Source organism: Kitasatospora sp. NPDC004745, from assembly GCF_042873275.1.
In the GTDB taxonomy this organism is placed as follows: Bacteria; Actinomycetota; Actinomycetes; order Streptomycetales; family Streptomycetaceae; genus Kitasatospora.
In genome coordinates, this window is sequence record NZ_JBIALK010000003.1 from 1 (window position 1) to 115,343 (window position 115,343).

The 115,343-nt window shown below is 75.3% G+C and carries 78 protein-coding genes and 4 pseudogenes (1 of these 82 running past the window's edge); 34 read left to right on the forward strand and 48 right to left on the reverse strand.

Features of this window, described 5'->3' with window-relative positions:
• The 7 genes and pseudogenes from ACFYUY_RS07070 to ACFYUY_RS07100 all read left to right on the forward strand — a co-directional run.
• Positions 1-3,930 (forward strand): SDR family NAD(P)-dependent oxidoreductase (locus tag ACFYUY_RS07070; protein WP_387898710.1); only part of this gene is annotated, 3,930 nt, incomplete at its 5' end.
• A 126-nt stretch (positions 3,931-4,056) separates the two neighbouring features.
• Positions 4,057-18,786, forward strand: coding sequence for a type I polyketide synthase (locus tag ACFYUY_RS07075; protein ID WP_387898713.1), 14,730 nt, complete (start codon positions 4,057-4,059; stop codon positions 18,784-18,786).
• Positions 18,787-18,823: 37 nt separating this feature from the next.
• Positions 18,824-25,135: pseudogene (locus ACFYUY_RS07080) on the forward strand (type I polyketide synthase); the annotation flags it as partial.
• Entirely contained in the window at positions 25,132-26,001 is an 870-nt protein-coding gene (locus tag ACFYUY_RS07085; protein WP_387898716.1) for a 3-hydroxyacyl-CoA dehydrogenase family protein, read from the forward strand. The pseudogene ACFYUY_RS07080 and the gene ACFYUY_RS07085, both read left to right, overlap by 4 nt.
• Complete coding sequence (locus tag ACFYUY_RS07090; protein ID WP_360222780.1) at positions 25,998-26,300, forward strand: acyl carrier protein; 303 nt, start codon at positions 25,998-26,000, stop codon at positions 26,298-26,300. Before ACFYUY_RS07085 ends, ACFYUY_RS07090 begins: the two co-directional genes overlap by 4 nt.
• Complete coding sequence (locus tag ACFYUY_RS07095) at positions 26,293-27,417, forward strand: acyl-CoA dehydrogenase family protein (RefSeq protein ID WP_387898719.1); 1,125 nt, start codon at positions 26,293-26,295, stop codon at positions 27,415-27,417. Before ACFYUY_RS07090 ends, ACFYUY_RS07095 begins: the two co-directional genes overlap by 8 nt.
• Before the next feature lie 8 nt (positions 27,418-27,425).
• Positions 27,426-28,652 carry an HAD-IIIC family phosphatase gene (locus tag ACFYUY_RS07100; RefSeq protein WP_387899536.1) on the forward strand — a complete coding sequence of 409 codons (1,227 nt, stop codon included), beginning with the start codon at positions 27,426-27,428 and terminating at the stop codon, positions 28,650-28,652.
• Positions 28,653-28,738: 86 nt separating this feature from the next.
• Here ACFYUY_RS07100 and ACFYUY_RS07105 read toward each other — a convergent pair whose 3' ends face one another.
• Together ACFYUY_RS07105 and ACFYUY_RS07110 are read right to left on the reverse strand one after the other, a co-directional pair.
• A complete protein-coding gene (locus tag ACFYUY_RS07105; protein WP_360216390.1) occupies positions 28,739-29,404 on the reverse strand; it encodes a class I SAM-dependent methyltransferase in 666 nt (221 codons plus the stop codon).
• Positions 29,405-29,593: 189 nt separating this feature from the next.
• Positions 29,594-31,714, reverse strand: coding sequence for a BTAD domain-containing putative transcriptional regulator (locus ACFYUY_RS07110; RefSeq protein WP_387898722.1), 2,121 nt, complete (start codon positions 31,712-31,714; stop codon positions 29,594-29,596).
• A 297-nt stretch (positions 31,715-32,011) separates the two neighbouring features.
• Here ACFYUY_RS07110 and ACFYUY_RS07115 point away from each other — a divergent pair, with 297 nt between their 5' ends.
• A complete protein-coding gene (locus ACFYUY_RS07115; protein WP_360216396.1) occupies positions 32,012-32,773 on the forward strand; it encodes an alpha/beta fold hydrolase in 762 nt (253 codons plus the stop codon).
• Between the two features lie 236 nt (positions 32,774-33,009).
• On the opposite strand, the gene ACFYUY_RS07120 is transcribed toward ACFYUY_RS07115, so the two are convergent.
• From ACFYUY_RS07120 to ACFYUY_RS07130, 3 genes and pseudogenes are all read right to left on the reverse strand, one after another.
• Positions 33,010-34,299, reverse strand: a complete 1,290-nt coding sequence (locus ACFYUY_RS07120; protein WP_387898725.1) for a hypothetical protein — start codon at positions 34,297-34,299, stop codon at positions 33,010-33,012.
• A pseudogene (locus tag ACFYUY_RS07125) lies at positions 34,292-34,582 on the reverse strand (hypothetical protein); the annotation flags it as partial. The pseudogene ACFYUY_RS07125 and the gene ACFYUY_RS07120, both read right to left, overlap by 8 nt.
• Before the next feature lie 205 nt (positions 34,583-34,787).
• A complete protein-coding gene (locus ACFYUY_RS07130) occupies positions 34,788-35,981 on the reverse strand; it encodes an alpha/beta hydrolase family protein (protein WP_387898728.1) in 1,194 nt (397 codons plus the stop codon).
• A 311-nt stretch (positions 35,982-36,292) separates the two neighbouring features.
• On the opposite strand from ACFYUY_RS07130, the gene ACFYUY_RS07135 reads away from it, so the two are divergent.
• Entirely contained in the window at positions 36,293-36,787 is a 495-nt protein-coding gene (locus ACFYUY_RS07135; RefSeq protein ID WP_387898731.1) for an ester cyclase, read from the forward strand.
• Between the two features lie 40 nt (positions 36,788-36,827).
• Entirely contained in the window at positions 36,828-37,877 is a 1,050-nt protein-coding gene (locus ACFYUY_RS07140; RefSeq protein WP_387898734.1) for a LuxR C-terminal-related transcriptional regulator, read from the forward strand.
• Between the two features lie 54 nt (positions 37,878-37,931).
• On the opposite strand, the gene ACFYUY_RS07145 is transcribed toward ACFYUY_RS07140, so the two are convergent.
• Positions 37,932-38,624: a TetR/AcrR family transcriptional regulator C-terminal domain-containing protein gene (locus tag ACFYUY_RS07145; protein WP_387898737.1), complete on the reverse strand. Its 693-nt coding sequence runs from the start codon at positions 38,622-38,624 to the stop codon at positions 37,932-37,934.
• Between the two features lie 53 nt (positions 38,625-38,677).
• Here ACFYUY_RS07145 and ACFYUY_RS07150 point away from each other — a divergent pair, with 53 nt between their 5' ends.
• The gene (locus ACFYUY_RS07150; protein WP_387898739.1) at positions 38,678-39,793 is read left to right on the forward strand and encodes an FAD-dependent oxidoreductase; all 1,116 of its coding nucleotides are present in this window, start codon (positions 38,678-38,680) and stop codon (positions 39,791-39,793) included.
• Between the two features lie 174 nt (positions 39,794-39,967).
• The gene (locus tag ACFYUY_RS07155) at positions 39,968-41,173 is read left to right on the forward strand and encodes a barstar family protein (RefSeq protein WP_387898742.1); all 1,206 of its coding nucleotides are present in this window, start codon (positions 39,968-39,970) and stop codon (positions 41,171-41,173) included.
• A 253-nt stretch (positions 41,174-41,426) separates the two neighbouring features.
• Here ACFYUY_RS07155 and ACFYUY_RS07160 read toward each other — a convergent pair whose 3' ends face one another.
• The 3 genes from ACFYUY_RS07160 to ACFYUY_RS07170 all read right to left on the reverse strand — a co-directional run bounded on the left by ACFYUY_RS07160 (position 41,427) and on the right by ACFYUY_RS07170 (position 44,910).
• The gene (locus ACFYUY_RS07160; RefSeq protein WP_387898745.1) at positions 41,427-41,909 is read right to left on the reverse strand and encodes an NUDIX domain-containing protein; all 483 of its coding nucleotides are present in this window, start codon (positions 41,907-41,909) and stop codon (positions 41,427-41,429) included.
• Positions 41,906-43,276: an NUDIX domain-containing protein gene (locus tag ACFYUY_RS07165; protein ID WP_387898750.1), complete on the reverse strand. Its 1,371-nt coding sequence runs from the start codon at positions 43,274-43,276 to the stop codon at positions 41,906-41,908. Before ACFYUY_RS07165 ends, ACFYUY_RS07160 begins: the two co-directional genes overlap by 4 nt.
• Positions 43,277-44,010: 734 nt before the next feature.
• On the reverse strand, positions 44,011-44,910 hold the full coding sequence (locus ACFYUY_RS07170; RefSeq protein WP_387898753.1) for an NAD(P)H-binding protein: 900 nt from the start codon (positions 44,908-44,910) through the stop codon (positions 44,011-44,013).
• Between the two features lie 69 nt (positions 44,911-44,979).
• Between ACFYUY_RS07170 and ACFYUY_RS07175 the strand changes: the two genes are divergently transcribed.
• The 3 genes from ACFYUY_RS07175 (at position 44,980) to ACFYUY_RS07185 (ending at position 47,223) form a co-directional block, all read left to right on the forward strand.
• Positions 44,980-45,798 (forward strand): LysR family transcriptional regulator, encoded by an 819-nt coding sequence (locus ACFYUY_RS07175; RefSeq protein ID WP_387898756.1) that lies wholly within the window; start codon positions 44,980-44,982, stop codon positions 45,796-45,798.
• Between the two features lie 182 nt (positions 45,799-45,980).
• On the forward strand, positions 45,981-46,619 hold the full coding sequence (locus tag ACFYUY_RS07180; RefSeq protein WP_360216422.1) for an ATP-dependent Clp protease proteolytic subunit: 639 nt from the start codon (positions 45,981-45,983) through the stop codon (positions 46,617-46,619).
• A 1-nt stretch (position 46,620) separates the two neighbouring features.
• Positions 46,621-47,223 (forward strand): ATP-dependent Clp protease proteolytic subunit, encoded by a 603-nt coding sequence (locus ACFYUY_RS07185; RefSeq protein WP_360216425.1) that lies wholly within the window; start codon positions 46,621-46,623, stop codon positions 47,221-47,223.
• Between the two features lie 104 nt (positions 47,224-47,327).
• Here ACFYUY_RS07185 and ACFYUY_RS07190 read toward each other — a convergent pair whose 3' ends face one another.
• On the reverse strand, positions 47,328-47,801 hold the full coding sequence (locus ACFYUY_RS07190) for a helix-turn-helix transcriptional regulator (protein ID WP_360216428.1): 474 nt from the start codon (positions 47,799-47,801) through the stop codon (positions 47,328-47,330).
• Positions 47,802-47,888: 87 nt separating this feature from the next.
• Complete coding sequence (locus tag ACFYUY_RS07195; RefSeq protein WP_387898761.1) at positions 47,889-48,062, reverse strand: zinc-binding dehydrogenase; 174 nt, start codon at positions 48,060-48,062, stop codon at positions 47,889-47,891.
• Between the two features lie 33 nt (positions 48,063-48,095).
• On the opposite strand from ACFYUY_RS07195, the pseudogene ACFYUY_RS07200 reads away from it, so the two are divergent.
• A pseudogene (locus tag ACFYUY_RS07200) lies at positions 48,096-48,473 on the forward strand (1,4-alpha-glucan branching protein); the annotation flags it as partial.
• Between the two features lie 179 nt (positions 48,474-48,652).
• Here ACFYUY_RS07200 and ACFYUY_RS07205 read toward each other — a convergent pair.
• The 6 genes from ACFYUY_RS07205 to ACFYUY_RS07230 form a co-directional block, all read right to left on the reverse strand.
• Positions 48,653-49,390 (reverse strand): VOC family protein, encoded by a 738-nt coding sequence (locus tag ACFYUY_RS07205; RefSeq protein WP_360216437.1) that lies wholly within the window; start codon positions 49,388-49,390, stop codon positions 48,653-48,655.
• A 108-nt stretch (positions 49,391-49,498) separates the two neighbouring features.
• Positions 49,499-50,041: a hypothetical protein gene (locus tag ACFYUY_RS07210; RefSeq protein WP_387898764.1), complete on the reverse strand. Its 543-nt coding sequence runs from the start codon at positions 50,039-50,041 to the stop codon at positions 49,499-49,501.
• A 123-nt stretch (positions 50,042-50,164) separates the two neighbouring features.
• A complete protein-coding gene (locus ACFYUY_RS07215; RefSeq protein ID WP_387898766.1) occupies positions 50,165-50,761 on the reverse strand; it encodes an exonuclease domain-containing protein in 597 nt (198 codons plus the stop codon).
• Positions 50,762-50,879: 118 nt separating this feature from the next.
• Positions 50,880-54,566: a thioester reductase domain-containing protein gene (locus ACFYUY_RS07220; RefSeq protein ID WP_387898768.1), complete on the reverse strand. Its 3,687-nt coding sequence runs from the start codon at positions 54,564-54,566 to the stop codon at positions 50,880-50,882.
• A 234-nt stretch (positions 54,567-54,800) separates the two neighbouring features.
• A complete protein-coding gene (locus ACFYUY_RS07225; RefSeq protein ID WP_360216449.1) occupies positions 54,801-55,511 on the reverse strand; it encodes an FCD domain-containing protein in 711 nt (236 codons plus the stop codon).
• 130 nt (positions 55,512-55,641) lie between these two features.
• On the reverse strand, positions 55,642-57,990 hold the full coding sequence (locus tag ACFYUY_RS07230) for a toxin-antitoxin system YwqK family antitoxin (protein ID WP_387898772.1): 2,349 nt from the start codon (positions 57,988-57,990) through the stop codon (positions 55,642-55,644).
• A gap of 298 nt (positions 57,991-58,288) precedes the next feature.
• Between ACFYUY_RS07230 and ACFYUY_RS07235 the strand changes: the two genes are divergently transcribed.
• A complete protein-coding gene (locus ACFYUY_RS07235) occupies positions 58,289-58,915 on the forward strand; it encodes a hypothetical protein (protein ID WP_360216455.1) in 627 nt (208 codons plus the stop codon).
• Between the two features lie 265 nt (positions 58,916-59,180).
• On the opposite strand, the gene ACFYUY_RS07240 is transcribed toward ACFYUY_RS07235, so the two are convergent.
• Positions 59,181-60,524: a tetratricopeptide repeat protein gene (locus ACFYUY_RS07240; RefSeq protein WP_387898775.1), complete on the reverse strand. Its 1,344-nt coding sequence runs from the start codon at positions 60,522-60,524 to the stop codon at positions 59,181-59,183.
• Positions 60,525-60,601: 77 nt separating this feature from the next.
• Here ACFYUY_RS07240 and ACFYUY_RS07245 point away from each other — a divergent pair, with 77 nt between their 5' ends.
• From ACFYUY_RS07245 to ACFYUY_RS07255, 3 genes are read left to right on the forward strand one after another with little or no spacing between them, the layout of a single operon-like run.
• Entirely contained in the window at positions 60,602-61,276 is a 675-nt protein-coding gene (locus ACFYUY_RS07245; RefSeq protein WP_387898777.1) for an ATP-binding protein, read from the forward strand.
• A gap of 53 nt (positions 61,277-61,329) precedes the next feature.
• Complete coding sequence (locus ACFYUY_RS07250) at positions 61,330-62,022, forward strand: phytanoyl-CoA dioxygenase family protein (protein WP_387898780.1); 693 nt, start codon at positions 61,330-61,332, stop codon at positions 62,020-62,022.
• Positions 62,023-62,066: 44 nt separating this feature from the next.
• Entirely contained in the window at positions 62,067-62,498 is a 432-nt protein-coding gene (locus ACFYUY_RS07255) for a hypothetical protein (protein ID WP_387898783.1), read from the forward strand.
• Between the two features lie 61 nt (positions 62,499-62,559).
• Here the strand turns inward: ACFYUY_RS07255 and ACFYUY_RS07260 are convergent, their stop codons facing one another.
• Together ACFYUY_RS07260 and ACFYUY_RS07265 are read right to left on the reverse strand one after the other, a co-directional pair.
• Positions 62,560-63,804: an MFS transporter gene (locus ACFYUY_RS07260; protein ID WP_387898785.1), complete on the reverse strand. Its 1,245-nt coding sequence runs from the start codon at positions 63,802-63,804 to the stop codon at positions 62,560-62,562.
• Between the two features lie 186 nt (positions 63,805-63,990).
• Positions 63,991-64,236 (reverse strand): hypothetical protein, encoded by a 246-nt coding sequence (locus ACFYUY_RS07265; RefSeq protein ID WP_387898788.1) that lies wholly within the window; start codon positions 64,234-64,236, stop codon positions 63,991-63,993.
• A 380-nt stretch (positions 64,237-64,616) separates the two neighbouring features.
• Between ACFYUY_RS07265 and ACFYUY_RS07270 the strand changes: the two genes are divergently transcribed.
• Positions 64,617-69,008, forward strand: a complete 4,392-nt coding sequence (locus ACFYUY_RS07270; RefSeq protein ID WP_387898791.1) for a molybdopterin-dependent oxidoreductase — start codon at positions 64,617-64,619, stop codon at positions 69,006-69,008.
• Here the strand turns inward: ACFYUY_RS07270 and ACFYUY_RS07275 are convergent.
• The 3 genes from ACFYUY_RS07275 to ACFYUY_RS07285 form a co-directional block, all read right to left on the reverse strand.
• Entirely contained in the window at positions 69,002-69,760 is a 759-nt protein-coding gene (locus ACFYUY_RS07275; protein WP_387898793.1) for a rhomboid-like protein, read from the reverse strand. The two genes, ACFYUY_RS07270 and ACFYUY_RS07275, sit on opposite strands and share 7 nt — an antisense overlap.
• A 115-nt stretch (positions 69,761-69,875) precedes the next feature.
• Positions 69,876-71,273 carry an SMI1/KNR4 family protein gene (locus tag ACFYUY_RS07280; protein WP_387898796.1) on the reverse strand — a complete coding sequence of 466 codons (1,398 nt, stop codon included), beginning with the start codon at positions 71,271-71,273 and terminating at the stop codon, positions 69,876-69,878.
• Between the two features lie 200 nt (positions 71,274-71,473).
• Positions 71,474-72,415 carry an alpha/beta hydrolase gene (locus tag ACFYUY_RS07285; protein WP_387898799.1) on the reverse strand — a complete coding sequence of 314 codons (942 nt, stop codon included), beginning with the start codon at positions 72,413-72,415 and terminating at the stop codon, positions 71,474-71,476.
• A gap of 44 nt (positions 72,416-72,459) precedes the next feature.
• Here ACFYUY_RS07285 and ACFYUY_RS07290 point away from each other — a divergent pair, with 44 nt between their 5' ends.
• Positions 72,460-72,942 carry a MarR family winged helix-turn-helix transcriptional regulator gene (locus ACFYUY_RS07290; RefSeq protein WP_387898802.1) on the forward strand — a complete coding sequence of 161 codons (483 nt, stop codon included), beginning with the start codon at positions 72,460-72,462 and terminating at the stop codon, positions 72,940-72,942.
• A 13-nt stretch (positions 72,943-72,955) separates the two neighbouring features.
• Here the strand turns inward: ACFYUY_RS07290 and ACFYUY_RS07295 are convergent, their stop codons facing one another.
• Positions 72,956-73,165 carry a hypothetical protein gene (locus ACFYUY_RS07295; RefSeq protein ID WP_360216478.1) on the reverse strand — a complete coding sequence of 70 codons (210 nt, stop codon included), beginning with the start codon at positions 73,163-73,165 and terminating at the stop codon, positions 72,956-72,958.
• A 7-nt stretch (positions 73,166-73,172) separates the two neighbouring features.
• Here ACFYUY_RS07295 and ACFYUY_RS07300 point away from each other — a divergent pair, with 7 nt between their 5' ends.
• On the forward strand, positions 73,173-73,445 hold the full coding sequence (locus ACFYUY_RS07300; protein ID WP_387898806.1) for a hypothetical protein: 273 nt from the start codon (positions 73,173-73,175) through the stop codon (positions 73,443-73,445).
• Between the two features lie 145 nt (positions 73,446-73,590).
• Here ACFYUY_RS07300 and ACFYUY_RS07305 read toward each other — a convergent pair whose 3' ends face one another.
• From ACFYUY_RS07305 to ACFYUY_RS07340, 8 genes and pseudogenes are all read right to left on the reverse strand, one after another.
• Positions 73,591-76,290, reverse strand: coding sequence for a fumarate reductase/succinate dehydrogenase flavoprotein subunit (locus tag ACFYUY_RS07305; RefSeq protein WP_387898809.1), 2,700 nt, complete (start codon positions 76,288-76,290; stop codon positions 73,591-73,593).
• A gap of 245 nt (positions 76,291-76,535) precedes the next feature.
• Positions 76,536-77,192 (reverse strand): annotated as a pseudogene (locus ACFYUY_RS07310) (ABC transporter ATP-binding protein); the annotation flags it as partial.
• Positions 77,192-78,043: an ABC transporter permease gene (locus ACFYUY_RS07315; RefSeq protein WP_387898812.1), complete on the reverse strand. Its 852-nt coding sequence runs from the start codon at positions 78,041-78,043 to the stop codon at positions 77,192-77,194. The pseudogene ACFYUY_RS07310 and the gene ACFYUY_RS07315, both read right to left, overlap by 1 nt.
• Positions 78,040-79,425 carry an ABC transporter substrate-binding protein gene (locus ACFYUY_RS07320; RefSeq protein WP_387898814.1) on the reverse strand — a complete coding sequence of 462 codons (1,386 nt, stop codon included), beginning with the start codon at positions 79,423-79,425 and terminating at the stop codon, positions 78,040-78,042. The genes ACFYUY_RS07315 and ACFYUY_RS07320 overlap by 4 nt, the downstream gene beginning before the upstream one ends.
• A gap of 13 nt (positions 79,426-79,438) precedes the next feature.
• Entirely contained in the window at positions 79,439-79,666 is a 228-nt protein-coding gene (locus ACFYUY_RS07325) for a ferredoxin family protein (RefSeq protein ID WP_360216490.1), read from the reverse strand.
• A 10-nt stretch (positions 79,667-79,676) separates the two neighbouring features.
• Complete coding sequence (locus ACFYUY_RS07330) at positions 79,677-80,429, reverse strand: GntR family transcriptional regulator (protein WP_387898818.1); 753 nt, start codon at positions 80,427-80,429, stop codon at positions 79,677-79,679.
• Between the two features lie 239 nt (positions 80,430-80,668).
• The gene (locus tag ACFYUY_RS07335; RefSeq protein WP_387898821.1) at positions 80,669-81,541 is read right to left on the reverse strand and encodes an RNA polymerase sigma-70 factor; all 873 of its coding nucleotides are present in this window, start codon (positions 81,539-81,541) and stop codon (positions 80,669-80,671) included.
• 60 nt (positions 81,542-81,601) lie between these two features.
• Positions 81,602-82,816: a permease gene (locus ACFYUY_RS07340; RefSeq protein ID WP_387898824.1), complete on the reverse strand. Its 1,215-nt coding sequence runs from the start codon at positions 82,814-82,816 to the stop codon at positions 81,602-81,604.
• A 195-nt stretch (positions 82,817-83,011) separates the two neighbouring features.
• Between ACFYUY_RS07340 and ACFYUY_RS07345 the strand changes: the two genes are divergently transcribed.
• Both ACFYUY_RS07345 and ACFYUY_RS07350 read left to right on the forward strand, forming a co-directional pair.
• Positions 83,012-83,386, forward strand: coding sequence for a VOC family protein (locus ACFYUY_RS07345; RefSeq protein WP_360216502.1), 375 nt, complete (start codon positions 83,012-83,014; stop codon positions 83,384-83,386).
• A 122-nt stretch (positions 83,387-83,508) separates the two neighbouring features.
• Entirely contained in the window at positions 83,509-84,711 is a 1,203-nt protein-coding gene (locus tag ACFYUY_RS07350; protein ID WP_387898827.1) for an MFS transporter, read from the forward strand.
• A gap of 64 nt (positions 84,712-84,775) precedes the next feature.
• Here the strand turns inward: ACFYUY_RS07350 and ACFYUY_RS07355 are convergent, their stop codons facing one another.
• Both ACFYUY_RS07355 and ACFYUY_RS07360 read right to left on the reverse strand, forming a co-directional pair.
• Positions 84,776-85,507 carry a TSUP family transporter gene (locus ACFYUY_RS07355; protein WP_387898829.1) on the reverse strand — a complete coding sequence of 244 codons (732 nt, stop codon included), beginning with the start codon at positions 85,505-85,507 and terminating at the stop codon, positions 84,776-84,778.
• Between the two features lie 95 nt (positions 85,508-85,602).
• The gene (locus tag ACFYUY_RS07360; RefSeq protein WP_387898831.1) at positions 85,603-86,235 is read right to left on the reverse strand and encodes a hypothetical protein; all 633 of its coding nucleotides are present in this window, start codon (positions 86,233-86,235) and stop codon (positions 85,603-85,605) included.
• A 242-nt stretch (positions 86,236-86,477) separates the two neighbouring features.
• Between ACFYUY_RS07360 and ACFYUY_RS07365 the strand changes: the two genes are divergently transcribed.
• On the forward strand, positions 86,478-87,620 hold the full coding sequence (locus ACFYUY_RS07365) for a restriction endonuclease (protein WP_387898833.1): 1,143 nt from the start codon (positions 86,478-86,480) through the stop codon (positions 87,618-87,620).
• A 93-nt stretch (positions 87,621-87,713) separates the two neighbouring features.
• On the opposite strand, the gene ACFYUY_RS07370 is transcribed toward ACFYUY_RS07365, so the two are convergent.
• Both ACFYUY_RS07370 and ACFYUY_RS07375 read right to left on the reverse strand, forming a co-directional pair.
• On the reverse strand, positions 87,714-89,180 hold the full coding sequence (locus tag ACFYUY_RS07370) for an MFS transporter (protein WP_387898835.1): 1,467 nt from the start codon (positions 89,178-89,180) through the stop codon (positions 87,714-87,716).
• Positions 89,177-89,665 (reverse strand): MarR family transcriptional regulator, encoded by a 489-nt coding sequence (locus ACFYUY_RS07375; protein WP_360216520.1) that lies wholly within the window; start codon positions 89,663-89,665, stop codon positions 89,177-89,179. Before ACFYUY_RS07375 ends, ACFYUY_RS07370 begins: the two co-directional genes overlap by 4 nt.
• Before the next feature lie 224 nt (positions 89,666-89,889).
• On the opposite strand from ACFYUY_RS07375, the gene ACFYUY_RS07380 reads away from it, so the two are divergent.
• From ACFYUY_RS07380 to ACFYUY_RS07400, 5 genes are all read left to right on the forward strand, one after another.
• The gene (locus ACFYUY_RS07380) at positions 89,890-90,798 is read left to right on the forward strand and encodes a BtpA/SgcQ family protein (RefSeq protein ID WP_387898837.1); all 909 of its coding nucleotides are present in this window, start codon (positions 89,890-89,892) and stop codon (positions 90,796-90,798) included.
• 316 nt (positions 90,799-91,114) lie between these two features.
• Positions 91,115-92,599 carry a cytochrome P450 gene (locus ACFYUY_RS07385; RefSeq protein ID WP_360216526.1) on the forward strand — a complete coding sequence of 495 codons (1,485 nt, stop codon included), beginning with the start codon at positions 91,115-91,117 and terminating at the stop codon, positions 92,597-92,599.
• A gap of 65 nt (positions 92,600-92,664) precedes the next feature.
• Entirely contained in the window at positions 92,665-93,663 is a 999-nt protein-coding gene (locus ACFYUY_RS07390) for an aminotransferase class IV (RefSeq protein ID WP_387898840.1), read from the forward strand.
• Positions 93,664-93,718: 55 nt separating this feature from the next.
• Entirely contained in the window at positions 93,719-94,303 is a 585-nt protein-coding gene (locus tag ACFYUY_RS07395) for a GTP cyclohydrolase II (protein WP_387898843.1), read from the forward strand.
• A 15-nt stretch (positions 94,304-94,318) separates the two neighbouring features.
• On the forward strand, positions 94,319-94,687 hold the full coding sequence (locus ACFYUY_RS07400) for a non-heme iron oxygenase ferredoxin subunit (protein WP_360216074.1): 369 nt from the start codon (positions 94,319-94,321) through the stop codon (positions 94,685-94,687).
• A 67-nt stretch (positions 94,688-94,754) separates the two neighbouring features.
• Here ACFYUY_RS07400 and ACFYUY_RS07405 read toward each other — a convergent pair whose 3' ends face one another.
• Entirely contained in the window at positions 94,755-96,026 is a 1,272-nt protein-coding gene (locus tag ACFYUY_RS07405) for a benzoate/H(+) symporter BenE family transporter (RefSeq protein WP_387898846.1), read from the reverse strand.
• Positions 96,027-96,170: 144 nt separating this feature from the next.
• Positions 96,171-96,881, reverse strand: a complete 711-nt coding sequence (locus ACFYUY_RS07410) for an SDR family NAD(P)-dependent oxidoreductase (protein WP_387898849.1) — start codon at positions 96,879-96,881, stop codon at positions 96,171-96,173.
• Between the two features lie 108 nt (positions 96,882-96,989).
• Here ACFYUY_RS07410 and ACFYUY_RS07415 point away from each other — a divergent pair, with 108 nt between their 5' ends.
• On the forward strand, positions 96,990-97,619 hold the full coding sequence (locus ACFYUY_RS07415; RefSeq protein WP_387898852.1) for a TetR/AcrR family transcriptional regulator: 630 nt from the start codon (positions 96,990-96,992) through the stop codon (positions 97,617-97,619).
• Between the two features lie 146 nt (positions 97,620-97,765).
• The gene (locus ACFYUY_RS07420; RefSeq protein ID WP_387898855.1) at positions 97,766-98,728 is read left to right on the forward strand and encodes a quinone oxidoreductase family protein; all 963 of its coding nucleotides are present in this window, start codon (positions 97,766-97,768) and stop codon (positions 98,726-98,728) included.
• A 6-nt stretch (positions 98,729-98,734) separates the two neighbouring features.
• Here ACFYUY_RS07420 and ACFYUY_RS07425 read toward each other — a convergent pair whose 3' ends face one another.
• A complete protein-coding gene (locus tag ACFYUY_RS07425; protein ID WP_360216089.1) occupies positions 98,735-99,358 on the reverse strand; it encodes a TetR/AcrR family transcriptional regulator in 624 nt (207 codons plus the stop codon).
• Between the two features lie 251 nt (positions 99,359-99,609).
• On the opposite strand from ACFYUY_RS07425, the gene ACFYUY_RS07430 reads away from it, so the two are divergent.
• Positions 99,610-100,650, forward strand: a complete 1,041-nt coding sequence (locus tag ACFYUY_RS07430; RefSeq protein WP_387898858.1) for an alpha/beta fold hydrolase — start codon at positions 99,610-99,612, stop codon at positions 100,648-100,650.
• Positions 100,651-100,703: 53 nt separating this feature from the next.
• Here the strand turns inward: ACFYUY_RS07430 and ACFYUY_RS07435 are convergent, their stop codons facing one another.
• The 9 genes from ACFYUY_RS07435 to ACFYUY_RS07475 all read right to left on the reverse strand — a co-directional run.
• Positions 100,704-101,501 carry a BTAD domain-containing putative transcriptional regulator gene (locus ACFYUY_RS07435; RefSeq protein WP_387898860.1) on the reverse strand — a complete coding sequence of 266 codons (798 nt, stop codon included), beginning with the start codon at positions 101,499-101,501 and terminating at the stop codon, positions 100,704-100,706.
• A 326-nt stretch (positions 101,502-101,827) separates the two neighbouring features.
• Entirely contained in the window at positions 101,828-103,381 is a 1,554-nt protein-coding gene (locus ACFYUY_RS07440) for a hypothetical protein (RefSeq protein ID WP_387898862.1), read from the reverse strand.
• Positions 103,378-104,715, reverse strand: coding sequence for a hypothetical protein (locus tag ACFYUY_RS07445; protein WP_387898864.1), 1,338 nt, complete (start codon positions 104,713-104,715; stop codon positions 103,378-103,380). The genes ACFYUY_RS07440 and ACFYUY_RS07445 overlap by 4 nt, the downstream gene beginning before the upstream one ends.
• A gap of 176 nt (positions 104,716-104,891) precedes the next feature.
• On the reverse strand, positions 104,892-107,033 hold the full coding sequence (locus tag ACFYUY_RS07450) for an ATP-binding protein (protein ID WP_387898867.1): 2,142 nt from the start codon (positions 107,031-107,033) through the stop codon (positions 104,892-104,894).
• Positions 107,026-108,723 (reverse strand): hypothetical protein, encoded by a 1,698-nt coding sequence (locus tag ACFYUY_RS07455; protein WP_387898869.1) that lies wholly within the window; start codon positions 108,721-108,723, stop codon positions 107,026-107,028. Before ACFYUY_RS07455 ends, ACFYUY_RS07450 begins: the two co-directional genes overlap by 8 nt.
• Entirely contained in the window at positions 108,720-110,870 is a 2,151-nt protein-coding gene (locus ACFYUY_RS07460) for a phage tail protein (RefSeq protein ID WP_387898872.1), read from the reverse strand. Before ACFYUY_RS07460 ends, ACFYUY_RS07455 begins: the two co-directional genes overlap by 4 nt.
• A complete protein-coding gene (locus ACFYUY_RS07465; protein ID WP_387898875.1) occupies positions 110,870-113,062 on the reverse strand; it encodes a putative baseplate assembly protein in 2,193 nt (730 codons plus the stop codon). Before ACFYUY_RS07465 ends, ACFYUY_RS07460 begins: the two co-directional genes overlap by 1 nt.
• Positions 113,063-113,083: 21 nt before the next feature.
• Positions 113,084-113,512 (reverse strand): GPW/gp25 family protein, encoded by a 429-nt coding sequence (locus ACFYUY_RS07470; protein WP_387898878.1) that lies wholly within the window; start codon positions 113,510-113,512, stop codon positions 113,084-113,086.
• A 122-nt stretch (positions 113,513-113,634) separates the two neighbouring features.
• A protein-coding gene (locus ACFYUY_RS07475; RefSeq protein ID WP_387898881.1) for a hypothetical protein crosses the window boundary here: on the reverse strand, positions 113,635-115,343 show its 3' portion. 1,087 nt of this gene lie beyond the right edge of the window; 1,709 of the gene's 2,796 nt are visible here — the last part of the coding sequence; its start codon lies off the right edge, out of view; it ends in the stop codon at positions 113,635-113,637.

Sequence of the window (115,343 nt, forward strand, 5' to 3'; positions counted from 1 at the left end):
ACCCCCCACCCCGTCCTCACCATCACCATCGAGGAAACCCTCGACACCGCCACCGCCATCCCCACCCTCCGCCGCCACGAAGGCCACCACACCCGGTACCTCACCTCCCTCGCCCACGCCTGGACCCACGGACTCCCCGTCCACTGGCACCTCACCGGACACCACACCGACCTCCCCACCTACCCCTTCCAGGAGCAGCGGTTCTGGCTGGACGCACCGACCAGCAACCGGGACGTCGCCTCGTCCGGCCTGCGCAGTACGGGGCATCCGCTGGTGGGCGCGGCCGTCGAGATCGCCGACACCGGCGAGACCCTCCTCACCGGCCGCCTCTCCCTCCACACCCACCCCTGGCTCGCCGACCACACCGTCAACGGCACCACCCTCCTCCCAGGCACCGCCTTCCTCGAACTCGCCCTCCGCACCGCCGACGAAACCGACACCCCCCACCTCCACGAACTCACCCTCCAAACCCCCCTCCTCCTCCCACCCACCACCCCCGTCCGCCTCCAGATCCGCGCAGGCGCCCCCGACCCCACCGGACACCGCACGCTCACGGTGTCCTCCCGCGCGGAGGACGGCCAGGAGTGGACCCTGCACGCCACCGGCGTGCTGGCCCCCGAGGCGCCGCAGCAGCCCGGCCCCGACCTGATCGGCTGGCCGCCCACCGGGGCGGTCCCCGTCGAGCTGGAGGACCTGTACGAGCGCTTCGCCGAGGCCGGTTTCGGCTACGGTCCGGCGTTCCGGGGGCTGACGGCGGCCTGGCGGCTCGGTGAGGACGAGGTCTTCGCGGAGCTCGTCCTCCCTGCTGCCCAGCAGGCCGACGCGGCGGGCTGCACGGTGCACCCGGCGCTGCTGGACGCGGCCCTGCAGGCGTGCGCGCTGCTCGCGGACCGGGACGGGGTGGCCCGGCTGCCGTTCAGCTGGAACGGGGTGACCGCGCACGCGTCGGGCGCCACCTCCCTGCGGGTGCGGGTCGGCTCCGACGGCCCGGAGGCCGTGTCGCTCTCGGCCTACGACCTGGCGGGCCGGCCGGTGCTGTCCGTGGACTCGCTGACCCTGCGTCCGGTGCGCGCGGACGCGCTCGCCGGCGACCGGGCCGGTGCGGACAGCCTGTTCCGGCTGGACTGGCGCCCCGCGGAGGCCTCGCCGGGCACCGCCTGGACCGCCCTGGACGCGCTGCGCCCGCAGGACCCGGCGCCCTCCCTCGTGCTCGCCGACTGCCCTGCCGGCGAGGAGCGGACGGACGGCGGCGACGAGCGGTCCGAGGACGGCGACGAGGCCGTCCGCCTGCACCGGACGGTCGCCCGGGCGCTCGCCCTGGTCCGGGGCTGGCTGGCCGAGGAGCGCTTCGCCGCCTCCCGGCTGGTGCTCCGGACCCGGGGCGCCGTCCGCACCGGGCGCGAGCCCGGCCCGGTCGACCTCGCGCAGGCGGCGGTCTGGGGGCTGCTGCGCAGTGTGCAGAGCGAGCACCCGGACCGGTTCGTGCTGCTGGACACCGACGACGAGGCGCTGCCCGCCGCGCTCCCGGTCGAGGCCGAGCCGCAGCTCGCGCTGCGCGGCGGGGAGCTGCTGGTGCCGCGTCTGGCGGCGGCCGCCCGCCCGGGCCTGCTGACGCCTCCCGCGGAGGGGGGCTGGCGGCTGGAGACCTCCGGCACCGGCACCCTGGAGGACCTGACGCCGGCGCCGGGCACCGCCGCGTCGGCGCCGCTCGGCGCGGGCGAGGTGCGGATCGCGGTGCGGGCGGCCGGGGTGAACTTCCGGGACGTGGCCGTCACTCTCGGGCTGACGCCGGACCAGCAGGGTCTCGGCAGCGAGGGCGCGGGCGTGGTCCTGGAGGTCGGCGCCGCCGTGGCTGATCTGCGCCCGGGCGACCGGGTGATGGGGATCTTCGGCTCGGCGTTCGGACCGGTGGCCGTGGCGGACCACCGGACGGTGGTGCGGATCCCGGACGGCTGGTCGTTCGCGCGGGCCGCGTCGGTGCCGGTGGTGTTCCTGACCGCCTACTACGGGCTGTTCGACCTGGGCGGGCTGCGGCGCGGTGAATCCGTGCTGGTGCACGCCGCCGCGGGCGGGGTCGGGATGGCCGCCGTCCAGCTGGCCCGGCACGCGGGGGCCGAGGTGTTCGGCACGGCCAGCCCGCACAAGTGGGACGCGCTGCGCGCCGCCGGGCTGGACGGGGACCGGGTGGCCTCCTCGCGCACCCTGGAGTTCGCGGACCGCTTCCTGGCGGCCACCGTCGGGCGGGGCGTGGACCTGGTGCTGAACTGCCTGGCCGGGGAGTTCGTGGACGTCTCGCTGCGGCTGCTGACGGGGGCGGGCCGCTTCCTGGAGCTCGGCAAGACGGACATCCGGGACGCCGCGCGGGTCGCCGCCGAGCACCCGGGGGTCGCGTACCGGGCGTTCGACCTGATGGAGGCCGGTCCGGAGCGGATCGGCGAGATGCTGACCGAGATCGTCGCCCTGTTCGAGCGCGGGGTGCTCACCGAGCTGCCGCTGACCTGCTGGGACGTGCGGGAGGCCACCGAGGCGTTCCGGTTCCTGGCGGGCGCCCGGCACGTCGGCAAGAACGTCCTGCTGCTGCCCGCGCCGCTGGACCGGGACGGGACCGTGCTGGTCACCGGTGGCACCGGCACCCTGGGCGCGCTGGTGGCCCGGCACCTGGCCACCGGGCACGGCGTGCGGCACCTGGTGCTGGCGAGCCGTCGGGGGCCGGCGGCCGAGGGCGCGGACGCACTAGTGACCGAGCTCGCCGGGTTGGGCGTGCGGGCCACCGCGGTGGCCTGTGACGTGGGCGACCGGGCGCAGCTGGCGGAGCTGCTGGCCGGGGTGGAGAAGGAGCATCCGCTGACGGCCGTGGTGCACGCGGCCGGCGTGCTGGCGGACGGGCTCGCGGAGTCGATGACGGAGGAGCGGCTGGCCCGGGTGCTGCGGCCGAAGGCGGACGCGGCGATCGCGCTGGACGAGCTGACGGCGGGTCTGGACCTGGCGGCCTTCGTGCTGTTCTCCTCCGGAGCCGGGCTGCTGGGCACGCCGGGGCAGGCCAACTACGCGGCCGCCAACGCCGCGCTGGACGCCCTGGCGGCCCGGCGGCGGGCGGCCGGCCTGCCGGGGGTGTCGATCGGCTGGGGGCTGTGGGCGGAGCGCAGCGCGCTCACCGCGGGCCTGCTGCCCGACACCGCCGGCGGCCCGGCAGCCGGCCCGGCGACGCGAGGCGGGGCGGGTGCGCTGTCCACGGCGCAGGGCCTGGCCCTGTTCGACGCCGCCCTCGCGGCCCCGGACCCGTACCTGCTGGCCGCCCGGCTGGAGCGGGGCGGGGCGGACGGTCGCGTCCCGGCGGTGCTGCGCGGGCTGGTGCGCCGGCCGCGACTGCGCAATGCGGCGGGCGGCCCGGCCGGTCTGCCCGCCGGGGGCGCCGAGTCCCTGGTGTCGCGGCTGGCGTCGCTGCCGGAGCCGGAGGCCCACCGGCTGCTGCTGGAGCTGGTGCGCGGGCACGCCGCGGCGGTCCTGGGGCACGCCACGCCGGAGCGGGTGCGGCCCGCCCGGCCGTTCAAGGACCTCGGGTTCGACTCGCTGACCGGGGTGGAGCTGCGCAACCGGCTGGTGGCCGCGACGGGCGTGCGCCTGCCCGCCGCGATGGTGTTCGACTACCCGACGCCGGAGGCGCTGGCCCGTCACCTGGGCGCCGCCGCCGGGCCGGACCGCTCGGGCGGCGGTGGGGACGCCGCGGCCTCCGTGCTGGCCGGTCTGGAGCGGCTGGAGGCGCTGGTGGCGGAGCTGCCGGCGGACGAGCCGGTCCGGCTGGAGGTGGACCGGCGGCTGCGCGAGGTGCTCTCCCGCAACGGCGAGCAGAGCGAGGCGGCGACCAGGATCGTCGCCGCGACCGACGACGAGATCTTCGAACTGATCGACCGAGAGCTGGGCGGCCCGTGAGTCCCCCCGGCGCGGGCGGGTGATCCCACCTCCGACCCGCCCCCGATCCGCCCCTCCCCGGCGTCCCGCGGTCCCCGACGCCGACCCGAAACGTGACGCCTCCCGAAACGAAGGTGCAGGAACCCCGTGAGCGAGCAGAAGCTGCGTGACTACCTCAACCGCGTGACGATCGACCTCCAGCAGACGAAGCAGCGGCTGCGGGACGCCGAGGCGCGCAGCCGCGAGCCGATCGCCGTCGTCTCGATGAGCTGCCGCTTCGCGGGCGGTGTCAGCACCCCGGAGGACCTGTGGGAGCTGCTGGCCGCGGACCGGGACGCGATGACGGGCCTGCCGGCGGACCGCGGCTGGGAGCTGTCCGACCTGTCCGCGAGCGGCGCCCCGGCCCGCGGCGCGTTCCTGTCCGACGCGGGCGGCTTCGACCCGGCGTTCTTCGGGATCAGCCCCCGTGAGGCGCTGGCGATGGACCCGCAGCAGCGGTTGCTGCTGCTCGCCTGCTGGGAGGCGGTCGAGCGGGCCGGCATCGACCCGGTCTCGCTGCGCGGCAGTGCGACCGGGGTGTACGTCACGGCGGTCGACCAGGGGTACGGCACGCTCGGCCGCACCGCCCCCGAGGCGGTCCGCGGCTTCCTGATGACGGGCAACGCGATCAGCGTGCTGTCCGGCCGGGTGTCCTACGCGATGGGGCTGGAGGGGCCGTCGCTGAGCGTGGACACCGCCTGCTCGGCCTCGCTGGTCGCGCTGCACCTGGCAGCCCAGGCGCTGCGCGCCGGGGAGTGCTCGCTGGCGCTGGTCGGCGGGGCGAACGTGATGGCGTTGCCGGGCGCGTTCCTGGAGATCGCCCGGCAGGGCGGCATGGCGGCGGACGGCCGGTGCAAGCCCTTCGCGGCCGCGGCGGACGGCACCGGCTGGGGCGAGGGCGTCGGCGTCCTGCTGGTGGAGCGGCTGTCGGACGCGCGGCGCAACGGTCACCCGGTGCTGGCGGTGCTGCGCGGCAGCGCGATCAACCAGGACGGCGCCAGCAACGGGCTCACCGCCCCCAACGGGCCGTCCCAGCAGCGGGTCATCCAGGCGGCGCTGGCCGACGCCGGGCTGAGCACCGCGGACGTGGACGCGGTCGAGGCGCACGGCACCGGCACCCGGCTGGGCGACCCGATCGAGGCGGACTCGCTGCTGGCCACCTACGGCCAGGACCGCGACGCCGACCGGCCGCTCTGGCTCGGCTCGCTGAAGTCGAACATCGGCCACACCCAGGCCGCCGCCGGCGTCGCCGGGGTGATCAAGATGGTGCTGGCGCTGCGCAACGGCGTGCTGCCGCGCACCCTGCACGTGGACGCGCCGACCCCGCACGTGGACTGGTCGGCCGGCTCGGTGGAGCTGCTCACCAGGGCCCGGCCCTGGCCGCGGACGGACCGGCCGCGCCGGGCCGGCGTCTCCTCCTTCGGGATGAGCGGCACCAACGCGCACGTGGTCCTTGAGGAGGCCCCGGAGCCGGAGCCGACCGCCCCCGCCACGGGCGGGCCCGCCGCCACCGGGACGCCGGTGCCGTGGGCCCTGTCCGGGCAGAGCCCTGAGGCGCTGCGGTCGCAGGCCGCCCGGCTGGCCGCGCAGGTCTCGGCCCGCCCCGAGCTGCGCCCGGCGGACGTCGGCTTCGCGCTGGCCACCACCCGCTCCGTGTTCGAGCACCGGGCGGTGCTGGTCGGCTCCGAGCCCGCCGAGCTGCTGCAGGGCCTGAGCGCGCTCGCCGAGGGCGTGCCCGCACCGAACCTGACGACCGGACGGGCGGGCGGCGAGGACGCCCGGACGGTGTTCGTCTTCCCCGGCCAGGGCTCGCAGTGGCTGGGCATGGCCCGCGGCCTGATGGCCTCGGCCCCGGTGTTCGCCCGGTCGGTGGCGGCCTGCGCGGAGGCCCTGGAGCCCCACCTGGACTGGTCGTTGACCGCGGTGCTGCGGGACGAGCCGGGCGCCGCACCGCTGGACCGGATCGACGTGGTGCAGCCCGCGCTGTTCGCGGTGATGGTGTCGCTGGCCGAGCTGTGGCAGTCCCACGGGGTCCGCCCGGACGCGGTGACGGGCCACTCCCAGGGTGAGGTGGCGGCCGCGTACGTGGCGGGCGGCCTCGACCTGGCGGACGCGGCGCGGATCGTCGCGCTGCGCAGCCTCGCCCAGGCGCGGCTGTCCGGCACCGGGGCGATGACGGCCGTGCAGCTGTCGGCGGACGCGGCGCGGGAGCGGCTGCGCCGCTGGCGGGGGCGGCTGTCGGTGGCCGCCGTGAACGGCCCGGCCTCCGTGGTGGTCTCCGGTGACCCGGCGGCCGTCGCCGAGCTGGTCGCCGAGTGCACGGCCGCCGGCATCCGGACCCGCGCGGTCGCCGCCGACGTGGCCGGGCACTCCGCGCACATGGACGGGCTGCGCGAGGGCCTGCTGGCCTCGCTGGCCGGGCTGCGGCCGCGCAGCTCCAGCGTGCCGTTCCACTCCGCCGTGACCGGCGGGCGGCTGGACACGGCGGAGCTGGACGCCGCCTACTGGTTCCGCAACATGCGCGAGACGGTGGACTTCGAGGCGGCCGTGCGGTCGCTGCTGGTGTCCGGCCCCGCGGTGTTCGTCGAGGTCAGCCCGCATCCGGTGCTGACGGTGCCGGTGCAGGCCGTCGCCGAGGACCTCGGGCACCCCGACACCGTGGTGCTCGGCACGCTGCGCCGCGACGAGGGCGGGCCCGGAGCGATGCTGCGGGCCCTCGCCGAGGCGCAGGTGCGGGGGCTGCCGGTGGACTGGGCCCCGGCCTTCGCCGCGCACCGGCCCGTCGCGGTGGAGCTGCCCACGTACGCCTTCCAGAACCGGCAGTTCTGGTTGGAGCCGGCCGCCGCCGTGGGCACCGCCGACCCGGCGGACGCGGCGTTCTGGGCGGCCGTGGAGCGGGAGGACGCCGAGACGGTGGCGACCACCCTCGGCGTCGCGCCGGACTCCTGGCAGGAGGTGCTGGCGCCGCTGGCGCGGTGGCGCCGGCACCGGCAGGACCGGGCGGTCCTGGACGGCTGGCGCTACCGGGTCGGCTGGAAGCCGCTCGGCGAGCCCGAAGCCGGCGTGCTGGAGGGCACCTGGCTGCTGCTCGACGCGGCGGGCACGGCCGAGCGCACGGCGGGCACGGCGGAGGGGACGACGGGCGACGGGCCGGCCGACGGGATCGCCGGCCGGATCGCCGACCTGCTCGCCGGGCACGGCGCCGAGGTGGTCCCGCTGGCCCTGGACGGCACCGACGACGCCGACGGCGACCCGGCGGCCCTCGCCGCACGGCTGCGCACGGCCCTGGACGGGCGGGCCCCGCTGGCCGGGGTGGTCTCGCTGCTGGGCCTGGACGAGCGGCCGCACCCCGCCCACCCGGCCCTGCCGGCCGGCACCGCGCTGACCACCGCACTGGTCCGGGCGCTGCTGGAGCTCGACGTCACGGCCCCGCTGTGGAGCCTCACCCGCGGCGCCGTCGCGGTGTCCGCCGCGGACGGGCCGCAGCGGCCCGTGCAGGCGCTCGTCTGGGGGCTCGGCCGGGTGGTGGCGCTCGAACAGCCGCCGTTGTGGGGCGGTCTCGTCGACCTGCCGGCGGAGGTCGACGAGCGGGCGCTGACCCGGCTGGCCGCGGTGCTGGCCGGCGACGGTTCGGAGGACCAGCTGGCCGTCCGGCCGGAGGGCCTCTTCGCCCGCCGGCTGGTCCGGGCGCCGAAGGCCGCCGACCCCAGGCCCTGGCGGCCGCGCGGCACCGTGCTGGTCACCGGCGGCACCGGCGGGCTCGGCACCCATGTGGCCCGCTGGCTCGCCGCCGGCGGCGCCGAGCACCTGGTGCTGGTCAGCCGCCGCGGTGAACGGGCCCCCGGCGCGCCCGAGTTGGCCGCCGAACTGACCGCCCTGGGGTGCCGGGTGACGCTGGCCGCCTGCGACCTCGCCGATCCGGGCGCGGTGCGCGGGCTGGTGGACGGCCTGGCCGCCGCCGGCGACCCGGTCCGCTCGGTGCTGCACACCGCCGCGGCCGTCCAGCTCGGCAAGGTCCGCGACACCGGGCCGGGCGAGTTCGCGGGCACCCTGGAGGCCAAGGTGCTCGGCGCGGCCAACCTGGACGAGGTGTTCCGGGACACCGACCTGGACGCCTTCGTGCTGTTCTCCTCCGTCTCCGGTGTGTGGGGCAGCGCCGACCACGGCGCCTACGCCGCCGCCAACGCCTACCTCGACGCGCTCGCCGAGCACCGCCGCTCCCGCGGCCTGGCCGCGACCTCGGTGGTCTGGGGCATCTGGAGCGCGGCCGGCGGCGGGCTCGCCACCAGCGAGCTGGAGCAACAACTCCTGGAGCGCGGCATCCCGTTCATGGACCCGCGGCTCGCCGTCGCCGGCCTGCAGCGGGTGCTGGACGACGACGAGCGCACCGTGGTGGTCGCCGACGTGGACTGGGAGCGGTTCGTCCCGGTCTTCACCTCCGTCCGGCCCAGCCCGCTGATCTCCGAGATCCCCGAGGTGCGGGCCCTCGCCGCGGCCGCCGCCGAGGCCGGGCCGCCGGAGGGCGACGAGGCCGGCGCAGCGCTGCGGCGCGACCTCGCCGGCCGCACCGCGGCCGAGGCCCGGCGCACCCTGGTCGAGCTGGTGCGCCGGCACGCCGCCGACGTGCTCGGCCACGACTCGCCCGAGCAGGTGCGGGCCGACCGCCCCTTCCGCGAGCTGGGCTTCGACTCGCTGATCGCCGTGGAGCTGCGCAACCGGCTCAACGCGGCGACCGGACTGCGGCTGCGCACCACCGTGGTCTTCGACCACTCCTCCGCCGACGCGCTGGGCGAGGCCCTGCGGGTCGACCTGCTCGGCACCGCCGCGGACCGGGCCGCATCCGTGCTGCGCGAGGCGCCCGGCGACCCGGCGGAGCCGATCGCGGTCGTCGCGATGAGCTGCCGCTTCCCCGGCGGGATCGACGACCCGGACAAGCTCTGGCAGCTGCTGCTGGACGGCGGCGACGTGGTGGGGCCGATGCCCACCGACCGCGGCTGGGACCTCGCGGGCCTCTACCACCCCGATCCGGACCAGCCGGGCCGCTCGTACGTGCAGGAGGGCGGCTTCCTGTACGGCGCGGGCGACTTCGACCCCGGGTTCTTCGGGATCAGCCCGCGCGAGGCGGTGGCGATGGACCCGCAGCAGCGGCTGCTGCTGGAGACCTCCTGGGAGGCCCTGGAGCGGGCCGGGCTGGACCCGGCCGGGCTGCGCGAGAGCCGGACGGGCGTCTTCGTCGGCGTCAACTACCAGGACTACAGCTCGATCGCGGCCGGGGGCGCGCCGGACGCCTCCGAGGGGCACCTGGTGGCGGGCGCGGCGGCCAGCGTGGTCTCCGGCCGGGTCGCCTACACGCTGGGCCTGCAGGGCCCGGCCGTCACCGTCGACACGGCCTGCTCCTCCTCGCTGGTGGCGCTGCACCTCGCGGCGCAGGGGCTGCGCTCCGGGGACTGCTCGCTGGCGCTGGCCGGCGGCGTCGCGGTGATGGCCACACCCGGGGTGTTCGTCGGGTTCTCCCGCCAGCGCGGGCTGGCCGCCGACGGCCGGTGCAAGGCCTTCGGCGCGGCCGCCGACGGGATGGGCCTGGCCGAGGGCGCGGGCGTGGTCCTGCTGGAGCGGCTGTCGGACGCCCGGCGCAACGGGCACCCGGTGCTGGCGGTGCTGCGCGGCAGCGCGGTGAACCAGGACGGCGCCAGCAACGGGCTGTCCGCGCCGAACGGGCAGGCGCAGCAGCAGGTCATCCGGCAGGCGCTCGCCAACGCGGGCCTGACGGCGGCCGAGGTGGACGCGGTCGAGGCGCACGGCACCGGCACCACCCTGGGCGACCCGATCGAGGCCGACGCCCTGCTCGCCACCTACGGACAGGACCGCGACGCCGACCGCCCGCTCTGGCTCGGCTCCCTCAAGTCGAACATCGGCCACACCCAGGCGGCGTCCGGGGTGGCCGGGGTGATCAAGTCGGTGCTGGCGCTGCAGCACGGCGTGCTGCCGCGCACCCTGCACGCCGAGGACCGCACCCCGCACGTGGACTGGGCCTCCGGCGCGGTCGAGCTGCTGACCGAGGCCCGGGAGTGGCCGCCGACCGGGCGGCCGCGCCGGGTGGGCGTCTCCTCCTTCGGCTTCAGCGGCACCAACGTGCACGCGGTGCTGGAGCAGGCCCCGGCCGCCGAGCCGGTCGCACCGGGCGCCGAGCCGGTCACACCGGCCCCGGTGGACGGCGGCCTGCCGTGGCCGCTGTCGGCGAAGTCCGCCGAGGCACTGGCCGCCCAGGCCGGGCGGCTCGCCGAGCACCTGCGGACGGCCGGGCCCGAGCAGGCCGACGTCGCCCGCACGCTGGCCGGGCGCGGCGCGTTCGAGGAGCGGGCGGTGCTGCTCGGCGGCGACCGTACGGCGGGCCTGGCCGCACTCGCCGCCGGGGAGGTGTCCCCGGGCGTCCTGCGCGGGGTCGCCGACGCCGGCGGGCGGCGGGTGTTCGTGTTCCCCGGGCAGGGGGCGCAGTGGGCCGGCATGGCCGTCGAACTCCTCGACTCCAGCGAGGTGTTCGCCGCCTCCATGGCCGACTGCGAGGCCGCCCTCGCCCCGCACGTCGACTGGTCCCTCACCGACGTCCTGCGCACCCACGACCCCCTCGACCGCGTCGACGTCGTCCAACCCGCCCTCTTCGCCGTCATGGTCTCCCTCGCCACCCTCTGGGAATCCTGGGGCATCACCCCCGACGCCGTCCTCGGCCACTCCCAAGGCGAGATCGCCGCCGCCGTCGTCGCCGGCGCCCTCACCCTCGAAGACGGCGCCCACGTCGTCGCCCTGCGCAGCAAAGCCCTACGCCGCATCGAAGGACAGGGCGGCATGGTCTCCGTCGGCCGGCCGCTGGCCCTGGTCGAGGAGTTGATCGCGCCCTGGGGCGAGCGGCTGTCGGTGGCGGCCGTCAACGGGCCGTCGGCGGTGGTGGTCTCCGGCGAGACGGCCGCGCTCACCGAACTGCTGGCGGAGTGCGACCGCCTGGAGGTCCGGGCCCGCACCGTGCCGGTGGACTACGCCTCGCACTCGGCCCAGGTCGAGCTGATCCGCGAGGAGCTGGCCGAACTGCTGGGCGGCCTGCGCCCGGTGGCCGGGCGGCTGCCGCTGTTCTCCACCGTGGACGGCCACTGGGTGACCGGCGAGGAGCTGGACGGCGGCTACTGGTACCGCAACCTGCGCCGGACCGTCCGCTTCGACACCGCCGTACGGGCACTCGCCGAGGAGCACTACCAGGTGTTCCTGGAGGTCTCCCCGCACCCCGTGCTGACCCTGCCGGTGCTGGACGGCGCCGAGGCCGCCGGGGCGCCCGGCGTGCTGGCCACCGGCACCCTGCGGCGCGAGGAGGGCGGCCTCGCCCGCGCGCTCACCGCGGCCGGCGAACTCTGGGTGCGCGGTGTGCCGGTGGACTGGCCGGCGGTGCTCGCCGGCCGCGGCCGGCACCGGACCGACCTGCCCACCTACGCCTTCCAGCGGCAGCGCTACTGGCTGGACGGCGGCGGCGCCCGGCCGGGCGCGGACGACGGCGGCGACAGCGCGTTCTGGCAGCTCGTCGAAGGACCCGACCTGGCCGCGACCGCCCGCAGCCTCGCCGTGGACGCCGCCTCGCTCGGCGAGGTGCTGCCCGCGCTCAGCGCCTGGCGACGGCAGCGCCGGGAGAGCGACGCGCTGGACTCCTGGCGCTACCGCGTCCAGTGGCAGCAGGTGCCGCAGCCCGCGTCCGCCGCCCCGACCGGCCGTTGGCTGGTCGCCGTACCCGCCGGCTCCGCCGGGTCCGAGCGGGTCCTCGCCCCGGTGCGGGCGCTGACCGAGGGCGGCGCGGACGTCCGCGTCGTCGAGCTGCCCGACCGGGCGGCGGACCGCACGGTGCTGGCCGAGCTGCTGGCCGGGGCCGTCGCCGAACCCCCGGCCGGGGTGCTCTCCCTGCTGGCCCTGGCCGACGCCCCGCACCCGGCGCACCCCGCGCTGCCCACCGGGGCCGCCCTCACCCTGGCCCTGGTCCAGGCCCTGGGCGACCTGGACGTCGCGGCGCCGCTGTGGTGCGCCACCGGCGGCGCCGTCACCGTCGGCCTCGGCGACCCGCTGACCGCCCCGCACCAGGCCCTCGTCTGGGGCACCGGCATGGTCGCCGGGCTGGAGCACTCCGCCCGCTGGGGCGGCCTGGTCGACCTGCCGCCGGTGCTCGACGGGCGGGCGCTGGCGGCGCTGCGCGCCGTGCTGGCCGGGGCCACCGGCGAGGACCAGCTCGCGGTCCGCCCGGCCGGGCTGTACGCCCGCCGGCTGGTCCCGGCGCCCCGCCCGGCCGTGCCCGAGCGCACCTGGCGCCCGCGCGGCACCGTCCTGGTGACCGGCGGGACGGGTGCACTCGGCCCGCACATCGCCCGCTGGCTGGCCCGCGGCGGCGCCGAGCACCTCGTGCTGCCCGGCCGCCGCGGCGCCGACGTCCCCGGAGCGGCCGAACTCACCGCCGAACTGGCCGAACTGGGCACCCGGCTGAGCCTGCCCCGCTGCGACCTGGCGGACCGCGACGAGGTGGCCGCACTGCTGTCCGGGCTGGAGGAGCGCGGCGAGCCCGTCACGGCGGTCTTCCACGCCGCCGCCTACATCGAGCTGGCCCCGCTGGACGGCACCCCGATGGACTCCTTCGAACGGGTCGTCGCCGCGAAGGCCGCCGGCGCCGCCCACCTCGACGCCCTGCTCGACCGCGAGCTGGACGCCTTCGTGCTGTTCTCCTCGATCGCGGGCGTGTGGGGCAGCAGCAACCACGCCGCCTACTCCGCCGGCAACGCCTACCTGGACGCGCTCGCCGAGCACCGCCGCTCCCGCGGCCTCGGCGCCACCACCGTCGACTGGGGCGTCTGGAAGGCCGCCAACCCGTGGGCGGCGCGCGACACCGTGGACGACTCCGACTTCTACCGGGTGCAGCGCCAGGGCCTGCCGCTGATCGACCCCGAGCCCGCCGTGCTCGCGCTCCAGCACGCGCTGGACGACGACGAGACGGTGATCGCCCTGGCCGAGGTGGACTGGCCGCAGTTCGCCGCGGTGTTCACCTCGGTGCGGCCCAGCCGGCTGCTCGGCGGCATCCCCGAGGTCCGGGCGCTCACCGCCCCCGGCGCCGCGCCCGCCGCGACCCCCGCGGCCACCGTGCTGCGCGGCCGCCTGGCCGGCCTGCCGGAGGCCGAGCAGAGCCGGATCGTGCTCGCCCTGGTGCGCACGCACGCCGCCGAGGTGCTCGGGCACGGCTCCACGGACGCCGTCCCGGCCGGGCGCGCCTTCCAGGAGCTGGGCTTCGACTCGCTGACCGCCGTCGAGCTGCGCAACCGGCTGACCACCGCGAGCGGCCTGCGGCTCCCGGCCACCCTGGTCTTCGACTACCCGTCGGCGGGCGTACTCGCCGAGCACATCCGCTCGGCCGTGCTCGGCGAGCTCACCGGCCCGGCCGGGGCGGGCGCCGGAACGGCCGGCGAGCCCGACGAACCGGTCGCCATCGTCTCCATGGGCTGCCGGCTGCCCGGCGGCGTCCGCACCCCCGAGCAGCTCTGGCAGCTGCTGGTCGACCGCGGCGACGCCGTGTCCGGGTTCCCGGACAACCGCGGCTGGCCGCTCGACACCCTGTTCGACCCCGACCCGGACCGGCCCGGCACCTCCACCACCCGGCACGGCGGCTTCCTGCACGACGCGGGCGACTTCGACGCCGAGTTCTTCGGCATCTCGCCGCGCGAGGCGATCGCCATGGACCCGCAGCAGCGGCTGCTGCTGGAGACCTCCTGGGAGGCGATCGAACGGGCCGGCCTCGACCCGGTCGCCCTGCGCGGCACCAGCACCGGCGTGTTCACCGGCGTCAACTACCAGGACTACGCGGCGGCCGTCGCGCAGTCCGCCGAGAACGAGGGCCACCTGCTCACCGGCAGCGCCGCCAGCGTGGTCTCCGGCCGGGTCGCCTACACCCTCGGCCTGGAGGGTCCGGCGATCACCGTCGACACCGCCTGCTCGGCCTCCCTGGTGGCCCTCCACCTGGCCGCCCGGGCGCTGCGCGCCGGGGACTGCTCGCTGGCACTGGTCGGCGGCGTCGCGGTGATGTCCACGCCCGGAGCGATCGTCGGGTTCTCCCGGCAGCGGGGCCTCGCCGCGGACGGCCGCTGCAAGGCCTTCGCGGACGCCGCCGACGGGATGGGCATGTCGGAGGGCGCCGGCGTCCTGCTCGTCGAGCGGCTCTCCGACGCCCGGCGCAACGGGCACCCGGTGCTCGCCGTGCTGCGCGGCTCCGCCGTCAACCAGGACGGCGCCAGCAACGGCCTCTCCGCCCCGAACGGCCCCTCGCAGCAGCGGGTCATCCGGGCCGCGCTGGCCGACGCCGGGCTCACCGCCGCCGACGTCGACGTGGTCGAGGCGCACGGCACCGGGACGACCCTGGGCGACCCGATCGAGGCCCAGGCCCTGCTCGCCACCTACGGTCAGGACCGGCCGGAGCACCTCCCGCTGCTGGTCGGCTCGTTGAAGTCGAACATCGGGCACACCCAGGCCGCGGCCGGCGTCGCCGGGGTGATGAAGGCGGTGCTGGCGCTGCGCCACCGCACCGTCCCGGCGACCCTGCACGTCGACCGGCCGTCCGGCAAGGTCGACTGGACGCAGGGCGCACTGTCCCTGGTCACCGACGCCCGCCCGTGGCCCGAACTGGACCGGCCCGCACGCGCCGGGGTGTCCTCGTTCGGGATGAGCGGCACCAACGCCCACGTCATCCTGGAGGAGGCACCGCCCACCGAAGCCCCCGCACCGCCCGACCAGGACACCCCGCCGGCCGGCCCGGTGGCGTGGCTGCTCTCCGGCCGCACCCCGCAGGCCCTGGCCGACCGGGCCGAGCAGCTGCGCGAGCACCTGGACGGCGCGGACGCCGACCCGCTGGCGGTGGCCCGCACCCTGGCCGGGCGGACGGCGTTCGCCCACCGCGCGGTGCTGGTCGGCGGACCGGAGCAGCTCCGCGCCGCCCTGGTCGGCGGCACCGCCCACCGGGTGGAGGGCCGGGACGCCGGGGACGGCCGGACGGTGTTCGTCTTCCCCGGCCAGGGCTCCCAATGGGCCGGCATGGCCGCCGAACTCCTCGACACCGAACCCGTCTTCGCCCAACGCATCACCGACTGCGAGACCGCCCTCACCCCCCACGTCGGCTGGTCGCTCACCGAACTCCTCCGCAGCCAGGCGCCATTGGACCGGGTCGACGTCATCCAACCCGCCCTGTTCGCCGTCATGGTCTCCCTCGCCGCACTCTGGCAGCACCACGGCATCCACCCCGACGCCGTCATCGGCCACTCCCAAGGCGAAATCGCCGCAGCCGTCGTCGCCGGCGCCCTCACCCTCGAAGACGGCGCCCGCATCGCCGCCCTGCGCAGCCAAGCCCTGCGCAGCCTCGAAGGCCAGGGCGGCATGACCAGCATCAACCTCCCCCAGGCCGACACCGAACAACTCATCGCCCCCTGGGCACCCGACCTCACCATCGCCGCCCTCAACTCCCCCCACACCACCGTGGTCTCCGGCACCGTCGAAGCCCTCGCCGCCCTCCACACCCACTGCACCACCCACGACATCCGCCACCGCCCCATCGACGTCGACTACGCCTCCCACTCCCCCCAAGTCGACCAACTCCAGCAGCAGTTGAACCAACTCCTCACCGTCGACGCCACCACCCCCCGCATCCCCATGCTCTCCACCGTCACCGGCACCTGGCTCACCACCCCGCCCGACACCGCCTACTGGTACACCAACCTCCGCCAACCCGTCCTCCTCGCACCAGCCCTGGAGAAACTCCACCAAGCCGGCCACACCACCTACATCGAAACCACCCCCCACCCCGTCCTCACCATCACCATCGAGGAAACCCTCGACACCGCCACCGCCATCCCCACCCTCCGCCGCCACGAAGGCCACCGCACCCGGTACCTCACCTCCCTCGCCCACGCCTGGACCCACGGACTCCCCGTCGACTGGAGCGAGTTCGTCGGCGAGGGGGCCCGGGCGGAGCTGCCGACGTACCCGTTCCAGCGGCGTACGTACTGGGCCCAGCCGAAGCCCGGAGGCGGCGGCGACGTGAGCGCTGCGGGGCTCGGCAGTACGGGGCACCCGCTGGTGGGCGCGGCCGTCGAGATCGCCGACACCGGCGAGACCCTCCTCACCGGCCGCCTCTCCCTCCACACCCACCCCTGGCTCGCCGACCACACCGTCAACGGCACCACCCTCCTCCCAGGCACCGCCTTCCTCGAACTCGCCCTCCGCACCGCCGACGAAACCGACACCCCCCACCTCCACGAACTCACCCTCCAAACCCCCCTCCTCCTCCCACCCACCACCCCCGTCCACCTCCAGATCCGCACAGGCGCCCCCGACCCCACCGGACACCGCGCCCTGGACATCCACTCCCGGCCGGAGGGCTCGACCGGACCGTGGACGCCGCACGCCACCGGTGTCCTGGCGCCCGAACCGGCTGCTCCGGCACCGGAGTCGGCGGACCGACCGTGGCCGCCGGCCGGTGCGGTGCCCGTCCCGGTCGAGGGGCTGTACGAGCGCTTCGAGTCCTTCGGCTACGGCTACGGCCCCGCGTTCCAGGGGCTGACGGCGGCCTGGCGGCTCGGCGACGAGGTCTTCGCCGAGGTGCGGCTGCCGCAGGACCAGCACGGCCAGGCGGCCGCGTTCGGCCTGCACCCGGCGCTGCTGGACGCGGCCCTGCACGGCCTGTGGCTGGTGCCCAGGGACGGTGCGGAGCAGCGGGAGGAGCCGGGGAAGGCCCGGCTGCCGTTCTCCTGGACCGGGGTCCGGCTGCACGCCTCCGGGGCGACCTCGCTGCGGGTGCGGCTGGGCTACGACGCCACCGGATCGGTCTCGGTCGAGGCCGCCGATCCGCAGGGGCGCCCGGTCGCCTCGGTGGACGCGCTGGTGATCCGGCCGGTCGAGCTGGACGCGCTGCGCGCCGCCGGCAGCGGGCTGGGCGACTCGCTGTTCCGCCTGGAGTGGCAGCCCGTCTCCCCGGTGGCGGCCGACGGGCCCTGCGCGGGCATCGTGCTGGGCGAGGAGCTCCCCCGGGACGCCTCGACGGCCGTGCTGGTCCGCTGCGAGCGGGCCGGGCAGTCCGGTCCGGCCGCGGTGCGGGCCGCGCTGGCGGAAGCCCTGCAGCTGCTCCAGACCTGGCTGGCGGACGAGGACCGGGCCGACTCGACGCTGCTCGTCGCGACCTCCTCGGCGGTCGCGACGGGCCCGTCCGAGGGGGTGGCCGACCTGGCGGCGGCCGCCGTGCGGGGCCTGGTCCGCTCCGCGCAGTCCGAGCACCCGGACCGGATCGTGCTGGTCGACACCGACGACCCGGACGGCCTGGCCGCGCTGGCGCCGTCCCTGGCCGCGCTGCGCGAACCGCAGCTCGCCGTCCGCGGCGGCGCCGTCCTGGCCGCCCGGCTGGTGCGGGCCCCGGTCCCCGAGCCGCGGCCGTTCACGCCCGCGGAAGGCGGCACGGTGCTGGTGACCGGTGCCGGCGGGGTGCTGGGCTCCCTGGTGGCCCGGCACCTGGTCACCGCGCACGGCGTGCGGCACCTGCTGCTGGCCGGCCGGCGCGGCTCCGGGGATCCGGCGGCCGTCGCGCTCGCCGCCGACCTGGGCGCGCTGGGCGCCGAGGTGACGGTGGCGGCCTGCGACGTCGCCGACCGCGAATCGGTGCGGGCCCTGCTGGCCGCCGTCCCGCCGGCGCACCCGCTGACGGCGGTGGTGCACTCGGCCGGGGTGCTGGACGACGGCGTGATCGGCTCGCTCACCCCCGAGCGGCTGGACACCGTCCTGCGCCCCAAGGTGGACGCGGCGCTGCACCTGCACGAGCTGACCCGCGATCTGGACCTCGCCGCCTTCGTGCTGTTCTCCTCGGCGGCCGGGACGTTCGGCAGCGCCGGACAGGGCGGCTACGCGGCGGCCAACGCCTTCCTCGACGCGCTCGCCCAGCAGCGCCGGGCGGCCGGTCTGGCCGGGCAGTCGCTGGCCTGGGGCCTGTGGGAGCAGCGCAGCGCCCTGACCGGCACGCTGGACGCCACCGACCTGCGCCGGCTCGACCGGGGCGGCGTCGCGGCGATCTCCGCCGAGGAGGGCCTGGCGCTGTTCGACGCCGCCCTCGGCTCGGCGGACGCCCTGCTGCTGCCGGTGCGGATGGACCTGGCCCGGCTGCGGGCCGGCTCCGGGCCGGACGGGGTGCCGGCGCTGTTCCGGCGGCTGGTGCGCGGTGCTCCGCGCCGGGCGGCGGCCGCGGCGGACGCCGCCGAGGCCGACTCGCTGCGCCGGCGCCTCACCCTGCTGGGCGCGCAGGACCGCGAGGCGGCCGTGGTGGAGCTGGTGCGGGCCCGGGTGGCGGAGGTGCTCGGCCACGACGGCCCGGAGGCCGTCGACCCGGAGCGCGCCTTCAAGGAGGTCGGCTTCGACTCGCTGACCTCGGTCGAGCTGCGCAACCGGCTGAAGGCGGTCACCGGGCTGCGGCTGCCCGCGACGCTGGTCTTCGACCACCCGAGCCCGGTCGCCGTCGCGGCGTACCTGGTGGAGCGGCTGGTCCCGGCCGGGGAGCAGCCGCCCGCGGCGCCCGCCGGGCGGGATCCGGAGCTGCGCCGGCTGCTGGCCGGCATCCCGCTGGACCGGCTGCGGGAGGCCGGACTGCTGGACCGGCTGCTGGCACTGGCCGGGCCGGGCGGCACCGGCTCCGCGCCGGGCGCCGGCGGCCCCACCGACGCCGACACCTCGCCGGGCGCCGGGATCGCGTCCATGGACGTCCAGGAGCTGGTCCGGATGGCCCTGGACGGCGACCGTGCCTGACGCCCCCCGCCCCCTGCCGGAGACCGAACGGAGCACCATGCACACCGACCAGGTGGTCGAGGCCCTGCGGGCGTCGCTGCTCGCCAACGAACGGCTGCGGGAGGAGAACCGGGCGCTCGCCGCACGGGCCGCGGAGCCCGTCGCGATCGTCGCGATGAGCTGCCGCTTCCCCGGCGGCGTGCGCTCCCCGGAGGACCTGTGGGAGCTGCTGCTGGACGGACGGGACGCGGTGACCGGCTTCCCGGCCGACCGGGGCTGGGACGTCGAGGGGCTGTTCGACCCGGACCCGGACGCGCCCGGCACCTTCTACACCCGGCACGGCGGGTTCCTGCACGACGCCGCCGAGTTCGACCCGGGCTTCTTCGGGATCTCGCCGCGCGAGGCGCTGGCGATGGACCCGCAGCAGCGGCTGCTGCTGGAGACGGCCTGGGAGGCCGTGGAGCGGGCGGGCATCGACCCGCTGTCGCTGCGCGGAAGCGCCACCGGGGTGTACGCGGGCGTGATGTACAACGAGTACTCGGCGCGGCTGACCAGCATCCCGGCGGAGCTGGAGGGCTTCCTCGGCACCGGCAGCGTCCCGAGCATCGCCTCCGGGCGGGTGGCGTACACGCTGGGCCTGGAGGGCCCGGCGGTGACCCTGGACACCGCCTGCTCGTCCTCGCTGGTGGCGATCCACCTGGCCTGCCAGGCGCTGCGGGCCGGCGAGATCGGGCTGGCGCTGGCGGGCGGGGTGACGGTGATGTCGACGCCCGGCCTGTACGTGGGGTTCAGCCGGCAGCGCGGGCTGGCGCCGGACGGGCGCTGCAAGTCCTTCGCGGACGGCGCGGACGGCGCCGGCTTCGGCGAGGGCGTCGGCCTGCTGCTGCTGGAGCGGCTCTCCGACGCCCGCCGCCACGGGCACCCGGTGCTGGCCCTGGTGCGCGGCTGCGCCGTCAACCAGGACGGCGCCAGCAACGGGCTCACCGCCCCCAACGGCCCCTCCCAGCAGCGCGTCATCCGGGCCGCCCTCGCCGACGCCGGACTCACCGCCGCCGACGTCGACGCCGTCGAGGCGCACGGCACCGGCACCCGCCTCGGCGACCCGATCGAGGCCCAGGCGATCCTCGCCACCTACGGGCAGGACCGCCCCGCCGACCGGCCGCTGCTGCTCGGCTCGCTCAAGTCCAACCTGACGCACACCCAGGCCGCCGCCGGCGTCGGCGGGGTGATCAAGACGGTGCTGGCGATGGCGCACGGGGTGCTGCCGAAGAGCCTGCACCTGGACCGGGCCTCCACCCAGGTGGACTGGTCGGACGGGGCGGTGGAACTGCTCACCGAGGCCCGGCCGTGGCCGGAGACCGGCCGCCCGCGGCGGGCCGGCGTCTCCTCCTTCGGTGCCAGCGGCACCAACGCCCACGTGGTGCTGGAGTCCTGCCCGTTCTCTGCCGACGGGGAGACCGGGCCTGGCCCGGCACGGACCGACGGACCGGCCGCCTGGCTGCTGTCGGCCCGCACCCCGGCCGCCCTCCGTGCGCAGGCCGCCCGCCTGCGCGCCCGGCTCGGCGGAGACCCCGACGGAACCGCCGCCGAGGGCACGCGGGCCGTCGGCCGGGCGCTGGCGCTCGGGCGCCCGGCCTTCGCCGAGCGGGCGGTGCTGGTGGGTGAGGACCGGGCGGAGCTGCTGGCGGCCCTGGCCGCGCTCGCCGAGGACGACGCCGCTCCCGCCGCCGTCCGGGGCACCGCCCCCCAGGGCTCCCGCCGCCCGGTCTTCGTCTTCCCCGGCATGGGCGCCCAGTGGCCCGGCATGGCGGCCGAACTGCTCGACTCCTCAACGGAGTTCGCGGCCCGGATGGCCGACTGCGAGCGGGCCATGGAGCCGTACCTGGATTGGTCGGTGACGGCCGCGCTGCGCACCGGGGACCCGCTGGAACGGGTCGAGGTGCTCCAGCCCGTGCTGTTCTCCGTCATGGTGTCGCTGGCCGCGGTGTGGATCGCGCACGGGGTGCGCCCGGCCGCCGTGGTCGGCCACAGCCAGGGCGAGGTGGCGGCCGCCTGCGTCGCCGGGCTGCTGTCCCTGGAGGACGCGGCCCGGGTGGTGGCGCTGCGCAGCCGGGCCCTGGCCGGGACGGGCGGCGACAGCGCCATGGCGACGGTGATGCTGCCCGCCGAGGAGCTGACCGCCCGGCTGGCCCCGTACGGGGGCGCGGTGTCGCTCGCCGCGGTGAACGGCCCCCGGGTGGCGGTGGTCGCGGGCGAGGCCGGGCCGGTCGACCGCCTCCAGCAGGAGCTCGGCGAGGAGGGCGTGCTGACCTGGCGGATGCCCGTCGACTACGCCTCGCACTCGGCCGCCGTGGACGCGCTGCGCGAGGGGCTGCACGCCGACCTCGACGGGATCGTGCCGCGGGCCGGGACCGTCCCGATGGTCTCCACCGTGGACGGCGGCCCGGTCCGGGCCGGCGACCTCACCCCGGACTACTGGTTCCGCAACCTGCGCGGCACCGTCCGCTTCCACGCCGCCGTGCAGGAGCTGCTGACCGCCGGGCACCGCACCTTCCTCGAGGTCAGCCCGCACCCGACGCTCACCTTCGGCATCGAGGACGCCGTGGCGGACGCGGCCGCCGACGAGGCCGTGGTGCTCGCCACCCTCCGGCAGGGCGACGGCGGGCCCCGCCGGCTGCTGCTGGCCCTCGCCGAGGCGCACGTGCAGGGCCTGGCGGTCGACTGGCGGCCGGTCTTCGCCGACCTGCCGGCCCGGCCCCTCGCGCTGCCGACGTACCCGTTCCAGCGGCAGCGCTACTGGCTGGACGCGCCGCCGGCCGGCGGCGACCCGGCCTCCGCCGGGCAGCTCGCGCTCGGGCACCCGCTGCTCACCGCGCTGGTCGAACAGCCCGACGGCGAGGGGGTGCTGTGCACCGGGCGGCTGTCCCTGGCGACGCAGCCGTGGCTGGCCGACCACGCCGTCTCGGGCACCGTGCTGCTGCCGGGCGTCGCCTACCTGGAGCTGGCCGCCTCGGTCGGCGCCCGGCTGGGCTGCCCGCTGGTGGAGGAGCTGACGCTGGCCGCGCCGCTGGTGCTGCCGGACCAGGGCGGCGCCGTGCAGCTGCGGCTCACGGTGGGCGGTCCGGACGGGCAGGGGCGCCGCCCGGTGGAGTTGCACTCCAGGGCCGAGGACGGCGCCGCAGGGCCGTGGCGGCGGCACGCGGGCGGCCTGCTCGCCCCGGCCGGCGAGCCCGTCGACGACCCGGCCGACGACCCGACCGACGGACCGAGCACCGAACGGGCCCGGGCGCAGGCCGACGAACCGGACCGGGGCGCCTGGCCGCCGGTCGGCGCCGTCGCCCTGCCCGTCGACGACTGCTACCGCGGCTTCGAGGCCCGGGGCATCGACTACGGGCCCGCGTTCCGCGGGCTGCAGGCAGCCTGGCGGCGCGGGGACGAGGTGTTCGCCGAGGTCGCCCTGCCCGGCCCGGTCGCGCCGCAGGCCGGCTTCGCCGTCCACCCGGCCCTGCTGGACGCCGCCCTGCAGACCGTCGGTCTGCGCGCGGACCGGCCGGGCGCCGAGGCGGGCGGAGTGCCGCTGCCGTTCTCCTGGCAGCGGGTGAGCGTCACCCGCAGCGAGGAGCCGGTGCTCCGGGTCCGGCTGGCCCCGGACGGCGCGGACGCCGTGTCGGTGCGGATCACCGACCCGACCGGGCGGCCGGTGGCCGAGGTCGGCTCGCTGGTGATGCGCACCGCCTCCTTCGACGCGCTGCGCACCCCGTCCCGGTCGATGTTCGAACTGGCCTGGACGCGGCTCGCCGCCACCCCGGCGCCCGTCCCGCGCTGGGCGACGGCCGGGCCGGTGGACGACGCGCCGACGGCCGGGCCGGTGGACGACACCGCGGCCGGGCTGCTGCCGGACGGGCCGGTCGCCGCGGCACCGCAGCTGACGCTGTTGCCCTGCCCGCCGGTGGCGCCCGACGCCGCGCCCGCGGAGCTGCTCGCGGCGGTGGGCCGGGTGCTCACCGCCGTGCAGGAGCACCTCGCCGACCCGGCGGCCGCCGCCGCCCCGCTGGTGGTGCTCACCCGCGGCGCCGTCGACCACGGCACGACCGACCCGGTGGACCTCGCCGGCGCGGCCGTCTGGGGGCTGCTGCGCAGCGCCCAGCTCGAACACCCGGGCCGGTTCGTCCTGCTGGACACCGACGGGCCCGCCGGGACGGCCGCGGCCCTGGCCACCGCCCTCGACGGCGCGGAGCCGCAGCTCGCCGTGCGCGGCGGCGTGCTGTCCGCCCCCCGGCTGGTGCGAGCCGCCGTCCCCGGGCCGGAGGCGCCCGCCGCCGAGCGCTTCGACCCGGCCGGCACGGTGCTGCTCACCGGCGGGGGCGGCACCCTGGCCGGGCTGGTCGCCCGGCACCTCGTCGCCGAACACGGTGTCCGCCACCTGCTGCTGCTCGGCCGCCGGGGCGCCGACGCCCCGGGCCTGCCGGAGCTGGTGGCCGAGCTCACCGCCGCGGGCGCCGAGGTGACGGTGGCGGCCTGCGACGTGACGGACCGCCGGCGCCTGGCCGAGGTGCTGGCCGGTGTCCCGGACGACCACCCGCTGCGCGCGGTGGTGCACACCGCCGCGGTCCTGGACGACGGCGTCCTGGAGTCGCTCACCCCGCAGCGGCTGGCCACCGTCCTCGGCCCGAAACTGGAGGGCGCCCGCCTGCTGCACGAGCTGACCGCCGACGCCGGGCTCACCGCCTTCGTCGTCTTCTCCTCGGCCGCCGGCGTCTTCGGCAGCCCCGGCCAGGCCTCCTACGCGGCCGCCAACGCCTGCCTGGACGCACTGATGGCCCTGCGCCGCCGGCAGGGACTGCCCGGCCGGTCGCTGGCCTGGGGCCTGTGGGAGCAGCGCAGCACGCTCACCGCCGACCTGGCCGGGCCCGAGCTGGAGCGGATCGCCCGCGCCGGAGCGGGCGCGCTGCCCACCGACGAGGCGCTCGCCCTGTTCGACGCCGCGCTGGGCGGCGCCGCCACCACGGCCGTCCCGGTGCGCCTGGAACTGCCGTCGGCCGCCGACGGTCCCGTCCCGCCCCTGCTGCGGGCCCTGGTGCGGCCCGTACCCGGCGGCGCGGGCACGACGGCGGGCGGCACGGCGGGCGGCAGCCGCGAGGACGGCGACGAGCTGCGCCGACGGCTCGCCCGGGCCGACGGGCCGGAGCGGGCGGCCCTGCTGCTCGACCTGGTGCGGCGCCGGGCGGCCGCGGTGCTCGGCCACCCGGACGCGGACGCGGTGTCCACCGGGACGGCCTTCCTGGCCATGGGCTTCGACTCGCTGACCGCGGTCGAGCTGCGCAACCGCCTCGCCGACGCGACCGGCCTGCGGCTGCGCCCCACCCTGGTCTTCGAGGCGGGCACCCCGGAGCGGCTGGCCAGTCGCCTGCTGGACGCCCTGGCCGACGGCGGACCGCAGCGGGACACCCGGCACGGGGACGAGCCCTCCGCCGACCGGACGGCCGGCGGCACCGACCCGGTCGCGGCGCTGTTCCGGCAGGCCTGCGCACAGGGCCGGATCGACACCGGGATCGCCCTGCTCGGCACCGCCGCGGCCCTGCGCCCGGCGTTCTCCTCCGGCGAGGCGCTGCTGGCCTCCGGCGACGGCCCGGCGCCGCTGCGGCTGGTCGAACCGCCGCAGGGCCCCCCGGCCCGGCCGGAGCTGGTCTGCTTCGGCTCGATCGTGGCGCTCGGCGGCGCGCACCAGTACGCCCGCTTCGCCGCGCTGTTCCGCGGCCGGCACGGCGTCAGCGCCCTGGACGCGCCCGGGTTCGCGGCCGCCGAACCGCTGCCGGACCGGATGGCCGCGCTGGTCGGCTTCCAGGCCGCGGCGGCGCTGGCGGCAGCCGGGGGCCGGCCACTCGTCCTGCTCGGCTCGTCCTCCGGCGGCACCCTGGCCCACGCGGTGGCGGCCCGGCTGGAGGAGCTGGGCACACCGGCGGCGGCCGTCGTCCTGCTGGACACCTACCTGTCGGGGGACGCCGCGATGACGCAGTTCGAGGACGTCCTGGTGGGCGGCATGTTCGAACGCGAGGACCGGGCCGCGCCGATGGACGGCGCCCGGCTGACCGCGATGGGCCGCTACTTCCAGCTGCTGGACGACTGGCGGCCGCCCGCGATCGGGGCCCCGGTGCTGCTGGTCCGGGCGTCCAGCCCGCTGGCCGAGCCGGCACCGGACAGCACCGTCGACTGGCGGGCGTCCTGGCCCGGCGCGCACACCGTGCTGGACGTCCCGGGCGACCACTGGTCGCTGATGGAGGAACACGTGGAGACCACCGGCAAGACCGTGCAGGACTGGCTGGACGCCGTCCTCGCCGGCACCGGCAACGAAGAGGGGAAGGGCGCATGACGTCGACACCACGGCCCACCGAGCGGCTGGTCGTCCTGGGAGCGGGGGTGATGGGCACCGGCATCAGCACCCTGGCGCTGGGCCACGGCGTCTCCGTCACCCTGGTCGACACCGACCCGGACCAGCTGGCCCGGGCGGAGCACGGGATCGCGGACGGCCTGCGGCTGGCCCAGCTGATGGGCCGGCTGCCCGCCGACACCGAACCGGGCACCCTGCTGACCACCGGGTCGGCGCAGCACGTCGCCGGGGCGAGCGCCGTGATCGAGGCGGTCACCGAGGACGCCGCGCTCAAGGCCCGGCTGCTCGCCGAGGTCTCCTCGGCCGTCCGCCCGGGGACGCTGCTGATCTCCAACACCTCGTCCATCCCGATCGACGAGCTGGCCGACGCCGTGGCCCGCCCGGCCGACCTGCTCGGCACCCACTTCATGAACCCGCCGAGCCTGATCAGGACGGTCGAGGTGGTCCGCGGCGCCCGGACCGGGGACGCCGCGATGGCCGCCGTCGACGACCTGCTCGGCGCCCTCGGCCGCGAGCGGGTGGTGGTCCGGGACTCCCCCGGCTTCGTCACCAGCCGCATCCTGCACCCGATGATCAACACGGCCGCGCGGGTGGTCCAGCAGGGCACCGCGAGCGTCGAGGCGGTGGACGCCCTCATGCAGGGCTGTCTCGGCCACCCGACCGGGCCCCTGCGCACCGCCGACCTGATCGGCATCGACAACCTGGTCGACTCGCTCCTGGTGCTGCTGGAACGCACCGGCGACGAGAGCTGCCGCCCCTGCGACCTGCTGCTGGACAAGGTCCGCGCGGGCACGCTCGGCCGCAAGAGCGGCGCGGGCTTCTACACCTACGAGGAGGACATGCGATGACCGCCGCTGCCAACACGAACCCCGGCCCGCTCGGGCCCACCGACGACGAGACCGTGCAGAAGGAGCTGCTGCGCTTCCTGGAGTCCCGGACCAGGACGTCCTGGCTGCCCGACACCGACCTGTTCGGCGACGGCGGGCAGTCCTCGCTGTTCGCCATGGAACTGGTGGTGCACCTGGAGAAGTCCTTCGGCATCAGCATCCGCGGCGCCAACCTGCGCCTGGAGAACTTCCGCACCGTCACGGTGATGACCGCGATGGTCCGCCGCCTCCAGCAGGCCGCCGGGGCGCAGCATGGCTGACGCCCTGGCCATCGCGGCCGCCACGGTCCGCGACCGGATCGGCGACCGGGCCGGTGGGTGGGACCTCGCCGGAGTCCTCCCGCTGCCGCTGCTGCGCGAGCTGGGCGCCGCCGGCGTGCTGTGCGCCCAGCTCCCTGAGGCCTTCGGCGGGCTCGGCCTGAGCAGCCTGCAGAACGGCGAACTCACCGCCGGGACCGGCCGGCTGTGCAGCTCGGTGCGCAGCGTGCAGACCTCACAGGGCATGGCGGCCTGGACGGTGCAGCGCTTCGGGCTGCCCGAGCAGCAGCGCGCCTGGCTGCCCGACCTCGCCTCGGGCCGGCTCGCGGCGGTCGGCTTCAGCGAGACCGGGGCGGGCAGCGACCTCGCGGCGATGGCCACCACCGTCCGGCGCAGCGGCGACGAACTGGTGGTGGACGGGCACAAGCGGTGGATGACCGCCGCCCGCTACGCCGACCTGCTGGTGGTGTTCGGCCGCTACGAGGACGGCGCCGCCGCCGTCCTGGTGCCCGCGGACGCGCCGGGGGTGCACGTGGAGCCGGTCGCCGACCCGATGGGCTGCCGGGCGGCCGGCCACGCCGACGTCCGGCTGGACGGGGTGCGGCTGCCCGCCGGGCGGCTGCTCGGCGGGTCGGCGCTGCCGCTGCCCCTGCTGGTGACGACCGCCCTGGCGTACGGCCGGATGTCGGTGGCCTGGGGCTGCGTCGGGATCCTGCGGGCCTGTCTGGAGGCGGCGTCCCGGCACGCCGCCACCCGCGAGCAGTTCGGGCAGCCGATCGGCCGCCACCAGCTGGTGGCCGGGCACCTGGCCGACCTGCTGGTCGCGGAGCAGGTCGCGACCCGGGTCTGCGAGCACGCCTCGCGCTGCTGGGACGCCGGCTCGGCCGAGCAGGTCATCGCCACCGTGCTGGCCAAGCAGGTCGCCTCGGAGCAGGCCGCCCGGGCCGCGGCGACCGCCGTGCAGGTGCTGGCCTCGGCCGGCGCCCGGGACGGCGGGGTCGCGGCGCGGGCGTACCGCGACGCCAAGCTGATGGAGATCATCGAGGGCAGTAGCGAGCTGTGCCGGCTGCTGCTGGCCGACCACGCGCTGGCCGTCGCACCGAGGGGGGAGGAAGGGTGAGCGCACCGATCGTCAAGACCGTCAAGTGCCTGGTCTGGGACCTGGACGACACGCTCTGGCGGGGCACCCTGCTGGAGGACGGCGAGGTGGAGCTGGCGGAGGGGATCCGCCGGGTCGTGGTCGAGCTGGACGCCCGCGGCATCCTGCAGTCGGTGGCCAGCAAGAACGACCACGACCTGGCCTGGGCGAAGCTCGAACAGCTCGGCCTCGCCGAGTACTTCGTGCTGCCGCAGATCGGCTGGGGGACGAAGTCGGAGTCGGTGCGGCGGATCGCGGAGCGGCTGCGGTTCGCCCCGGGGACCATCGCCTTCGTGGACGACCGCGCCGCCGAGCGCGCCGAGGTCGCCTTCCACCTGCCCGAGGTGCGCTGCTACCCGGCCGAGGAGGCCGCGCAGCTGGCGGAGCTGCCGGAGTTCAGCCCCGCGGTGGTCACCGCGGACGCCCGGCGGCGCCGGGAGATGTACCAGGCCGGCTTCCGCCGGGACGAGGAACGGGCCGACTCCGAAGCCCCGGACGCGGAGTTCCTGCGCTCGCTGGAGCTGGAGCTGCGGATCGGCCGGGCCACCGGGGAGGACATCTCCCGGGTCGAGGAACTCACCCTGCGCACCAGCCAGATGAACGCGACCGGCGTGCACTACTCGGACCGGCGGCTGCGCGAGCTGCTCACCGATCCCGACCACGAGGTGCTGGTGGCCAGCATGGCCGACCGCTTCGGGCCGCACGGCGCGGTCGGCGTGCTGCTGGTGGAGCGGCTGCCGGAACGCTGGCACCTCAAGCTGCTCGCCACCTCCTGCCGGGTGGTCAGCTTCGGGGCGGGCACGACGGTGCTGGACTGGCTGATCGACCGGGCGGCCGCCGCCGGGGTCCATCTGACGGCGGACTTCCGGGCCACCGAGCGCAACCGGATGATGGAGATCGCGTACCGCTTCGCCGGGTTCGAGGAGCAGGACTGCGGATGCACCGGGGGCGGCGCGCAGCGGGCCGGGGAGGTTCCGGACGCGGCTGGGGCTCCGGCCGTGGGGGCTTCGGACCCGACGGAGGCTCCGGACCCGACGGAGGCTCCGGACCCGGCAGGAGCTCCGGACCCGGCAGGAGCTTCGGCCGCGGGGGCCGAGGGCGGTGTGCAGGTGCTGCACCTGGTGCCCTCGCCGCGTCCCGGTTCGCCGACGGTCCGCCTGATCGCGCCGGACCTCGCCGCCGGGCGCACCGCGGGCGACCGGGCGACCGCGCCCTGACCGCCGTGCAGCCGGGCGGCGCGGCGCCGGGCGCTGCGGTGCCGGGCGGACGGCCCCGTCGGGGGTCGCCGCCCGGCACCCCGGGCTCACGGCTTCTTGCGGACCAGCGTGATGCCGTCGGCGACGGCCAGCAGCGAGATGTCCACCCGGTCGTCGGTGTGCAGCGCGGCGTTCAGCTCCCGGACGCCGAGGGTGTCCTGGTCCTGCGCGGCCGGATCGGCGACCCGCCCGAAGTACAGCGTGTTGTCCACCACCAGCAGGCCGCCGGGCCGCAGCAGCGGCAGCGACTCCTCGTAGTAGCGCAGGTAGTTGGCCTTGTCGGCGTCGACGAACACCAGGTCGAAGGACTCCGGTCCGCGTTCGGCCCGGAGCGTAGCCAGCGTCTCGACGGCGTCGCCGATCCGCAGGTCGATCCGGTCGGCGACCTTGGCCTGCTCCCAGTAGACGGCTCCGATGTCGGGCCAGCGGTCGGTGATGTCACAGGTCACCAGCTCCCCGCCGGGCGGCAGGGCGCGGGCCATGCAGAGCGTGCTGTAACCGGTGTAGGTGCCGATCTCCAGGATCGCCCGGGCACCGGTCAACCCCACCAGGAGAGCGAGCAGTTGTCCTTCCTCGGCCATCACCTGCAGGGCCTCGCCGCCCGGCAGCTCGGCGGTCTCGGCCCGCAGCGCGGCCAGCAGCGGGTCGTCCCTGAGCGAGTTCCGCCTGATGTAGTCGAAGAGTTCCTGCGTGGGTGTCACCTGCTGGGCCATGGCTCTCCTTGTCCGGGGTGCTCGTTGTGGCTGTCGTCCTGGCTGGGGTGCTCGTGCGGGTCCGGACTGCTGGTCCTCGGGGCGCGTCGCCCTGCCCGCGGTCCGGCCCCGCACCGTGGTGCCGACGCTCCGGCGCGGCACCGGGCCGCCGCCCGTCCGGCGCTACGTCGGGTTCCCGCCCGTCCGGCGCTACGTCGCGCTGCCGACGGTCCGGCCGAGCATCGACCGCAGCCGGTGGCCGACCGGGTTGAGCCCGGCGGTGGCGGCCAGCTCCAGCGCGGACCTGAGGTTGGCCTGCTCGGCGTGCCACCAGTCCACGGTGCTGGGGTGCGGTTCCCAGGGGCCGAACGCCGGGCCGTGCACCCGGCCCACCGTGCCCTGGCCGCCGGGCGGGGCGAGCGAGTCCTCGGCCATCCGCAGGTAGCCGCTGAGCAGCCGGCGCAGGGTCTCCGTCCGGCGCTCGGGCGGGTCCTCGGCCTCGGCCCGCTCCCGGGCGTAGGCGCGCAGCAGGTGGTCCAGGTGGTAGCGGCCGCAGCCGCGGTCGTGCAGCAGGTGGGCGTCGGCGAGGGCCTCCAGGACGGCCTCCGCGGTGTCGACCTGGCAGTCCAGCAGGCCCGCGACGATGCCGGCGTCGGTGTGTTCGGCACCGATGGCGCCCAGCATCCGGAAGACGGCGGCCGGGTCGGGCAGCGCCGGCCGGTCCCGGGAGTCACCCTGCAGGCTCCGGTAGCCGCTCTCCAGTCCGACCCGGACGCCGAGGTCGCCGACCCGCAGCTCGTCCAGCAGGTGCGCGGAGCGGGCCAGCCGGGCGGCCAGCCGGCCGAGGTCCCAGTTCGGGCGGCCCAGGTAGCGGGCGCCGACGATGCGGACGGCGAGCGGGAGGCCGGAACACCGGCGGACGACGGCGCGGGCCGCGTGCGGCTCGGCCTCGACGCGCCGGCGGCCGACGATGGAGCCGAGCAGGTCCAGGGAGGCCGGCTCGTCCAGCGGTGCCAGGGCGATGGTGCGCGCGCCGTCCAGGTCGGCGAGCCGGTGCCGGCTGGTGACGACCACCCGGCCGGCCCGACAGCCGGGGAGCAGCGGGCGGACCTGGGCCGCGCTGCTCGCGTCGTCGAGCACCACCAGGACCCGGCGGTCGGCGGTGAGCGAGCGGTAGAGCAGGGCGGCCTGTTCCTGGTCGGCGGGAATCTCCTCGGCGGGGACCCCGAGGTCGGCGAGGAAGCGGCCGAGCACCTCGCCGGGTTCGGCCGGGTCGCCCGTCCCGCCGAGGTCGGCGTAGAGCTGACCGTGGCCGAACCGGTCCCGGACGCCGTGCGCGACCCGCAGGGCGAGCGCGGTCTTGCCGATGCCCCCGCTGCCGGTGATCACGGTGGGCGCCGCGGTCGCGCCGGGCGGCACCTCGGCCAGCAGCCGGTCGGCGAGCTCGCGCTCCTCCGCGGCCCGGCCCACCAGCGCGGGCGGGCCGGCCGGCAGTTGGGCGGGCCGGGGCCAGCGCGGCTCGGCCCGGTACCCGCCGGGGCGCTGCGGTTCCGACCCGGCGGCGTCGGCCTTCGGGGCGGCCGGGGCGAGCGGGTCGTCGGCGGCCAGGATCCGTCGCTGCATCTCCCGCAACTCGGGCCCCGGTTCGGCGCCCAGCTGGTCGATCAAGGCGGTGCGGGTCAGCTGGAACAGGGCGAGCGCCTCGGACTGCCGGCCGGCCCGGAACAGGGCCAGCATCAGCCGGCTGACCAGGGCCTCGCGCAGCGGGCTCTCCCGGACCTCGCGCCAGAGCTCGGGCATGATCTCGGCGTGCCGGCACAGGGCGAGGTCGACGTCCAGGCGGGATTCCAGCGTCTGCAGCCGCAGTTCGTGGAGGTAGCGCCCCTCGACGTCGCGCAGCGTGCGGGAGGGGATGTCGACCAGTGGCTCCCCGCGCCACAGCGACAGCGCGGTGGCGTACTCGGCCGAGGCCCGTTCCAGCTCTCCGGCCCGGATGTGGGCGGCGGCCCGGCTGCGGTGCGCGGTGAAGCGCCCGAGGTCGGTCTCGTCCTCGTCGAGTTCGATCTGGTAGCCCGGGGCGCGGGTGAGGATCCGTCTTCCGGCCTGGCCGCCGAGGACCTGACGGAGTCTCATCACGTAGGTGCGGACGGTGGCCGCGGCGCTGGGCGGCGGGCCGCCGTCCCAGACGGCGGCGGCGATCCGGTCGACCGAGACGACGCGGTTGGCGTTGACCAGGAGGAGTGCGAGCACCACTCTCTGCCGGGGGGCGGACACCTCACGCTCCGCTCCGTCCACCTGGATGGACAGCGGGCCGAGCATTCCGAACTGCACGGGCGGCCTCGATTCGTGGCGACGGAACGGGGCGACGGGCCACGGCGGCGGACGCGCCGGCCCGGTCACAGCCGCGGCACGTCCCCCTCGACGCCGCAGGCTGGATCTCCGGTGAATCTATGGTCCGCTCCCGCCGCTCGCCAACAGGCAGTCGTCATGTGCCGGAGGAATGAGCCGGAACGAGTCAAAGCCCGAAATTAATCCACCGCAGGTTTGATCCATCTCCACGACAAGCGCGGGACATGACAAGTCGCCGCTCCCGTCACACCCTCCCCACCCGAACCGAAAGGACCACCGATGACTGCCCCCGTCGCGGACAGCGGCCTGTGGTGCCGCCGCTACCACCCCTCCCCCACGGCCACCCGACGGCTCGTCTGTTTCCCGCACGCCGGCGGCTCGGCCGTCTACTTCCACCCCGTCTCCGCCGCACTCGCCCCGGACATCGAAGTGCTCGCCGTCCAGTACCCGGGCCGCCAGGACCGCCGACTCGAACCCGGGATCGGCGACATCGGCCGCCTCGCGGACGGCATCGTCCGGGCCCTCGACCCGTGGCACGACACCCCGCTGGACCTCTTCGGCCACAGCATGGGCGCTCTGGTGGCCTTCGAGGTCGCGCTGCGGCTGGAACGCGACGGTCGACCTCCGGCCAATCTGTTCGTCTCAGGCCGTAAGTCGCCCTCCCTGGGCTCGACGGAACTCCTGGACCTCACCGACGCCGAGATCGTCGCCGACCTCCGCACCCTCGACGGCACCGGCAACGGCGTGCTGGAGGACGCCGAACTCCTCGACATGATCCTTCAGCCCGTCCGCAACGACTACCTGGCCGTCGGCCGCTACCGCAGCAGCCCCGACGCCGTGCTGTCCTGCCCGGTCACCGCCCTCGTCGGCGACCGGGACCCCCGCGCGGCCGTCCCCGAGACCGCCGAGTGGAAGGCCCACACCACCGGCCCGTTCGACCTCCGGGTCTTCCCCGGCGGCCACTTCTACCTCACCGACCGCGCCGCCGAGGTGATCGCCTTCATCCGCGACCGCATCACCGCCACCCCCGCCCACCCCTGACCCACCCCGCCGGTTTCGGACGGGTACGCCCCGACACCCGTCCGAAACCGGCCGCGAACACACGCACGCCACTCGCACAGGAGAACGCCCGAGGCCACCGAGGCCCCGCCCCCGGCGGGAACTGCCCTCCACCGACAGAACGGACCGTAGGTTCGCCGGGTTGCGCAGCCGCCGGCTGCATCTTGTCCTGATCGCCGGGGCGGAACCGGCAACCATCCGGTCACAGCACCAACGGCTCACGGTCCAGTAGGGTCAGGGTCGGCATGCAGGGACAGGACCGCGACGTCGCCGCCGAAGCCCACCACGAGCCAGCCTTCCGGGGTCACGGTCAGCGCATGGACTGGCGCGGGAAACACCAGCTCCCGGCCGATCTGCCGCCCGGCGGCCAGCTCCCACAGGCACACCGTTCCGTCCGAACCACCGGTGACGACCCGGAGTTCTCCACCGATCACCGCGGTCACCACTGCGGACACGGTGCCTTCGTGGCCGACCAGCCTGCCGACTTCCCGTCCCATAACCAGGTCCCACACGCGCACGGTGGCGTCGTGACCTGCCGTGATCGCGTGGGCTCTGCCGCCGACGACCGCTGTCGCGACCGCCCACGCCTCGCCGTCGTGGCCCGGCAGGGGCTCCCCGACCGGTTGTCCGGTGGTCAGGTCCCACTGCCAGACCTTGCCACCGCTCATACAGCCCACCGCATGGGGCCTGTCATCGATGACCAGTGTGTCGATGGCCATCAGGAAGTCGTCGTGTCCGGTGAGTTCGCCGACCTGTTCCCCACTGGCCAGATCCCAGACCCGCACGGACACGTCGTCGTCGCTGGCGAGCGCACACGGTCGCCCCTGGACGACAGCCGTGCCCAGACACCACACCTCACCGTTGATCCCCGGCAGCTCGCCCGTCTGCTGGCGGGTGGCCGGGTCCCACGCGAGTACCGCCCAGTCGCTGGCCGTGACGACGCACGGCCGACCGTCCACGACCTCCGTCGCCATCGCCCACACCCTGCCGTGGAAGTCGCTCATCGGCCCGCCGGCCGGTTGGCCGGTCTCAAGGTCCCGCACCCGGACCGTCTGGTCCTTGCTGCCGGTGACCACGACGTGGCGGCCGTCCGAGAAGGTTGTCACCACCGCGTCGACACCGCCGGTGTGACCGGACGGGTTCATCTGGAAGTGCGGGTCACTCCGCGCGCCGGTGGACCACAGCACCTGCCACGGCTCGGTGTCGACATCCTCCACTGACACGGCGGCAATCCGTGCCGACAACTCCCGGTCCCCGTACCGAGCCGCGTCCAGGGCCAGCAGCTGCCGCCGCACCCACGGTGGCACGTCCCGGTGTACGTCCACCGACGCCCGGTAAACGGCAGCCATCAGTCGCGCACCGGAGTCCCCATCGGAATCCGCATCGGAAGCCAGCAACCCCAGAACCCGCTCCGGATCAGCGTTCACCAGCCACGGCAGGTCCGTCCACCACCCTCCCGCCCCCGACGGATCCGAAGCCGAAGCGGTCAGATGAACGTCGTCACTCATGGCCCGAAACTCTAGTGATGCGGCCGGACAGGTCCACCAGGTCGGACCAAGCCGCGCTCTTGAGAGGCCGTCCGCCCCAGCGGATGCCTTTCTCGCTTCGGATGCGGGCGCGTTCTGTGCGTTCGGCGGCCAGGACGTCGCGGTGGCCGGCGTTGGCGTTGCGCCGGCGCAGGTAGGCGTGCAGGTCCCGGGTCTGCACGGTGCGGTTGGGGTGGCTGGAGTTGGCGATGGTGAACTGCCTCAGCGGCCCGAAGTCCGCCTCGACCGGGTTGGCCCACGCCGACTCCCCGGCGGGGTGGCCGCTCGTCGTCCTGGCTCTCGGCTCCATGGCCCACGGCCTCGGCGTCCGAGCCCTCCGACGCCGCAACACCTGACGGCCGCCCTGGCCCCGGCCATCCAGGCCGGGGCCTCCGGCGTTCCGGCAGGGCGTGCAACCACAGCACCCGCCCGGGCCACCAGGCCGCTTGTCACGCCGGGGGCCCAGACTCCTAGGGCTGGAAGAGTACTTCCGGATTGTCCGGCGAGGGGCCGTCCAGCAGCGGACGGTGGATCCCCTTCAGCGTCTGGTCGAAGAACGCCGTCACGTACTCACGGGTGATCACCACCCCGCGTTCCGGGGAGAGGGGCGGCGACGGGAACCCGGCCTGCTTCTGAAGCACCTCCAGGTCGGTGAAGCTGAAGTGGTCGGCGCCGACGACCGTCAGCCACTTCTTGTAGCCGCCGAGCGCGGCCCAGCTCTGCCTCCAGTTGTCGTCGTCGCTGTCGGCCTCACCCAGCATGAGGAACGGCCGGTCGACCTGTCCGGGCGCCGGGGCCGGTTTGAAGGTGCCGTCCATGTTCACTCCGGCCCGTACGCGCGGGTCGGCGATCATCGCGGCGGCGGCTGACGCTCCGCCGATGGAGTGTCCGGCCATGCCGATCTGGTGCTTGTCGATGAGGTGTGCCAGGCGCCATGCGGTGTTGCCGTGCGTCAACCGGTCGATCACGAAGGACACGTCCAGCGCGCGGCTGGCGGGGACGGAGTCGATCGTCGCCGGGTCATTGCAGATCGCGCACGACGGCGTCTGGCCGTTCGCCAACGTCTCGCCGTAGTCCTCGTAGGTGTGGCCGACGAGTGCGACGACGTAGCCGTGACTGGCCAGCTCGGTCGCGAGCGAGGTGAGCGTCATGCGCGGGTCCTCGTACGCGGGTGAGAGGACCACCAGCGGATACTTGCCGCGCTTCGGCCGCGCGCCGTCGAAGGCGTGGGTGGTGACGCCGGAAAGGGTCTGCGGGGTGATGCCGGTGCTCGGCGGAAGGTGCCTGTGCTCGATGATTCCGGCTGCCTCGGCGGGGGTCATGTAAGGGGCCGGGGTCCCGGTCCCGGGGACGGCCGGGTAGATCATCGTGACGGTCAGTTGGCGGGGGCCGGATGACGGCACCCACGGGTCGGGGCGGTTCTCGTCGGTGAGGTGGATGACGTCCTCGCCGGCGGTGTAGGGGCCGGTCGGCGCGGGGAGCGCGCCTTGGAAGGTCCGCGTGGGCGCGGCGGCCGCGGCCGCGGCTGGTGCGGCGTCGAACGCGTGCGTGGCCACCGGTGCGGCCCACGGCGTGGTCGTGGCGGCGAACCCGGCGCCGGTTCCGGTGACGAGGGCGGCGAGCGCAAGGGCCGCGACAGCGCTGATACAAAGACTGCGTTTCATGGGATCGACGCTAGGTACGGACCACGGTCCACCGCGTCGGCCGGCGGATGTCACCTCGTCCAGGCCCTCGGCCCGGGGGCGTATCCGGGGTACATCCCCGGGGCGACGCGCAGAGCCGACGCCCCCTCGAACTGGCCGAGCCCAGCAGGATCCATCTCAACGGGACTTCCTGTACGCCGACCACTCACACCCGGGAGACCGGAACGGTCGACGCGGGCCGGTCCGTGCGCAACCGCGCCGGGTACGGGGCGTGGCGGGAACCCCAGGTCCTTGGGGTACCGGGGGCCCGGGCGGCGTCGAAGACTGGGGCCATGGACGCCATCGAGAAGACCCGAACCGCAGACGACACCCGAACCGCAGAGGAAAGCCGAACCGCGGACGACAGCCGAACCGCGGACAACCGGGAGACCGTACGCGCCTTCATCGACGCACTGTTCACCAAGGGAGACCTCACCGCGGTCGACGAGTACCTCGCCGAGGACTTCCTCAACCACGACCCGCCCGTCGACTCCGACCCCAGCCGTGAGGGCATGCGCAGGGCCGCCGTCCTGTTCCGCAGCGCCTTCCCGGACTGGCACGCGATGCCCGACTTCCTCGTCGCCGAGGACGACCTGGTCGTGGAGCACTTCAGCGCCAGCGGCACCCAGCGCGGCGAGATCTTCGGCGCACCGGCCACCGGGCGCACCGTCACGCTCCGTGGCATCAACATCTTCCGGCTCCGGGACGGCCGCATCGTCGAACGCTGGGGCCGGCTCGACGAGCTGGGGCTGCTGCGCCAGCTCGGGCTCGTCCCGGGCCCGGCGTAGCAGGGGGTGGGCCGGGGCAGCCGGGCGTAGGGTGGTGGTCGTGGCCGGTGCGGCGGTGGAACGCCGACTCGCCGACATCGAACGACGGTGCCGCAGCGGGCTGGACGCCGACGCGCTGGGCACGGAGGCCCTGGGCCGTCTGCGCCGGGTGGTACCGGCGGAGGCGGCCCTGTTCGCGACCGTCGATCCGGTGACGCTGCTGTTCACCTCGGCGACCGCCGAGGACCCGCTCGGTCCCGCGACGGCCCTGTTCCTCGACAACGAGTTCGGCCGGGCGGACGTCAACAAGTTCGCCGGCCTCGCCCGGGCGAAGGATCCGGTCGGCTCCCTGGACCGGGCCACCCGGGGCAACCGGGCGGACAGCGCCCGCTACCGGGAGATCATGGCACCGCTCGGGCTCGGCGACGAACTGCGCGCCGCGCTGGTCACCGGGCACCGCTGCTGGGGCGTGCTCTGCCTGCACCGGGAGGCGTCCTCCGCGGGCTTCACCGGTGAGGAGCTCGCCCTCGTCCGGCGCGTCGCCCCGGTGCTGGCGGCCGGCCTGCGCGCCGCGGTGACCGCCGCGCCGTCCTCCCCGGACTCCCCGGCCGCCGCCGGCCCGGACGGGGTGGGGCTGATCCTGCTCGACTCCGCCCTCAGGACGGTGGCCATGAGCCCCGAGGCCGAGCAGTGGCTGGCCGACTTCCCCGACGGCGACCGGCAGGACGCGGGCCGGCTCCCGGTCAGCGTGCTCGCGGCCGCCTCCGGCCCGGTGCCGTCCACCGTCCGGGTCCGCGGGCGCTCGGGCCGGTGGCTGGCGCTGCACACCAGCCGGGTGGGCCCGCAGATCGGCGTGGTGGTGGAACCGGCCCGGCCGGCGGAGCTCGGTGCGGTCCTGCTCAGCGCCCACGGACTCACCGACGCGCAGACCCGGGTCGCGGCCCTGGTCATCCGGGGCTACTCCACCCGCCAGGTGGTCGACGAGCTGCACATCTCCGCCAACACCGTGCAGGAACACCTGACCGGAGTCTTCGACAAGTTCGGTGTCCGCAGCCGCCGCGAGCTCGTCGCCGCGATGCTGGCGGACCTGTCCGGGTTCACCCAGGGCTAGGCAGGGCCACCGGCACCGCCCTCGCCGTCGCTCAGCTGCGGCGAGCGCCGAGCATCAGGCGGGCGGCCCGGCGAGTTTGGCGGCGACGGCGTCGAGGACCCAGTCCAGGCCGGTCGCGAAGGACGTCTCGGCGTCCACGTGCGTGCCGTCGTGCACGGCCCTGGTCAGCGCGGGGAAGCGGCCCGTGGCCAGCATCCTCGTCACGTGCGGGCCGGAGGCGCGCTGCCAGTCGCGCTTGGACAGGCCCGTGGCGCGCTCGGCCCGCAGGTTCGCGATCTCGCGTCTGAGCGCACCGATGACGTAGGCGCCGACGGTCTCCGCCGCGCGCATGACGGTGTCCACGTCGGCGAGGCCGTCGAGGGCGGCGAGCTTGGCCTCGGTCACGGCGAGGCCGTTCGGGCCCAGGGACGGACGGCCGCCGAGCAGGTCGGCCAGCCATTCGTGGCGCAGCGCCGCCCGCCGGGTGCCGTGGGCGATGCCGCGCAGCGCCTCCCGCCAGTCGCCGGGCGGCTCCTCGGGGAGGATCTCGGCCTGGACCTCGTCCACCATGAGGTCGAACAGCTCCTCCTTGGTGGCGATGTATCCGTACAGCCGCATCGGTCCGGCGTCGAGCCGACCGGCGACCTTGCGCAGCGACACCGCCTCCAGCCCGCCCTCGTCGGCGAGCGCGACCGCGGCGGCGACGATCCGCTCGCGGTCGAGCGGCACGGGGCGAGTCGGCGGCTCCGGCCGGTCCCAGACAGTCATGGACTCACCGTACCGTTGCGATACACCGCACCGCACCAATACGGTGTATCGCCATGAGCCCTCGCATCGCAGTCGTCGGGAGCGGCCCCGGCGGCCTCGCCTTCGCCCGCGTCCTGCACCGCCACCACCACCCCGTCACCGTCCTCGAACGCGACCCCTCCCCCGACGCCCGCCCCCCGGGCGGCACGCTGGACCTGCACGAAGGCATGGGCCAGCTCGCCCTCGACAAGGCCGGGCTGCTGACGGAGTTCCAGGCGCTGTCCCGACCCGAGGGGCAGGCCATGCGCATCCTGGACACGGACGGAACCGTCCTGCGCGACTGGCGGCCCCGCCCGGACGACCACGCCAATCCCGAGATCGACCGCGGGCAACTCCGCGACCTGCTGCTCGGCCCGCTCGACGTCCAGTGGGGGCGCAGGGTGACGCGCGTGGTGCCGGGAACCGGGGGCGGCGCGGTGGTCCACTGCGCCGACGGGCGGCAGGAGGCGTTCGACCTCGTCGTCGGCGCGGACGGCGCCTGGTCCCGGGTCCGCCCGGCGGTCTCGCCGGTGACGCCGCACTACACGGGCATCACCTCGGTCGAGACCTCCCTGGACGACGTCGACACCCGCCACCCCGACCTCGCCCGGCTGGTCGGCGACGGCTCCGTGGCCGTGTACGGCGTGAACCGCAAGCTCGTCGCCCAGCGCAACAGCGGCGGCCACGTCAAGGTCTACGCCCAGTTCCGCGCACCACTGGACTGGCACGCCCACCTGGACCCGGCCGACACCGAGGCCGTCCGGTCAAGCCTGCTCGCCCTGTTCGACGGCTGGGCGGCCCCCGTCCTCGACCTCCTCCGCCACGGCACCGCCTTCGTCCACCGCCCCCTCCACGTCCTGCCCGTGGACCACACCTGGCCCCACGTCCCCGGCGTGACCCTCCTCGGCGACGCCGCCCACCTGATGCCCCCACTGGGCGCCGGCGCGAACCTCGCCATGCTGGAGGGCGCCGAACTCGCCGAGTCCATCGCCACCGGCCCGGGCGACCTCGACGCGACCGTCCGCGCATTCGAGGACCGCATGTGGCCCCGAGCCCACAGATGGGCGGAGATCACCACCGCCGGCCTGGACCGCCTCCTCAGCCCCGACCCCACCCAGGCCCTCGCCCACTTCACCCAGGTCCAGCCCTGACAGCCCCGCCCACTACGGTGAGCCCCGGCCGCCCGCCTGGTCACCGCTGCCCGCTCCACCGACACCGGGGCTGACCACGACCCGACTCACGCGGAGCGTCGTTCCGAGCGGGCGATATTCGGAAGCCAGCCGCGGCGGTGACTCGTATCGTGTGCGAGCGAAGATCGTCAGCAGGTGGGGAGAAGTGTGCGGTCCGAGGAGCACGTGGCGTGGGGGCGGGACTTCCCGGTCCGGTACCTCCTGGTGCGGGAGTACTACGACGACGATGACGAGAAGGCGGGGGAGCTCTGGGGGCGCTGCGCGGAGGTCGAGGGACTGTTCATGGACCCGCCGCCGCTGCCGCGTGAGGTTCTGACGCTGCGGGGTTGCCCCCGCGGGAGCGGGCTGGTCCAGGCGGTCACGCGGTCGTCGGATCCGGCCCTGCTGCTGGGTCGCATGGGCCTCGTCATCCAGCCCGCGGATCCCATGAGCGACGGCCCCCGGTTCTGGGCGCTGGAGAACGTGGCCGTGCTGGCCCACCGGCCCGCGCCCGGAGACCCCGATCGGGTCGACATCACCGTCGGAGCCGGTGTCGAGGACGACTGGGGCCCACAGCCCGAACCGGCTCCGCAGATCGACCTGTCGACCGTCCACGGGGAGAGCAGCTGCCTGTCGATCGACGGCCTGTCCGGTCCGCGTCCGCGGCGGCAGTCCCAGCCGCTGCATCTGATCGGCTGCGAACCCGCCGAACCCCTGCTGGCCGGACTCCGCTCGCCGCGGCCGCCGGACGACGAGGTCATCGCGTTGTGGGCGCTGGACCGCAACGGCCGCCGCATGACCCAGTACGACCTCCGCTTCCGCGCCGGTGACGCCCGCCCGTCCGTCCTCGGCGGGACTCTGGTCGACATCACCATCTCCGACCCCAGCGGTGGCGTTCCCTGGCTCGCCGACCGCCCCACCATGGCAGCCCGCCAGGTCTGGGACGTCTGGTACTCCGGGATTCCCACGCAGCGCAACCAGTGGGCCCGGTTCGACACCCCGGGCAGGTCCGAGTGGCTCCACCTCACCAGCATCGGACCGTACGGTGTGGGCATCGGCCGCCCGGGCGGGACCTACCATCTCGACGGGCGACACGTCACGGACCGGCCCGGGCTGTTCCTGGCGCTCGGCGAGGCTCTCCTCGGCCCCGGCGCCAACTACGGAACCAACCTTGAGTCCGTCAAGGACCACCTGTTCGGCGGGCCCTCCGTCGTACCCCCGTTCACCCTCGTCTGGGACCATGCCGAGGTCGCCCGCACGGCTCTTTCCGAGCACATCCTCGACCCTCGGACCGGCCGGTCGTACGTCGACGAGATCGTGGACCTCCTCAGGACGTTCGGCGTCACCGTCGAACTCCGATGAAAGCAGCCTCCCAGCACACCTCGACCCTCGCCGCGGGGCCGGGCGGCTCCCCGGCCACGCCGGTGCGCTGCGGGAGGCCCTTGCCAGGTCAGGCCAAAACGGCTTCCGGCGGCACCGCGGGCACGGGCGAGCGCCACCGCCTCGCATACGACCAGGTGGCCCGCGCGGACGGGGGATGGTTCGCCCAGAACCTCGTAACGTCCCGCTGTCGCGCGCAGCCGCCGGCCGATATCGGCCGGCATCGCGGCGGCGCTCACGCGACCCATCCGACGGTGGACAAGGCATTGCCTCGGGTGATCTCGGCGAGCGCGTGGGCGGTGTAGGCCACGATGTCGTCCGGCAGCGCGTCGAGCGGCCACCAGCGCAGTTCCTCGCACTTGTGCGGCTCGGCGTTGTGCACGTGGCCGTCGTAGCGGTTGGGGCGGAAGAAGAGCTGGAGGCGGCTGCGGTCGTCGTCCGGGTCGAGATGGTGCAGCGTGTGGACGAGGACGAGGTCCTCCACCTCGATGCGGATGCCCAGTTCCTCGGCGGCCTCGCGGCTCATCGAGCCGGTCACGGTCTCGCCGGTCTTCATGTGCCCGGCCGGCAGGTGCCAAAGTCCGGCGGCGTAGCTGGTGTTGCGGCGCCGGCCGAGCAGGACGCCGCCGTGTTCGACGAGGACGAGGTGGACGCCGACGACCAGTGTCAGCGGGTCCTCGCCGGCAGCCGGGGGCAGGGCGCGGTCGTGGGGGTTCACGCGGTCCTCCCGGAGGGGACATCGGCAGCGAGGAGCGGCAGGTAGTGCTGCATGTAGGGCGGGACCTTGAGCAGCGGGACCTCGTCGAGGGGCACCATGCGCACCGCCAGACCCTCGCCTCCGAGCCGCAGGTCGCTTTCGGCTCCGTCCCAGACGGCGTGCAGGACGCGGGTGAGCGGGAGGCCGAGGTCTCGGTGCGGGCTGGGAAGGGGTCTCAGGCCGGAGACGATGATCCCGGCCTCCTCGGCGACCTCGCGCGCCGCGGTCTCCTGGTCCGTCTCCGTACCCTCGCGCCAGCCGCCGACCGGGGTCCAGTAGCCGGGCCACGGCATGCCAGGCCGGTCTTCACGCTGGTGCATCAGCAGCCGGCCGGCGGGGTCGGTGACGAAGACCAGGACGCCCTCGAAGTCGTCGTCGCGCGGGGCGGGCCGCTCCAGGTAGAGCGGGACACCGGCACGGTGGGCGCGCAGGACCTGCCGGAGTCGCTGGTAGCGGTGCGGTTCCATGAGCGTGCGCCAGTCGTGGGCGGTCTCGAAGCGCCATTCGGTGTGTTCGGCCGGGTCGAGCCGGATCCGCGCCTGTTGCTCGGGGGTGAGGACACCGCCGTCGAAGACGTAGCCGCAGACCGGCACGGGGTACTCGGTGCCGGCCTGTTCGTGGATGACGGCGACCAGGCGCCGCTGGGCGACGACTTCAGGGTTCTCCTCAGCGAGGACGAGGCCCAGCTCCTCCTCGGCCTCGATCAGCGCGGTGGCGAACGGGCTGCGGCCGTGCTCGACGTTGCCGCCGGGAAAGTTCCACACGTCCGGGTTGATGGTCGAACGCATGCCGAGGACGCGGCCCTGCGGGTCGGTGATCAGGAAGCTGCCGTAGGCCGTGGGCCGGGCGATGGTGGTGATGTAACCGCCGACCGGCCGCCAGCCGGGGATGCCCAGGCGCCGGGCGAGCCACTCCACGACCTCCCGCTGCCCGTCGCCGGTCGTAGGAAGGGCGTCCGTGCTCGACCATTGGTAGTGGTCGTGCTCCTGGGAGAGGGCCACCGGGGTCCCGTCCGGGACGACGGTGGTGAAGACGAACTGCCGCACACGCCTGCCGCGCTGGTCGGTGAAGTCGAGGTGCCGGGCGTACTCCAGCGGCCACCCGGTGAGCCCCGTCTCCTCGGTGAGTTCGCGGGCCGCGCCGGCCGGGATGCTCTCCCCGGCCTCCCGGGCGCCGCCCGGGTACTCCCAGAGGCCGGAAAGGACGTCGTGCGGGGCTCGGCGGATCATCAGGATCCGGCCCGATGCGTCGCGCACCACGACACCGACGCCGATCCGTTCGATGCCTTCGCGGACGGCCAGGTCTGTGAGTGTTCCGAAGTCGATCACTGGCAGGGCTCCTCGGTGTCACGGGTGGGCACAGCCGGTCGGCGGGGAGGCCGGATCCTGGCACTGAAGGTCTGGATGTTCACGGCGCTACCTCCGGGCGCAAGGTATTCGGGCATCCGAAACCGCCCGTCAACCCTGTGCAGAGCAAGTGCACTGTCAGGCAGTCGAGTTGGACGGCTTCACCTATGGGGAGGTGGCCGATGATGGTGCTGTTCGAGCGCGCCGTTCAAGTGGATTTCTTTCGGGCGATCCTGGGTCGAACAGGGATATTTCGAGCACGTGCGCGGCACGGTCCAGGGCTCCCTCCAGTCGATCGCGAAGAGTGTCGGACAGAACGACACAGTCCAGTGCGCAGGCGGCGAGCGCCCGTTCGAGCGTCACCCGCCGATTCGGCGAGAGGCGGCTGCGGACACCCTCGTGGGTGAGGAGGTCACGCAGGGCGTATCTGTCTCCGGATTCACCCGTTCGACTGGTCGCCTGTGCGAGGAGGTTTCGGGCGGCGGGCGTGTCAGCACACCGGCGACGTCGAACACCTTCGGGAACGGCACCTCGCGGTGCTCTGCCGAGGACGCGGACCCGCGCCCAGCCGGGCTCGGCTCCCGGCAGGTCTCCGCCACGGCCCCTTCGGCGGGCTCTCCACCCCTATCCCCCTGCCTGAGGCGGGGCCGGCCCCGCTCCGCCCGGAGCGGGGCCGGAACCCGTGAGGGTCAGGGGCGTTCGGGGCCGGCGCGCGGTCAGCTGTGCTCCAGGGCGGGCTTCAGGACCCGCTCGCACCACTGGTGGAAGGTGGTGGGGGCGGCCGTGGCCGCCGCCGGGGTGCGCGGGATGCCGGTGTCGAGGCCGTGTTCGGCCTTGGCGCGGACCATGGCGGCCATGCCGCCGGCGAAGGCCGGTGACGCGCCGAAGCCCAGGAAGCGGGTCTCGACGGAGTCCAGGGGCTCCTGACGGTAGGTCACCTGACGGCCCAGGACGGCGGAGACGGTCGCGGCCTGCTCGTCGGGGGAGAGGTCCTCCGGGCCGAGCAGGGGCTCCTCGGCGGAGCCGGTCCAGGCGCGGTCGAGCAGGAGCCGGGCCGCCGCCGCGGCGATGTCACGGGTGGCGACGGTGGGTTGGCGCGACTGCGCCGACATGGGGCCGGAGAAGACGCCGGTGTCGCGGAGCTGGGCGGTCTGGCGCAGCAGGTTGTCCATGAAGGAGGCGTTGGCCAGGGCACGGAAGTTCGGGACGGCGGCGGAGAGTGCGTCGTCCATGGCGAGGGAGGCGGTGACCAGGCCCGCGTCGGCCTGGTGCGAGGTGCCGCGGCCCAGCGCGGAGACGGTCACCACGTGGCCGGTGCCGTGCGCGGCCAGCAGCCCGGCGGCGGTGGCGGCGGCCCTGGCGTAGACCTCGTCCAGGGTGGCGGCGGCCGGGTTGGGCGCGGCGTTCCAGAAGAGGGCATCCACGCCGTCGAGGGCGCGGTCCAGTACCGCAGGGTCGTAGTGCGAGCCGGTGACCACGTCGATGCGGTCGCGCAGGCCGGCGGGGATGCGGGCGGGGTCGCGGGCGATCACGCGGAGTGCCGTGTCGGTGCTGTCGAGGAGCATCCGGACGAGCTGGCTGCCGATGTCGCCGGTGGGCGTGGTGATGAGGATCATGCTTCGATGCTGCGCGCCGGGCGTCTGCGGGGTCCAATACCCTTCGCAGCCCATTGATACCCTTGAGGTATGGATCTGGACCTGCGCAAGCTGCGCTACTTCGCCGCGGTCGCCGAGCACCGGCACTTCGGCCGCGCCGCGCAGGCGCTGTACATCGCGCAGCCGGTGCTGAGCCGGCAGATCCGGGCGCTGGAGCAGGAACTCGGCTGCGCGCTGCTGCGGCGCACCACCCGCAGCGTCGAGCTCACCCCGGCGGGCGAGCAGCTGCAGGCCGAGTGCAAGGACGTGTTCGGGGCGGTGGACGCCGCGGTGCGCAGGGTGAACGAGGCCGCGCACGGCGGGGAGCGGCTGGTGGTCGCCTTCGCGCCGGGGCTGCTGGTCGCCGAGGCGGTGCGGGCCTTCACCGCCGAGCACCCGGGGGTGGAGGTCGAGCCGCTCGGCGTGCCGTGGTGGGAGCAGGAACGGCCGTTGCGCGACGGCCGCGCCCACGTCGGCTACCTGCGGGAACCCTTCGACACCACCGGGCTGCGGCTGTTGCCGGTCGGCGAGGAGACCAGGGTCGCCTGCCTCCCGGCCGCCCACCCGCTGGCCCGCCGCGCCGCGATCACCACCGCCGACCTGGCCGGGGAGACCCTGCTCAACGCCGAGCCCCGGCGGCGCACCTCCTCGCTGGACGAGAAGTTCGAGGTCATCGCGCTGGGCGCCGGCGTCGCGCTGGTGCCGGCCAGTGTGGCGGCGATGTACTCCCGGGCGGACCTGGTCTACCTGCCGGTCACCGACGCCCCACCGGTGCGCACCTGCCTGGCCGTCCCGGCCGGCCGCACCGCGCCGCGGGTGCGCGCCTTCCTCGCCGCCGCGGCACGGGTGCTGACGGCTCACACCGGTTGACGTGTCGCCAGTGGCCGGGCCGTGGCCTCCCGCACCCGCCGGGAGGGGCGGCCCGGGGCCACCGCTCCGCCCACCGCCTCTGCCCGTAGCGAATCTGCGGCGGGCAGAGGAACGGTATCCGGGCCGCCCCCGGGGTCAAGAGTGGAGTGGACAGCTTCCCCGCCCCGACGAGGAGAGACCAGATGAGTCCGCTCACCGCCCGTGCGCCCCGCGCGCAGGAGGGCGACACCCCTCCCAGCCCCTTCGACGACCACCTCGCGGCGCAGCTGCTCGCCCAGCGGATCGTCCTGCTCGGCACCCAGGTCGACGACGTGTCGGCCAACCGGGTGTGCGCGCAGCTGCTGCTGCTCTCCGCGGAGGACCCGCGGACCGACATCAGCCTGTACATCAACAGCCCGGGGGGTTCCGTCACCGCGGGGCTCGCCATCTACGACACCATGCGGCTCATCCCGAACGACGTCTCGACGCTGGCGATGGGTTTCGCCGCCAGCATGGGCCAGTTCCTGCTGACGGTGGGGGCGGCCGGCAAGCGGTTCGCGCTGCCGAACGCGCGGATCATGATGCACCAGCCGTCGGCCGGCATCGGCGGCACCGCGGCGGACATCGAGATCCAGGCGGAGAACCTCCAGTTCACCAAGAAGGCGATCGAGCGGATCACCGCCGAGCACACCGGGCAGAGCGAGGAGACGATCGCCCGGGACGGCGACCGGGACCGCTGGTTCACGGCCGAACAGGCCCGCGAGTACGGGATGGTGGACCGGGTGGTGGAGTCGGTCGCCGACATCCGCCCGGCCTCGTCCCGCCGACGGATGGGGCTGTGACATGGGCTCGTACACGGTTCCCTACGTCATCGAGCGCACCGCGCAGGGCGAGCGGACGTACGACGTCTTCAGCCGGCTGCTGAACGAGCGGATCATCTTCCTCGGCACCGAGATCGACGACGGCGTCGCCAACGTCGTCATCGCGCAGCTCCTGCACCTGGAGTCGGCGAACCCGGAGCGGGAGATCTCGATCTACCTCAACTCGCCCGGTGGATCGTTCACTTCGCTGATGGCGATCTACGACACGATGACCTTCGTGCAGTCGCCGATCTCCACGTTCTGCGTCGGGCAGGCGGCGTCCACGGCGGCCGTGCTGCTGGCCGGTGGGGACCCGGGGCGGCGGTTCGTGCTCCAGCACGCACGGGTGCTGCTCGGCCAGCCCGCCAGCGGCGGCCGGCAGGGGACGGTCTCCGACCTCAGCCTCGCGGCGAAGGAGGTGGTCCGCATCCGCGCGCAGGTGGAGGAGGTGCTGTCCCGTCACACCCGGCACGACCCGGCGACGCTGCGCGCGGACATGGACCGGGAGAAGGTGCTCACCGCCGAGGAGGCCGTCGCCTACGGGCTCGCCGACGAGGTGCTGAGCCGGCGGCTGCCGTTCGCGTAGGTCCGGACCGCCCCCGCCGCACACGGCCGCCGGGCGGTGCGGCGGGGACGCGGCGGCGTCCCGCCGCACCGGTCGGCGGCCCGGTCAGGCAGTGCCGACGCCGCTCACGCGACGAGGCAGAGCCCGTTGTACGGCGTCGTGGACGACGGACGGCGGTGGACCGCCCGACCCGGCTGCCCCACCCTGCCGACCCGGGGCGCGGCCGCGGCGGGCCGGGCGTACCGGGCCAGGTCCTCCTGGGCGAGCGAGAGCAGGTCACCGAGGCCGAGGCCGAGGGCCCGCGCCGCGGCCGCGAGCACCTCGGAGGAGGCCTCCTTGCGCCCGCGCTCCAGCTCCGAGAGGTACGGCATGGAGATCCGGGCCGCCTCCGCGACGTCCTTCAAGGTGCGCTCCTGCGCGAGCCGTTCGCGCCGCAGCACGTCGCCGACCAGGTCCCGCCAGAGCGGCTCCCTCGGCGCGGGCGCATCCTGGGCCCCCGCCGGGCGCTGCGGGGCACGACCCTCCCCACCGGAACCGGGCTGCGCGGCCTGCGGACGCAGGGGGATGACGCGGGCTTCGTTCGACGCATGAGTGCTCACCCCTCCAGCCTAAGTGGTGCCGGTCGCACCGCCCCTGTGGATTCGTCACGCTCTCAGCGGATTCTCCCCGGGCGGTCCTGCGCCGGTTCACAACGCTATGACCAGCTTTCCGTGGACGTGCCTCTCGGCCTGCATCACCACGGCCTCGCGGATCCGCTCGACCGGGAAGGTCGCCGCGATCGGAACCGTGAGCTCGCCCGACCGGATCAGCTCGGCGATCCGCTCCAGGGAACCCGCGTCGAGGGCGCCCGCCTTGCGCACGCCGGACGGCGGAGCGACGCTACCGCGCAGGAGCCGGTGGCCTACCTCGTACCGATGGGCTACCGCGGCGCGGCGTTGGAGGGGGTGCCGGGCGAGGCCCTGATCGGCACCTCCGAGCACGGTGTGCTCGGCACCCGGTGGATCTACGACGGCGTCCACGACCCGGTGGTGACGGCGCAGTTGCGCGCCCTGCTGCGCGGCGAGGCGATCCCGCAGCACCAGCGCGAGAGTGACACCCCCGACCCGACCGTCACCGTGCACGGAACGGGCCTCGCGGACGGCCGCGACGTCCGCCTCAACCGCGTCCTGCGGCCGACGGAGGCCGCTGACGGAACGCCCGTGAGCCTCGTCGCCGGGTGGACCTGGCCGGACGGAACGCCTGCCCGCGGCGTCCTCGCGACGCTCCGGTAGTCCGATCACCGGACAGGCCGGTGGTCCGGCGATCCTGCATCCCTGCGAGGCTGTTCCGCGGGGCTGTTCCACGAGGCTGTTCCACGAGGCTGTTCCGCGGGGCTGTTTCGCGGGGCTGTTTCGCGAGGCGGGGCCTGAGCTCCCCTCGCGACACAGCCCCGCGGGCCCGTCGCCCGACGTCAGCGCGGGCTGAGCAGGCAGAACTCGTTGCCCTCCGGGTCGGCCAGGACCGTCCAGGAGATCGCGGACTGGTCGATGCCCGGGTCGGTGGCGCCCAGGGCGCGCAGCCGGGCCTCCTCCGCCGCCGGGTCGTCGCCGGGGTAGGGGCGGACGTCGAGGTGGACGCGGTTCCACACGGTCTTGGCGTCGGGGGTGCGGACGAACTCCAGGTAGGGGCCGACGCCCGCCGCGGAGCGCAGCGACGCGAACTCGTCGGTGACCTCGTGCAGCGTCCAGTCCATCGCCGCGTCCCAGAACCGGGCCATCTCCCGCGGGTCGGTGCAGTCGACCACCACCGCGGCGACCAGCCCGACGCCCTGGTACTCCGGCCGGGGTTCCAGGACGCAGAACTCGTTGCCCTCCGGGTCGGCCATGACCGTCCAGGGCACGTCGCCCTGGCCCACGTCGGCGAGCGTCGCGCCGAGGTCCTTCAGCCGCGCGACCAACTCCGCCTGGTGCGCGGGCGAGGTGGTGGCCAGGTCGAGGTGCACCCGGTTCTTCACCGTCTTGGGCTCCGGGCGGGCGACCAGGTCGATGCAGATCGCCGCCGGGTCGGGGTAGGCGAAGCCCACGGGTTCGAGGTTGGTCACGCCGGGCCCCTCGCTGTCGACGCCCCAACCGAGCGCCTCCGCCCAGAAGCGCCCCAGCGCGGCGTCGTCCAGGGCCTTCATGTTGATCTGCACGAGTCGTGTTGCCATGGCACAGATCCTAGAAGCCGTCACCGGGCCACAGGGACCACGTGGACGGTGCCGTCGACGCGGCGCTCGCCGATGACGCCTTCCCCGTGCCGGCGCCCTGGCCCACCGTCATGTGCGGTCGTCCATGGCGGCTCGCCGGGCGGACCACTCGCGTTCGGCGATGACCAGGCCGCGCTCCAGCGTCTCGACGAGCGCCGTCCGGCTCAACGACACCACCGTCGGCTCGTGCCGGGCCTCGGTGCCCCGGGCGGGACCGCCTCCACCGCGTGCCCGACAGGCGAGGTGCACCCGGTCCCCGTCGGGGAACGCGAGCGCCGTCACCCCGTCGGTGCACTCCCCCCATTCCAGGAAGACGCACCGCGCGAGTGCCTCCTCGGGACCGGATCCGGTCCCGGGACGGGCGTCGTCGTCCATCCAGCGCTCGGCCGCGAGGAAGGACTCGGACGGCGAGGTGAACCCCGCCGGCGGCGCGGTCGGCGTGCGGAAGCGGCCGAGCTCGTCCCCGAGCTTCTTGACCAGCAGCGGCGGGTAGAACGCGTTGTCCCAGGTGTTCACGTGGAGCCCGCCGACGAAGACGTCGACGCACAGCAGCCCCGGGTCCCGTTCGACGTGGAACTCCAGTCCGAACCCGCTCCGCGACCCGACCATCATGGCGGCCTCCCCGCTCCCACTCCCGTTCCTGCCCCTGCTCCTGCCCCTGCCCCTGCCCCTGCCCCTGCCCCTGCCCCGACACTCGTCACGAACCGGCCCCACTGGTCCACTGTCGACACCGGCCTACTGTCGTGAGCCGACCCCGCCCGGGGCCGGCCAGGCGCCGCGGGCCGCCAGGTCGAGGACGAGTGCGGCGATGTTCCAGGCGTCGTCCTCGCCGCTGTGGTGGCGGCCTTCGAGGGGAAGCCCGGCGATCTGCAGGGCCTGGGCCATGCCGGGCTTCCTGCGCAGGCCGTGGGCCGCGGTGAAGACGGCCTTGGCGTTGGTGTGGGTGCGCTCCGTCGGATAGCCGAACGGGTAGGCCACCCCGTCGGCCTGGCTCTGCCGGGCGAACTGCCGGCGGTCGTACTCTCCCCAGCTCGCCCAGGGGCGCTCGCCGGCGCCGTGCTCCTCGGCGAGGATCCGGCACGCCTGCGCGAAGCCGACGCCCCGTTCGACCTCGGCCTGTGTCAGTCCGGTGAGTTCGGTGCAGAAGTCGCTGACCGCCGACCGGACGGGGCGGACCAGGATCCGGTGCCGGGACACCCGGCGCCGCGCCGGGACGTCCACGACGGTCAGGCCGATCTCGATGATCTCGTGCACGGAACCGGGCGGCGGTTGCCCGTCCCAGCAGGTGGCTTCGACGTCGATGACGTTCAGCAGGGCGGATTCGCGGGGCATGGGGCCGAGGGTAGGGACTCGCCCCCGGTTCCGGCACCTCGTTTTCCGCGCGGCCGGCGGGTCGAGGGGCCGCGGGGCCCGTCGGCTCGGGCGGACCCCGCGGCAGTCACGGGTGGTGTCAGATCAGGCTGTGCGCCCGGAGGTCGGCCACGTACTTGGTGATCAGGTCCGCTGACAGCCGGGGGATGTCGTGCTCGTCGCCGAGGGCTGCCGCCCGGACCGCCGCACGGAACCGGTCGGCCGGCAGGGCGGATCCGGAGAGCGGCTGCGCCGGCTCGGCGAAGGCGTGCAGCAGCGGGAGCACCGAGTGCTGCCTCCGGCGGTCGGGCAGGGCGCGTAGGGCGGTCTCGAAGCGGTCGGCCCACTCGGCGTGGTCCTGGACACGTGTCAGGGGATGTCCGTCCGCCATCAGCCAGTCGACGACCGTGTCGAGCGAGATGCCGTCCTCGTGCGGGTTGACCACGTTGTACGTCCGGTGGCCCTCGCGTGCGTCGTCGCCGAGCGCGGTGACGGCCCGCGCGGTGAAGTCCACCGGGAGTGCGTCGAAGTGTCCGCGGTCGTCGCCGGTGGCGGTGGCGCTACCGGCGCCGGCGCCCGTTCCGGCGCCCCGGGCGTAGAAGCTGCCGGGTGCGATGCCCGTCGCCAGCAGGCTGAGCACGAGGCGGGTGAAGACGTCCGGGACGTTGAGCTGACCGCGGTAGCGCGGGTGCGCGAGGATCATGTTCGAGCGGAAGACGGCGACCGGCAGGCCGAAGGCCTCGTGCGCCTCCCGCAGCAGCACCTCGCCGGCCCATTTGCTGGCCGCGTAGCCGTCGGCGTAGTCGCCGTCGAGGTCGCGTACCCCGCACGCGGTGCGGATGTCCGCCGACTCCTCGGCAGCCGCCGCGTTCCCGGAGACGACGGCGACCGTCGACAGGTAGGTGAACTGCTTGGTCCGGGAGGTGACCGCGAGCCTGATCAGTTCGGCCGTGCCCAGGACGTTGGGGCCGAACAGCTGGCCGTAGGGCAGGACGTGGTTGACCAGTGCCGCCGGGTGGACGATCAGGTCCACCGTGTCGGCCAGCCACTGCCAGGTCTCCTCGTCGAGTCCGAGACCCGGTTCCCCGATGTCGCCGGCGACCACCCGGAGGTGCCGGGCTGCGGACTTCCGGTAGCGCTCCAGGAGTTCCGGGTCACCGCTGTCGAAGGCCGCGTCGAGGCGTGCCCGGGCCTCCTCGGCGGAGGAGCCGCGGACCACGCTGACCAGCGTGCCACCGCGCTCCGCCACGCGCTCGAGCCACTCGAGGCACAGGAAGCGGCCCAGGTAGCCGTTGGCACCGGTCAGCAGGACGGTCCGGGCCTCGGGCAGCGGACCGGTCGGCCGTCGCCGTGCGGCGTGCTCGACGGTCCGCGCGTCGAGGAACGCGTCCAGCCGCAGCTGGGCGGCGTCGAGTCGCGTCGCGTCCGGGCCGTGCACGCTGTCGGCGGTGGGACGGCGGTGTTCTGCCGCGAGCGCCCGCTCGACGTGATCGGCCACCCGCTCCAGCGAGTTGACCGGGCCGATGATCACGTCGACGGGGACGTCGACGCCGAAGACCTCCTTCAGCAGCCCGGAGAACGACAGCGCCGTGAGGCTGTCCCCGCCGAGTTCGAGGAAGCGCGTGCCGGGCTCCACGACGCCCTCCTCCAACCCGAGGACCGCCTGCGCGGCCCTGAGCACCGTCGCGGGTACCGGCCGGCCGGAGGAGAGCCGGCGCAGCGTCCGGACCTCCTCCGCCTCACGGTCGGCCAGCTCGGCGTACAGCGCCTCGAGACGCTCGCCGTAGCGCTTCGTCAGGGCCGGCCGCAACGGCTTGCGCACCCCGGAGAGCAGCCCGTTCTCCTGGGTGAACGGCTCGGTCTCGACCAGGACGTCCCGCGGGATCTCGTAGGAGTTCAGCCCCTCCTCGGCGGCGAGCCTCCGCAGGGACTCCCGCAGGACCGGCCGCAGGCGCCGGGCGTCCCCGTCGACCCGGTCGAGGGCCTCCTGCGTCGGCACGACGACCGCGAGCAGATGGGCGCGGGTGCCACTTCCGTACAGGAAGATCTGCCGGACGGACGGACTGGCGTCGAAGAGCGCCTCCAGGCGGGAGACGGCGACGAATTCGCCCTGCGACAGCTTGAGGACGTTGGAGCGGCGCTCGACGTAGCGCAGTTCATCGGGGCCGACCCGGGCCATGATGTCGCCCGTGCGGTAGAAGCCGTCCTCGTCGAAGACCTCCGAGGTGGCGTCCGGTCGCCGGTAGTACCCGGGGACGAGCCGGTCGGACCTGATCAGCAGTTCGCCCCTGGGGTACGGCGCGTCGGTGCCGAAGTAGCCCAGTTCGGGTACGTCGACCAGCTTGTGGTCGGTCACCGGCGGGCGCTGTACCCGGCCGTCGAGGGTGACGACGCCGCCTTCCGTCGACCCGTAGCCGTCGAGCAGCCTGACGCGGAAGCAGTCCTCGATGAAGGCCGTCGTCTCGGCGCTCGGCGGGGCCGAGGCGCTGACGGCCGTGAGGAGGCGGCCGCCCATGACCTCCTCCCGCAGCTCCGCCATCAGCTGCTCGTCGGCCGCACCCCCAGCCGCATCGCCGGCCGTCCCGCCGACCGTCCCGTCGGCCGCATCGCCGGCCGTCTCGTCGGCCGCACCGTCGGCCGTCCCGTCGGCCGCACCGTCGGCCGTCCCGTCGGCCGCATCGCCGGCCGTCCCGCTCCGGCGGGACGACTCCGCCCGGTAGTGCTGGAAGAGCATGTCGGAGATGCGCGGAACCAGGACGATCTCGGTGGGACGGACCAGGGAGAGGTCCTCGAGGAGCGTCGACAGGTCACCCGACGCCGTGAAACAGGCCAGGCCCCCCTTGGCCAGCGTCCCGAACAGCACTCCCCTGCCCACCATGTGACTTAACGGCAGGTAGTTGAGCACGATGGCGGGCCGCACCGGTTGGCCGGGCACGAAGTCGACCCAGAACTGCCGGACCAGCCGCTCGGTGTACACGGCCCCCTTGGGAGTGCCGGTACTCCCCGAGGTGTAGATCAGCGCGCTCAGCGCGTCGGGCGCCGACCCGTCGGGGACCCGGGGGAGCGACGGCAGCGTCCTTCCCCGCTCGACGGTCGACGCCAGGGTGTCCAGGGCCACTCCCCGGCCCCGCGCCGCGAGCCGGGCGCGCGCGGACTCCAGCTGCTCCTGGTGGGCGGTGGCCTCGGGGCGGTGGCCGATGACGACGATCCTGCCCAGCGAGGGGGCGCGCGCCGCGAGCTCGAGGGCAACGTCCAGCTGGGCCAGGTCCGCCACGAGCAGGCGCGGTCCGGACTGCTCCACGACGGGGGCCAGCTGTGCCGCCGACGCACCCGACTGCAGGGGGACGGAGACCGCGCCGGAGCGGACGCAGGCGAGGTCCGCCACGGCGTACTCGGCACTCGTGGGCCCGAGGAGGGCGACGAAGTCTCCGGGGCCCAGCGGGGTTTCGGGATGGTGGCGCCACTCGGAGGCCACCGCGTCCACCCGCTCGCGGAGTTCGCCGTAGGTGAGCGTGTCGAAGCTGGGCAGCAGGCGCAGCGTGGTGCGGCCCGTCTGCGGGTCGGTGACCGGCTCGGTGGCACGCTCGCCGAGGGCGGGGCGGTCGGCGTACGCCTCCAGCACGGTGGCCACCAGCTCGGCGAGCGGCAGGTCGGGGCGCCGGATCGCCTCGGTGACGGCGTCCAGGGGCGCGGTGGCACGGAACTGGGCGTCAGTCGCGTACAGGTGGGCGCTGCGCCGGTCGGCGCGGGCGTCGAGTTCGTCGGCGGGGAGGCGGGATCGGGACACGGATGATCTCCTTTGCGGCCGAGAACGCCTTTTCAGGCGGGCGGTGTCGATGTTCGGGGGTGCGGTGCTTCCGTTCGGTCGGGCGGTGTTGCTGTGGGGGCGGGCGGTGTTGCTGGTCGGTCGGTGTTGCTGGTTCGGGCGGGGCGGTGTTGCCGTCCGGGCGGGCCGTATTGCCGTTGGGGCGGCCGCCCGCCCCGGCGGCGGGGTGTCGGGACACCGGGGTCGGCTGCGGGCTCAGCGTTCCTCGGCTGCGCGTGCCTCGGCGGTTTCGTGGTCGCGGGTGAGCCGGACGATCGCGCCCGCGGCCTCCCGGGCGCCGCCCGCGTCACGGGCCTCGATCGCGTCGACGAGCCGCCGGTGCAGGCCCGCGTGTTCCTCGGCGTGGGCGGCGTCCCAGGACATGCCGCCCAGGTGTGCGGTGAGCGCCGTGCCGAGGTGGTCGTACACCTCGATCAGCAGCTCGTTCCCGCTCGCCCGGACGACGGACCGGTGGAAGAGCGCGTCGACGCCCGTGGCCGCGACCGCGTCCTCGCCGGCAGCGGCCGCCTCGGCGTCGGCCAGCAGCTCCCGCAGCTGCCGCACCTGCTCCTCGCTGCGGCGCAGGGCCGCGGCGCCCGAGGCGTACTCCTCCAGAACGGTCCGTAGTTCCAGCACGTCGTCCCGCTCCGCGGAGCCCGCCCGCCGCACCATGACCGACTGGAGTTCGCTGGAGGAGCGGACGTAGGTGCCGTCACCGGCCCTGGGCTCCAGCAGGCCGAGGTGCACCAGCGCACCGATCGCCTCCCGCAGCGTGCTGCGTCCGACCCCGAGCTCCTCGACGAGGGCCTGCTCCGGCGGGATCCGCGTCCCGACCGGCCAGCCGCCCGCCTCGATGTGCGAGCGGAGGCTCTCCACGAGCTGGGCGGACAGGCTGGCCGTTCGCCGCGGTGCGCTGATGCGTCTCATGGAAAAGACCCTATACAAACATCAGACATTTGAACATCGGTTCTTTGATACCCGCACCACCCCTCGTCCGGGGCCGGCCCCGGACGTGCCCGGCGCCGGCCGGTCGGCGGCCACTACCGCTCGGCGGCCGCTACTGCTCGGCGGTCGGCGCGGTGTCGGCGAGCGCCCGCAGCGCATCGGCGGCGCGGGGCAGGCCGTTGACGTCGAGCACCTCGTACAGGTTGACGTTGAATTGCCAGGCGTTGGTGCTGTCGGCTATCGCGCGGATCACGGTGCGCTGGCCGTCGGTGAGCGGCTCGCCCTCGCCGTAGGCCGCGGTCGGGAAGACGATGTCGAGCAGCGCGTTGGCCACCGACGCGGCGTCGACCGGGTCGACCTCGTCCAGGGCGGCGCACAGCCCGGCGAGCAGGCCTTCGGTCTGCTCCGGCGGCAGGAGCGCCAGGGTGGTGACGGTGTCGGTGGTCGGGTCGCCCGTGCCGAGGTAGAGGCCCTCGAAGCCATCGGTGTCCAGGCCGCCCCGGAGCGCCTCGACGAGGAGCCGGGCGCCCGGGCCTGCGGCGGAAGGCCGTCGGCGTACCCAGGTCAGCGCCGCGCAGAAACGCAGCAGCGGGTCGTCGTCGGCGAGGTGCCGTTCCAGGGCCCGCAACGTGTCGTCGTCGGGCTCGTGCAGGCCCAGGCCGAGCAGGATCTCCGCGCGGATCCCGGGCTCGGGTTCGAGGGCGAGGCGGTCGTGCAGTGCCCGGGCCGCCGCCTCGCCCGGCGCCGCGGCGAGCAGGGCGACGGCCGGGCGCCGGATCCCGGTGCTCCGGTGGGCGGCCAGCCCGGTCCAGGTCGGTACGGCCTCGGTGAGGGCGGTGTGGACGTGGTGGTGGGCGGGCTCGGCGCCGCTGCGGGCGTAGTGCTCGCCGGGCTCCGTCGCTCCGGCGGGGAGGTCGGCCCGGATCCGCTTGAGCTCACGGACGGCGTCGGGGTCCCCGTCTCGGGTCGCGATGCCGGCCAGCAACTCCAGCAGGCCGAGCACGGCCCCGGGATCGGGATCGGGACCGGCCTCGACGGGGCGCCCGGCCAGCGCGGTCATGTACCGGAACGCCGGCCCGGCGGCCTCCGCGATGGTGTGCTGGTGGAGCAGCATGTGGGACAACTGCGCCAGGGCCAGGGAGATCGCGTCCGGGTTGGCGACGGACAGCCCCTTGAGCAGGAACGGCACCTCCTCCGAGTCGCCGAAGAAGGTGCCGAGGCGACCCCACGGCACCGCCTCGGCGCCGTCCAGCTCGCGCGGTACGGGCGCCGCGCGCCAGGCCTGCAGGGCATGGGCGGACCTGCCGATCCGCTCGTCGCGGGCGAGGCCGAGCCCGTCGAAGGACACCTCCCCCAGCGCGGCGCCGCCGGCCCCGAACAGGTTCCAGACCCCGACCGGGCCGCCCCGCGTGCCGGGATCGGCGTGCCCTTCGGCGACGACCGCCCCGCCGGGGCCCAGCGCACGGCAGCGTTCGACCGGCTCCCCCTCGACGGTGGCCCCGGTGGGCCCGACCTCCACCGTCCGGGTGCCGTCCGCGTCGTACCACCGCTCGCCGACGAGCTCGCCGTCCCGCTCGGTGCGCTCGACCCGGAGGGCGCCGTCGCGGTGGAACCGGCGGCGGATCACGGTGCCGTCGGCCGGCCACTCCCACTCCTGCTCCGGCACCCCGCCGCTGTACTTGCGCTCCGACAGCCGCGCGCCGTCCGGTCGGTACCGCTCGACCCGGTAGAGCCTGCCGGAGCTCAGGTACGCCCGGCGCTCCACCGGCCTGCCGCCGACGAAGTCCGCCTCCGCGTAACCGTGGTAGCAGCTGTCGGGGGCGTGGTAGCTCGGCCCCGTCGCGTCGGAGGTCTGGTGCCAGGCCTGCGTCCACCAGCGCCACGTGCCGACCGCCGCCCCGGTCGTCGGGTCCACTCCCCCGGCGACGAACGCGAGCATGCCCGCCACCCACACGGCGTCCTCGGGCACACCCGGCGAGGGCGCCGCGGGCGGGGTGCGCACCTCGGCCAGCTCCACGGCGTCGGCCGGGTCCACCGCGCCGACGTGTCCCGTCCCGTCGGCCCGTTCCGCCGCGCCGGCGCGTCCCGTCCCGCCTCCGCGTCCCGTCCCGCCGCCGTGTCCCGTCCCGTCGGCCCGCCCTGACCGCAGCAGCCGCAACGCCAGCTCCGGCAACCCCTCGTACGCGGCGTGCCACGCCGCGCCCGGCGAGGCGCCCAGACCGGCCGCCAGGCACAGCTCGACCGACGCGGCGTCACCGTCGCGGGCGGCCTCGATCAGTGGGTTCGCCCTCGCCTCACCCCGGGGGAACCGGGCGACCTCCTGCCCGGCCCGGTGGTAGATCACCCGCTCCGGAGCCCCGTCGGCGGTCCAGTACCGGGCCAGGCCCGCGAGCAGGCCGTCCTCCCGCCGGCCGGGCAGCCACCAGCCGCCGGTCGGCAGGGCCTCGGCGGCCGCCGGCACACCGGCGGGACGCCCCGGCCCGACCCCGGGACGATCCGCCCCCTCCCCGAACTCCGTACCTCCCGGGGCCGGTTGTCCACCGGCGCCGGCCCCGACATCATCGACGTGCAGCTCACCAGACATGGTCGGAATGCAACCACTCCCCACCGACACACCGCACCCCGGGACGCCCGGGAACCCCGAAACCCCCACCCACCTGCGGGGACCGGTCGATCGCATGGCACCATCGGCGCATGCTCACCCCCACCGAGGCCGCCCTCCACCGGCCTGCCCGGCCCCGCCCCTCCGGGAGCCGCTGATGCTCCGTTGGTTCCGTCGCCGACGTGGCGACGCCGAAGGCGGCGACGGGATCGTCTCGCGCCGGGTCCTGCTCGCATCGGGCCACCAGCCCCTCCCCGTCGAGCTGGCCGGGCTGCAGGAGGAGGCGGAGGCCGGTGACGTCATCGCGATGGCGAACCTCGGCGCCGCCCTGGTCACCGTCGACCGCACCCGCGCGCTCCACTGGCTCACCAGGGCCTGGGACGCCGGGAACGCCGGCGCCGGCTTCAACCTGGGCACCCTGCACGAGATGTCCGGCGACACCAACCGCGCCCAGGTGGTCTGGGAACGCAGCGCCGCCCTCGGCGACCCCGACGCGATGCTCGGCCTGGTCCGCCAGGCCCTCGACCGCGGCGACCGGGCCACCGTCGAACACTGGACCCCGCTGATCCTCGCCCAGGACGAGGCCTACCCCGTCACCGCCCTCGGCGTGGCCCTCCGCGACAGCGGCGACGCGGACGGCGCCGTCCGGGCCTTCCTCCGCGCCGAGGCCCTCGGCGACGCCTATGCCATGGAGTACCGCGCCCGCCTCCTCGACGCCCGCGGCGCCCACGAGGAGGCCACCGCCCTCCGCGCCCGCGCGGCCACGGCCGAACGCATGATGTGACCCGGCCGGCCGGCCCCAGCGGCGGCCGGCCGCTTCCTACGACGCCCCTGTGCGTGCGGCGAGCTCCCGCACGCCAGGTACCGACACGGGCGCGTAGAGCAGATCCGCTGTCAACGCCCGCAGAGCCGGACGGCGCACCTCCTCCGGTGCTACCCGTCTGCGTGATAAGTCCTGATCCCGGCTAAGGGAGCGGTCCCGCACCCTTAGCCGGGTTGCTTGAGGAGTCGCGGCCCGTCGTCTTCGGGCGTCTTGGTGGTGAAGTGGTTCAGGCTGGCCGTGGGGCAAGGGGCCGGGCGCGCTCGAGGAGTTCCCGGATGTGAAGGTTGCGGCGGTGAGGCCGGGTCACGGAGCGCATCGTGCGGAGTCGGTCGTCGGCGCGGCCGGACTGGACATGGGGGTAGTCATCCAGGGCGAGGTTCCAGTTCTGGACGGCTTCTTCCAGCCTGCCGACTTCGAGCTGCCATTCTGCGAGCATCGCGCGGTGCCGGACGCGGGCCCGGCGGTACACGGCAGGCCGGACCTTCTCGGAGTGTTGGAGCGCACGGATGGCGCCGGCGCGGTCGCCGAGCTCGTAGTTGACCTGGGCGACGTGGTACGAGAGCGAGGCAGGGTCGTAGGAGCCGTGGGCCTTGGCCTTGGACTCGGCCTGTTCCATGGCGACTTCGGCCTCATGGAGCATGGCCAGGGCGCCGAAGCGGTCGCCGGTCCGGGCGAGGGCGTGGGCCTGCTGTCCGGCAAGGAAGGCACGCATCCGCGGTCCGGCCTCGGGTGAGGCGGCAGCGGCGGCGTTCGCGTACCGCAGCGCGGGGGCGCCGTGGCCGAGTTCGACGGCTTGGACGCTCATGCCCCGCAGGGTCGTGCAATAGGTGAGGTGGTCACCGGCGGCGAGAGCCAGCTCCAGCGCCTTGGTGTAGTAGCTCTGGCCGAGCAGGTCCAGGCGCTCGTCCACAGCCATGTAACCGGTCAGGTAGAGGTGGTCCGCGGCGGCGGAGAGCATCGCCCTGCGGACCTCGTCGGAGGCGGTGGCCTTGAGGTACGGGGCGACGTTGTTGACCATGAACGCGGCGGCCATCGGGCGGGCGGTCCGGCCGCCGAACTGGTCGTCCAGTTCGCTGATCTTCTCAGTCATGGCGATCACGGACTGGACCTCGGCCATGCCGATCCGGGTGTGCGGGTCGGTCTTCAGACGTCCGAGCCGTCCGATGTGGTCGGGCCAGCCAGGGATGGTGAGGGCGACCGAGTACAGGCCCGCTCCGAGTACGCCCCTGCGCGATGGGTCCATGTCCATAACCCCCAAATCGATCAGTCCCGCCACCGTATCCGTGGACCGGGGCTGAACGTCAGGCTCATCAGCGAAGCCCGCCTCGAACGCCGTGACCGGCCGCCCCAGGCGGCGGGTGAGAGCCTCCAGCACCACCTTCCGGTACTTGGCCATGGGCCGGGTGCCCGAGAGCCAATGTGAGACGGCCGACTCGTCATACCGCAGCTTGTACCCGGCCTCGGTGCCGGCCCGGTTGACCGCCCGGGCGAACTCGCCGTTGCTCGCCCACCGGCACTCGGCGACCAGGGTCGCGAGCTTGTCATTGGGTGTCCGTTCGCGTGCTGTCATCGCCGCCCCCGGGCCAGGTTTCAAGGGTTTCAAGCGTCCGTGGTGTCTCTACCGTGTTCACGCCCAGCGCACACCTGTTGACTGACTGTCAGGCCGAGCGGGCGCTCCGGAAAGGGGCCAGCTACGGCTTCACGATCGGCGGCACCGGCGATCCGCTCGGCCATTCCCGGGTGGCCGGTGCCGCTCTCCAGGCCAGCACCGAAGGGTTTCTCACCGTGGTCGTGCACTCCCATGTCTTCTTCCTGACCCGAGATCCGGTCTCCGTGCCTATCGCCCGCCGCCGGGTGAGGACCGGCATCGTCAGCTGGGGCGTCCTGCTCGACAAGGACTCCCGGCTCGCGCTGGACACGGTCACCTCCGAACTGGTGACCAACGCCGTCCGACACACCCAGAGGCCGATGCTCACCGTTGCCGTCCACGTGAGCGTGCGGCTGCGGCGCGTCCTGGTCGAGGTCTACGACAGCTCGACCGCGCTGCCCCGGCGCCGCCGGGCCGGTGCGGAGGCGGAGAGCGGCCGGGGGCTGGAGCTGGTCGAGTGCTTCTCCCTGGCGCACGGGGCCGAGCTGACCGAGCGGGGCAAGCGGGTCTGGGCCGAGCTGGCCCTGCCCGAACAGCCGGTGACCCGACGCCAGCTCCTGGCCGGCCCGCGCCGGGCGGTGCGAGCCGCTCTGCGCGTGATCCCGCGTCCCGGACGCTCCCCGATACAGCCGCCATTCGCGCCCGGCAGCACCCGCCCCCACACCGCCGCCTGAACCGGCACCTCGCACCGCCCAGCGAATCCCGCCTCGAAGGGAGATCGGCCCCGATGACCAGCGCGATCAACACGGACGGAATCCTCGGCCGCCGCGGACTGCAGACCGGCGTCGAGTGGTCCGCGCCCACAGCTGCCCGCGCCCGCGCCGCCCAGCTCGTCGCCGAGCACCGCACCCGCCACCAGGAGATCCTCCGCAACCCGCACCTGAGCGCCGAGTGGGCCCGCGCGGCCGTTCACGCCCCGCACCTGCTGGCCGCCGTCCAGGGGGCGATCGGGCCGGACATCGCGGTGGAGAACACCTTCCTCGTGATGAAGTGGCCCGGCCGTGTCTTCCAGATCCCCTGGCACCAGGACGGCATCGACGCCCGGGTCGAACTCGACCCCGACCGGTCGGTCTCCGCCTGGCTGGCCATCAGCGACGCCACCCTCGAAAACGGCTGCCTCCACGCCCTCTTCGGCTCCCACCACCTCGGCTACCTGCCGTTCTCCTCCGAGGCCGATCACGGCGCCGAACGCGGCCGGGCCGACCAGGCGACCGGTTTCACCACCGACGCCTCGACCGCCCTCCCGCTTCGCGCTGGCACCGCCCTGCTGATGGACAGCCGCCTGCTGCACCGCTCCGGCACCAACACCGGCGACGGCGCCCGCGTCGGCCTGAACGTCCGCTACGTCGCCCCCGGCGGCATCCGCCGCCGCGACCCCCAGAGCCCCAGCCTGGACCCGGTCACCGGGACGGGCTGGTAGCACCACCCAAGGGATCAACACCCCAACGAGAGGAGCACAACGCCGTGACCATCCTCGAAGAGATCGCCACCCGCGAGGACCTGGTGACCCGGGTCCGCGTCCTGACCGGGGAGGACGTCGACGCGGCCCGCCGCGCCGACAAGACCCCGATCGCCAAGTCCGACTGCACCTACTACTGCCCCGACGCGGCCACCGCCGAGCAGTGCATCCAGTCCCTGCGCGAGTCCGACGAGCGCCTGCGCAACCGCCCCGAGGAGCTCATGCTCTGGGACTGGCAGTGCACCTACTGGGAGGCCGAGCCGGGCAACCCCAACGGCGGCGGCACCGTCCTCCTCGGCGTCGCCTGGTACGACAAGGCGTTCTTCGACGACCGCCGCGACGCCTGGTTCGGCGCGATGCACCAGCGGATCTACAAGGAGCTCGGCATCCCGCTGGAGGACATCACCGTCACCCACTGGCAGCTGCTCGCCGGCTGACCTGAGCACCACCAGCACACCGGCCAGGCCCCGCGATGCGGGGCCAGGCCCACGCCCTTACTCAGTCACGGGCCGCCAGCTCCGGCACCGGCTCGACCTCCAGCAGCGGCCGGCGACCCCGCGCCAGAACCAGTACCAGCACGGCCCCCGCCCCGCTCACCAGCGTCACCGCCAGGCCGCTGGTCAGGAACGCGGCCCTCGGGCCGGTGGCGGCCAGTGCCGGGACGAACAGCATCGAGACCGTCCCGCAGGTGCGGATCACGGTCAGGTCCACCGTCAGCAGCCGCCTTCGGGCGGCCGGAGGGAACAGCGCAAAGTGCGTCGACAGCGCGATCTGCAAGAACGGCGACACCGCCCCGGCCAGCAGCGACAGCGCCAGCAGAACTGGCAGCGACCCGGCCAGCCCGGTGGCCGCCAGCACCAGCCCCGACACCGCCCACGCCCCGCAGTACACCGCCGGCAGCGGCACCGGCAGCCGCACGTTCCCGGCCACCAGGTTCCCGGCCAGGGCCCCGGCGCCGGTGCAGGCCAGCACCGCCGCGTACACGGAGGCCCCGGCGCCGAGCCGGGCGCTCAGCAGGGCGGGCATCGCCAGCGACACCGCCCCGGCGAAGATCCCGATGCCGTGCACGACCAGCACCACACCCGTGTCCGGATGTGTCCGCACCAGCGACCAGGCGCCCGGCCGTACCCCGGCCGCCTGCGGCCCGGCCTGCGGGGAAGCGGCGGCCGGGCGGACGCGGGTGGCCAGCAGCACCAGGGCGACGGCCGAGACGGCGAACGTCACCGCGTCCAGCCAGAACAGCCCGGCCAGCGGCATCACCGCCAGCAGCAGCCCGGCCGCCCCAGGCCCGGCGATCCGGGCAATCCGGCCGGTCAGGTCCATCAGCCCGCTGACGGCCTGAACCTCGCCCGGCCTCACCAGGTCCGGCACCATCGCGCCGAGATTCGGGTCGAACAGCGCCCCGCCGATCCCCAGCAGCGCGGCCGAGGCGATCAGCCCCACGGTGCCGAACTCGGCCCACGCCCACGGAAGTGCGGTCACCAGCACCAGCCGCGCGGCGTCCACCGCCGCCAGGGCCCGCAGCGAGGCGAACCTGTCCATCACCCGGCGACCCACCGTGCCCAGCACGATGTACGGCAGGGACTCGGCGACGGCCACCAGGCCCATCGCCCCGGCGCCCGCGTGCTCCCACGCCATCCACATCACGGCCATGGCGTACAGACGGTCGCCGAACACCGACGCCGTCTGCGCTCCCCACAGCAGGAGAACAGGTCCACGCCGTAGCAGCCGCACGTATCGCATGATCCACCCCGCACCAGGAAGCACGAAGTCCCGGCAGCGAGCCGCCACCGGGAACTCCCCACACCCTAGGGCAACTTGAGGCCCGGCCGATGCAGGCGCCCCGAGTATGGCGTCCCGTCGCCGGCGGCCACATCCCTCGGCCGCCGTTCGGCTGACCGCTCCGCCAAGGCCCGGGCGGGGCGGCGGTCACGGGCCCGGGTGCCAGTGGGCTTCGAGGGTGGTCCTGCCGTCCGGCGTGGTGACGGGGTGCCAGGTGGCCCGGGGCCGTGCGGCGCGGATGGGCGTGCCCGGGGCTCCCAGGGCGTGCAGGACGGGGCTGTCGAGGGGGCTGGTGGCGAGGCGGTGGAGCAGCTGCGCGAGGGCGGCGCGCAGGCTGCGGCTGCGGGGGCCGGCGGCGTGGACGGCGGGACGAAACACAGTGGAAACGGACATGCGGCTCACCTCCGGGACGGCCTGCGGACCTGCAGGTCGGTCCAGCCTCCACCACCGCTCGCCCGTCGCCGCCCGGTTTGACGCACTGCTCACGCGGCCCTGACGGGGTTCTGACGCCCCACCACCGCCGAGCGGTTCGGCCGCTCGGCCACCCGGGCGTCCGGGGCGGGCGCCCCGGCCCCTCACGACGGCACGCGCGCACCCGTGAGCTGCGGTTTACGCCGGAGCGCGGGCGACGTGATCTCTCCTTAATACCGCCTCCCTAGGGTGCTGCCCGTGGGAGCCCCCCGGGGGCGTCCCGCACCGCCGGGCGAAAGGGTTCCGCAGGGGGCCGGGTCGACGGCGGGGACCGCAGGACCGCTACCGGAGAGGGGGCCGTGGTGCCGGCACCGAACGCGAGGCCCGTCGCACCCGTCACGCCCGTCGCGCCCGTCAGGACCGTCTGTTCGTACTGCGGGGTCGGCTGCGGCATGCTGCTGGACGTCGCGGTGGAGGCGGGGACGGGCCGCCGCACGGTGGCGAAGGCGTCCGGCGACCGCGAGCACCCGGCCAACGCCGGGCGGCTCTGCACCAAGGGCGCGACCACCGCGGACATGCTCGCCGCCCCCGGGCGCCTCACCACGGCACTGATGCGGGCCGAGCGCGGCGCCGAACCGGTGCCCGCGGACGTGGACGAGGCGATCGCGGCCACCGCGCGGCGCCTGCGCGCGGTCCTCGACGAGCACGGGCCGGACGCGCTGTCCTTCTACGTCTCGGGCCAGCTGACGCTGGAGGCCCAGTACCTGGTGAACAAGCTCGCGAAGGGATTCGTCGGCACCAACCAGATCGAGTCCAACTCCCGTCTGTGCATGGCGAGTGCGGGCAGCGGCTACAAGCTGTCGCTGGGCGCCGACGGGCCGCCCGGCTCGTACCGGGACTTCGACCACGCGGACGTCTTCCTCGTCATCGGCTCCAACATGGCCGACTGCCACCCGATCCTGTTCCTGCGGATGATGGACCGGGTGAAGGCGGGCGCCAAGCTCATCGTGGTGGACCCGCGCCGCACCGCGACCGCCGACAAGGCCGACCTCTTCCTGCAGGTGCGGCCCGGCACGGACCTCGCGCTGCTGAACGGGCTGCTGCACCTGCTGGTGGAGAACGGGCACACCGACCCGGCCTTCATCGAGGAGTTCACCGACGGCTGGGACGCCGTGGCCGACTTCCTGCAGGACTACCCGCCGGCGGCGGTCTCCGGGATCACCGGCATCCCGGAGGAGGACCTGAGACGGGCGGCCCGGCTGATCGGCGAGGCCGGTGAGTGGATGAGCTGCTGGACGATGGGGCTCAACCAGTCGACGCACGGCACCTGGAACACCAACGCCCTGGTCAACCTGCACCTGGCGACCGGCGCGATCTGCCGCCCCGGCAGCGGCCCGTTCTCGCTCACCGGGCAGCCCAACGCGATGGGCGGCCGGGAGATGGGCTACATGGGGCCCGGGCTGCCCGGCCAGCGCTCGGTGCTGGTGCCGGAGGAGCGGGCCTTCGTCGAGGAGCTCTGGGGCCTGCCCGCCGGGACGCTGCGCACCGAGGTGGGCCGGGGCACGATCGAGCTGTTCGAGCGGATGGCGGAGGGCACGGTCAAGGCCTGCTGGATCATCTGCACCAATCCGGTGGCCTCCGTCGCCAACCGGAAGACCGTCATCGCCGGTCTGGAGGCCGCCGAACTCGTCGTCACCCAGGACGTGTTCGGCGACACCGAGACCAACGCCTACGCGGACGTGGTGCTGCCCGCCGCGATGTGGGCCGAGTCCGAGGGGGTGCTGGTCAACTCGGAGCGCACCCTGACCCTGGCGCAGCCGGCGGCCGACCCGGCCGGCCAGGCCCTGCCCGACTGGCAGTTGATCGCCCGGGTGGCCTGCGCCATGGGGTTCGAGGAGGGGTTCGGCTACGCGAGCGCCGAGGAGGTCTTCGAGGAGATCAAGCGGGCCTGGAACCCGAAGACCGGCTGGGACCTGCGGGGCGTGACGTACCGTCGGCTGCGCGAGACACCCGTGCAGTGGCCTGCGGCGCACGCCGACGGGCCGGACCGCAACCCGGTGCGCTACCTCAACGACGGGGTCAGCCAGGACCTGCTGGAGCGGCCGGACGGCAGCCGGCCCCGGTTGGCCTTCCCGACCGCCACCGGACGGGCCTCGTTCTTCGCCAGGCCGCACCTGCCGGCCGCCGAACTACCGGACGACGACTACCCGTTCACCCTCAACACCGGCCGTCTGCAGCACCAGTGGCACACCCTCACCAAGACCGGCCGGGTCCCCAAGCTCAACCGGCTCGCCCCGGGGCCCTTCGTGGAGGTCCACCCGCAGGACGCCGCGACCCTGGACGTCACCGACGGCGACCACCTGGAGATCACCTCCCGGCGGGGCCGGGCCGTGCTGCCGGTCGTGGTCACCGACCGGGTCCGCCCGGGCGACTGCTTCGCGCCGTTCCACTGGAACGACCTCTTCGGCGAGTACCTCAGCATCAACGCCGTCACCAGTGACGCGGTGGACCCGGTGTCCTTCCAGCCGGAGCTCAAGGTCTGCGCGGTCGCCCTGCGGGCGGTGGCGGCCCCGGAGGTACCCGAGGCCCGTACAGCCGGCACAGCCGGAGGAACGCACGAGGCCGGGGAGACCCCCGCCGGGGCCCCCGCCACGCCGACCCCCGCCGCGCCGACCCCCGCCATGGCGGGCGCCCCGTCGGCACAGGTGGCGGCGCTGGCCGGGCTGCTCGGCGTCGCCGACCACGCCCCGCCCGTGCTGACCGCCGCCGAACGCGTCTACCTGTCCGGCTTCCTCACCGGGCTGGGCTCCGCTCCCCCGCAGGCCGCCGCCCCGGTGCCGGTGCTCCCCGCGCAGGCTCCGGTGGACGAGGAGCGGGCCCGGTGGATCAACGGGGTGCTGGCCGGGACGTTCTCCCGCACCGCGGCCGTCGGGCCCGACCACCCCGATCCCCCCGCCGGCCCCGCCGGCCCCGTGACGGCGACAGCGGCCGCGTCACCGTCAACGGCAACGGCAACGGCACCGCCCGCGCGCAGGGTGGCCGTGCTGTGGGCCTCGCAGACCGGCACCGCCGAGCAGGTCGCCGCCGAGGCCGCAGACCGGCTGGCGGCGGAGGGCTGGCAGCCGGTGCTGCTCGGCATGGACCAGGTCGGGCCCGACACCCTGGCCGACGGGACGCCGCTGCTCCTGATCACCAGCACCTTCGGCGACGGCGAGGCCCCGGACAACGGTTCCGCCTTCTGGGAGCGGCTGCTCACCGAGGGCCTGCCGGACGCGGCGCAGCTGCGGTACGCCGTCCTCGCCCTCGGCGACTCCAGCTACGGCGACTTCTGCGGGCACGGTCGCCGGCTCGACCAGCGCCTCGGGGAGCTCGGCGCCACCCGGCTCGCCCCGCGTGCCGACTGCGAGCCGGACTACCGGGACGCGGCGGGCCGGTGGCTGGACCAGGTGGTCGCGGCCCTGGCCGCGCACCGGACGGAGGCCTCCGGACCGGCTCCCACCCCGGCACCCGCTCCGGCATCCGGCCTGACCGCCACCGCCCCGACCGCCCCCGCCACCACCACCGCCGCAGCCGCCTCCGCCCGGGCGGCACGGCGGCCGGGCCACACCAAGCGCTACACCAAAGCCGACCCCTTCGGCGCCCTGCTGGTCGGCAACCGGCTGCTCAGCCTGCCGGGCTCGACCAAGGAGGTCCGGCAGTTCGCCTTCGACACCCGCGGGGGCGAGCACGGCGATCTCGACTACCGGGCCGGGGACGCCCTGGGCGTCTGGCCCGAGAACTGCCCCGAGCTGGTGGCGGAGTGGCTGGCCGTCACCGGGCTGGACCCGACGGAGACGGTCGTCGTCCCGGGCTCCGCGCCCGGCGCCGGGGAGCTGCCGCTGGGCGAGGCGCTGCGGAGCCGCCTGGAGATCGCCCGGGTCACCCCGGACCTGCTGCGTTTCGTGGCCGAGCGCTCCGGCGACCGCGACCTGCGGCGGTTGCTGCGCCGGGACAACACCGGCGAGCTGGCGAAGTGGAGTTGGGGCCGACAGGCGGTGGACGTGGTCGGTGCGCTGCCGGTCCGGGCCCGCGCCGACGAGTGGGTGGGCGTACTGAGGCCGCTGCAGCCCCGGCTGTACTCGATATCCTCCAGCCCGCTCGCGCACCCGGGCGAGGTCCGGCTGACGGTGTCCGTGGTCCGCTACCCGACCGGCTCCGGACGGCTCCGCAAGGGCGTGTGCTCCGGGTACCTGGCGGACGGCGCCGAGGACGGCCCGGTGCCGGTGTTCGTCCAGCCGTCCGCGCACTTCCGGCCCCCGGCCGACCCTTCGACGCCGATGATCATGGTCGGCCCGGGCACCGGCATCGCGCCCTTCCTCGGCTTCCTGGACGAGCGGCGGGCCGCCGGCCACTCCGGCCCGAACTGGCTGTTCTTCGGCGAGCAGCACGAACGGACCGACTTCTACTACCGCGAGGAGCTCGCCGCGTTCCGGGCCTCGGGGCACCTGAACCGGCTCGACCTCGCCTTCTCCCGCGACCAGCGCAACAAGGTCTACGTCCAGGACCGGATGCGCGAGCACGGCCTGCGGATCTGGGAGTGGCTCCAGGACGGCGCCCACCTGTACGTCTGCGGGGACGCCTCCCGGATGGCCCGGGACGTCGACCGGGCCCTGCGCGAGATCGCCCGCACCCACGGCGGCCTGGGCGAGGACGAGGCCGCCGTGCACCTCAAGCAGCTCGCCGCCGACCGCCGCTACGTGCGCGACGTCTACTGAGCGCTCACTGGCCGGCCCGCGTGCTCGGGCCGCTGCCGGCGCGCGCCCAGACGCCGCCGGACGGCGGGCAGCAGCGCCAGGGCGAAGCCGATCAGCGCGGCGAGCAGGTGGCCGACGGTGGTGAAGTCGGGCAGCGGGCCGGTGACGTCCATGCCGCCGAGCGGCCACCCGATGACGAGCACCGCCCAGGGCACCCGGGCCCGGAGCGGCAGGGCCGCGGTGCAGAGCGCCAGGACGGTCTGGGCGCCGTAGCTGACGCCGAAGTCGTCGGCCGTGCGGACGTCCTCCGGGTACCAGCCGTGCCCGAGCGCCACGGTGATCACCACCGCGGTGAGCAGGGTCGCGAGGACGTGCCCGGCGAGGAAGGCACCGAAGGCGCGCAGCGCGCCGAGGCGCTGTTCGAGCCAGGCCAGGCAGCAGCAGACGCCGAGGCCCAGGGTGATGGCGGTGGAGCCGATCGACAGCGAGCCCAGGTCGGTGAGCGTGCCGTCGAAGAACAGCGCGCTGCCGAGCAGCGCCGTCACCGGGTGGTCCGCCAGGTTGTCCAGGTTGGTGCTGAGGTACTGCAGCAGCTCCGCGGCGTCACCGTGGACGACCCAGGCGTGGCCGGCCAGCAGCAGGCAGACGTAGCCGAAGGTGACGGGCGACCGGCACGGGTACCGGGCGACGCCCAGCAGCACCCGCCGGCTCGGCGACATGGTGACGGCGGCCGTGGCCGCGCCGGCCCGCTGCCGCGGAAACGTGCTCCTCATCCGGGATTCTCCCCAACGTACGGTGATCTGACGGAGGCACGGTACGCCACCGCGGCGGGCCCGCCCTGCAGCCGCCCCCGCCCGGGCCGTCGCGCCCCCGGGAGCCGGGCGGCCGCTACCGCAGCGGTCCGAGCTCGCCATCCACCACGGTCTCGGTGATCAGGGGGCGGTGCCGGAGGGCGAGCAGCTCGTTCGCCAGGCCCACGACCGCCCGCGGGTCCCGGTCGGTGTGGGCGAGGATCTCGGCGGCCGAGAGCCCGCGCGGGACGGCCCCGGCGTCGAGCAGGGCCCGCCACTCCTCCGGCGGGAGCTCCAGGAACTCCAGACCGGTCAGCCGGGCGATCTCCAGCGGGTCGGCGAGCGCCCCGGGGCCGGCGCACAGGGTGCGGAGCCGGGGCAGCCCGGCCACGGGCGCGAGGCTGACCCGGTCGCCGCGCCAGCCGCCGAGGGTCAGCACCTCCAGGTCGGGGTGGGCCGCGGCCTCGACCTCGCCGGGCCGCTCGCCGTGGAGCCGCACCACCGCCCGCGCGCGGCCCGGCATCCGCCCCGCGTACCCGTCCCGACCCGCGTACCCGTCCCGGTCCGGGTGCAGCACCTGGTCGGTGAGGGACTCGGCGAGCAGGTCGGCTCCGACGCTCCGCTCGGGGGCGAGCACGATCACCTGCCCGTGGTGGCCGCGCGGCCTTGGCGTCAGGTCCACGGCGACGCGTCCCCCGCCGCCCGTGTCGCCGATGACGATCCATCCGGGCGAGCCGACCAGGCCCTGCACGGCCGCCCCGGGGGCGGTGCCGGCCGCCTCGGTCGCCGCGGTCCCCCAGCGGAACGACCGGGACGACGCGTCGGCGATCGCGAGGCGGTCCAGGTGGAACAGCTCGAAGCCGACGGCGTCGTCGACGCGCTGGCCGGCGTCGAAGTCGCCGTCCCAGTCCTCCCACCGGGCGCGGGTCACCCGGTAGAGCGCGCGGACCTCCTCGGGCAGCGCGACACCCAGGCGGGCCTCCGCCGCGGCGATCTCCTCCTCGGTGGCACCGATGGCGTCGGGTATCCGCTCGCGCAGCGTCCGCTCCAGCAGGGCCGGGTCCGCGGACGGGGCCGGCCCCGCCCCCGGCACGGCCTCGGGCAGGCGGCGCCACGGTTCGGGCACGGCGCCCTCGACCAGCAGCAGCGCGCCCGGGTGGGCGTTGCCGAGGGGGGACTCGACGGCCGCGCCGTGGTCGAACAGGCGGAGCACCGCCCGCCCGCACGGCGGGATCTCCGCGACGAGCGCCAGAGCTTCGATCCCGGCCCCGGCGATCGCACCCCGCACCCGCTCGGCCGCTTCGAGCTGCGCCCGGTTCTCCGGCGGAGTGGCGCCCCCGGGCTGCGGCGTCCGCCACCGCAGGGGAAGGCTGTACCCGTGCCGGTCGAAGCTCCCCGCCACGTAGCCGCCCGGTTCGGCGAGGGCCGCGGCGTGGTCGCCGCGCAGGATCCGCAGCAGCGGCTCCCAGGTGGCGAAGTCGTGGAGTGCGGACACCGCTGGCCTCCGGTCGGTCCGGTGATCGTGACGGTGGCGATCATGCCACCCGCCTCCGGAGCCCTCGACCGGATGCGCCGGATCCGCCGGATCCGCCCGGCCGCCGGGGCCGACCCCCCTCGGGTCACCGCTGGTCAGCCCGGTCAGCCCGGACCGGACCAGGGGCCAGGCCACCGGGCTGCTGTCGGCGCGCCCGACGCCTACCGGCCCGCGCCGATGCGCTGGCGCAGGAAGAGCGCGGCACGGTCCAGTGCCTCGTCCGCCTCGTCGAGGACGCCCGCGAAGGCCTGGAACACGTGCGGTACGTCGGCGGTGACGTCCAGGACGACGTCCACACCGGCGGCCCTGGCCCGCGCGGCCAGGCGGGTGGAGTCGTCCAGCAGCAGCTCGTTGGCGCCGACCTGGATCAGCATCGGCGGGAAGCCGGTCAGGTCGGCGAGGACGGCCGGGCTGAGCAGCGGCTGGTGCGGGTCGGCTCCGGCGAGGTACAGGGCCCCGGTGTGCGCGAGGGCGGCGCGGGTGAAGATCGGGTCGACGCCCTCCTTGGTGTCCATGCTCTCGCCGCTCCGGGTCGCGTCGACGCCCGGGGAGAGGGCCAGCAGGGCGGCCGGCAGCGGAAGGCCCGCGTCCCGGGCGGCCAGGCAGGTGGTGACGGCGAGTCCGCCGCCGGCGGAGTCCCCGGCGAAGACGATCGTCGAGGGGTCCTCGCCGCGGTCGAGGAGGGCGCGGTAGGCGCTCAGGGTGTCCTCGATCGCGGCCGGGAAGGGGTGTTCGGGGGCGAGCCGGTAGTCGACCGAGTAGGCGCCGAGTCCGGTCCTGGCGACGAGGTTCCCGGTCAGGCCGAGGGCGGTCTCGGGTGAGCCGAAGACCCAGCCTCCGCCGTGGAAGTACAGGATGGTCCCGCTGGCTCCCCCGGCCCCCGCTCCTACGACCCCTACGACCCCTGCGTCCCCGGCCGGTTCGACCCGCAGGGCGGGCCGGTCCCCGAGGGTGGTCGGCGTGGTGCGGATGCGGTCGTGCGGCACGATCATCCCCGCCATCAGGGCCCGGAACCCGGCCCGGATCTGCTCGACCGACTGCGGGCCCTCCGGGCCCGGCTGCCGCAGGATCGCGTCGACCCGTGCGCGCTGTTCGCTGCTCATGTGCACTCTCCCCAGGGCAAGTAGCTTCCCGTACACTATATGCCGTGGAATACACATTGGATGGCGAGAACGCCGCGAGCGACCTGCCGGGCGTCTTCTCCGACCTCGTCCGGTGCGAGACCCGGCTGTACAACGCCCTCAACGACCGGCTCCGCGAGCAGCACGGGATCGTCACCTCGCAGTACGAGTTCCTGAGCTACCTGCGCGACCACCCCGGGTGCCGGGTGGCGGACCTCGCCGCCGAGTTCGCGATCGGCGTGGGGGCGACCAGCAAGGGCGTCGACCGCCTGGAGAAGCTGGGGTGGGCCGCCCGGCAGCCGAACCCCGCCGATCGCCGGTCCTCGCTGCTGGCCCTCACCGCCGACGGCACCCGGGTCGTCGACGCGGCACAGCGCACCTTCACCGGCACCCTGGCCGAGCTGCTCGGCGGCACCCTCGACGGCCCCTCCCTGACGGCGGTCGCGGCGGCCCTCACGACCCTGCGGTCCGCCCTCGAACGCGACCAGGTCGGCACCCCGAGCGGCTGACGCACCGTCGGCGTCACAGGTGGGAGCTGATCTCGCCGCCCGTGCTAAGCACGATGGCGACGCCGTTGGCCATGGCCCCGGCATCGTGCTGGTCGGCGTCCATCGTGCCGACCACCTCGTTGTCGAGGCCGGTGACCACCGCCCGGTAGTGGAGCTCGCCGACCTCGGTGGCCACGTCCGCGGCGCGGCGCCGCCCCACGTGCCGCCGGACCTGCCGGGACAATGGGCCGATGACCAGTCAGCTCCCCCGGGGCATCCAGCACCTCATCCCCACCGCTCCCACCACCACCGCCGGTGAACGGGCCGCCTCCCAGCTGCTCCACCTGCGCACCGCCACCCTGCCGGTGCCGGTGCTGGCCGCCGCCGTCGAGCTCCTCGCCGAGCTCCTGGCGAGCGGGGACCCGGCCACCCGGGCGGCGGCCGCGGACGTCCGCGCCCGGCTGCTGGCGTCGATCGAGGACGCCGCCCCGCCCGCCACCGGGCCCCGCCCGCGCGGGGCCTGAGACCTGGGCCGGGAGCCGCGGACGGCGACGGGCCCCGCCGCTCCACCTCGGAGCGTGCGGGGCCGTCGTGTTGTCGTGCCGTCGTGCTGTCGCACCGTCGTGCTGTCATGCCGTCGCACCGTCGTACCGGCATGCCGTCGCGCCGTCAGGCGGGGTGGCGGGCGGCGCGGAGGGCGAGGCGGGCGTAGGCGCGGACGTCGGCGTCGGAGTCGGCGAGCCGGGCGCGGAGCGCGGGGGAGGCGACGGGGTCGGCGGCGTGGGGGGCCAGGGCGCGGACGGCGGACTTGCGGACGTCGTTGTTGGCGTCGTCGAGGAGGCGGGTGAGCGGTCCGAGGGCCGCGGCGGTGCCCAGCGCGGTGGCGGCCGACCGCCGGACCTGCCACGCCCCGTCGGTGGCGCCGGCCAGGGCGCGGGTGAGCAGCGCGGGCGGGCACCCGATGCCGGCGGCTCCCTGGAGGGCCGCGGCGCGGACCAGCGGGTCGGCGTCGGCGGCGAGGGCGGTCAGCGCCGTGACGGCGGCGGCGGTCGACTGCCCGACGGTGCCGAGTCCTTCGGCAGCCGCGACCCGGACCTCGCGCGCCGCGTCGCCGGCGGCGGTGGCCAGCCGGTCCGCGGCGTCGAGGGCGACCAGCCCGCGGACGGCCTGCAGGCGGACCGGGACGGCCGGGTCGCCGAGCCCGGCGGTGTACAGCGCGGCGGTGCCGGTGCGCAGTGCGCGGGAGAGGTCCAGCGCGGCGGCCCGGACGACCGGGTCGCCGGCGCCGGCGGCCCGCTGCAGGGCGGGGCCGAGCGAGGCGTCCAGGACCTCGACCAGTTCGCGCAGCCCGGCGGCGGCCGCGGCCCGGACCAGCTCGTCGGGGTCGGTGAGGGCCCGGGCGAGGGCGGGGCCGGTGCCGTCGGGGGCGGCCTCGGTGAGCACGGCGACGGCGGTGCGCCGCACATCGGCGGCCGGATCCGCCAGGTAGGGCGTCAACTCTGCCAGGCTGGGCGTCCGTTCGGCGGTCCGCAGCAGGTCGAGCAGTCGGGGGGAGCCGGCGGGTGCGGTGCCGGCGGCCGGTGCGCTGCGGGGCGTACCGGGGGCGGCGCCGGTGCGGCCGACCGGCAGCGGGTGCACCTCGCCGAGGACGGTGGACTCGCCGCCCGGGGGCTCCAGTCCGTCGACGGGCACCAGGTAGGGGGCGACGGGCCGGGTGAGGAACTCCATGGCGCCGGCGGCGTTCTTGCGCAGGTTGAGGTGGCGGAACCAGCGTGCGTCGTCGCGCTCGGGGCGGTCGACCCGCTGGTGGTAGAGGCCCCAGCGGCTCTCGGCGCGGGCGAGCGAGGAGCGGGCGGCCATCTCGGCGCAGTCCCGGATGAAGTCGACCTCGACGGCGCGCATCAGCTCGTGCGGGGTGCGGGCGCCGATGGCGGCGACCTCGGCGCGCATCCGTTCGGTGTGCTCGATGGCGATGGACAGCCTGGCGTCGGTCTTGGGTGGGGCGATGTAGTCGTTGACGAAGCGGCGCAGCTTGTACTCGACCTGCGGCTGGGTCGGGCCGTCGGGGTGGCGCAGCGGGCGGTAGACGAGCTCGTGGGCGGCGGCGATCTGGTCGGCGGGCAGTTCGGCCCGCTGCGCGGGCAGGTGGGCGGCGGCGTGGGTGCCGGCGAGGTCGCCGAAGACGAACGCGCCGATCATGTAGTTGTGCGGGACGCAGGCGAGGTCCCCGGCGGCGTAGAGGCCCGGGACGGTGGTGGCGGCGTTGTCGTCGACCCAGACGCCGCTGGCGGAGTGGCCGCCGCACAGGCCGATCTCGGAGATGTGCATCTCGATGTCGTGGGTGCGGTAGTCGTGGCCGCGCCCGGCGTGGAAGGTTCCGCGGGTGGGGCGTTCGGTGGTGTGGAGGATGCCCTCCAGCGCCTGGACGGTCTCCTCGGGCAGGTGGGTGGTGCGCAGGTAGACCGGGCCGCGGTCGGAGGCGAGTTCGGCGGCGAACTCGGTCATCATCTGCCCGGACCAGTAGTCGGAGTCGACGAACCGCTCGCCGTGCCGGTTGACCTGGTAGCCGCCGAAGGGGTTGGCGACGTAGGCGCAGGCCGGGCCGTTGTAGTCCTTGATGAGCGGGTTGATCTGGAAGCACTCGATGCCGCTGAGTTCGGCTCCGGCGTGGTAGGCCATCGCGTAGCCGTCGCCGGCGTTGGTCGGGTTCTCGTAGGTGCCGTAGAGGTAGCCGCTGGCGGGCAGGCCGAGGCGGCCGCAGGGCCCGGTGGCGAGGATCACGGCGCCGGCCGAGACGGTGACGAACTCGCCGCTGCGGGTGTCGAACCCGGCGGCGCCGACGGCCCGGCCGTCGCGGGTGAGGACGCGGACCGGCATCACCCGGTTCTCGATCCGGATCCGTTCGCGCATGTCCCGGCGGCGCAGCACCCGGTAGAGCACCTTCTTGACGTCCTTGCCCTCGGGCATCGGCAGGACGTAGCTGCCGGACCGGTGCACCTGGCGGACCTGGTACTCGCCGTGCTCGTCCTTCTCGAACTTGACGCCGTAGCCCTCGAGGCGCTGGACCATGGCGAAGCCGCGGGTCGCCGTGCGGCGGACGGTGCGCTGGTCGACGATGCCGTCGTTGGCGCGGGTGATCTCGGCGACGTAGTCGTCGGGTTCGGCGCGGCCGGGGACGACCGCGTTGTTGACGCCGTCCATGCCCATGGCGAGCGCGCCGGAGTGCCGGACGTGGGCCTTCTCCAGGAGGAGGACGTCGGCTCCCGCCTCGGCGGCGCTGATCGCGGCCATCGAACCGGCGGTGCCGCCGCCGACGACGAGGACGTCGCAGTGCAGCCTGCGGGCGCCGGCCGGGTCGGGGATGTGCATGGGGGTGCCTTTCAGGAGAGTCGGGCGAGGATCCGTTCGCGCAGCCGGAGCAGCGCCGGGTCGGTCCCGTCGGTGGCCGGGGAGGCGGCGCGGGGTGCGGCCGTGCCGGGCGAGGCGGTCGCGCCGGTGCCGGGCACGGGGACGCCGGGCACGGGGACACCGGGCACGGGGACACCGGGCACGGGGACACCGGCTGCGGCGGCGCCGGTCACGGCGGTGGCGACGAGTGCGGCGGCACCGGGCAGGCGCGGCCGGGGCACCTCGTGCAGGTCGGCGAGGGTACCGCCGCCGAGGACGGCGACCCGGTCGCCGAGCAGCAGCGCCTCGTCCACGTCGTGGGTGACGAAGACGATCGTGCACTGGTGCTCCGCCCGTACGGAGAGCAGGAGTTGCTGCATCCCGGCGCGGGTGCGGGCGTCCAGGGCGCCGAACGGCTCGTCCATCAGGACGGCGCGCGGTGCGCCGACCAGGGCCCGGGCCAGTTGGACGCGCTGGCGCTGTCCGCCGGACAGCTCCCGGGGCAGCCGGTGCCGGTGGTCGCCCAGGCCGACCCTCGCCAGCCAGTCGGCGGCCGCTGCGCGGCGTTCGGCGCGGGGCACCCGGCGGACGGCGAGCGGCAGTTCGACGTTGCGGCGGGCGGTGCGCCAGGGCAGCAGGCCGTCGTCCTGGAAGACCAGGGCGCGCTCGGCGGACGGCGCGGTGATCGGGGCGCCGTCGGCGAGCAGCTCGCCCTCGCCGGCGGGGTGCAGTCCGGCCAGGGCGCGCAGCAGGGTGGACTTGCCGCAGCCGGAGGCGCCGACCACGGTCAGGAGTTCACCGGGCACGACGTCGAGGTCGACGCCGCTCAGCACGGGGTGTCCGGCGTGGCCGAGGCCGAGCCCGCGGGCGGTCAGTCGCAGCATCAGTCGCTCCCGGGGGTGGGCGGCAGCCAGCGGGTGAGGCGGCGGCCGAGCAGTTCGACGGCGCCGGAGGTGAGGCGTCCGAGCAGGCCGATGGTGGCCATGCCGACGAACACGCCGGGGTAGTCGAGCACGGTGTAGGCCTGCCAGGTGCGGTAGCCGACGCCGAACTGTCCGGAGATCATCTCGGCGGAGATCACGCAGATCCAGGCCACCCCGATGCCCACGGACAGCCCGCCGACGACGCCCGGCAGGGCGCCGGGCAGCACCACGCTCCACAGCACCCGGGCGCGGCCCGCGCCCATGGTGCGCACCGCCTCCTCCCACCGGGGCGGCACCGCGCGCACGGCGTGCCGGGTGGCGACGGTGACGGGGAAGTAGGCCGCGGCGAAGGTGATGAAGACGATGCCCTGCTCGTTCTCCGGGAAGAGCATGATCGCCACCGGGACGAGGGCGATCGCCGGGATCGGCCGGACCAGTTCCAGGACGGGGCCGATCAGGTCGGCGGCGGTGCGCGAGCGGGCCAGCAGCACGCCGGTGGCGACGCCGAGGAGGGCGGCGAGCAGGAAGCCGCCGCCGATCCGCCGCAGGCTCTCGGCGAGGTCCTGCCAGTACTGCCCGGTGGCGACCTGGCGGACCAGCGCCCGCCCGACCTGGTCGGCGGTGGGCAGGTGGTCGAAGCGCACCCAGAGCCGCACCCGGTGCACGGTGAGCAGCTGCCAGAGGGCGACGAAGGCGAGCAGGGCGGCGCCGCGCAGCGTCCACCGGCGGGCCCGGCCGCCGCCCCCGCGCGGCCGCGGGGCCGGTGCGGGCGGGGCCGGCGGCGCGGCGGGGCGGCCCAGGACGGTGGTCACGCCGCCGCCAGGGCCTGGTCGTAGGAGAGCGGCCGGGCGCCGGGGTGGGCGCCGAGGTAGGCGGCGGCGCCGTCCTCGGTGGTGAAGGGCAGCAGCCGGCTGCCGTCCTGGACCCAGTGGTCCTTGTCGGCGAACCAGCGGGTGCCGGTGGCGGCGTCGGGCACGTAGGTGGCGCGGACGGTGCCGCCGCCGGCCTTGAGCGCGCGCAGCAGGCAGCCGGGGTCGGCGGCGGGCCGGGTGGCGGCCTCGCCCCGGTACCAGACCTCCCCGGCGAGCTTCGGGTCGTCGGCGGGCCGCCCGCAGACCGGGTCGGTGCCGGTGATCCTGGCCGGGGGGACGTCCGGCAGGGCGGCGCGCGCGAGCGGCTGCGGGTCGACGAAGCGGTCGAGGTCGAGGGCCTTGAGCACGCCGACGGAGGCGAGGAAGGGCACGTCCCTGCGCAGCGCGTCCAGCAGCTCGGGCCGCAGTGCGGTGGCGAAGGTGGCGATGCCGTTCGGGCCGTTGTAGAGGTAGACCACCTCGGGGGCCAGGCCGGTCGCGGCGGCGACCTTCTCGGCGGCGGCGAGCGGCTGCTCGTTGAGGTAGCGGGTGGCGTCGGCCTGGGCGGTCAGGAAGGCCTGCACCACCTCGGGGTGCGTGGTGGCGTACTTCTGCCGTACCACCACGCCGTGCAGGGTGGGCTGCTGGAGCGCGGAGCCGTCGTAGAGCAGCCGGGCGCCGTCGCCGAAGACGACGGCGCCGGGCCAGGCGACGAACTGGGCGAGGGCGTCCACGCTGCCGGCCTTGAGGGCGGAGGCGCCGACGGCGGGCTGCTGGTTCTGCTTCCGGACGTCGGAGTCGGCGACGCCGGCCCGGCGCAGGGCCTGGACGAGGGTGCCGTCGGCGGCGGAGCCGACGGAGGTGGAGACCGTCTTCCCCTTGAGGTCGGCCAGGGTGCGGGCGCCTGACCCGGCGGGGACGACGACGCTGTTGAGCGCGCCGAGCAGGTTGTAGCCGGTGACGGAGACCAGCCGGGTGCCGGGGCCGCCGGCCTCCTGGGCGCGGGAGCCGTTGATCAGCAGCGGGTAGTCACCCATCGAGCCGATGTCGATCTTGTCGGCGAGCATCTGGGCGGTGATCGGCGCGCCCGAGTCGTAGTCCTGCCAGGTGACGCGGTAGCTCCGGCCGTCCTTGCGGCCCTGCTCGGCGAGCCGCTGTTCCAGGTAGCCCTGGGCCCGCAGCAGCGTCCCGGCGGTGACGGTGTTGATGGTCTTGGACTGGTAGCCGACCACCACCTCGACGGTGCCGTCGGCCGCGGCCGGGGAGGTGCAGGCGGTGGCGGTGCAGGCGGTGGCGGCGAGGAGCGCGGCGGCGAGCACGGGTCTGATCTTGTCGTGGGGCATCCGGGAGGGCTCCTCAGCGCAGCAGGTAGGGCATGTTGACGGTGACCGCCCCGGTGGGGCAGCGGGCGGCGCACGGGCCGCAGTACCAGCACTCGTCGACGTGCATGTAGGCCTTGCCGGTGGCCGGGTCGATGGCGAGCGAGTCGAGCGGGCAGACCTCGACGCAGAGCGTGCAACCGTCGATGCACAGCGAGGCGTCGATGGTGACGGGCACGTCGGAGCGGTGGTCGGCGAGTGCCATGGGGGGTTCCTCAGGAAAGGTCGCGCAGCAGCCGGCCCTGCATGGTGATCCGGTCGCCGCGGAAGCGGACGTACTCGAGGTCGACGGGGCGCCCGTCGGCCAGCGTGGTCAGCCGCTCCAGCATCAGCAGGGCGGCCCCGCGCGGGACTTCGAGGACGGTGGCGGAGTGCGCGTCGGCGTTGACGGCCTCCAGGGTGATGTCGGCGGCGCCGAGCGGCTGCCCGGCGGCCTCCTCGATCAGCCGGAACACGTCCCGGTCGACCAGGTCGGCCGGGTCCAGCCGCTCGCCCAGGTCGGGCGCGAGGTAGGTGAGGTCCAGCGAGAGCGGCAGCCCGCCCAGGCGCCGCACCCGCTCGACGTACAGCACGTCGCCGCCCTCGGGCAGGCCCAGCCTCCGGGCCACCGGGCCGGGAGCCCGGACCGGGCCGAAGGCGCGGACCTCGTTGGTCACCTCGCCGTGCTCGTGCAGCGTCTCGGCGAGGCCCTGCAGGCGGGTGAGCCCGTGCGGCAGCTTCTCCGCCACCACCAGCGTCCCCGAACCGGGGACCCGGCGGACCAGGCCCTCGGCGCGCAGCAGGTCGAGGGCCTCCCGGACGGTGTTGCGGGAGGCGCCGAACTCCTCGGCCAGCTGCTCCTCGTGGGGCAGCTGGCCGCCGCGGTAGACGTCGCCGAGCACCTGGTGGCGCAGCACGTCCGCGACCTGCCGGGCCCGGTCGGCGCGCAGCCGGCGCACTGCGGGCCGGGTCGGGTTCTCGCTGGTCATCGGTTGCTCCTGGCGGACTGCTGCGGGGTCAGCCAGAACCCTAGGGGCGGGTGGGCCACCGGTGGGTTGCCGCAGCATTACGCCATCTGACACCCGGTCCGCTGCCCGCCTGACCTGCACCGATGCCCGACCGCCCGCCCGAACCGCCACCCCGGCGCCCACCGACCGCCGACCACCGGCCGCCCGGCGGGACGCGTCCGCCGGGCGACCGGGGCGGCGGTGGGCCGGGGCCGGTGCGGTCAGTGGAGGCCGCGGAGCTTCTCCGGGTTGACCTGGAAGCGCAGCTGGTGGATGCGGCCGTCGGTGAGGTCGTAGGTGAGCGCGCCGACGGGGCGGCCGTCGACGGTGAACAGGATGCCCTCCTCCCCGTTGATGACGGCCGGCTGCCGGGCGATGCCCCGAAGGTGGGGCTTGGCGAGGACGCCGAGCATCCAGCGGGCGACGCCGTCCGCGCCGTGCAGCGGGCGGCGGGCCGCGGTGACCTTGCCGCCGCCGTCGGCCCAGGCGGTCACGTCGGGGGCCAGCAGTTCCATCATCGCGTTCAGGTCCCCGCCCGCGCAGGCGGCGAGGAAGCGGCCGGTGACCTCGCGGCGCTGGTCCGCGTCGCTGTCGAAGCGGGAGCGCCGGGCCCGGACGTGTTCGCGGGCCCGGTGGGCGGTCTGGCGCACCGTCGCCTCGCTGCGGTCGAGGATCGCGGCGATCTCGCCGTACGAGTAGCCGAAGGCCTCGCGCAGCACGAAGACGGCCCGCTCGACGGGGGTGAGGCTCTCCAGGAGGACGAGCACCGCGGTGGAGACGGTGTCGGCCAGCTCGGCCTCCTCGGCGACATCGGGTGTGGTGAGCAGCGGCTCGGGCAGCCACGGTCCGACGTAGGACTCGCGGGTGGCGCGGGCCGAGGTGAGCCGGTTCAGCGAGAGGTTGGTGACCGTGCGCACCAGGTAGGCCCGGGAGTTGGCGACCGCGCCGTGGTCGGTGTCGGACCACTTGAGCCAGGCGTCCTGCAGCACGTCCTCCGCGTCGGCGACGCTGCCGAGCAGGCGGTAGGCGGTGGCGAAGAGGAGTCGGCGGTGCGCGGTGAAGTCGTCCAGTGGCTGCGCGGGCGTGTTGATCATGGTCAATCAGGCTGCCACCGAGCCGCTCCCCCGGCAAGCGGGATGATCCGGTCCACGGGGTCAATGGCCGACCGGTGGGCTCCCGCGGTGGCCGTGACCGTCCGCGCCCCCGTGGGCCTCGTCCGGGCCACCCCCGTGGGCGTCGTCCGGGCCGCCGCCCATCATCCGGAGCATCGCGGCGCCGCCGGTGCGGAAGAAACGGGTCACCAGGGCCGCGGCCAGCAGCAGGAAGGCGATGTTGAGCCAGGTGGTGTAGTTCCAGCTGACGCCCTCCATCGGGATCTCCGCGTCGCCCTGGTCGGGCACCAGCCCCAGGGCGCCGAAGGTGAACTCCACCACGTACCCGGCCACCACGATGGCGACGTAGAAGGTGCCGAGGAGGAAGAGGGCCGTCCGGCGGCCGTAGTACTTCCGGTAGATGTTGAGGATCGGCAGGATCAGCAGGTCGGCGAAGATGAAGGCGATCACCCCGCCGAAGCTGATGCCACCCTTCCAGAGCACCACCGCCAGCGGCACGTTGCCGATCGAGCAGACGAAGGACGCGATCGCCACCAGCGGGCCGACCAGTGGGCCCCACAGCTTGGCGGCGAGCGGGTGGTCGACGAAGAAGAAGGCCTGCCAGAAGGAGTCGGGCACCCAGGCGGCGATGGCGCCGGCGATGAGCAGGCCGATCACCAGGTCCTTGAGGATGGCCGCCCACTCCATGACGAAGACGTGCGAGGTGGCGGTGTAGCCGCGCGGGGAGAGCAGCCGCCGGGCGAAGGAGCCGCTCCCCCGGACGGACATGTCCATCGCGGCGTGCCCCTCCATCGAGCCGGCCCGGCCGTGGTCCGCCTGTTCGCGGGCCTCCCGCAGCATCCGCTCGCGCAGGAGGACGCGGAAGAGGAGGGCGAGGACCACGATCATGATCGGCCCGCCGACGAACTCCGCGGCGGTGAACTGCCAGCCCATCAGCAGGGCCAGGATGACCCCGAGTTCGACGACCAGGTTGGTGGAGGCGATCTCGAAGGCCATCGCGGCGGTGAAGTCGGCGCCCTTGCGGAACAGCGACCGGGCGAGCGCCACCGCGGCGTAGGAGCAGGAGGAGGAGGCCGCGCCGAGGAGCGCGGCGACGGCGAGGGTGCGGGGGCGCGCGTCGCCGAGGAGCCGGACGACGGTCGCCTTGTGCACGACGGCCTGGACCACGGCGGACAGCAGGAAGCCGAGGATCAGCGCCCAGGTGATCTCCCAGGTCATCGATCCGGTGATGGACAGCGCGTGCAGGATGGCGCTCATACGCGTCGGTTCCCCCCTCGACTGGCGGTCACAGCGCGGACGATATACCCCCTACAGGTATTGCGCGAGCATCTCCCCCGTGTCGCGGAAACCGGTCGCGCGGGCGGCGGGCCGATCACTACGGTGGGGCGGCGGCGCTGCGGCACCACGCGAGGCCCGCGCACGAGCCCGACCCCGACCGCCAGGGAGACCGCCATGCCCCCGCCGCAGCTGAAGCTCGCCGCGATCACGCTCGACTGCGCCGACCCCGTCGCGCTGGCAGCCTTCTACCGGCAGGCCACCGGGTTCGACCCGCATCCGAAGTCGGACGCCGAATTCTCCGGGCTCACCCGCGGGGACGGGCTGTTCATCGGCTTCCAGCGGGTCGACGGCTACCGCACCCCGCAGTGGCCCGGCCAGGACGTGCCGCAGCAGATCCACCTCGACTTCGAGGTGGACGACCTCGACGCCGCCGAGGCGATGCTGCGGGAGCTGGGCGCGGTCAGGCCCGAGCACCAGCCGCTCGGCGGCGACCGGGTCCGGGTCCTCCTGGACCCGGCCGGGCACCCGTTCTGCCTCACCCTGCCCTGACCCCCGGCCCGGCCCGCGAACCGACCCGCCCCCCTGACCCGCGTGCCGTCGGCGCACCCGTTCGGCCCAGCCGGGCCGTGTGGGCCACGGGGACGGCAGGCAGGGGCACCTACCGTGGGCGAATGACCGATCATCAGACTGCGCGGCCCGTCGTCGACCGCCTCGGCTACCTCGGGGCGGCCGCCGCCTTCGCCGTCTGCATGGCGGGCACCACCCTGCCCACCCCGCTGTACGGCCTCTACCAGGAGGAGATCGGCTTCTCCGAACAGACCGTCACGGTGGTGTTCGCCGTCTACGCCCTCGGCGTCATCGGCGTGCTGCTGCTCGTCGGCACCGTCTCCGACGCCGTCGGGCGCCGTCCCGTCCTGCTCTGCGGGCTCTTCTTCGCCGCCTGCAGCGCCGTCGCCTTCCTGGCTGAGGGCGGACTGCCGCTGCTGGTCCTGGGCCGTCTGCTGTCCGGCGTGTCCGCGGGCCTGTTCACCGGCACCGCCACCGCGTACGTCCTGGAACTCGCCCCGCCCGGGCGCCGGGCCCGGGCCGGCTTCGTCGCCACCGCCGCCAACATGGGCGGCCTCGGCTGCGGCACCCTGCTCTCCGGGCTGCTCGCCGAATACGCGCCGGACCCCCTCGTCCTGCCGTTCGTCGTCCACCTGGCGCTGATCACGGCGTCCTTCGCCGTCCTCTGGCTGCTGCCCGAGACCGTCGCCGGGGCCCGCCCGCTGCGCACCGCCCGCCCGAAGCTGCCGACCCTGCCGCCCGAGGTCCGCGGGGTCTTCGTCCCCGCCGGGCTCGCCGCCTTCGCCGGCTTCTCCCTGCTCGGCGTCTTCACCTCCGTCACCCCGGCCTTCCTCGCGCAGAGCCTGGGCATCGACAACCGCGCCGTCGTCGGGCTCGTCGTCTTCACCGGGTTCTTCGCCTCCACCCTCGGCCAGCTCGTGGTGCCGCGGCTGGGCACCGCCCGGGCGATCCCCCTCGGCTGCCTGGTGCTCATCGCCGGGCTCGCCCTGCTGGCCGCCTCACTCGCCTGGACCACCCTCCCGCCCCTGCTGCTCAGCGCCCTGGTGGGCGGCGCCGGCCAGGGCATGGGCCTGCGCGGCGCGGTCGGGGAGGTCGCCGCGGCCGCCCCCGCCGAGCACCGCGGCGGCGTCCTCTCCGCGCTCTTCGTGGTCGCCTACTTCGGCATCTCGATCCCGGTCATCGGCGTCGGCTTCCTCTCCGAACCCCTCGGCCTCGCCCACGCCGGCCTCGTCTTCACCGCCTGCATGGCCGTCGTCGCCGCCGTCTCCGGCACCTACCTGCTCCGCCGCTCCCGCGCCACCGCCTGACCGGCCGGGCCGGACGGACCGGACCTGACGGGTCACCCGGTCCGCCGCAGCTCGGGCCCGGGCCTCAGAGCCCCCACAGTCCCTTGCCCAGGGTGGTGAGGCCGCCGGCCAGTGCCAGCAGCAGCACCAGCGACCGGGCCCGGCGGTCCGGGATCCGGCCGGCCAGCGCCCGGCCGGCCAGCGCGCCGAGCGCCGTCGCGGCCGAGACCAGCACCCAGAGCGGCGCGGTCAGCTGGGGCAGGCCCTTGGCCGTGACGGAGAAGGCGTTCACCACGACCCCGTAGAACTGCGCGTTCGGCACGAACTCCCGCACCGACCAGCCCGCGTTGACGGCGTAGAGCGAGATGGCCGGGCCGCCGACCCCCGCCGAGGAGTTCATGAACCCGCTCGCCGCACCGGCGGCCACCGCTCCCCCGGCACCCCGCAGCGACGGCACCCGGGCGCCTGCCATCACCAGCAGCACGGCCGCCGTCACCAGCACCCCCATGCCCGCCAGCAGGACCGGCTCCGGCAGCCGGGCCGCCACCCAGGCCCCGGCCGGTACGGTGCAGGCGGCCGCGGCGATCAACGGCAGCATCGCCGCCACCCGCACCTCCCGCCAGCTGTCCACCAGCCCGGCCGCGCTGATCGCACCGGCCGCGCAGTTCGCCAGCACCACGCCCTGCGCCGGGCCGAGCAGCAGCACCAGGGCGGGCGCCGCGACCAGCGCGAACCCCATCCCCGTCATCCGCTGCACGGACGCGCCCGCCAGGACGACGACACCCAGCAGGACGTCCGCAGCCCATCCGCTGCTCACCGGCGGCTCCTCGTACGCGCTGGTCGTTCGTGCTCCCGCCCAGCGTCCACCCGGCGGACGGGTGCGGACAACGGCGTTTCCCGGCCGAACAGAGCCTAGGTCAGCCGGGCGACGGCCTGGCGGGCCGCTGCCCGGCCGTCCGGCCGCGGGGCGGGCACCCGGGGGCCGCCGGCCAGGTCCCGGCCGGTCAGCGAGCCGGCGTGGGCCCGTGTCCAGTCCGCCCGGTTCACCACGGCGACGTGCCCCTCGGTGTGCGCCCTCGCGTCCTGGTAGTCGTGGTGCGGCGCCAGCAGGATCCGCAGGTCCTGGCCGTTCAGCCACTCCAGCCCGAGCACCTGCCGGCCGAAGTGGCCCTCGATCATCGACCGCACCAGACCCGTCTCCAGGTGGACGAGCAGCAGCTCCCCCTCGAAGTGGTAGCCGCCGTCGTAGTCCCCCGTCCCCACGGCGAGCAGCGGCCGGTGCGGGTGGAAGGCCATCGCCTGCACCGGGAACCCGGTGGGCACCAGCCACCGCACGCGCTTGCTCCCCCGGACGTCGAACAGGCCGACCGCGCAGGCCTCGCCGTCCTCCCGTTCGCCGGCCACCGCCAGCAGTCCGCGCTGCCGGTCGGCGACGGCCAGGCACGGCTCGCCGAGCTCGGCGAGGAGGCGGTCACCACGGCCACCACGGTCATCGCGGTCATCGCGGTCACGGCCGGGGTCACCGTCGACGGGGGTATCGGGCATACGGTGATCCTCGCACTCCGCCCCGCCTCCCGCGGACCCGGGCCACGGTCGAAGCCCCACGTCGTCGGCGGTCCGGGCCGATCACGAAGCGGCTGCGCGCCGGGCGCAGGCCGCCTCGGGCGAGCGGTGCTAGGCATCCGATCCCTCCGGAAAGGTCTCGTTTGTGCGACGGCGCTGACGCGGTGTCATCCGATCCCCTACGGTGACGCCTGCCGCAGTCGTCACCGCCAAGGGAGCACCACATGTCCCGGAGCCGTAAGCTCCACCGCCTCAGCACCCCCGACACCGACGAGCGCCGCGCGCAGCGGATGCTCTTCCGCCACCTGCGCGACGACACCAACGCCGACCGCGGCCGGATGGCGCGGCGGGTGCGCGAGCTCCAGCTGCTGCTGGCGATGGACCCGGTCGAGTTCGAGCGGCTGATCGCCCGGCTGATGGAGGCCATGGGCATGAAGGTCGAGCTGACGGCCCGCTCGCGGGACGGCGGGGTGGACGTGCGCGGGCTCGACACCGACCCGTTCCGGGGCGGGAACGTGATCGTGCAGGTGAAGCGGTACCGGGACACCGTCGCCCCGACGGCCGTCCGGGACCTCTACGGGACGCTGCAGCACGACGGGGCGGCCACCAAGGCCGTACTCGTCACCACCAGCAGGTTCGGGCCGAGTTCGCACCAGTTCGTGGCGGGCAAGCCGGTCACCCTGATCAACGGCGCCGAGCTGGTCGGTCTGCTCAAGCACCACGGTTTCCACGAGGTGTTCGCCGCCGCCCGGGACGGTGCCGGCGCTGTCGCCGCGGACGGCGCCGGGGAGGCGGACGGCCTGCCGGCGATCGAGGTCGCCGCCGAGCCGGCGCGGCTGCTGCTGCACTGGACCGGCGAGGAGGAGTACGACATCGCGGCGCTGGTCTGCCGGGGGAACGCCGCGCTCTCGGACGAGCACCTGGTGTTCTACAACAACGGGTCGACGCCGGACGGTTCGGTGCGTCTGGTGACCGGGTACGGCGACGCCAACGCCTGTCTGATGGTCGACTTCGACGCGCTGCCCGCCGAGGCCGACCGGTTGGTCATCGTCGCCGCGGCCGACACCGAGAACCACCCCGGGGCCACCATGGCGGGCTTCGGCGGGCCGGCGCTGATCCTGGAGGCGGGCGCCGACCAGCCCGCGTCGGTGGTGCACCTGGCCGACGGTGCGGAGACCAACACCGCGATGCGCCTGGGCCGGTTCGACCGCGACGAGGCGGGCGACTGGGACTTCACCCCGGCCCTCGCCGGGTACCCGGGCGGTCTGCGCCAGGCCGTGATGGCCTACGGCGTGGAGGTCGACGAGGCGGACGGCGCCGACGCGGTGGACGAGGCCGTCGAGGTCGTCGAGGTCGTCGAGGCCTGAGCCGGTCGCGGTCACCGGGGAACCGTCGAAGGCCGACCTGAGCGCCTGCCGGGGCTCGGTGGCCACGGTCACCGGAACCGCATGCCGGCGTCCTCAGCTCCCGGTCCGACTCGACCGGCCCCGGCCCGGCGCACCGACCGGCACTCCGTCCGGGGCCGCGGTCGGACCGGTCCCGGGTGTGCGGCGGCGGGCGAGAGCGAGGCCGGTCATCGCCGTGATCACCATCGCGGCGATGCCGACCAACGCCGCGGTGGTGTAGGCGTCGTCGTCCGGGAGGAGGCGGCCGGTGGCGGTTCCGGCCGCCAGCACCAGGCCGCCGATGGCGCTGCCCAGGGAGTAACCGACGCTGCGGACGACGTAGTTGAAGCTCATGGCGCTCGACGTCTCGCTCGTGGGTGTGACGGCCAGGATGACACCGGGCATGGCGGCCGAGAAGCTGCCGACGCCGAGGCCCAGCACGCCCATGGCCACCAGCAGTTCGGCCAGGCCGGACCGGGCCGTGGCGAACACGACGAACCCGCAGCCGACGACGGCGGCGCTGCCGGCCAGCAGCAGCGGGCCGTCGATCCGTTCGCGGACCCTCGGCGTGAGCCTGCCGGCGACGAACCCCAGCACGGAGAACGGGACGAGGACCAGCCCCGCGGCGAAGGTGGTCAGCCCGAAGCCGTAGCCGGCGCCGGGCGGCGTCTGCGCGTAGCGGGTGATGAGCGTGAGCAGCAGGTACATGCCGCTCCCGCCGACGAACATCGCGATGTTCGCGCCGGCGACCGCCGGGTGCCGCACCGCCCGGACGTCGACCAGCGGCGTCCTGCTGCGCAGCTCGGAGGTGGTCCACAGGCCGAGCAGGAGCACGGCGACGACGGCGAGGGTCACCGCCACGGCGAGGTGACGGCTCCACAGGCTCCGCTCGCCGGCCAGGAACAGGGCGAGGAACAGCGCGCCCGCCAGGACGATCGCGCCGGCCACGTTCACTCGGGCGGAGCGGCCTGCGGGAGCCGCGGGCACGGAGCGCCAGGCGGTCAGGAGAGCGAGGGCGGTGACGAGCAGGCCGAGGCCGTAGGCGGTTCGCAGCCCACCGAACTCGGCGAGCAGTGCGGCGAGCGGGTAGCCGACGCCGGCTCCGATGATGGAGACCACGGAGATCAGGGCGATCGTGGCCGCGCTGCGCTCCTCGGGAAGGTGGTCGCGGGCCACGCCCATCAACAGCGCGGTGAGACCGAGTCCGACGCCTTGGGCCGCCCGGCCGACGAGCAGCCACGCGAACGGGAGCGGCAGCACGGTGAGCGCACTGCCCACGACGACGATCGCCAGCGTGGCGAGGATCGTGGCCCGCCGGTGCGGGCCGGCTCCGAGCCGGCCGAGGACGGGTGTGGCGACGGCACCGCTGAGCAGCGCGATGGTCAGCGTCCACTGGGCACTGTCGAGGGAGACGTGGAACGTGGTCGCCACGCTCGTGACGAGCGGTGTCCCGAGGCTGCCGACCGCCGCCACGACCAGGGCGACGAACATCAGGGCGGGCACCAGCGCCCGTGTCCCGGAACGCATCGGCGCGGTGCTCATCGGCTGGTCCTGCGCTTGGGCCGGGGAGACTGCTCCGGCTCCGCTCCGGCGTGACTCTCGAGCTCCGCCAGGTGCAGCAGCGCCGGAAGGGCCGCCGCCAGGGCCTCGACCTCGTCATCGGTGAGCCCTTCGACCAACCGCGCGTACGCGTCGACGCCCGCCTGGCGCCGCGTCCGGACGTAGGACGCGCCGGCCTCGGTCAGGCACACCAGCGTGACCCGCCTGTCGGACGGATCGCCCGTCCGCTCGACCAGGCCGGATTCCTCCATGCCGCGGACCAGGACGGTCATCGCGGGCTGGGTGACGCCCTCGGCCGCGGCCAGATCGGTGATCCGCCGGGGGCCGGTCTTGTCCAGGGTGGCCAGGGTGGCGGCGGAGGTGAGGCTCATGTCGCGGGGAAGGCGCCTCACGGCCCTGGTGGCCAGGCCGTAGAGGGCCGACCCGATGGCGGCGGGGGCGTCGGGCGCGGGGTCTTGGTGACTCATGCTCGAAGCATAGCTATTTTATATGAATCCTTTATGCACTTTGCGGCGAAGGGTTCCGGGCGCCGACCCCGTCCCGGTTCCGCCGTTGTCCGGCGGCGGCGGCCCCGCACTGGGTAGGCTGGGGACCGCCTTCCCCAGCTCACTTGGCCAATCACACGGTGCGAGACGTCCGTGCCATCGCCGGCAGTGGCTCCGGGCGCCTCCTCGGGACCTCGGTGGAGTCCATGGCATCCTTCGGCAGGGAAACGACCGACCGCCCCGGCGACGCCCCGGGGCGCGGGGATCTGGAGCGGCTCTTCGGGCGGCGGTTCGCCCTCATCGGCATGATCCACCTGTTGCCGCTCCCCGGCTCGCCCCGGTTCGTCCCGGAGCGCGGGATGGCCGAGGTGGTCCGGCGGGCCACGGAGGAGGCCCGGCTGCTCGTCGACGCGGGGTTCGACGGGCTGATCGTCGAGAACGGCTGGGACATCCCGTTCCTCAAGCCCGACGACATCGGCCCCGAGACGCCGGCGGCGATGGCCGTCGCCACGGCCGAGGTGGCGCGCGCCGTGGGCGTGCCGCTGGGGGTCAACTGCCTGGCCAACGCCGTCGACCGCTCGCTCGCGGTGGCCGCCGCCACCGGCGCCCGGTTCGTGCGCTCCAACCAGTGGGCCAACGCCTACGTGGCGAACGAGGGCGTCGTCGAGGGGCGGGCCGGGCTGATGACGCGCTACCGGAGGGCGATCGGCGCCGAGCACGTGACGGTCTGGGCCGACGTCCAGGTCAAGCTCGGCTCGCACGCGATCACCGCGGACCGCTCGCTGACCGACCAGGCCCGGGACGCGGCCTGGTTCGACGCGGACGCCCTGATCGTCACCGGGACCAGGCTCGGCGACGCGCCCCTGACGGACCACCTGGAGACGGTCCGCGCGGCCACCGACCTGCCCCTGGTGGCGGGCTCCGGCGTACGGGTCGAGAACCTGGCGGACGTCGTTCCGCACGCCGACGGCGCCATCGTCGGCAGTTCCATCAAATCCGGCGGGGTCTGGCACGGCCGGATCGACCGTGGGGTCTGTGAGCGGTTGAGTGCCGCACGGGACGAATTGGAAAAGCGGTTCGCGGATTCGGGCCCGTCCGACAACCGGTCGGACTGACCGGGGAATTCGGCCATTCCCGAGATCACCACGGCGTCGTTGCGCGAACCGATTCGCGCCTCATATATTGACCGGGTCATCTCCTGTCGGCCGTGCCGGCACGATCGGCACGGTACGGGGTTTCGCACGCGGAACGATCAACGGGGGGATCGGACGGGCCCGCACGTGCGGCGGCCCGGTGCGGCCCGGTCGGGGGTGACCGGATCTCCGGCTCCGAGTTCGAGGAAAACGCTCCCTGACGTCCCGGGAGCGCCTGAGCCAATGACGAGGCGCGCCCGTTCGCCGGGGCCCGCCCCTGAGCGTCGAGGAGTGGATCATGAGATTATTACGGTACGTCCCGGTGGCGGCCGCCGGCGCCGCCTCGCTGGCCTTCACCGCGAAGGCGGCACGCACGGTGCGCGAGCGCCGGTACTACGAGAAGCAGGGCGTCGCGTTCAGCCGGACCTACCCGCTCATCGGGTCCGAGACCGACGTATCCGGGCTGATCGGCCGGAACAAGACCCGGGACTATCTCTACCTGGACCATCCGGCCACGGATTTCGTGGGAAGCATTCGCGGTTTCGACATCCAGCTCTACGCGGTGAACCGGCAGGCGACGGAGATCCTCACCTCCCCGGCGGTCACCGGAAAGTACATCGACCGGGACACGCCCGCCCTGTATTCCTTCGGGCAGTTGTCCCCCTCGGCGATGACGTTCCAGAAGATCACCACCGAACACTTCGGCGACCGCAAACGCAACCTCGGAAAGGGCTTCGACCAGGAGCGGATCGACGAACTCTCGGCCCGGCGGGCCGCCGGGACGTGCGCGGCGTTCGACGCCCGGGCCCCGCTCGACATGAAGACCATCGCGGGCGACTACACCCGTGAGGTCATGGGCGAGTTCGTCTGGGGACAGGACGCGATGCGGCTCACGGTGTCCTACAAGGACGGCCGCGGAAACGTGTCGCAGGTGCCCTTCATGCTCTCCCTGAACGAGACCTTCACCGGCCTGCGGTTCTACTCCAACCGCTTCTGGAACCGGGTCCACTTCCCGATGGCGACCTGGCCGGTCACCCGGGAGGCCCGGCGCCTGCAGTACAACATCAGGGCGCTGCAGGACCACCTGGCGGAGCTGCTGCAGGGCGTCCCCGGGCCCGGGACGGTGTGGGAGCAGGTCGCCACCGGCAACGGGAAGCTCGACATCCCGCTGGAGATCACCCGGGACGACCTCCTGACGGCCTCCATCGCCGGCCTGGACACCGTCCAGAACACCATCCTCGCCACCCTCTGGTACGTCCTCCAGCCGGAGAACGCCACCTGGTGCGAGGCGATCGCGGGCAGCACCGGCGACCGCAAGGACGAGCTGGTCGAGGCCTGCGTCAGCGAGTCGCTCCGGCTCAGCCCGCCCGGATCGGTCATCAACAACAAGATCGTCGAGGACTTCGACGTGGACGTCGAGGGGCGCCGCTACCTGCTGCGCAAGGGCACCCGGGTGATGCCCAACATCCACGCGCTGCACGCCCGTTACGGCGACGCCTTCCTGCCCGAGCGCTTCCTGCCCGAGGCCAAGGGCTCCGAGCCGTACGTGCTGCCCTTCGGCAAGGGTCGGCGCAGCTGCCCCGGGCGCAACCTCGGCATGGTGATGGCGAAGAACTTCGTCAGCCGGTTCGTCACCGAGCACCCCGAGGCCCGGATCACCAACCTCGCGGACAAGGACATCCACTTCAACAACCTCTCGCACTCGCAGCTGCTGATCGCCATCGGCCCGGCCGCGGCGCACGGCTACGACACCGCCGGCTCCTGCCCCGTCCTCCCGGCCTGACCGTGGCGCCACGGGACGCGGAACTCCGCCCCGCGCGGGGCGCCGGGGAGGGCTGGCTGCCCTCGGTGGCGGTGTCGCGGTGCGAGGAGCAGGGTGGCGGGGACGCCCTGGGCGGCGGCGCCGGGTACGGGCCGCCGGTGCTGACCGCCAACGACGTGGGCGGGCTGGCCGAGTTCAGCGCGGACGGCATCCAGTTCGGCTTCTCGGTCTTCGAGGGGATGCGCGCGTTCGTCGCCGCCCCGGAGTTCCTGGTCTTCCGCTCGCGCGACCACCACGAGCGGCTGCGGGCCTCCTGCGCGGCGCTCGCACTGCCCTGTCCGTCCTACGAGGTGTTCATCGCGGCCGTCGAGCGGGCGGTGCGCGCCAACTGGGACGGCGGGGAGCCCCGGCTCTACCTGAGACCGGTGGTGTTCGCCGCAGGCGGCGACCTCATGCCCCTGCGGAGCCGGACGTCGGTGTTCGCCGTCCTGGTGAAGCGCTTCGACCCGGCCGCCGAGGGCCTGGCCGTCCTCGTCGAGGGCGGCGCGCCACGCACGCTCCCGGCCTTCGCGAGCGTCAAGACCGCCGGGAACTACACGAGTTCGGCACTGGCGATGCGCCGGGCGGTGGCCGCGGGCTGTGACACGGTGCTCTGGCTGGACGGCGACGGCCACCTCCAGGAGTGCACCACGACGAACGTGTTCCTCCAGCTGGACGGCCGGCTGGTCACCCCGCCCCTGGGCTCGATCCTGCCCGGAGTCACCCGCCGGACGGTGCTCGACCTGCTGGCCGGCATGGGCGAGCAGGTGGTCGAACGCCACGTCCACGTCTCGGAGTTGTCCGCCGCCCTGGCCCGCGGCGAGCAGCTGCACGTCTTCACCACCTCCACGGCGCTCGGCCTGCGGCCGGTGACCCGCCTGCGGCTGGACTCCACGGACCACCGGCTCGGCGGAAGCGCACCGGAGGCCTGGCGGCGGGTGGCCGAGCAGTACTCCCTGGTGACGGCGGGGTTCACCGCCGCGGCCGGGCCCCGCGCGCCGATCCTGGCGCGTTCGCACCGCGCCGACCTGCGCGGCCCGGCCTGAGCCGAGCCGGTCGGTGGATCAGAGAATCCTCCCTCTCCCAACGGATTGGATCGACGTGGTAGTCCTTCTGGCCCAGGGCCCGATACACACCCGGTACGGCGACTTCACCGAGTACCTCTTCTACGACGGCCGCAACGAGTCGATCGCCATCGTCATGGGCGACATCGCGGGTGGGCAGGGCGTGCTCTGCCGGGTGCACTCGCACTGCACGTCCGCCCACGTCTTCAACGGCGTCGAGTGCGACTGCCGGGAGCAGATGGCGATGGCGCAGGAGAAGGTCCGGCGCGCCGGCGCCGGGATCATCGTGTGGCTGGACCAGGACGGCAAGGGCAACGGCCGGATGGCCGAACTGCTCACCGCCTCGCTCAAGGCCGAGGGGGTCGCCCAGACCGAGGCGTACGCGCGGCTCGGCTTCCCGCGGGACGCCCGGTCCTTCGACGGGGCGGCCGAGATCCTGAAGTTCTTCGGCGTCGGCTCGGTGACGCTGATGTCCAACAACCCGGAGAAGGCCGGCGGGCTGCGGGCCTGCGGCATCACCGTCGCCGGCACGGAGGCGCTGACCGTCGTCCCGGACAACCCCCTGGTGGAGAAGACGCTCCGGGACAAGATCCGGTACCAGAACCACACGATCGAACTCTGAGCGGGGAGGACGAGCATGACCAACGGGCCGATCGATCCGATCAGGGTCTGCGCGGTGTCGGACCTGTCCGAGGACAAGGGCTACCGGGTCGCCTCGGTGTCGCCGCCGATCGCGGTCTTCCTCGGCCGGGACGGCGCGGTGCACGTCGTCGACGACTCCTGCACCCACCAGACCGCGGCGCTGTCGGACGGGTGGGTCGACGACTGCGTCGTGGAGTGCCCGCTGCACATGTCCCGGTTCGACCTGCGCACCGGGGCGGTGGACGCTCCGCCCGCGAAGGCCCCCGTCCGGGTCCACGCCGCCGAGGTCGTCGACGGCGAGGTCTGGGTGACGCTGTCGCAGGAGGCGCCGAACCTTCCGCCGGGCGTCCGCGCCCGGTCCTGACGGCCGGCGCGGCCCGGGTCGGTGACCGGGCCGCGCCGCGCTCGGGCCGGGCCATCCCCGGCGGCGCTCAGGCCGACTCCTCCTCGGCGACCGGCTCGCGCGCCGCCCGGCCCGGCCCGGCCTCCGGGGCCGTGGCGGCGGCCGGGCCCGGGTCGGAGCGCCGGGTCTGCGCCGAGAAGGCCACCCGCACCACCAGGCCTGCGAGCAGCGCCCAGAAGGCCGAGCTGACGCCCGCCAGCGTGGTGCCCGAGGCGGCGACCACGAAGGTGACCGTCGCCGCCGTCCGCTCCGCCACCGGGACGCCCGTGGCCGACTCCCCTCCCCCGCCGAGCGCGGCCGACAGCGCGTGGCCGAGCGTCCCCAGCAGGGCGAGCCCGGCCACCGTGCCGACCACCTCCGCCGGGGCGACGGCGAGGAAGCTGATGAGCGCCGTGGTCCCCGCGGCGATGCCCAGGTAGGTGATGCCGAAGGCCTGGGAGGAGAGCCACCGGCGGGCCGGGTCCGGGTGCGCCTCCGGCGAGGCGGGCAGCGCGGCGCTGATCGCCGCGAGGTTGACGGCGTGCCCGCCGAACGGCGCGGCCAGCATGCTGCCCAGACCGGTGACCACCATCGCCGGGCGCCACGGGACGCGGTACCCGAAGGAGCTCATGATCGCGATGCCCGGCACGTTCTGCGCGGCCATCGTCACCACGTAGAGCGGCAGGGCGATGCCGGCCACCGCGGCCCAGCTCAGCCGGGGCCCGGTCAGGGCCAGCTGCGGGAGCCAGGGCCCGTGCAGACCCTGGCCGCGGACGGCCAGGACCCCGACGACCAGCACCGTGGCGCCGAAGGCCGCCGGGACGGCCCACCGCGGCGCGGTCACCACCGCGACCAGCCAGGTCAGCAGGATCGGGGCGACCTCCCAGGGGTGCGAGCCGAGCGCCTTGACCGGGACGAGGCAGAGTTCGAGCAGGACGCCGGCGAGCATCGCCTGGGCGATCGACGCCGGGATCGCCGCCACCTTGGCGCCGAGCCGCGGCCAGAGGCCGGTGACGGCCACCAGGGCGCCCGCGACCAGGAACCCACCCACCGCCGCCGGCCACCCGCCGGCCACGTGCCCGGCGCTCGCCAGCACGGCGGCACCCGGCGTGGACCAGGCGGCGGTGATCGGCATGCGGCAGCGTCTGCTCAGCCAGAGGCTGGCCACCCCGAGCGCGGCGCAGAGCGCCACCAGCCCCGAGGCCGCCTGGGCCGGACTCGCCCCCACGGCGCGCAGGCCCGTGAGGACCGCCGCGAAGGTGCTGGTGTATCCGATGAACGCGATCGCGATGCCGGTGACGACGGGCTGCCCTCGTTCCACCCCTGGCACACTACCGAGCCGCGCCGCCCCCGGGTGCCGTTTCGATCCCCCGGCCGTCAACTCCCCTCCGGCGCGGCCCGAACGGGCAGCGGAATCGACCCGAACGGACCAGCCCGGCCCCCACGGCTACCAGGACCCCCACGGCTACCAGGGGACGGTCTCCCCGTGGAGGTCGAGGAACTGCAGGCCCGGCGCGCCCGCTTGGGCCTCCAGCACGTCGACCACGGCCGGGATGCTCTCCTCGGGGGCGAGCAGCGCGTCAGGCCCGCCGAGTTCGGTCCGGTTGTGGCCCGGGTCGATGAGCAGCTTGGTCCGTCCGTCGTCGGCGCAGCGGGTGGCGTGGCTGCGCATCAGCTGGTTGAGCGCGGCCTTGCTGGCCTTGTAGAGCTCGTAGCCCTCCTCGGTGTTGCGCGAGACGCTGCCCTGGTCGGAGGACATCACGGCGACCGTCCCGCCGGGCGGGACGAGGTCGCGCAGGGCCTCCACGGCGCGCAGCGGGCTCAGTGCGTTGGTGATCATCACCTCGGTGAACATCTCGGTGCCGACCTCGGTGATCGGCAGGTCGCCGCGGTCGATCGCGGCGTTGACGAAGAGCAGGTCGAGTGCGCGGCCGCCCAGCCGCTCGCGCAGGGCGGCCAGCTCCTCCGGGCTGGTCATCTCCAGCGACTCGACCGTCAGCCGCCCGTCAGAGGCCTCGGCCAGAGCGAGGAGCGCGTCCGCGTTCCGGCGCGCCGTGGCGACCACCTCCCAGCCGCGGCGGGCGAGCTCCTCCGCCAGGACGAGCCCCAGGCCGCGCGAGGCACCGATGACCAGGGCCCGCCGGCGGGGGGTGGGTGACGAGGTGGTGAGTGACACGTCTTCTCCTTCAGTGCAAGGGACTTCGGATTTGTCGCAACGCCACGTCCAGACGAGACGTCGCGTCCACACTAGGTCATGATTCCCGAAGCCGGTACCGTGTTCCGCATGCCCGCCACCCCCTCCCGGCCCCCGGGGCCGCGCAGCTCCCAGCCCCCGGCCCCCCGGGCGCACTCCGGCAGCCGCCGCGACGAGGCCGCCCGCCTCGCCGTCCTGCACGCCGCCGACGACCTGCTCGTCGAGCACGGCTTCGGCGCCCTCACCGTCGAGGCGATCGCCCGGCGCGCCGGCGTCTCCAAGCAGACGATCTACCGCTGGTGGCCGTCCAAGGTCGAGATCCTGCTCGACACCCTCGTCGAGGACATCGGGAAGCAGCTGCCCGTCCCGGCCGGCAAGCCCACCGCGGAGGCCGTCCGGCGCTACCTGCGCGGCTACGCGCGGTTCCTCACCCGCGACCCGGCCGGGAAGGTCCTGCTCGCACTCCTCGCCGAGGCACAGCACGACCCGGCCACCGCCGCACTCCTGCACGAGCGCCACCTCGGCCCGCGCCGCCGTCAGGAGCGCGAGCTGCTCACCCGCGCCGTCGAGGCCGGCGAGATCACCCCCGCCCTGGCCCCCGACGCGATCCTCGACGCCCTGCTCGGCCCGGTCACCTACCGCGCCCTCACCGGCGCGTCCATCCCCCGCGGCCTGGTGGACGTCCTCGTCGACGGCCTGCTCAGACCGCGGTCCGGCTGAGTGCTCACGCTGCCGCACCCCTGACGGAGCGCAGGTCCGAGCGCAGGGCCCGGATTCTGGACTTGAGGGTCCATTTTTCGGCTCCTACCTTCTCCGTCGAGGCCCGGTGCGGACCGGGCGACCGATGACGAGAGAGCAGGCTCCCCATGCACGCGGTACTGATCACCACCCACGGCGGCCCCGAGGTCATGCGGTGGACCGAGCTGCCCGACCCCGTCCCGGGCCCGGGCGAGGTCCTGGTCCGGCTGACGGCGGCCGGGGTGAACTTCATGGACGTCGGCGTCCGGACCACGCCCCTGTCGAGCTGGCCGCTGCCCACCGCGCTGGGCGCGGAGGGAGCCGGCCGGGTCGCCGCGCTCGGCGAAGGCGTGCACGGTCTGGCGGTCGGCGACCGGGTCGCCTGGCCCTACCACCGGGGCAGCTACGCCGAACTGCTCGCCGTGCCCGCCGAGTCGCTGGTCCGGATCCCGGACGGGATCGCCGACGAGACGGCGGCAGCCGTACTGCTGCAGGGCCTGACGGCCAACCACTTCACCACCGAGTCCCACCCGGTCGCGCCGGGCGACGTCGCCGTCGTCCACGCGGCGGCCGGCGGCGTCGGCCAGCTGCTCACCCAGATGATCAAGGCGCGAGGGGGCTCGGTGATCGGGCTGGTCTCGCGGGAGGAGAAGGCCGCCGCCGCACGGGAGGCCGGCGCGGACCACGTGCTGGTCTCCAGCGGCGGGGGCTTCGAGGCGGCGGTGCGCGAACTCACCGGCGGCACGGGCGCCGACGTGGTCTACGACGGCGGCGGCGCCCCGACCTTCCGGTCCTCCCAGCTGTCGTTGCGCCCGCACGGGGTGCACGCCTACTACGGGCCCTTCATGGGCATCCCGTCGCTCACCCCGATGGACCTCCCGAACAGCATCCTGCTGACGTACCCGAACGTCCTCGACCACATCCCCGACCGCCAGGCCCTGCTCCGCCGCACCGACGAGGTGTTCCGCCTGGTGGCCGACGGGCTGCTCACCCCGCGCATCGGCGGCCGCTACCCGCTGGCCGACGCGGCCCGGGCGCACGCCGACCTGGAGTCGCGCCGCACGACGGGCAAGCTGCTCCTCCTGCCGTGACGGGGCTTACGCCACAGCGGCCCCGCCCGCGGCGCGCAGCTGCAGGATCCCCCAGTCCAGCGCCGCCCGGAGGTGCAGGGAGCTGCCGGTCGACAGCATGATCGACACCCCGCCCTGGACGGCGGCGAGCATCGCGGCGGCCGCCTGGTCGACGTCCAGGGAGGGCGGCAGCAGCCCGTTCGCCTGCAGCGCCCTGATGCCGGCGCCCAGGTCCTCCTGCCACCGCCTCAGCAGCTCGACGACGACGGCCCGGGTGCCCGGGTGCTGACGGCCGATGTGCAGGAACAGGGCGCTCATCGGGCAGTGGTCGCCCTGCGCCTCGTAGCGTTCCACCACGGCGTCCCGCCACCGGTGCCAGGCCTCCCAGGAGTCCAGGCGGGCCAGGTGGGGCATCTGGTCGTCGATCACCCGGTCCGCCTCGTAGCGGGCGACGGCGAGCAGCAGCGCCTCCTTGCCGTCGGGGAAGTAGTGGAAGAGCTGGCTCTTGCTCGTCCCGGTCCGGCTCCGGACGTCGTCCAGGGTGGTGACGGCCACCCCCTGCTCGCGCAGGACCTCGGCGGCGCCCTCGACGATGCGACGGCGGGTGGCCTCCCCCTTGGCGGTCAGTCTGGCGGTCTGCGGACCCGGCATCGTTGCACTCCCCCGGAGGACTGGACTGGCCGGTCCATTCTAACCGGGGCGCCGGGTTGAACTGGTTCGCGGCCCCAGCGCGCGGCGCGGCGGCGGGAATTGGGTCATCGGACAGCGTCAACTGACGGATGCGGCCGCCCGGCGCCGTGGTCGACAGTCGGTGGTGCCGACGCCGTCGCCCCGGCAGGCCGCGGCGAACCCAGCTCGGCGCCGCGCACCGGGCGGCCCGACCGTACGACGGAGGAACAGAGATGATCGACAGGCGCACCTTCAACCGGGCCGTCGGACTGGGGGCGGGCGCCACCGCCCTGTCGCTGGCCGGCCGACCGGCCGCCGCGGACACCCGCGCGGCCGCTGACGCCCGAGGCGGCCCAGCCGGTGGCACCACGTCCTTCGCCGCCCTGCGGCAGGTCCGCGCCGGGGTGCTGGACGTCGGCTACGCCGAGGACGGGCCGGCCGACGGACCGGTGGTCCTCCTCCTGCACGGCTGGCCGTACGACATCCACAGCTACGTCGACGTCGCGCCGCAGCTCGCCGCGCGCGGCTACCGGGTCATCGTCCCGTACCTGCGCGGGCACGGGAGCACCCGGTTCCTCTCCGACCGGACGCCGCGCAACGGCCAGCAGGCGGCGATCGCGGTCGACGTCCTCGCCCTGATGGACGCCCTGGGCATCGAACGGGCCGTCCTGGCCGGGTTCGACTGGGGCTCGCGCACCGCCGCCATCATCGCGGCGCTGTGGCCCGAGCGGGTCAAGGCGCTGGTCGCGGTCAGCGGGTACATCATCACCGACCGCGCGATGCAGCAGGAGCCGCTGACGGCCGCCGCCGAGCACACCTGGTGGTACCAGTTCTACTTCGCCACCGAGCGCGGCCGCCGCGCCATGGTGGACCGCACCAAGCGGCACGAGCTGTGCCGCTTCGTCTGGGACACCGTCTCCCCGACCTGGCAGTTCGACGACGCCGTCTTCGAGCGCACCGCCGCCGCCTTCGACAACCCGGACTACCCGGCGATCGTCGTCCACAACTACCGCTGGCGGCTGAGCCTCGCCGAGGGCGAGCGCCGCTACGACCGCCTGGAGGAGCGACTCGCCGCGCGGCCCCGGATCGGTGTGCCGACCGTCACCCTCGACCCCGGGCGCGACCCGTTCACCGCGCCCGGCGACGGCTCCTCCTACCGCCAGTTCTTCACCGGCCCCTACCTCCACCGCACGCTCCCCGACGTCGGCCACAACCTGCCGCAGGAGGCACCGGCCGACTTCGTGCGGGCCGTCGTGGACGCCGACCGCCTCTGAGGCCGCCCGATCCGCCCGGGCCGTCCCGGCCGGTGGCGGCGGGCCGGGCCCGCTCAGCCGCCGGCCGGGAGCCGGTCGGGCGTGCGCGGGGCCGGGCGGCGGCCCGGGTCGCCGTGCGCGTGCAGCAGCCGGGCGAGCTCCCGGCCGGGCTCCACGCCGAGCTCCCGGCTGGTCAGCCCGCGGTAGGCGTCGTAGCTGCGCAGCGCCTCGACGAGGTTCCCCTCCGCCAGGTGGGCCTCGATCAGGACCCGTTGGGCGCTCTCCCGCAGCGGTTCGACGCCGACCGCGACCATCGCCGACTCGACCGCCTCGGCGCAGCGGCCCGCCCGCACCAGGTGGCGGCTGAGCGCCTCCAGTCCGTGCAGCAGCCGCTGCCTGATCCGCTCGCGCTCGATCAGCACCCAGTCGTCGTACCAGCCGGGCAGCAGGTCCAGCGCGTCGGCGCGCCACCGGAAGGTGCACAGGTCGGCGGTGGTCGCGGTGCCGGCGATCAGACGCCCGGCCCAGTCGCACAGGACGTACAGGTCGACGACGGTGTGCTCGCGCACCGAGAGCGAGCACTTGTCGGAGTCGAGCACGTCGATGCCGGCCGCCTTGAGCCGCCACAGCGCCGAGCGCAGGTTGCCGGCCGCGCGCAGGTCGCCGCCCTCCGGCCAGAGGGTGCCCGCGGCGTGGCGGCGCTCCACCCACCCGCCGTTGAGCGCGACGAAGGCCAGCAGCCGTTTGCTGCCCTCCGGCACCTCCAGCCGGCGGCCCGCGTGCACCACCCGCGGATGGCCGAACAGGTGCAGCGTCGGCGCGCTCCCCTGCGCAGGGATCAGGATCGGCGATTCCAGAAACGGCGCGTGCATGGCGGTCCTCCCCGTGAAAGCCCGGCCAAGAGGCTATGCGCACCTCGTCACTGGACCGTCACGGTGCGCAACCAGATCGTGCCTACCCGTCCTTTCTCTCCGTACACCTGGTCAGCTCTGTCCCCTTCCGACGCGACAGCCCCGCAGGAAGGCCGCCACCAGGGCCAGAACCGTTTCCGCATCCGTCGTCCGGCAGCGGGACTCGGCCGAGGAGGAGCGGAGGTCGGTACTCGCCGTGACGGTGATCAGCAGCCGGCCCGGCGCCTGCGGCTCCACCCGCAGCACGCACACGGCGGCGGACGGGAGCTCCGCCTCGTCCACCGGTCTCACCGGTCGTCGCCCGGCCCGGCGGGCGGCGGGCCGTCCGGAGCCGGTCCGGTCTCCTCGTCCCTCCCGGCGGGCGGCGGGCCGTCCGGGGCGGCGACCGGCTCCCCGTGCTGCCCGGCTGCGGTCGGCCCCGGACCCTCCCGGTCCGACCCCTGCGACGGGCAGTAGCGCCGGCGGCTGCGCACGAACGCCACCCACCCTCCCGTCCAGGCACCGTCCTGCACCGCGCCGCCCACCGGGACCAGCACGTCCACCTCCGCCCCGGAGTCGAGCGGGATCCGGTCGCGGTGCTGCGCCTGCTGCACGGCCTCGGCGATGTCGGCCCGGGTGGCGTAGCAGAAGGACAGGCCCAGCCGGTCGCCGAGCAGCCGTCGCACCTCGCGCTGCAGCAGGTCCGGGTCGCTACGGACGGCCAGGTAGCCGGCCGGCGGCAGCTCGCCGAAGCCGCGTTCGGTGAGCGGGGGCAGCGGCAGCCCCACGGCGGCCCGGTCGTCCGCCAGCTGGTCGCGGATGCGTGACCTGGCCCGCTCCAGGGACCGGCGCATCTCCAGGGCGATCCCCGACCGGGCGCGCCCGGCCCGGTCGACGAGCTGGCCGATCTCGGCCTCCACCTCCTTGAGCATCTGGTCGGTCGCGCGTTCGGCCGCCGCGTCCGTGCGGGTGTCGCGCCACTGCGCCGACTGCGCCTGGAACTGGAGGATCTGCGCCGCGTACGCGTTCCACGGCCGCATGCCCAGCCGGCCCTGCCACCAGCGCTCCGGCGGTGGCGCGCCCACCTCGCGGCGGGCCGCCCAGACGTCCACCACCCACTGCGCGGTGTCCGGGCCGACCGGGATCACCAGCGCGACCCGGACGGGCGGGCGCGAGTAGTCGGCCGGCGGCTCCCAGGCGGTCGGCAGGACGGCCGGGTCCGACGTCCAGGGCGAGTCGTCCCGCTGCTCCGCCTCGAACAGCCGGGAGGCCAGCCAGTTGCGGCGGTTCGGGCTCAACTGCTCCTCCAGCCCGGTCATCCGGGCCGCCGTCAGGCCGATCCGCACCCCCTCGGCGGTGTACTGCCGGTTGGTGGTGGGGCCCGCGCACGGGTCCTCGCAGAGCAACCCCTGGACGGCCGTCTCGCCGTAGTCCCAGTCGGCGCGCGTCACCTCCACCCACCAGAAGGCGTCGTTGCCGGGCCGCAGGTCCTTCAGCGGCAGCGACACCTCGTGCCGGGAGCGCAGCGGGCGCCCGGCCGCGTCGATCGCCAGTCCCCCGCCGACCTTCAACTCGCCCTGGGCGACGGCCACCTGGAAGCCCTCGACCACCCCGGGGCCGCCCGAGCGGCCGACCGCGGAGCCGAACTCCCGGGCGTAGTCCTGGATCCGGTTCAGGTGCTCGGCCCGCAGGAACAGCCCGTCGAAGGCGCGCAGCCGGTCGATGTCGCCGCCCGCGGTGTCCGGGGTGCCGGCGGAGCGCTCGTCGGGCGTGCCGGCCGGTGCGGTGGGGGTCGCGGTTGCAGCCCCGGGCCCGTCGGTGCCGCCCGGCCCCGCGGCCGCGCCGCTCTCGGCGATGGTCATGACTCGGACCTCCCGGCGTCGGCGGTGTGGTTCTGCAGGTACCCGGTGACCACGGCGTCGCGGCCGTCGTGCCGCCCCGCCGCCGGCCCGTCCCGCAGGCCGGCGAACGGCACCCACGGGTCCGTCCCGTAGCACGGCTCCGGTCCGGTGCCCCGGATCAGCACCCGCGCCAGCCGGTGCGCCGGCGGGTGTTCGAGGTCGAGGACGGCCCGGGTGCCGCCGTCGGTCAGCCGCACCCCCGCCACCGGGCTGCGCGCCCAGCCCGCGCCGTGCTCGGAGAGCGAGGTGATCGTGACGGCCTGCTCCAGCGAGCGGCGGTCCACCGGCCGGTCGAAGCAGAGGCTGAGGCAGGTGTTGCCGCGGGACCACCGCAGCGAGCCCGGATCCAGCCGGGGCCCGTCGGCGTCCTCGGGCACGGCCTCCCCGAGCAGTCCGGGGGCCAGGCCGCAGAGCAGGTCCTGGATCGCGCCGGTGGGCAGCAGCACGGACCGGACCAGCTGGTCCACCACCACGTCCGCGACCCGGACGCCGCCGGGGCCGGTCAGCACGTCGAAGTCCAGCTTCGCCAGGACGACCGGCGCGTGGTCCTCCGTCACCGGGAAGAGCTGCGGGCAGGCGTCGCCCTCCTCGCGCCCGGGCGCCTCCTGGCCCGCGTCGCAGGCGGCCAGCCGCCGGAACTCCGCCAGCAGCCGTTCGGCCCGCTGCGCGGGCGGGGCGGCCCGCACCCGGTCGGCGGCCTCGGCCGCCTGCCGGCCGGCCGTGTCCTCCGGGCCGGCCACCTCGTCCAGGCCGAGCAGCACCCGCAGCCGGTGGTACGGGCGGGGGCGGGGCGGTTCGTCGCCGCGGACCACCACCCGGACGGTCTCGGTGATCCGGGAGTAGTCGTCGTGCCGGCGGGTGATGTCGCACGGGTCGGCCAGGGCCGGTACGGGGCGGCCGGCGCAGCTCCCGAACTCGGCCACCAGCCAGGCCGTGACCGGCCGGCCCTCGCCGGGGCAGGGCGGCTGCGCCGCGTCCGCCGGGCCCGGGCCCGGGGCAGCACCGGGGGCCGGGTGGTCCTCGGCCCAGCGGGCGGCCCAGGCGGTCAGCGACGCGCAGGCCTCGGCCTCCAGGGCGAGTTCGCGGCCCCAGCCGTCCACGGCGAGGCCGGGAGCGGTGCGCAGCCGGTCGCCGTCGGCGTCGAGGCGCACGCCGTACCCCCAGACGACGCCCGGCCCGTGCAGCCAGGCCGAGTGCAGCATCTGCTTGCCGCGCGGATTGCCCATCAGCACCCGGAAGTCGTCCTCGCCGAGCAGCATGCCGAAGGCCACCCGCAGGGCGCTGAACGGCGTCACCGGCAGCTCGTCCGCCCGGCCCGGGCCGTCGGGCGGCCCCGCCGCCGAACCGCCCGTCGAGCCGCCCGAGCCGCACGGGCCGCAGGGCCCCGGGGGCCCGGCACCGCCCGGCTGGCCCGGGCCGCCACCGGCCGTACCACCGCAACCGCAGGGTGCGCCGCCGCTGCCGAACGCCGTCATGTCCTCTCCTCCCTGGTGGGCCGGACGGCGGCCGCGCCGAGCGCGCGCAGCGCCCGCTCGTCCGCGGCCCCGCCGGATGGGGCGGCCGGATCCGCCGGGAACGGCCGGTTCGCCTTGGCGTACTCCCGCCGCATCGCGTCGACCAGGTGGCCCCGGCCGACCCTGCCCCCGGCCTCGGCCGCCCGGAAGGCCGCGGCGATCGCGGCGTTGCGGATCCAGCCGCCGGGGACGGGGTAGCGGTGCGCGAGCGCGGCCAGGTCGATGCCGTCCTCCCGCACCGGGGCCGGCAGGTGCAGCCGCCAGAGCCGGTGCCGCTCCGCCTCCCCCGGGAGGTCGAAGGCGACGACGAAGTCCATCCGGCGGATGAACGCGGCGTCGATGTTCTGCCGCAGGTTGGTGGCCAGCACGGCCAGGCCGTCGAAGCGGTCCAGCCGCTGGAGCAGGTAGGCCGTCTCCAGGTTGGCGAAGCGGTCGTTGGCGCCGGAGATCTCGGTCCGCGCCCCGAACAGGGCGTCCGCCTCGTCGAGGAGGAGCACCGCCTGCAGCCGTTCCGCGGCGTCGAACGCGGCGGCCAGGTTCTTCTCCGTCTCCCCGATCCACTTGGAGACCACCTGCGAGACGTCCACCACCAGCAGGTCCGTCCCGGCGGCGGTGGCCAGCACCTCGGCCGCCAGCGACTTGCCGGTGCCGGGCGCCCCGGTGAAGAGCAGCCGCACGCCGCGGTCCGCGCGGGCCGCCTCGCGCAGCCCCCAGTCGTCCAGCACCACCGACTGGTGCGCCAACCGGGAGACGGCGTCCCGCAGTTGACGGTCCGACTCGGCCGCCACGACCAGCCGGCCCCAGGACGCCCGGGGGCTGAGCAGCTCCACTCCGGGCGGGAGGGCGGCGCCCGCCCTGGCCCGGACCGCGGCCGAGACGTCCGGCGCGGCGCCGCCCGGCGCGAGCTCCGCCCAGCTCCGCACGTCCAGGGCCACCTGGGCGGTCAGCGCCGGGTCCAGCGGGTGACGGGCCGCCAGCTGCGGGGCCCGCCCGGCCTCGCCGGGCAGCGCCGCCCGCCAGGCCGCCCGGCGGTCCTCGGTGCCGATCGGCCCGACCGGCACGGTGAGCACCGGCCGTTCCGGGCCCGGCCGCACCGCGCCGGGCCCGGCGCAGACCAGGACCGGGCCGACCACCCGGCGCAGGTCCAGCCGGGCCGGACCGGCTCCCTCCTCCGGCCGCGCCACCACCAGGACGGGCACCCCGCCGCGGGCGGCCGCGTGCAGGCCGAGCAGGCCCGGCCCCACCGGGTCCTCGGGGCGCACCCGCCCGGCCACCGGTCGCAGCCCGGCGGCGCGGGCCAGGGCGGCGCAGCGGCTCAGCGCGATCGTCTCGTCGGGCGCGGTGACGACGACGGTCCGCGGGGCCGTGGCGCGCAGTGCGGCGACCGCCCGCTCGGCCTCCGGTCGCGCCAGCCAGCCGTCGAGTCCGGCGACGGGCGGGCCGACCTCGACCTCGGCCAGCTCCCCCGGCAGGGCGGCGCAGCCGTGCAGGGCCGCCCAGAGCCCGTCGGCCAGCCGCAGGCTGCGGTCGTGGAAGGTGCCCTCGCCGTGGACCACGAGGGCGCCGGTGCGGACGGCCGCGCCCTCGTGGAGGAGGCGGCGCAGCGCGGCGCGGTCGACGGCGGGGGCGCGGTCGGGGTCGTGGTCGACGGCGGGGGCGCGGCCCGGATCGTCGTCCCGCGCGTGGTCGTCGTCGTGGGCGCGGTCGAGCAGCAGGGCGGCGAGGCCGACGCTCGGGTGGGAGTCGCCGCGCGGGTGCATCGCCCGGAAGGTCCTGGCCAGGCCCTCGTGCTCCTCCGGGAGCCCGGCGAGCAGCAGCAGATCGAGCTCCGCCGCGGTGAGGCCCAGCCGTTCCACGAGACGGCGGACCGGCGACGGGCCGGTGTGCTCCGCCGGGCCGCCCGCTGCGGCGGCGTCCGCCCACTCCCGCAGGAAGCGGGCGGAGGAGTCGCCGGAGTCCGTGCCACAGGTGTCGTCGAGCAGCCCGGCGAGCCGCCGGGCCGGGCCGGCCGCCCGGGCGGTGAGTTCGCGGCTGACCGCCTCGGGCGCCGGATGGGCGTCCGCGGGCGTGCCGAGCGGTGCTCCGGACGGCTCAGGCATAGACGTACCTCACCACCGCGCCGAGCCAGGGCACCCACCCCGGATCCAGGTCCAGCCCGGCCCGGCGGACCGTCAGGTCGATGTCGGCCGCGGCGAGCCGGACCTCGATCCAGCCGGGTTCGGCCGCCACCTCGCCGCCGCGGCGGGCGATCGCGCGGACGGCGGCGCGGCCGTCCGCCGGGGCGGCGTCATGAGCGGTGGACGGATCGGCGGACGGACGAGCCGGCGGACCGGCGGACGGACCGGCCGGTGCATCGGCGGACGGACCGGCCGCCGGATCGAGGCGGGCGGCGGTGGCCGCGGCCCACCCGGTGGCAAGGGTCCGCAGGCGGGCCCGTTCGGCCGGCGTGGGCGGCGGGGCGGCGAGCAGGGCCGCGGCCCGCGCGGGGCCGAGGCCGGCCAGGGCGAGCAGGGCCGGGTCGGCCGGGTCCGCCTCGGGCAGCAGGTCGGACCCGAGGCGGTGCAGGATCCAGCGCAGCGGCCGGGCGGTCAGCGCGCCGTCGTCCAGGGCCCGTTGCGGGAGCCCGGCGTCGGCGGCACTCGCGAGCAGGAAGAGCAGCCCGGCCCAGGCGGTGGGTGCGCCACTGCCGCGGTCCGGGGCCGGCCCGCCGTCTCCGGGTGCCCCGGCCGGGGCGGCCGCCGGAGCGGGCGGTGCCGCGGCCGGGGCCGGCGAGTGGTCCGGCCGGGCCACGGTGGCCCTGGTGGTGGAGGGCGACGGCCCGACACCTTTCGCGGGATCCGTGTCCGGGGGTGGGACGGGGGTGGCCGCCGGCCCGTGCGAGGAGGGCGCGGCCGGCCCGAGCAGCGTCCGCAGCTCCGCCGCCAGCGTGTGCGGCAGCCCGGGGTGCGGGCGGCGGTGCAGCGAGCCGGGGTCGGCCTCGGCGGCCACCAGCACGGCCCAGGCGGCCAGCGTCGCCGGTCCGGGCCGCAGCCGGGCCGACCGGGCGAGGGCGGCCAGCGCCGAGCCGGCCAGCAGGGTGCGGGCGAGGTCGCGGGCCGGTGCGGTCGGCGGGGTGCCGGCGCCCGCGTCGCTTCCGGTGCCGTCACCGGACGGTCCGTCGGCGGGGGCGCACCAGGACGCCACCGCCGCCAGCCCGGCCACGGCCTGCCAGCCCGGCGCGCCGAGGAGCCGGTCCAGGGCCGGCAGCCCGCAGGCTCCGGCCGCGCGGAGCAGCGCGGCCGCCGCGTGCCGCGGGGCGCGGCCGAGCGCCGCCAGCACGGCGGCGAGGGGCTCGGCGGTGGGCGCCGGGTCGGTGGGCCGTACGGCGCCCGCCTGCCGCCAGGCCCAGAGCCGCTCCGTCCGGCCGGCGGCCACCCCGGCCAGCAGGTCGGCGAGCAGCTCGACGTCGTCCCGGTAGTGGACGACCTCGCCGCGGCCCTCGCGGACCGTCCGTTCGATCGCGGCGGCCAGTGCCGTGGACCAGTCCTGCCCGGCGGCCGGCCCGGGCCGGCCGAGGTCGAGCGGGACGGTCAGCCGCAGCCGCCGCACGCACCAGTGGCCCGGCGGCAGCCGCACCCCCGTCAGGGCGCGTTCGAGGCCACCGTCGAGGACGCACCGCAGTGGCTCCCGCAGCCCGTCGGCCGTGGACCCGCCGGCCGTGGCGCCGGGGTGCGGGCCGCCGTCGGGCCGGGGCGCCGTGTCGTGCAGCGTCGCGGAGAACCGTCCGATCACCACCGTCGGAGCGCTCATCCCACCCTCACCGCCCCCACCGACGCCGACTCGCCGACCCGCGCGGCCGCCGAGGGGACGCCGACCACGCCGTCCTCGCCGATCCGGACCCGGCCGACCACGGCCGGACCCCAGGCCGCGCCGGGGCCCACCACCGAGGTGAGGTCGAGGTAGAGGCCGCGGCCGACCCGCATGCCGGTGCCGAGCGGGCAGATCTCCGCCAGGGTGTGGGCGGGCTTGTGCGCCTCGACGATGCCGCGGACGACGTCGAGCGGCTCGCCCTGCAGGGGCGCGGCGATCAGGACGGTGAACCGGTGGGCCGTCGCCGTGTAGCCGTCCTCACCGGGCCGGAGGCCGCCGACGGCGAACCGGCCGAGGGTGGCCGTGGCGGTGGCCCCGCCGACCGCGGGAGCCGGGGGCCCGCCCGGCCCGCTGCCGAGGACGGCGCCGCCGAGGCCGCGCATCCGCCAGTTCTCGACGACGGCGACCGGCACGGACAGGTAGAGCCGCAGGATCCGCTCCAGGCAGGTCAGGGTGCCGCGGATCCGGAACAGCTCGTGGGCCTGGGCGACGAGGGCGCGCCGGGCGGCGACCGGCCAGCGCCGGTCGAGGGCGAGCCCGAGCAGGCCGGCCAGCCAGCCGAGGGCCTCCTGCGGGGTGGCGGTCGGGTCGAGCAGGACGGTCCGCAGCGCCGCCCGCCCGTCCAGCTCGTGCAGCAGCCCCTCGGCGGGGGCGAGGTAGCGGTGCAGGAAGTCGGCGTCGGCCTCGTCCCGGCTGAAGGAGCGGGGCAGCTGGGCCAGCAGCCGGTGGCCGGGGCGTTCCACCCGCAGCGAGCGGATCCGCGGGGTGAGCCGGGCCGTCCCGCTGAGGTCGAGCACGACCCAGAGGTAGCGGCCGGGCGGTGCGTCGACCGGTGCCTCGTAGGTCTCGAACGCGTCGTCGGGGGCGATCTGCGCCCACGGCCACTCCCGGCCGGTGGGGCGCCGGAACAGGCCGCCGAGGCGGTCGAGCCGGTCCAGCCGGAGCTGCGAGGGCAGCGGCGGGGTGAGCTCACCGTGGCGCACCGCGCGCCGCCCCTGCACGGGCGGCGTCCAGGGCAGCGGGTCGGGGACGGTGTCCTCGTCACTGCTGAGGAAGCCCACCCGGACGTCGGTGCCCGCCGGGATGCAGGCGTCGAGGAAGATCCGGCCCCAGCGGGTGCGGTGGGCGCCGGCGTCCAGCCGGTAGCTGACGACCCGCCCGGCCGGGGTGTGGCGCGCCGCCGGACCGGCCGTCCGGGCGAGGCCCCGGTCGGAGGTGTAGGCCGTCCGCCCGTCGGGGGTGGTCTCGACGGCGCCGCCGTCGTAGCCGGGGGCCCGGACGGGCTCGACCTCCGTCCAGCCGTCGCCGTCCGGCCGGTAGCGGCGGAACGGCTCGCCGGGGTGCCCGGCGACGGTGAGCAGGCCGTCGGCGGACAGGGCGAGGTCGCTCGCCGGGCCGACCTCGAGCCGGTGGCCGCCGTCGGGGCGGGCGACCACGGCCCGGCCGCCGTGCGGCGCCGTCCAGAGCAGGTACAGCCGGTCGGCCAGGGCGGCGACCCGGGTGGGGCGCAGGCCCGCGGCGAGCAGCGGTCCGCCGAGCGCCGGGCCCCGTCCGGGGCCGCGCCGCCCGCGCAGCAGCACCAGGCCGGGCGGGTCGGCCAGCAGGACGACGGCGCCGTCGCGGTACGCGGCCGCGTCCAGAGGCCGGCGGGCGCGGTGGGCGGCGGTGCGCACGGGCACCCGGCGCAGCAGCCGTTCGGCCCAGAGGTCGACGACGTGCACGGCGGCGCCGCAGGACTCGGCGATGTAGAGGCGCTGCGCGCCGTCGACGGCGAGGCCGCGGGGGCTGCGCAGGCCACCGGGGTGGTGGTCGGCGGGGGCGGTGGGCACCTTCGGGTCGAGGACGTCGACCCGCCCGAGCGCGGGGTACGAGCGATAGGCGCGCCCCCAGCGGTCGAAGGCCAGCCCGGCCGCGGTGTCTCCCCCCGGCGAGGCGTCCGGCGACGGATCCTGTGACGGCCCCGGCCCGGGGTCCGCGGTCCAGGCGAGGCTCACCCCGCCCCCGTCGGTCAGCGCCGTGCCGTCGTGGGCGCAGCGGGCCCACTGGTCGGGGTCGGTGAGGATGGTGACCGACCGGTCGCCGTCCATCAGCACACCTCCGGGGGCAGCGGGACGAGGACCGGGTCGCCGCCGGGCTGCGGGGTGGTCCCGTAGCCGGTGCCGGGCGGCAATGGCGGTCCGGTGACGACGGTGATCCCGACCAGCCGGGGCACCTGCCAGGCCTTGAGCGGGACGAGCGGGGCGGCCGTCCAGGGCGCGGCCGGGCCGGGGCGGGTGGCCAGCCCGAGTTCGCCGTCGAGGTACTCGACGCCGTCCACCTGCACGGCCACGGCCTCCAGTTCGGCGCGCCGGACGGCCCGGCCGAGCGGCCACCCGGTGCCGTCCGGCCCGTACGGGGGCACCGGCGCCAGGTACTGGCGGAGGATCAGCTCGACCCAGCGGCGGACGGCGTCCACCTGGTAGCCGTCCCGGACGTGGGCGCCGACCGAGACGGCGACGTCCAGGTACGTCGGCGGGACGACGTAGAGCTCGGTGGTCAGCAGCCGGCGCGGGTCGAGGTGGGCGGCGACCCGGCGCAGCAGCGCGAGGTCGGGCAGCGGCGCGCCCGGGTCGCGCAGGTCCTCGGTGGGGAACACCACGACGCTGACCACCCCGGCGGCGGTGCGGCTCAGGGTGTCGGGGTGGAACAGCGGCAGCGTCTCGGCCCGCCGCACGCCGGGGACTTCGAGCGCCAGGGCGCGGAAGTCGTCGGCGGTGACGGCCCGGTCGCGCCGGTGGAGCTCGGCGGGGAGGGCGTCCAGGGCGTCGGCGAGCGAGGCCTGGTCGGCGCCGCCGGCGGCGGGCAGCACGTTCCTGACCTTCACCCCGGCGACGCCGCTGAGGCTGCCGATCGCCCCGGCCGGGACGTTGCCGGCCGCGCCGCCGCCGTAGCGGTAGGAGAGCGCCCTGATCCGCTCGCCGATCTGCGGCACCCGGCTGCGGGTGCCGAACCGGACGAGGCCGGCGGCCGGGTCGAGGGTGTAGTGCCGGTCGAGCGGGCCGCTGTCGGCGAAGGTCTCGACCTCCGTCCAGGGCTGCCAGCCGTCCGGCTCCTCGACCTCCAGCCGGACGGTGCCGCCGATGACGGGACGGTTGGTCAGCCGGTACGCCTGGTCGGCGTCGGCGGTGCCGGTGCCCACCAGTTCCGGGGCGGCCGTGCGGGCCTGGACGACGCCGACGGCGTTGGCACCGACCCAGCGGATCCGGTGGATGGCGTCGTTCTCGGTCGCGGGGCGGCGGACCCGAAGCCAGCCGATGACGCGGGCGGCGGCCTTCTCGTCGTCCAGCGGGGGCGGGCTGTGCAGGTCGCCGGTGGTGGTGGGCGCCTTGGCGTGGGTGGGGAAGGCGTCGGGCAGCTGCAGGGTGACGACCCCGGTGGCGGTGAGGCCCCGGGTGGTGTCGGCGAGGACGGCGAGGCCGGTGAAGGCCGTCGCGGCGTTTCCGGCCCGGTCGGGCCCGTTCCACAGCTCCCAGAGGAAGGCGGGCGGGTCGGTGGTGAGGTCGGCGGCGCGCAGCCGGGAGCGGTCGGGGTCGCGCGACTCGAGGTCGAAGGGCCTGGGGAGTTCGCCGTCCTGGACGACGCCGAGGAAGACGGCGCGGTTGCGCAGGCGGGCCGGGTCGGTGGCGGGTTTGCCGAGCAGCGCGATCCACAGGCACCCGTCGAGGGTGCCGGAGACGTCGAGGGGCGGCTGGTCGGCGGCCAGCGGGTCGGCGGGGACGGCGGTGGTGACGTAGAAGCCGGGTGCGGTGCCGGCCTCGACGAGGCTGCGCGGGCCGGCCGGGAGGGCGGCGACGGCGTCCTCCCGGCGGCGGGCCTCGGCGCTGTCGGCCTCGGCGTGCGGGGCGGCGGTCTTGCCGACGGCGAGGGTCTCCAGCGGCCAGGCGACCACCTCGCCCTCGGTCTCGAACGGCACCGCCCCGGCGCGGGCCTCCGTCCCGCGCAGGACCTGGACGCCCTCGGGCCGCTCGGTGTCCAGCACCAGGAGGGCGTGGGCGAGCGCGGCGGGCCGCGGGCGGACGCCGAGCAGCCGCAGGAAGGCGGCCTTGGTCGTGTCGGGGATCTGGTTGAAGCGGAAGAGCAGGGACTCGCCGAGGTAGGCGAACAGTTCCAGCAGTGCCACGCCGGGGTCGGTGGCGTTGTGGTCGGTCCACTCGGGGTTGTAGACCGGGATGCGTCTGATCAGCTCGTCGCGGAGCTGGGCGAAGGTGCGGTCGTCGAGGATCGGACCGATCAGGGCCACGGCCGGCTCACCCCCTGTTCGTCATCGCAGGTAGAACGGGTACACGAGGTTGTCGGGCCGCAGGTCCGGGAGGCGGGCGTAGCCGATGTCGATCCAGACCATGGTCGGCTCCTCCCCCGGGGTGACGGACACCCCGGTCACCCGGATCCGCGGCTCCCAGCGGGTCAGCGCCCGCTCGATCTCCTCCCGGAGCGCGGCCCGGGTGGCGGCGGTGTTCGGCGCCATCAGGTACCGGCGCAGTCCGCAGCCGAAGTCGGGCCGCATGACGCGCTCGCCGGGCTCGGTGTCCAGGATCGTCTCGATCGACTGCCGGACCAGCTCGGCCCCGCTCACCCTCGCCAGCCCCCCGCCCGGCCCGCCGGCACCCGCCTGCGGTCGGAAGGGCAGCCGGATCCCGGTGCCGAGCCACTCCTCGGCGGGTGCTCCTGCCGGAGCGTCAGCTGCTGCCATGCCGTCGATGATGCTCGGCGGGGCGTCACCGGCGCGTTATGGCCGGGGCGGCGGGAGGCCCCCGGCGGCGGGGCGGCCCGGACGGCGCGGCAGCCCGGACGGCCCGGGCTGCGGGGCGGCGGTCACCAGCCCGGCGGGAGGGTGGCGCGCATCTCCTTGATGGCGTCGTCGTACTTGTCCTTCCGGCCGGCGGGCAGGAAGCCGCGGATGTCGTTCACGTCCTTGGTGACGGCCTGGCGGAACTTCCCGGCGAGGAGCAGGTCGGTCTGCTGCTTGCGCCAGTCGGCGGCGTCGGCGCCCGAGCCCCAGCTCCTGGTCCTGCGGTGGTCGGCGGTGTCCATCTCGATGGCGGGGGCCGTGTACCGGGTGATGCCGTTCAGCTTGTTCCTGGCCGCGGTGGCCTTGCCGCCGGAGGACTGCGCGTCCTTGACGGCCTTCCAGGCGGGCATGTGGTTGCGTTCGGTGCCCTTGACGGCGCGCCGCCGCCCGCCCTTCTTGGCCGGTGCCTTGCCCAACTCGTTGTAGGGGCCGCCCCGGTAGACGTGGTTGGTGGCCCTGAGCCGGGGTTTCCGCTTGGTCTCGGGGCTCATCCGGGCGTCGATCAGCCACTCGCCGCCCTCGCGCTCGGCGGCCAGCCGGGTGAAGCCGTGGGTCTTCCTGATCCCGGCCAGCGCCTCCTGGAGTTCCTCCTCCTCGAAGGGGTCGGCGAGCGACTCCTGGGCCAGGGCGCCGATCGCCTGCAGGCCGCCCTGCCACCGCTTCTCCTTGGCCTGGTCGGGGACTTCGCCGGCGTCCGCGCCCCGGCCCCCGGCCCGCCCGGGCTTCGCGGCCGCCGGTGCGGCCCGGCCCGGCCCGGGCTTCCCGGCCCCTGCCCTCCCTGGTCCGGGCTTTCCGGCTCCCGTCTTCCCCGCTGCGGGCTTCCCGGCGGCGGCCGGGGCCCGGGCCGGGGCACTCCCGGCGGCCGGCGCCGAGCGCGGGCCCTCGCCCCAGGACCCGGCCTTCCGCTCCTCCCGGCCGGTCTTCTTCGGGACCTGGTCGTTCAGCAGGTCGGTCATGAACTTGTCGGCGCTGAAGGAGACTTCGCCGAAGGTGACCTCAGGCACCCGGCCGGAGCCGAGGACGTGCTCGACGTCGGCGCCGATCCCGAACTCGCCGGGGAGCGGGTACTCCAGGTGGAACAGCGGCCAGGTCCAGCGGTGGCTCGGTGCCGGGGACCACCAGGGGCTGACCAGGGCGACGAAGAGGTCGCCACCGAGGCCGAGGAAGGGCTGGGCGGCCACCTCCAGGTGGCCGCCGATGAAGAACTCGCCCTGCTTGCCCGCCTTCGGGTCGGCGACCTCGCGATAGCCGATCCGCGGGGTCGCCTCCACGTAGCCGCGGATCCCGGCGAGCGCGTTCAGCGCGACCCCGGCCTTGATGTCGTGGCCGACGAGTTCGAGGCCCGCGCCGCCCTCGGCGACGAGCCGGACGCCGGCGAACGCGGAGACGGTGAGGGTGCCGGTGACGCCGAAGTCCCGCAGCACCTCGGGCTTGGTCGACCAGGTGCCGGTGAGCTCCATCCGGTCCAGGGTGGCCGGGCCCAGCTTGGCGAGCAGCTCCAGGCCGATGTCGGCGAACACGAAGACGTTGCCGACCAACGGGATGCCGTAGAGGGCGCGGACCTCCAGCTTGGGCAGCGCCTTGACGTAGTCCTTCTGCTCGAACAGCGGCCTGGTCATCCGGGGCGTGATCCTGCCGACCAGGGTGACGTCCCCGTGGTGGTCGACCACCACCAGCGCCTCACCGCTCAACCACTCGGCGAGTCGCACCCGGACGGTGCCCCAGCCGGCGA

Bases quoted from the DNA above. Each gene is read 5' to 3' on its own strand.
- ACFYUY_RS07180 (WP_360216422.1), top strand. From the start codon at position 45,981: ATGAGTCCGCTCACCGCCCGTGCGCCCCGCGCGCAGGAGGGCGACACC.
- ACFYUY_RS07235 (WP_360216455.1), top strand. From the start codon at position 58,289: ATGCTCCGTTGGTTCCGTCGCCGACGTGGCGACGCCGAAGGCGGCGAC.
- ACFYUY_RS07210 (WP_387898764.1), bottom strand. From the start codon at position 50,041: ATGATGGTCGGGTCGCGGAGCGGGTTCGGACTGGAGTTCCACGTCGAA.
- ACFYUY_RS07440 (WP_387898862.1), bottom strand. From the start codon at position 103,381: ATGACCATCGCCGAGAGCGGCGCGGCCGCGGGGCCGGGCGGCACCGAC.
- ACFYUY_RS07400 (WP_360216074.1), top strand. From the start codon at position 94,319: ATGACCAACGGGCCGATCGATCCGATCAGGGTCTGCGCGGTGTCGGAC.
- ACFYUY_RS07320 (WP_387898814.1), bottom strand. From the start codon at position 79,425: ATGCCCCACGACAAGATCAGACCCGTGCTCGCCGCCGCGCTCCTCGCC.
- ACFYUY_RS07240 (WP_387898775.1), bottom strand. From the start codon at position 60,524: ATGACAGCACGCGAACGGACACCCAATGACAAGCTCGCGACCCTGGTC.
- ACFYUY_RS07460 (WP_387898872.1), bottom strand. From the start codon at position 110,870: ATGGACGGCGACCGGTCGGTCACCATCCTCACCGACCCCGACCAGTGG.
- ACFYUY_RS07115 (WP_360216396.1), top strand. From the start codon at position 32,012: ATGACTGCCCCCGTCGCGGACAGCGGCCTGTGGTGCCGCCGCTACCAC.
- ACFYUY_RS07415 (WP_387898852.1), top strand. From the start codon at position 96,990: ATGCCCGCCACCCCCTCCCGGCCCCCGGGGCCGCGCAGCTCCCAGCCC.
- ACFYUY_RS07360 (WP_387898831.1), bottom strand. From the start codon at position 86,235: ATGCCCGATACCCCCGTCGACGGTGACCCCGGCCGTGACCGCGATGAC.
- ACFYUY_RS07185 (WP_360216425.1), top strand. From the start codon at position 46,621: ATGGGCTCGTACACGGTTCCCTACGTCATCGAGCGCACCGCGCAGGGC.
- ACFYUY_RS07420 (WP_387898855.1), top strand. From the start codon at position 97,766: ATGCACGCGGTACTGATCACCACCCACGGCGGCCCCGAGGTCATGCGG.
- ACFYUY_RS07435 (WP_387898860.1), bottom strand. From the start codon at position 101,501: ATGCACGCGCCGTTTCTGGAATCGCCGATCCTGATCCCTGCGCAGGGG.
- ACFYUY_RS07430 (WP_387898858.1), top strand. From the start codon at position 99,610: ATGATCGACAGGCGCACCTTCAACCGGGCCGTCGGACTGGGGGCGGGC.
- ACFYUY_RS07095 (WP_387898719.1), top strand. From the start codon at position 26,293: ATGGCTGACGCCCTGGCCATCGCGGCCGCCACGGTCCGCGACCGGATC.
- ACFYUY_RS07370 (WP_387898835.1), bottom strand. From the start codon at position 89,180: ATGAGCACCGCGCCGATGCGTTCCGGGACACGGGCGCTGGTGCCCGCC.
- ACFYUY_RS07205 (WP_360216437.1), bottom strand. From the start codon at position 49,390: ATGGCAACACGACTCGTGCAGATCAACATGAAGGCCCTGGACGACGCC.
- ACFYUY_RS07175 (WP_387898756.1), top strand. From the start codon at position 44,980: ATGGATCTGGACCTGCGCAAGCTGCGCTACTTCGCCGCGGTCGCCGAG.
- ACFYUY_RS07150 (WP_387898739.1), top strand. From the start codon at position 38,678: ATGAGCCCTCGCATCGCAGTCGTCGGGAGCGGCCCCGGCGGCCTCGCC.
- ACFYUY_RS07450 (WP_387898867.1), bottom strand. From the start codon at position 107,033: ATGCCTGAGCCGTCCGGAGCACCGCTCGGCACGCCCGCGGACGCCCAT.
- ACFYUY_RS07105 (WP_360216390.1), bottom strand. From the start codon at position 29,404: ATGGCCCAGCAGGTGACACCCACGCAGGAACTCTTCGACTACATCAGG.
- ACFYUY_RS07385 (WP_360216526.1), top strand. From the start codon at position 91,115: ATGAGATTATTACGGTACGTCCCGGTGGCGGCCGCCGGCGCCGCCTCG.
- ACFYUY_RS07265 (WP_387898788.1), bottom strand. From the start codon at position 64,236: ATGTCCGTTTCCACTGTGTTTCGTCCCGCCGTCCACGCCGCCGGCCCC.
- ACFYUY_RS07350 (WP_387898827.1), top strand. From the start codon at position 83,509: ATGACCGATCATCAGACTGCGCGGCCCGTCGTCGACCGCCTCGGCTAC.
- ACFYUY_RS07275 (WP_387898793.1), bottom strand. From the start codon at position 69,760: ATGAGGAGCACGTTTCCGCGGCAGCGGGCCGGCGCGGCCACGGCCGCC.
- ACFYUY_RS07145 (WP_387898737.1), bottom strand. From the start codon at position 38,624: ATGACTGTCTGGGACCGGCCGGAGCCGCCGACTCGCCCCGTGCCGCTC.
- ACFYUY_RS07470 (WP_387898878.1), bottom strand. From the start codon at position 113,512: ATGGCAGCAGCTGACGCTCCGGCAGGAGCACCCGCCGAGGAGTGGCTC.
- ACFYUY_RS07325 (WP_360216490.1), bottom strand. From the start codon at position 79,666: ATGGCACTCGCCGACCACCGCTCCGACGTGCCCGTCACCATCGACGCC.
- ACFYUY_RS07340 (WP_387898824.1), bottom strand. From the start codon at position 82,816: ATGAGCGCCATCCTGCACGCGCTGTCCATCACCGGATCGATGACCTGG.
- ACFYUY_RS07130 (WP_387898728.1), bottom strand. From the start codon at position 35,981: ATGAAACGCAGTCTTTGTATCAGCGCTGTCGCGGCCCTTGCGCTCGCC.
- ACFYUY_RS07345 (WP_360216502.1), top strand. From the start codon at position 83,012: ATGCCCCCGCCGCAGCTGAAGCTCGCCGCGATCACGCTCGACTGCGCC.
- ACFYUY_RS07260 (WP_387898785.1), bottom strand. From the start codon at position 63,804: ATGCGATACGTGCGGCTGCTACGGCGTGGACCTGTTCTCCTGCTGTGG.
- ACFYUY_RS07225 (WP_360216449.1), bottom strand. From the start codon at position 55,511: ATGAGACGCATCAGCGCACCGCGGCGAACGGCCAGCCTGTCCGCCCAG.
- ACFYUY_RS07170 (WP_387898753.1), bottom strand. From the start codon at position 44,910: ATGATCCTCATCACCACGCCCACCGGCGACATCGGCAGCCAGCTCGTC.
- ACFYUY_RS07365 (WP_387898833.1), top strand. From the start codon at position 86,478: ATGTCCCGGAGCCGTAAGCTCCACCGCCTCAGCACCCCCGACACCGAC.
- ACFYUY_RS07135 (WP_387898731.1), top strand. From the start codon at position 36,293: ATGGACGCCATCGAGAAGACCCGAACCGCAGACGACACCCGAACCGCA.
- ACFYUY_RS07335 (WP_387898821.1), bottom strand. From the start codon at position 81,541: ATGATCAACACGCCCGCGCAGCCACTGGACGACTTCACCGCGCACCGC.
- ACFYUY_RS07305 (WP_387898809.1), bottom strand. From the start codon at position 76,290: ATGCACATCCCCGACCCGGCCGGCGCCCGCAGGCTGCACTGCGACGTC.
- ACFYUY_RS07085 (WP_387898716.1), top strand. From the start codon at position 25,132: ATGACGTCGACACCACGGCCCACCGAGCGGCTGGTCGTCCTGGGAGCG.
- ACFYUY_RS07285 (WP_387898799.1), bottom strand. From the start codon at position 72,415: ATGAGCAGCGAACAGCGCGCACGGGTCGACGCGATCCTGCGGCAGCCG.
- ACFYUY_RS07120 (WP_387898725.1), bottom strand. From the start codon at position 34,299: ATGAGTGACGACGTTCATCTGACCGCTTCGGCTTCGGATCCGTCGGGG.
- ACFYUY_RS07455 (WP_387898869.1), bottom strand. From the start codon at position 108,723: ATGAGCGCTCCGACGGTGGTGATCGGACGGTTCTCCGCGACGCTGCAC.
- ACFYUY_RS07215 (WP_387898766.1), bottom strand. From the start codon at position 50,761: ATGCCCCGCGAATCCGCCCTGCTGAACGTCATCGACGTCGAAGCCACC.
- ACFYUY_RS07330 (WP_387898818.1), bottom strand. From the start codon at position 80,429: ATGACCAGCGAGAACCCGACCCGGCCCGCAGTGCGCCGGCTGCGCGCC.
- ACFYUY_RS07090 (WP_360222780.1), top strand. From the start codon at position 25,998: ATGACCGCCGCTGCCAACACGAACCCCGGCCCGCTCGGGCCCACCGAC.
- ACFYUY_RS07250 (WP_387898780.1), top strand. From the start codon at position 61,330: ATGACCAGCGCGATCAACACGGACGGAATCCTCGGCCGCCGCGGACTG.
- ACFYUY_RS07300 (WP_387898806.1), top strand. From the start codon at position 73,173: ATGACCAGTCAGCTCCCCCGGGGCATCCAGCACCTCATCCCCACCGCT.
- ACFYUY_RS07380 (WP_387898837.1), top strand. From the start codon at position 89,890: ATGGCATCCTTCGGCAGGGAAACGACCGACCGCCCCGGCGACGCCCCG.
- ACFYUY_RS07425 (WP_360216089.1), bottom strand. From the start codon at position 99,358: ATGCCGGGTCCGCAGACCGCCAGACTGACCGCCAAGGGGGAGGCCACC.
- ACFYUY_RS07375 (WP_360216520.1), bottom strand. From the start codon at position 89,665: ATGAGTCACCAAGACCCCGCGCCCGACGCCCCCGCCGCCATCGGGTCG.